This is a genomic window from Kitasatospora sp. NPDC088351 (assembly GCF_040685575.1).
GTDB lineage: Bacteria > Actinomycetota > Actinomycetes > Streptomycetales > Streptomycetaceae > Kitasatospora.
In genome coordinates this window covers 1-92,832 of sequence record NZ_JBFBIL010000032.1, presented here as the reverse complement: position 1 = coordinate 92,832, position 92,832 = coordinate 1, and the positions used below count along the sequence as shown (strand labels likewise).

Below are 92,832 nucleotides of genomic sequence, written 5' to 3'. Positions count from 1 at the left end.
CCAGGTTCTTCGGGCTGGGTGCGGCCGGACGGCGGGGCGGCTGTCACGGCTTCAGCCGGTAGGCGCGCAGCACGGTCTGCTGGACCGTGCCGCCGTCGGCGTCCTCGGCGGTCGTCCTCAGCGAGACGAAGGGGCCGGCCCCGGCGGGCGGGGTGACGGTGATCCGGTGGACGCCGTCGGTGGTGGTGACCGGGGCGTCCTGCCAGCCGGCGCCGTCGTCGAAGGAGACCTGGACGGTGAGGCGCTTGGTCCTGGCGGCGGGCGCGCCGGCCTGCCGTTCGACCTTGGCGGTGAGGGTGTGCTGGTCCCGCGGCGCCTGGTTCTCGGCGTTGACGGGGGCGTTGAAGCGGACGACGCCGATCGGCAGCGGGGCGGTGCGCGGGGCGCCGCCCGGTCCGGGGGCGACGGCGGCGGAGCGGAACGTCCAGACCGCCTCGACGGTGCCGGAGAGCGCCCAGGGCTCGGCCCGGGTTCCCCTGGCGGTCAGCCGGTAGGCGGAGTCGGCGGCCGGGAGGGCGAAGTCGGCGGCCGGCTGGTCGCTCGCGCCGATCCGCTTGCCGTCCCGCTCCAGTTCGAGGTGGACGGTGTCGTCCAGCAGGTCGGGCAGCGGGGAGCCGTAGTGGCCCGGGGCGGCGTCGGTGAACAGCTGCGGGAAGACGGTGAGGGTGCCGTCGCTGCCGCGGGCGACGGCGGGCGCGCCGTTCTTGACGGGGGCGAGGCCGGGGCCGGTCACGGCGGCGTTCCACCGCTCGACGCAGGTGGCACCGGCCGCGCAGAGCACGGTGCCGCTCTGGGTGACGGCCGACGGGTAGTACTCGCCACCGGGGCCGGTCCGCTGGCCGAAGGACGTCTCGCGCCGCTGGTCGCGGACGGTGACGTACTCGGTGCGGGCCGCGGGCAGGGCGAAGTCGGGTTCGACGATGGAGAGTCCGCCGATCCCGCCCGCCTCGGCGTAGCTGCTCAGGCTGCCGGCGGTGCCGGGCGCCGACGCGTAGTAGACGGTCTTCAGGCTGGCGAGGTCGCCGCGGCCGACCGTGAAGGCGGGGTCGGGCAGCGGTCCGGTGGTGTGCAGCAGCAGGTCGTAGCGGTCGGGCAGCGGTCCGGTGCCGGTCGCCGGGCCGTGCTGGATGCTCTGGACGGAGAAGTCGAGCGTCCCGGTCGTGATCCGGCCGCCGGGGATGACGTACAGGTTGCCGGGCCAGGCGATCATCAGGGCGACGTCCGTGCAGTCGCCGTCCTTGACGGCCCGGTAGCAGTAGCCGGCCGAGAGCGAGTACGGCGTGGCGCGCCGGTCCGGCACGGCGACGGTGATCTGGCGTCCCTGGCGGGCGTCCAGCGTGAGCAGGCCGTCGCGGCGCAGCTCGATCTCGGGCTGGAGGAACATGGTGCTGGTCGGCTTGACGCCGTCGGCGCCGGGGGTGACCAGCTTGCCGCCCAGGTTGTAGCGGCCCTCGGGGACGGTGGCGGTGGCGGTGCCGTTGTCGAAGGTCAGGCCGTACGACTCGTGGGTGTCGAGGTCCAGCAGCCGGACCTGGGAGGCGCCGTTCTCCCGGTCGCCGGGGCCGACGGGTGCGCCGTTGCGGTCGACGGCCTGGACGGTGACGGTGTGCCGGACGGCCTCCCGGCTCACCGCGTACGCGGTGCCGACGGCGATGCCGCCGGGGGCGGTGCCGGCCAGCCGCCCGGTGAGCGAGGCGCCGGCCGGGACGCGGCCCGGGTCGACGGTGACGGTGGCCTCGGCGGTGCCGCCGGCCGGGACGGTCAGCCGGGCGGGCGTGACGGTGAACGCCCCGGCCGGGCCCGCGGCACCGGCGCGGTCGGTGACGGCGGCGGCCAGGTCGAGGGTGACCGGCGCCTGGCCGGGGTTGTGGTAGGTGACGGTGCGGGTCACGGCCGGGCCCGCGGGTGGGCCGTCGAAGTGGATCCCGGTGCCGTTGGCGGTCGCGTACACGCTCTGGCCGGTGGCGCGGGCGAGGTCGGTCAGTCCGGCGCCCTGCTGGTAGGCGCTCTGGCCGGCGGCCGGCCGGGCGGAGGAGGTGAGGGCGGCCTTGAGCTGTGGGCCCTTCCAGTCCGGGTGCTGCTGGGCGAGCAGCGCGGCGGCGCCCGCGACGTGCGGGGCGGCCATCGAGGTGCCGGAGATGGCGGTGTAGCGGTCGCTGACCGGGCTCTGGCCGTCGGTGCCGGCCGCCCGGGTGGCGACGATGCCCGTGCCGGGCGCGGTGAGGTCCGGCTTGACGGCGTGGTCGCCGGTGCGCGGGCCCTGGCTGGAGATGCCGGCGAGGGTGCCGTCGCGGTCGACGGCGCCGACGGTGAGCGCGGCGTCGGCCGAGCCGGGGGTGCCGACGGTGCCGGCCCTGCCGCTGTTGCCGGCGGCGGCGACGAACAGGGTGCCGTAGCGGGCGGAGAGGGTGTTGACGGCCTGGGCCATCGGGTCGGTGCCGTCGGTGGGCGGGCCGGTGAGGCTGACGTTGACGATCGGCGCGCGGGCGGCGGCCCACTCCATGCCCTGGAGCACCCAGGACTCCTGGCCGTGGCCCTCGTCGTCGAGGACCTTGCCGACGAGCAGTTCGGCGTCGGGGGCGACGCCCTTGAAGCGGCCGTCGGAGGCGGCGCCGTCGCCCGCGACGATCGAGGCGACGTGGGTGCCGTGCCCGTCGCCGTCGGCGACGCCCGAGGGCTGTCCGGTGAAGTCGGAGGTCTCGCCGACCGAGCCGGCGAGGTCGGGGTGGCCCGCGTCGATGCCGGTGTCCAGCACGGCGACCTTGACGCCCTCTCCGGTCCAGCCGGACTGCCAGGCCTGCGGGGCGCCGATCTGCGCGGTGGAGCGGTCGAGCGCGGCGCCGACCTTGCCGTCCAGCCAGACCTTGTGCACTCCGCCGGGGGCCGACCCGGTGATGGACCGGCCGCTGGTGGACTGGCCGAGCTGTCGCCAGAGTTCGCCGGTCCGGCTCTTCTCCGCGCGCAGCGCGCTGCCGTGCACGCTGTCCAGCGCGCGGACCGCCTTGGTGCCCGCGGGCGGGGCGGCGGGGGCGAGGCTCTTTCCGCCCGCCGTGTCGTAGCCGACGATCAGCGGCAGGTCGGGGCTGTGCTCGTCGTCGTAGCCCTGGGCGACCAGCCCGGCGATGTCGAACAGCCGGGGGTCGAGGCGGCCCGCGCGCAGCGGCCCGGCGGCGTCCTGCGGGATGAGCCCGAGCGTGCCGAAGGGGCCGGGCTCCTGGCTGAAGGTCAGTTCCTCGCGGCCGGTGCCGGGCTTGACGGCGACGACCGTCACCGTGCCGTCGGCGCCGATCCGGGCGGTGACCCGGTCGCCGGTGATCAGGGTGACGTGCACCAGGCGGCCCGGTGCGGTGCCCGGGTGCTCCCCGGCCGGTGCGGGTGCCGCCGAGGCGGCCGGGGTGACCGCCGTGGCGGCCAGCACCGCGCCCAGTACGGCGGCCGTCCACCGGCCCGCCGTCCGTATGCCTTGCATTCATATCCTCTCGGTCGGGCGGCGCCCTCGGTTCGGGTGCTGCTCACTGGTCCTGCCGAGGGATCGACGGAAGTGCCGGGGCCGGAGGATGTCCTGGGGCGGCAGAAAAAATCCGAAAAGATTTTCGTGGTCCGGTGTCATCCCCCGGGGTGGCCGGCTCCGTCGGAGTGATCAGAGACGAACGGAGGGCGTGCGCTGTGCGTACCGCAGACCTGGAGGAATTCCGCGGCTTCGCCGAGGACCGGTTGCCGCACCTGCGGCGGACCGCGTACCTGATGTGCGGTGACTGGCACCACGCCGAGGACATCACGCAGACGGCGCTGGCCAAGCTGTACACCGTGTGGGGAAAGCGGCACCGGATCGACAACCTGGAGGCCTACGCCCACCGGGTGCTGACCCGGGCCTGCATCGACCACACCCGGCGCCGCTGGCGGCGCGAGGACCCGACCCCCGAGCTGCCCGACCGGGCCGGCCCGGGGACGGACCCCTCGCTCGGCCTCCAGATCCGGGCCGCCCTGGCCGCCCTGCCGCCGCGTCAGCGCGCGGTGGTGGTGCTGCGGTTCTGGGCGGACCTGGACATCGCGGCCACCGCCAAGGCACTCGGCTGCACCGCCGGCACCGTCAAGAGCCACAGCGCCCGGGCCCTCGTCCGGCTGCGCGAACTGCTCGGCGAGACCGACCCGTTCGGCGAGCTCGCCACCACCCCCACCCCACTGAAGGAAGCCCTGTGAGAATCGACGACGCCCTGAACGAGCACGACGAGGTCCGGACCCTGCTGGCGGCCGGGCTCGGCGCCGAACCGCCGCTGCGCGCCGACACGGTCGGCGCGGCGGTCGCGGCCGGCCGCCGCCGGGGCACGCGGCGCCGCCTCGCCCGCGCCGGCGCCGGGGTGGCGGCCACCGCCGCGCTGACCGCGCTGGTGGTGGCCACCCCCGGCACCGGTGGGGCGCCCGCCGCCCCGGGCACACCGGGCCCGGCCGCCGTGGCCGCCGCCGACCCGCTGGCCGGGCCGCTGGTCCTGGCCGGCTCGGCCGGCGACGCCCCGCAGACGCTGCGCCCGGACTCCTTCGGCCCGGGCACCGGCCACCCCACCGACTGGACCAGCCGACAGCTCGGCGACGCCCTGGCCGGGCTGCTCCCGTCCGGTGCCACCACCGTGCGCGAGGGCGACATCCCCGGCCGGACCTTCCGGGTGGACTGGGACGGCGGCACCGGCCCGGTGGAGTTCATCGGCGGCGCCGACCGCACCGCCGACGCGCCGAAGGTCCCGTTCTGCGCCCGGATCGCCCTGCCGAAGGTCACCGCCCGGCCCGGCGTGCCCGCCCCGGCGGACGTGGTGCCGACGAACGACTGCCAGGTGGTCGAACTCGCCGACGGCGCCCGGGCGGAGACGGTCACGCTGACCTTCCCGCAGGACGGCCGCGGCTCGCAGTACGTCCGGGTGCAGCGCGCCGACGGCCGGACGGTCACCCTGCAGCAGTGGACCGCCCGCCCGGAGGCCGCCCTGGAGACCGCCGCCCTGCTGGCGATCGCCAACGATCCCGCCTGGCGGTTCTGAGCGGTCGGGGTGTCCGGGCCCGCGCCCGGACACCCCGGCCCTGCCGGTCCGGCCGTCGCCGCCGCTACTGGTCCCGCGCGGCCTGGGCGAGCTTCTCCCGGGCGTCGGCCAGGTCCTCCTCGGTGGGCGCGTCGTCCTGGGTGAGCCGGTGCCGCCAGTACCCGGCGAACTCGACGGACGGCCTGGCCAGCCCGCGCTCCTCCACCAGATGGCGGCGGAGCGCGCGGACGGCGGCGGCCTCCCCCGCCAGCCAGGCGAACGGCGTGCCGCCGGGCAGGTCGGCGGCCCGGACGGCGGCGGTCAGCGGTCCGCCGGGGGCGGCGCCGTCGCGGTGCAGCCAGTGGACGGTGAGGTCGGCCCGGCTGTCCAGCCGCTGCCGCTCGGCCTCCTCCGCGACCTCGATGAACGCGACCGCCCCGGTGCCCGGGGGCAGGGCCTCCAGCAGGGTGCCGATCGCGGGCAGCGCCGTCTCGTCCCCGGCGAGCAGTACCCAGTCGGCCTCGGCGACGGCGGTGGCGAGCGGGACGGGCCGGGCGTAGAGCTCGGACGGCCCGACCATGCCGAGCCGGTCCCCGGGCCGGGCGCGGCGCGCCCAGGCGGCGGCCGGGCCGCCGTCAGGACCGCTGTCCGGGCCGGAAGCCGGCCCGCTGTCCCCGTGCAGGACGAAGTCGATCTCCAGCAGCCTGGTACCGGGCCGGCGGTGGCGGACGGTGAAGCTGCGCAGCCAGGGCCGCTCGGCCTCGGGGACCGCGAGACAGGCCCGGTACCAGCCCATCGGGTCCTCGCTCCGTGCCGGGAGGACGGGCTCGGCCTGGCCCTCCCGGGGGAAGCAGAGTTTCACCTGCTGGTCCGGCAGCCGGCCGACGGTCTCGTCGAGGGTCTCGGCCTCGAAGGTGACCCGGGCCATCCGCGGAGTGAGCCGCTCGACCTGGGTGACCTGGATGAACGTGACGGGCAGTAGCACTGTCGAACCCTCCGGTTCCGTTCCACCGACTGATAACCTTACGCCATAAGGAGTTACCTCGACCGAGGATACTTTACGGCATAAGGAGTTGCCACCGTGGTCGTCTTCGCCGGACAGGGCGACGCCCGCCGCTCGATGTCCCTGCTCTGGCGCGCGCCGGACCGGCCCCGTACCGGGCGCAGCGGCCCCAAGCCCGGCCTGAGCGTGGACGCGATCGTGACGGCCGGCCTCGCGGTGGCCGACGCCGAGGGGATGGGCGCGCTGTCGATGCGCGCGGTCGGCGAGCGGCTGGGCCGCACCGCCATGGCCCTGTACACCTACGTGCCGGGGAAGGCCGAACTGGTCGATCTGATGCACGACCGGGCCCTGGCCGAACTGCCCACCGACTACGAACTCGCCGCCGGCTGGCGGCCCGCCCTCACCACCTGGGCCGAGGACCTCTTCGCCTGCTGTCTGCGCCACCCCTGGATGCTCCAGGTCTCCCAGGCCCGCCCGGTGCTCGGCCCGTCCGAACTGGGCGCGATGGAGACGGTGCTGCGGATCCTGCACGGGACGGGCCTGGAGCCCCGGCTGCTGCGAGGCGTGGTCAGCACGCTCTGGCAGTTCGTGCGCGGGATGGCGCAGGTCGCCGCCGACACCCGCGCGGCCGCCTCCGCCACCGGGGTGCCCGACGAGGAGTGGTGGTCCGCCCGGTCCACCCAACTCGCCGAACTCGCACCGGACTTCGCCGATCGCTTCCCCTTGCTGACCGCCCTGGAGAGCGGCGCCGCCGCCCCCGCGGCGGAGGACGGCGGCTACCTGGAGGGCCAGACCAGGGAGAGCTTCCGCACCGGCCTCGCCGTCCTGCTGGACGGGGTCGAGACCGCGGTCACCCGGCCGGACGGACGCTAGCGTGCCCGGCCGATCCGCCCGGTGACGACGGCCAGGGCGGTGCCCAGCACCACCAGCACGGCGTACCCGGCGGTCTCGTGACCGCCCGGGACCAGGTAGCGGACGAAGCCGAAGAGGCGGAAGCCCCCGAGGTGGTCGGAGAACAGGCCGCTGATCCCTCCGACGACGAGGGCGAAGCTCACGAAACCGAGCAGATTCTTCATGCCCCTGAGCCTAGAGACCCAGGTCAGCGCCGGTATCCGACTTTCGGAGCGACCTGCCGCCACCAAAGTCGCGCACCCGGCGGGCACCCGCGGCAGCGGAGAACAGCGCGGGAGCGGCCGCCAGGGCGAAGCAGAGCGGCAGCGGCAGCCGGCCGACCAGCAGGCCGACGGTGGCGGTGCCGCCCGCCGAACCGGCGTTGAAGGCGGTGTTCACCCAGGCACCGGCCCGGGTGCGGGCCTGCGGCGCGGCCGCCTCGTCGGCCAGCAGATAGGCGGTGGTGACGGCGGGTGAGACGAACAGCCCGGCGAGGGCGACGGCCGCGGCCAGCGCCGGCAGGTTCGGCGCCAGCCCCGCGCCCGCCAGCGCCAGGCCCAGCCCGGCGGCCAGCAACGGCAGCCGGGCCCGGTTCGGGGCGGACCAGGTGACGGCGCCGTAGGCGAGACCGCCGACGGCGCTGCCCGCCGAGAGCGCCGCCAGAATCCAGGCCACCGCCCCGGCCTGGCCGCGCGCCTCCGCGAAGGCCACCACCATCAGGTCCAGCGCGCCGAGCGCCAGCCCGGTCGCGGCCGAGGCGAGCACCGCCCGGCGCAGCGCTCCCCCGCCGCCCGGGCGCTCCCCGGACACGGCCGACCCGGTCCCGTCCACCTCCCGCGCGACGGGGGTGGAGACCAGCGCCAGGGTGCCGGCGAGGACGAGTCCGGCACCCGCCGCCACCGCGGCCGCCGGACCGGCGACCGTGAGCAGCAGACCCACCAGCAACGGGCCGCTGACGAACAGCAGTTCCTCGGCGACGGTGTCCAGGCTGTACGCGCGCTGGAGCAGTGCCCGGTCCGGCAGCAGCCGGCGCCACAGCGTCCGCATCACCGGCCCGAGTGGCGGGGTGCAGGCACCGGCGGCGACCACCAGAGCGCCCGTCAGGACCGGCGGCGCGCCCGGCCGCCAGGTGGCGCAGGCCACCAGGGCCAGCAGCCCGGCGTACAGCGCGGCCATCGGCGGCAGCGCGCGCCGGGGACCGTACCGGTCGACCAGGGCGGCCCGGGTCGGCGAGAGGAAGACGCTGGTCAGCCCGAACAGGGCCAGCACGGTGCCGGCCACCGCGTAGGAGCCGCCGGAGTCCCGGACGGCCAGCATCATCGCGAGCGGGACCATCCCGTACGAGAGCCGGCCCAGCAGGGCGGCGCCGAAGGTGCGGCGGGCGTGCGGGGTCCGCAGGACGGCGGCGTAGGAGGGGGTGTGCGAAGACCGCGAAGACGAAGGCGGCGAAGACTGCGAAGACAAGGAGACGTTCCTCGGCGGAGGCGGGCAGGGCGGGGCCGTACCCGAAGGCGTGCGGGGACACCGGAGCGCCGTGCCCGGCGAGGGGGCACGGTCGTGGCGGGTCCACTACGCACGGGGGAGGAACATGCCCGGTACCGTACCAGGCCCGCCGTCCGCCCCGGCAGCCCGGGGCGGACAGCGGCAGGGTCCCTAGGGAGCAGCGCCCCGGGGAGGGGCCCGGACGGAGCAGCGGGCCGGGCGGGCGGACGGCCACGCGGGTACGTTCGCCGTGTGCAGCAGATGTCCTCCCAGGTCAGAAGGCTGGCGGCGGTTTCCGTCGGCCCGGCGCTGGTACTCGCCGCCGTGGCTCCGGCCGCCTCCGGGCAGGACTCGGCCACCGTGGTCGGCGGCGAGCGGCTGGCCCGCTCCACCGTCCAGGTGGCGCCGCTGGCCGGGGCGCCCGCGCTGCCGTCGACGCTGACCGGGCGGTCCTGGCTGGTGGCCGACGCGACGAGCGGGGAGGTGCTGGCGGCGCGCGACGCCCATCTCCCGATGCCGCCCGCCAGCACGCTGAAGATGCTGTTCGCGGACACCGTGCTGCCCCGGCTGGACCGGTCGCTGGAGCACAAGGTCACGTCGGCCGAGCTGGCCGGACTGGGCCCGGGCAGCAGCCTGGTCGGCATCAAGGAGGACCTGCCGTACCGGGTCGAGGACCTCTGGCGGGGCGTGTTCCTCAGCTCCGGCAACGACGCGGTGCACGTGCTCGCCCATCTGAACGGCGGCCTCGCCCTGACCGTCGCCCAGATGCAGGACCGCGCCGAGGCGTTGCAGGCCCGGGACACCCATGTGGTCTCCCCCGAGGGTTACGACCAGGACGGCCAGGTGTCCTCGGCCTACGACCTGACGCTGTTCGCCCGGGCCGGCCTGCGCAACAAGGACTTCCGCACCTACTGCTCCACCCGCACGGCCCGTTTCCCGGGCGGGGTGGACAAGCTGACCGGTCTGCGCACCTCGTTCGACATCGCCAACACCGACCGGCTGCTGGGCAGGTACCCCGGGCTGATCGGGGTGAAGAACGGCTACACCACCAACGCCGGCGCCACCTTCACCGGGGCTGCCGTACGCGGCGGCCGCACCCTGCTGGTGACGGTGATGCACCCGGAGTCGCAGCAGCAGGTGTACGACGAGGCGGCGAGCCTGCTCGACTGGGGGTTCGCGGCGGCGGGCCGGGTCGAGCCGGTCGGCCGCCTGGTGGACGAGGCCGGTGCCGACGCACCCGCCTCCTCCGCCCCGGCCGGGGTCCTGCCGCGCGCGATCCGGCAGGCCGACCACGCGCTCGGCCCGGGCGGCTGGACGGCGGTCGCCTTCTCCGTGGCCCTGGCGCTCTGGGCCTCGGGGCGCGCGCTGGCCCGCCGCCGGCACGGCGCCCCGGCCGTCACCGAGACGGCGGTCACCGAGACCGCCGCTGCCGAGACCGTGGCTGCCGGGACCGCCGCCGCCGAGGCCGTGGCGCCGTCCCTCCCCCTCACCCGGCCGGAGGTCACCGCCCTCGGTGGCTCGACGGTGGTCGGCGGCGGCCGTCGCCGACCGGGTCGGCGGGCCCGGACGCTGCTGGTGTCGGCCCGCCGCCGGCTGCGCGCCCGTCGGCACCGCTGACCGGTCAGCGGCCGTCGGCCCCCGGTGGTCCGACCGCGGGCGCACGGTGCGGGCCGCCCCCGGCCGTGGCGGGACGCCGGGCCGATGACGCCTAGACTTCCGGCCATGAGCGCCGCCACACCCCCCAGCCCGCAGGAGAGGCTCGAACGCCTCGTCCGGCTCTCCGCCGGGAGCTACCTGCTCGTCACCACGTACAAGAAGGACGGCACCGGCGTGCCGACCCCGGTCTGGGTGGTCCGTGACGGCGACGCGCTCGGCATCTGGACCGTCGCGGACTCCTGGAAGGTCAGGCGGATCCGCAACCGCGCCGACGTCCTGGTCGGCCCGTGCGACGTCCGGGGCAACCCGACCGGCGAGCAGTACCCGGCCACCGCCGAGATCCTCGGCCCCGAGCGCACCGCCGCCTACCGGACGCTGCTGCGCCAGAAGTACGGACTGCTGGGCGTGCTCACCCTGCTCGGCAGCCGGCTGCGGCGCGGCGAGCGGGCGACCGTCGGCATCCGGCTCACCCTGACGGACTGAGGGTACGCTCCACCCGCATGACCCCGCCCTCCTGGCTCGTCCCGCACTGGCCGCTCACCCTCACCACACCGCGTCTGACGCTGCGCCCGCTCGCCGCGCCCGACCTGCCGGCCCTCGCCGAGCTGTGCCGCGACCCGGAGGTCCGGCGCCACCTCGGCGGCCCGGTGCCCGAGGAGCGGATCGCCGTCCGGCTCGCCGCCGCCGAGGGGGCGCCGGGCGCCTTCGCGGTCACGCCCCGCACGGACGGCCCACGCCCGGAGGCCGGACCGCTCCTGGGACTGGTCAGCCTGGACGCCGACCACCGGGCGGCCGGACGCACCGAGCTGAGCTACCAGTTCCTCCCCCGCCACCAGGGCCGCGGCCAGGCCCGCGAGGCGGTGGCCGAAGCCGTCCGCTGGGCCGTCGCGACCGCCCCGGCGGGGTGGCCGGTGGTCGCCGTGACCCAGGCCGCCAACACCCGCTCCCGGTCACTGCTGGAACACCTCGGCCTCCGCCCCGCCGAGCGGCTCACCGAGTACGGCGAGCCGCAGGTGCTGTACGTCCTCCCCGCGCCTGGCGACAGTTGACGCCCCGTCAGGTAGTGGACCGGGCGGCGGGCCGTCCGCCGCGCGGCTCTTGAGGTCCACGGCCACCGGTCCGGCCCCGATCCGTGCCGCGCGGGCCGGTCATGATTCCCCTCCGCCAATAATAGCTCGCCATCAATACGATCGTATGGGTTACGATCACTTTCAAAGCGGCGGACAGCGGCGGACGGAGTGCACGATGAGGATCCTGGCTCTCGGCGGCCCCGGAGCGATGGGGGCCGTAGCGGTCCGCGTGGCGGCCGGGCTCCCCGGCGTCACCGAGATCGTGGTGGCCGACAGAAACCTCGACGCGGCCCGGACACTGGTCCGTCGGCTCGCCGGCACCGGAGGCACGCCGATGCGGGCGCTCACGGTGGACGTGACCGACGACGCCGCGCTGCGGGCCGCGCTCGACGGTGCGGACGTCGTCCTCAACACCGTCGGTCCGTACTACCGCTTCGGCATGACCGTGCTGCGGGCCGCGATCGCGACCGGAACCCACTACCTGGACATCTGCGACGACTGGGAGCCGACCCTGCGGATGCTCGACCTGGACGGGGAGGCCCGGGCCGCCGGGGTCTGCGCCGTGGTGGGCATGGGCGCCAGCCCCGGGGTCAGCAACCTGCTGGCCGCCCGCGCCGTCCGGCGGCTGGACCACCTCCAGGACCTGTACACCGCCTGGCCCGTCGACGTCTCCGGCAGCGGGGACGACGAACAGCTGAGCGACCCCGACGGGCGCCCCGACGCGGCCGCCGTGCACTGGATGGAGCAGATCAGCGGGGACGTGGCGGTGGTCAGCGGCGGGCGGCTCGTCCACCGACGACCGCTGCTGCCGGTCACCCTCGCCGTCTCCACCGGACGCTCCGGCACGGCCTACACCGTCGGACATCCCGAGCCGGTCACCCTGCACCGCAGTTTCCGTCCGGCCGGCGAGGCCGCCAGTCTCATGGTCGTCACCCCGGGCACGGTGGCCTACCTCGATGTCCTGCGCCGCGACATCGACGCCGGAAAACTCACCAACGAGACCGCCGCGGCCGACCTGGCCAAACCCTCACCGCTTCGCACACTGCGGGCCACGGCGGGTGCCGTGGGCCGCAAGGGGCCCGGGTCGCTGCCGCCGTTCTTCGCCGCCGCGACGGGCTCCCGCCACGGCCGCCCGGTCACCGTTCTGGCCCGGCTCGCCGATACACCCGGCGCCTCGGCGCTGATCGACGACATGGCGGAGGCGACCGGGATCCCGCTGGCGCTGGGGCTCGCGCAACTGCTGGACGGCACCGCCCGCCGCCCCGGCGTCCACCCGCCGGAGACCGCCATCGACGCCGAACGCTTCTTTCTCGATCTGGCGCGCCACGTGCCCGCCCTTCCCGGTGGCGACGGCCCGCTCGACGGCGTGGCCATCGACGTGACCCCGATCGGGTGAAGCAGGAGACACGAGTCCCGAACCGGGAGAAGTCGCCACGCCCCCCACCACCGGCGTCGACCTGGCCGGACGGGCCGTCCGCCGCGGTGCGGCGGCGCGGGTTCCGGCCGGACAGCCCGCTGGGACGCGCCTTCCCGAGCTGAGACGATCACCAGGACCGTACGAACGACCGCAGGAGTGGGGAACATGACCGGTCTGGTGCTGCTCGGCGTCCTGGCGCTCGTCATCGGAGGGTGCGCATGTGTGGTGTGGGCGGAACGCGGCGGGCCCCGCTGGGTCCGCGCCGTGGCGGCCGTGACGCTCGCCGCGGGCTCGCTGCTGCGCCGTTCCGGGAAGAACCGGCGCCGGAGCCTGAACCGGAGCTCCGGCGACGGCGACGGCGGTGACTAGGAACGTCCTTCGGCACGCCCCGAACCGGGCCGCCCGCGCTTCGCGCGGGCGGACGCCGACTCCGACGACCTCGTCCCGCGCGGATCAGGCGAGGTTCTTCTCCAGGGCCGCGAGGTAGTTGCGCATGAAGTGGTCGCGCACACCGTCGCCGGCCGGGGCGAACGCGTCGGCGGTCAGGCCTTTCGCCCGGTCGGCGAGACCGCCGGCCAGGCTCATCGAGTCGTGCACCCTGCCCGCGGAGTCGATGTACTTGAGCGTGTCGACATGGGTGAAGGCGGGCTCGGGTGGCAGCTGCGGAACGATGTCGTTGTTGTTGACGAAGCGGTACATCCGGTCCTTGAAGCCCTGGTTGCAGGCGGCGGCCAGGGTGCGGTCGCAGGTGCGGGGCTGGCCGAAGGTGTAGACACCGTCCGCCCGCAGGCGCGGCTCCTCCAGGTACATGCGCGCTCCGACGAGCATCGCCAGCGCGCCGCCGAGGCTGTGGCCGGTGAACCAGACACTCTGACCGTCCGTGCGCAGTTCGGCGAGCGCCTTCCGGATGTCGGGGAAGACGGATTCGAGGGCCTCGGCGAAGCCGTAGTGGACGTAGCCGGTCCGGGCGGGGCCGGGCCAGGGCGGGGTGGTGGCGTCGGAGAGCCAGTCCCGGATCTCCCGCGGTTCGGTGCCCCGGAACGCGGTGACGATCATGTAGTCGCCGGCCATCGTGTAGGCCTGGGTGTCCTCGAGCGGGAAGGGCGGCGTGAAGCCGGTCCGGTGGTGGCGCACCGTGGTGAAGCCCCAGGCCCGGGCCTGCTCCTCGATGGTGTCCTCGTCCTTGTAGGCGAGGTCGGCGGCCCTGGCCAGCCAGTAGGCCTGGGAGAGGCTGTAGCCCTCGGCGTGGTGGTCGACGGCGGTGGGCACCGGCATGGTGCGGCTCCTTCTCGAAACTCCGGTCGGCACCGCTCCGAGCAGGCCGACGGCACGGGTGTCGTCCCCTGTCGTACCGGCCCGAGCCCGCCGGCCTCGGCCACCGCGCCCCGCGCATCACCCGAAAGGCCACAGGCGGCCGACCGTCTGCCGGAGAGACCCGGCCCACCGGTCGTCCGTCTGCCCACCCGCCGCGCCACCGGGACGGCACCGGCGGTTCCGGTTGTCGTCAGCGAGCAGCGGGGGTTGACTTCCGGTCAATCGAAGGCCGAAACCCTCTTCTGAGCACCAATCAATCCCCAAAGGCGACTGGGGCGTTCGAAGACATGCCATCCTTAGTGCCATGTGAGGCGTGAAATTTCACATTCCACTAATACTCCTGGGAGAGGACCTGATGAAGCGCACCCTCGCCGCCGCCCTCGTCGGCGCCGCCGCACTCACCACCCTGGGCACCGCAACGGCCTCGGCCGCCCCCCTCACCACCTCGACCCCCACGACCACGTGCGCCGCCGGCTTCGCCGGAGTCCTGGCGACCACGATCTGCGCCGACGTCACCGACAACCAGGTGAAGTTCTACGGCTTCGCCGACACCGACCCCCGCTGGTCGGCCCGTCAGGTGGCGTTCAGCCTCTCCGGCTCCGTGGTGGGCGGCGCCTCGCTCGGCACCCTCAACACCAGCGTCCTGGTCCCGCGCGGCGGCACCCGCGTCGGCGACGTGACCGGCACCGCCCCGTGCGGCTCCAGCGTCACCGGCGAGTTCAAGGTCACCGAGTGGGGCTGGGCGCCGTCCACCGCCACCGTGACCGTCCCGGTCACCTGCTGACGGCACGCCCGCCACCCGGGCCGGCCCGACGGCGGCCGGCCCGGGTGATCCCCCCGGTGGGGAAGCGCGAGTCGGCGTCGCCGTTCCAGGAGAGGACCGCGAGCGGCGGTACGGGAGAACCCCATGAACCGCCTCGCCACCGTGCCGGCCGGCGCCGCAGCCCTGGCCGAGCCGGATCCGAGATCCATCGGGCGCAGGAGACACGTCCCCGCCGCCCTCAGGGGGCTCACCGGGCAGCGGGAGCCGACCCGATGTCAACCACGCGTGCCCACTCGGGCGGCGAGTCCGGCACGTAGTCGGGATCGTCCTCGTCCCACGACCGGGCCCGGCGCCGGGGAAACAGGCCCACCACGGTCCGGCACGGCGGTCGCGTGCTCGGCCAGGGCGTCTGCCCGTCGGTCAGGACCACGATGACGTCCGGTGGGGACCCCATCCGAAGCGCCCTGGCGAAGCCGGTGCGTAGATCGGTGCCCCCACCGCCCACCAGTGGTATTCCCTCGGCACGGCACAGCGGGTGGGCGATCCGGGCCGAGGCGTCGCACGGCACCACGGTGATCAGGTCGCGACGGCCGCCCACGGCGCGGGAGATCGCAGCGACTTCGAGAAGTGCGCTGCCCAGTTCGGCGTCACTGACCGACCCGGAGGTGTCGATGACCACGCAGACCCGCGGCGGCCGGCGCCGCAGGCTCGGCAGGACGACGCCGGGCACCCCGGCCGAGCGCCGCGAAGGCCTGCCGTAGGTGTAGTCCTCGCCCGCGCCGGCGCCGGAGGTCGCCGAGCGGATCGCCGCTCCCAGCAACTCCCGCCATGGCTGCGGCGGGTGGAATGCCTCCTCCGCCCACCGCCGCCACCCCTTCGGAGTGTGCCCCGGACGGGCGGTGATGCCCTGTGCCACCCGGAACCGGACCGCGTCCCGTTCCTGCGCGCTGAGGCCGTGCGCGCCGTCCGGCCCCAGGTCCCACTCCCGTTCCAGTCCGTCGGCGCCACTGCCACAGTCCAGCCAGGCCAGGCTCTCCGTGCACGGCCCGAGCCCGAACTGCCGCAGGTAGTCCTCCATGAGCTCGCCCTCGGACAGCCCCAAAAGCCCTGGCTCGACGGCGCCTTCGGGCTTGACCAGCCCGTCACCGAACACGTCGTCGTTGATCTCGCAGTCCGCGGCGATGTTCATCCGAAGCCGCTCCCCCGGGCCGCTCAGCCCGCGTTCGCGCGCGACCCGGTCACTGCGCCCGTGGTGGTCGCGCAGCAGGTGCGAAACCTCGTGCACCCATACGCCGGCCAGTTCCTCCACCGGCGTCCGAGCCACGAACGCCGGCGAGACGTAGCACCGCCAGTGCCGGTCGACGGCCATCGTCGGTACCCGCCGCGACTCCACGGTGTGCAGGGCGAACAGCGCCGTCGCCAAGTAGGGCCGGACCCGCGCGGCGTGCAGCCGGGCGGCGAAGAGCTTGTCGAGGTCCAAGGTCCCCGGCGCCTCCGGGATCACCGGCCGGCCTTCGCGGCGGCCGCGGCCCGGACCGCCGCCTGGTCTGCTCGCCGGGACAGGGACACCGCTCCGGCGAGCCGCTCGATCGACGCCGGAACGTCCCAGTCCTGCCGGCGCAGCGAGGCGAGTGTCGTCGCGGGGACGACCACCAGGTCCGGGGCTCCGGTCTCCAACGCCCGGACCAGGAGCGCCCACGCCGCGTCCCAGCGGGACTTCTCCGGGCGGTTGCGGACCGCCGCCACCACGCCGTCGAGCACGGCTTGGCGCAGATCCCCCCGCTCGGGCAGCACGGCACCCGCCGGGTCGGCGAGAAGCGCCTCGGGGTCCGGGAGGTCCATCCGGTCCAGGCCGGCCAGCAGCTCCAGCCCCGGGCCGTCCCCCACCGTGCCCCTGACCAGCAAGGAAAGAACCTCCCTGGAGGAGCCGGCCGCGGTCGCGAAGGCGATCAGACACAGGGCCATCTCCCAGCTTCGGGGTGACGGCCAGGGCCCGCCCCGACGGGTTTCACTGCTGGGCAGCCGGTGCACCAGCCCCGGACGGGCGGCCAGCAGCCCGCACACCGCGCGGCGGGCGAAGTCCACGGCCTCCGGCAGCCTCTCGGGGGCGAGCCGCGGAAGTGTTGCCCGGGGCCATGTCCCGCCGAGGCCGCGCACTACGACCTCGTGGTCGTGGGTCCACTGAAGATGGACGAACCGGTTGGCCAACGGCGGGCTCAGCTCCCAGCCGTCGGCCGCCGAGGAGCGTGGATTGGCGGCGGCCACGATCCGGACCCCGGGCGGCAGTTGCAGGGTGCCGATCCGCCGCTCCAGTACGAGGCGGAGCAGGGCTGCTTGAACGGCCGGCGGCGCGGTGGACAGCTCGTCCAGGAACAGCAGCCCGCGGCCGGCCCGGACCAGTCGCACAGCCCAGTCCGGCGGAGCCATCGGGACACCCTGTTCCGCGGGATCGTCACCGACGACGGGCAGCCCCGAGAAGTCGGACGGCTCGTGCACACTGGCGATCACTGTGGTCAGCGGAAGATCCAGAGCCGTCGCGAGCTGTGTCAGGGCCGCGGTCTTACCGATTCCCGGCTCACCCCACAGGAGCACGGGCAGGTCGGCGGCCACGGCCAGCGTCAGGGCCTCCAGTTGGGTGTCGGGGCGCGGCTCGGTGGTGGTGTCGCGCAGCAGGACCAGCAACTCGCCGGCGACGTCGAGTTGGGAGGCATGGGCTCGGCCGGAGGGGGTGCCGGTGGCGGCAGGCCGGGTGTGTGCGGGCATGTCTGATCACCTGTCGGTTGGTGGTGGGTCGAGCAGATGCGGGGAACGGGGTCCCCGGGGTCAGTGGGCCAGTGGGCCAGTGGGTCAGCGGGTCAGCGCGTGGCGCGGGCGGGAACGGCGGTCGCCCGAACGGCCACGATCCACGCGGCCGAATCCGGGTCCGGCCACAGGTCCGGGTCCGGCGCCGACCAGGCCTGCCCTGAACAGTCCGTAGGTGATCCGCCTCAGCGCGGCCGCCTCCAGTTCGTCCCGCAGATCGCCGCTGCGCAGCAGCGCGTCGGGGCCCAGGAGGCCCTCGACGACGGCCAGCGCACCGGCGGTGTCTCCGTGGTCCAGGCGTTCGCGAACCCCCGGGAGGCAGTCCGGACGACGGTGCGCCAGATCGATCGCCTGGAGGCAGGGAAGCGGCGTACCGGTCAGTGCGGCCAGCAGTTCTTCCCGGCGGACCTCGGCCGGGTCATGGTCCAGCGGAGCCAGTACCCCGTCGACCAGACCGATCCGGTGCTGAGCTCCACGGCACTCCACGAGGCGCGGTTGTCCCGGCCGGTCCGGAGTCCGGGACGGACCGGCCGGCGAATGGCCCGGTACCAGTGCCGAGGCGACCAGCGGGTGCAGCCGATCGGCCTCGATCGAACCGGTGCGGATCAGTTCCAGGTCGGGCAGCGCCCAGGTCGCCGCGTCGGGCAGGACCGGCAGCGCGGAGGCACCGCCGTCCGTGGACGTCGCCGCGATCCGCACCGCAGGCGGCCCGAGGCCGTCCCGGTCCACGGCCAGGTCCAGGAACAGCCGGCGTCGGGCCCCGAGCCACACGGCGACGGTATCGGTGGGCCGCCCCTCTGCGTGGAGCAGAATCCCCGCCTCGGCCGCCCATCGGTCAACGGCGCAGCGGCGCCACCGTGGCACCAGCCCCGTCGAATCGCGGTTCAGCACAGGCCGGCCGTCGGCGGGCGGCCGGTCGGCCCCGGACCGGATCCGCAGCTCATCAGCCCTTTCCGCGTCCCACAGGTGGCGGTGCAGGTCGAGGCGGAACCGCCGGCTGGGACGGGGATGCGGATAACGGCCGGTGACGGCCTCCGCGGAGGATCCGTCCCACAGTGCGAGGCTGATCCGCTGACCGGCATCCGCCCAGGCCGGTGGAGTCCGGGCCACGAGGTGCACCGGGCATTCGCCGTCACGCCCGGCTGCGTCGTACCGGGCCAGCGCGATGGTCAGACCCGGGCGCAGCAGCCCGTCAGGAGCGATCCTCGGCATGTGCCAGCGCAACAGGTCAGGAGCCAGCCGGCGGAGGTCGGCCCGCACCCGGGCCACGAGGTCCTGGCCATGGGTACGCGCCAGGGAACGCAGGTTGAGGTCGACGTCGATGCCTGCGGCGGCGCACGCCCCGGCCCAGTCTCCGGCACACCGGCGGGTTGTCGCAGTCTCGATCATGGACGGCGGCACGGCGAACTCGCGCACGCGCAGCCAGAGGGAAAGGTGGGAATCCCCATTCGCGGTCCGAGTGAGCATCAGCACTCACCTTGCGCGGATGGGACCCCCAATCTGGTAACAGAATGAGTCGTCATCGCGAGGATCATAGCGCTCCTCTTCGCGATCTGTCAGCTGCCCCAGGCCGGACCGTCTCCTGGGCCCTGTCGGCGAACGCGGTGACCCCGCTGTGCCCAACACCGGCGTGGCGTCAGTGCGGTCAGTACCGCACGGCCTTGACCACCACGGGGAGCAGGGTGACGTCGGCCGGCTGGGTGCTGAACGCGACCGGCGAGGCCTTGCCCCCGGCGGGGACGTCGTCGGCGCCTACGATCGCGCTGTCCACCGTCTTTCCGCTGGTGTCGGTGAAGTCCACCTGCACGGCGAACGACGCGGCGGAGGTGCCGGTGTTGGCGATGGTGACCACGACGGCGTGCAGGCCACCGGTGCTGGCGCGCGGCAGCCCGGTGAGGGTGACCGCGCCCAGCGCGTTGCCCCCGTCCTCCACCCCGCTCAGCACCGAGGCCGCCTTGGCGTTCGCCTGCGCGCCCTGCGCCGCGACCGAGGCTTCGAAGGAGGCCGCCGCCGCGGAGGAGGACGCCCTCGCCGCCGAAGCGGAGGCGAGGGCCGACTCGACCGTCGAGGCCAGCGCGGACGGCGGCTCGCCCGAGAACGCGGACGGGTTGGGTGCGGTGCTCAGCGTGGAGGGCGTCTCCGGGCCTGAGGCGCCGATCGACGGATTGGTCGACGAGCTGCTGCACGCGGCCAGCACGGCCGCGCCTCCGAGCATGGCCAGCAGCGCCCCCCTGCGGTGTGCCGTCCACCGCCGGCGGACGCTCGTACCAGGACGGCTCGGGAGGGTATGGAGTTCACGCACCGAGGATCCCTCTTCTTGTTCGGTGACCGGCGGCGCTTGGGCCCTTACCTCCCCATGCTTGGCAACAACCGCCGCCGCGGCCAAAGCTGCTGACCCGTTCGAGTGCCCGCCCGCCCCCTGCCCGGGACGGCAGCGCACCTCCGTTTCCGGCGGATAACGTTCCGGTTGCATGCACACAACCCGCTCAAACCCCCACCAGCGTGCGCACCGGAGGCACTAGGCTCCCTGCTGGCCGCCCTGGCACCAGCCGAGCGGTGACAACGGTCGACAACCGCACCGACTCCGTCATAGTGAGCCTTGGCTGGAGCAGCCCCGGCGGCGACGGGGACGCCGACGTCTCGGTGCTGCTTCTGGCCGCGGACGGCAAGGTGCGGAGCAACGCGGACTTCTTCTTCTACAACAACCCGGCGGCCGAGGACGGAAGCGTCCAGTTGCTCGGGCAGACCCCGACGGAGGTCGGCACCGAGGACCGCATCCAGCTCGACCTGACCGCCGTGCCCGCAGGCATCGAACGGCTGGTGATCGCGGCCAGCCGTCACCAGCGCGCGGCGTTCGGCCAGTTGGACAACCTCCGGCTGGGGCTGGCCGACAGCGCCGGGGAGCAGTTGCTCACCTTCCCCATCGCGGACGCGGACTCCGAGAGCGCGTTCGTCTTCGGCGAGATCTACCGGCGCAACCAGGAGTGGAAGTTCCGCGCCGTCGGGCAGGGATACGACTCGGGACTGGCCGGGCTCGCCACCGACTTCGGCATCGAGATCGACGACGACGAGACCGATGACGGGGTCGGCGAGGGGATCGAGGAAGGGACCGAGGAAGGGACTGACGACGGGGTCGGCGAGCGCACGGGTGACGAGGCGACGGCCCCCGGGGCGCCGCAGCCGTCCGCCGTCGGCGAGGCGCCCGCCGCTCCGGACGGCGCGGGTCCGGCCGCCAAGGTGCTGGTACCGGCCCAGGCCCAGCCGCCGGCCGCCGAGGGGGCGCCCTCCGCACCGGCCGCGCCCAAGCGGCTGCGCACCGCGAGGAAGAAGGTGACCCGGCCCAGGAGCGCCAGGCCGTCGCTGGCCGAGAACGACTCCTGGCGCAGTGCCCGTCTCTTCCCCGCGACCAGCCTCAAGAGCGACCGGGAGCGCGAGGTCCGGGCCACCTCCGTCCTGCTGTCGGTGATGGCACAGGTGCCGGAGTTCGGCCGCCGGCTGACCGCGGCGTTCGGGGCGCCGGCCGGCCGGATGGAGACCTTCGCCGAGGTCTCGCTCCCCCACGGCGACTCCCCCAAGCGCCCCGACGGCGTCATCCGGGTCGATCGCGCCGGGCGGCTCTGGACGGCCCTGCTGGAGAGCAAGACCAACGGCAACCCGCTGAAGGCCGAGCAGGTCCAGGACTACATGGACATCGCCGCCCGGCGCGGCTACGAAGCGGTCATCACCCTCTCCAACGATGTCGCGCTGGAAGGCAGCCCGCTCGTCTCCGTCAAGATCGACGGGCGCCGCAAGCACAAGGTGATGCTCTGCCACCTGTCCTGGGCCGAGGTCGCCTTCCAGGCGAAGATGCTGATCCGTCACGAGGGCCTCACCAATCCGGCGCACGGGTGGCTCCTGGAGGAGCTGCTGCACTACCTCCAGCACGAGAACTCGGGCTGCCACGGCTTCCAGAACATGGGCCCGGCGTGGGTGCCGGTGCGCAACGGCATCGACGACGAGACGCTCACCCAGGGGGGACGAGCGCGCCGTCCAGGTCGTCGAGAGCTGGGAGCGGCTCATCCGCCAGGTCTGCCTCCAGCTCGGCGGCGAACTCGGCGTCAAGGTCCAGCCCGTCCAGCGAACCCGCCGCGGCGAGGACCCCCGGGACCGGCGCGCCGCGCTCGCCGACCGGCTCTGCGCGGACGGCCGGCTCAACGCCGAGATCAGGATCGAGGACACCGTCGGCACCGTCACCATCACGGCGGACCTGCGTCTCGGCAAGCTGCGCACCTCGATCGAGATCCCGGCTCCGGAGCAGGGCTACCCGCTGAGCTGGGTCAAGCGACTGGTCCGCCAGCTCGCCGAGGCACCGGCAGACCTGCACGTCGAGACCCTGACGGACGGTGCCGCCGCCGGACCTCGCGGCACCCTGGAGAAGCTGCGGCCCGAGCCGGGCAATCTGCTGCCGAAGGACTCGTCGAAGATCACCGGGTTCCGGCTCTCCCTCGCGAAGTCGGTGGGAAGCACCCGGGGCAACGCCGAGACCGGCTTCATCCGGGGTGTCGACGCCGCCGTCGAGCGGTTCCACTCGGGTGTGGTCGCCCACCTCGACCACCGGGCGGGCCGTCGGGTGTAGGGGCGAACCGTCAGCAGGGCCGGGGCCGCAGGACGGGCCCCGGCCCTGTCGGCGTTCGGGCGGGGAGGGCGGGGAGGGACAGGGCAGGGCGGGACAGGAGGGGCGGCGGGGGATCGGGTGGGGCAATTCGGAACGTAGGGGAACCAAAGGGGGTCGCGGGCCGACTGGTGGGGGGTGAGTGCGAAGTCGCCGGGTGTCCGGCCGTTGAGTGTGCTGGCGGGGTTCGCCCTGCTGCTGGTGGTGGTGTTCGTGGCGGCCTTCGCCGTGGGGCGGGGGGCCGGACCGGTGTCCCCGGGGCTGACGCCCGGGGGCGGCGGCGGGAAACCCGGGATGAGCGGGCACGACATGGGGGCGGGGAATTGAGTTCCGTCGCGGGTGCGGACGCCGGGGCGCTGGTCAGTACGGATCTGGCGGTCGGCGGGATGACGTGTGCGGCCTGTGTGGGCCGGGTCGAGAAGCGGCTGGCGCGGATCGACGGGGTGACGGCCGGGGTCAACCTCGCCACCGGACGGGCCCGGGTGGTGCACCCCGTCGGCGTGGCCGTCGAGGAACTGGTCGCCGCGGTCGAACGGGCCGGTTACACCGCCGAGTTGGCCTCGGCCGGACAGGTCGGGGACGGCGGGGAGGCGGAGGGCGCCGGGGACCGGTGGCGGCTGCTGGTGACGGCGCTGCTGGCGGTGCCGGTGGTGGTGCTCTCCATGGTGCCGGCGCTGCAGTTCCCCGCCTGGCAGTGGGTCTGCTTCGCCCTGGCGGTACCGGTGGTGAGCTGGGGTTCGGCCGGGTTCCACCGGCGGGCCTGGCAGGGCCTGCGGCATGCCGCCGCCACCATGGACACCCTGGTCAGCCTCGGGGTGGTGGCGTCGTTCGGGTGGTCCGCGTATGCGCTGGTGTTCGGCGGGGCCGGGGAGATCGGCATGCGGATGCCGTTCTCGCTGACCGCGGACGGTGGCGGCGCGGCGCACGTCTATCTGGAGGCGGCCGTCGGGGTGCCGCTGTTCGTGCTGGCCGGGCGGCTGCTGGAGGGCCGGGTGCGGCGGCGCAGCGGCTCGGCCCTGCGGGCGCTGGCCGAGCTGGGCGCGAAGGAGGTGTGCGTCCGGGATCCGGAGACCGGGCAGGAACGGCTGCTGCCGATCGAACAGCTCCTGCCCGGGCAGGAGTTCGTGGTGCGGCCGGGCGAGCGGGTGGCGACCGACGGCGTGGTGGTGGACGGCAGTTCGGCCCTCGACCTGAGCCTGCTGACCGGCGAGAGCGTGCCGGTCGAGGCGGCCCCCGGGGACCGGGTGGCGGGCGCGACGGTCAACGTCGGCGGCGCCCTGGTGGTGCGGGCGACGGCGGTCGGCGCGGACACCCAGCTGGCCCGGATCACCGCCCTGGTGGCGGACGCCCAGGCAGGCAAGGCGCGGGCGCAGCGGCTGGCGGACGCGGTGGCCGGGGTCTTCGTGCCGTGTGTGCTGGCGGTGGCGGTCTGTGTGCTGGGCTTCTGGCTGGGTGCGGGCGCCGATCCGCAGGCGGCGGTGACGGCGGCGGTCGCGGTGCTGGTGGTGGCCTGCCCGTGCGCGCTGGGGCTGGCCACGCCGACGGCGCTGCTGGCCGCCACCGGCCGGGGCGCCGAGCTGGGCGTGCTGGTGCGCGGGCCGGAGGTGCTGGAGAGCCTGCGGCGGATCGACACCGTGGTGCTGGACAAGACGGGGACGCTGACGACCGGGCGGATGGAGCTCGCGTCGGTGGTGGTCGCCGAGGGCGCCGGTACGGGCGCGGCCGTTGGTGCGGGTACCGGTACGGGCGCGGGCGCGTCCGGCGCGGTGGACGCGGACCTGGTGCTGCGGCTGGCCGGGGCAGTGGAGCACCGGTCGGAGCATCCGATCGGCCGGGCCGTCGTGGGGGCGGCCCGGGAACTGTGCGGGGCCGACGGCCTGCCGGCGGTGACCGCCTTCGCGGCCACCGCCGGGGTCGGGGTGTCCGGGACGGTCGAGGGCCGGCAGGTACGGGTCGTCCGGCCCGACGACGCCGGCGGCCCGCTGCCGCCCGAGCTGGACGCGGCGCTGGCACAGGCCGGTGAGGCCGGCCGGACGCCGGTGGTCGTCGAGCTGGACGGGCGGGCGGTGGCGGTCCTCGCGATCGGGGACACCCTGCGGTCCGGCAGCTGGCGGGCCCTCCACCGGCTGCGCGGGATGGGTCTGGAGACCGTCCTGCTGACCGGCGACGGCGCGGGCGCGGCCCGGGCCGTCGCGGACGAGCTCGGCATCGAGCGGGTGCATTCCTCGGCCTCGCCGGAACGCAAGGCCGAGGTGGTCGCGGAGCTGCGGGCGGCCGGGCGGACCACGGCGGTGGTCGGCGACGGCGTCAACGACGCGGTGGCACTGGCCTCGGCCGACCTCGGGGTGGCGCTCGCCTCGGGCAGTGACGCCGCGATCGGGGCGGCCGGGCTGACGCTGGTGCGGGGCGACATCGAGGCGGTGGTGGACGCCGTCCGGCTGGCCCGGCGGACGCTGGCCACCATCCGGGCCAACCTGCTCTGGGCCTTCGGTTACAACGTGGTGCTGATTCCGCTGGCGGCCGTCGGGCTGCTGAACCCGATGCTGGCGGCGGTGGCGATGTCGCTGAGTTCGCTGCTGGTGGTGGGGAACAGTCTGCGGCTGCGGACCTGGCAGCCGGGGCGCGGCGCCTCGGGCGGGCACGGCGACGGCGATGGTTCGGCGGGGAGCGGCCGGGGGCCGGGCGGGCGGCGCCGTTCTTCGGCGGCGGGGCGGCGGGGTTCGGCGGGTGCGGCGTGGTGAGGACGGCGAAGGCGGCGAGGACGGTGGGGTCGGTGGGAGCCGGACGGCTGCGGACGGGCGAACGGCTGCGGGTGGTCGGGCCGCCGGTGGCCGCGGCGGCGGTGGCACTGGCGCTGCTGTCCGGGTGGACGGCGGTCGGCGGGGCCGGTCGGCAGCGTCCGGTGGAGGCCGGGCCGGGCTGGCTGCTGCTGCCGACGGCCGGCGGGGCCACCGCCACGGCCGCCTTCTTCACGGTGCGCAACCCCGGCGACGTCCCCGATGAACTCGTAGGCGCCAGCTGGGAGTTCGGCGGAAGGATCACGCTGAAGCGGCATCAGCACCAGGGCGCGTCGGGCCGGTGGGAGCCGGTCACCGCGCTGTCCGTACCGGAGCGGGGCGAGCTGGTGATGTCGCCGGAGGACTCCGATCTGATGATCACCAACCCGCCGGCGCTGCGGGCCGGGCAGTGGGTGGAGTTCACGCTCAGCTTCCGCAGCAGCCCGGAGCTGCGGGTCAGGGCCGAGGTCGTACCTCCGGGCGGACGGCCCGCCGGCTGAACCGGCGACGCCCCTGAACGCGGGTCCGCGGGAGGGCGGACCGGCGTTCAGGGGCGTCGTGGTACGGAGTCCCTCGCGGTGCGGAGGCGTCGCGAGGGACGTCGGAGCGGCCGGGCCTCCGGGCTCAGGGGCGGACCGGCTGGTCGAGAATGGACTCGACCGGGCGGCGGGGCGTCGCCGGGCCGGGCGGGCCGTACCCGGTGCGCAGCACCAGCTGGACGTAGCCGGGGCCCTCGGCCGGGTCGCGCAGGCCCCACCGGGTGTCGTCCCACTCGACGGCCTGGTGCCAGACCGTCAGCCGGAGCCCGTGCACGGTCGCCAGCAGCCAGACCCGCTCCAGCGCCTGACCGGTGCGGAGCCAGTCGGCCGGGCCGTCGCCCGGGGTGGTCAGGGTGCAGAGCTGCGGCAGTGCCTCGAAGCGCTGGGACGGCTGGGTGGGCGCGTCACCCCGGTGCGGCGGGCGGCCGGCGAACTCGCGCATCGGGACGCGGGCGTCGTGGTCCAGCGGGCCGAGGGCGGTGAGCGGGATGCCGTCGGTGGCGGCGTCCCGCCTGAGCCAGGCGTGGGTCTCGGCCTGCCGGGCGGGGTCGTGGGCGATCCGGTCCTCGGCCTCCGCCGTGAGCGCCAGCACCCGCCGGACCCCGGCCTCCTCCAGCGGGGCCAGTGCGACGCCCTCGTCGTGGGCGGCGGCGACGAGTTCGCCGAGCACGGCCTCCGGCACGTCCCGGTTGGCGAACGGCTGGCGGCTGGAGTGGCGTTCGGCGATGGCGGGGTAGAGGTCCCGGCCGAACAGCCGCTCGGCGCGTGCTGGTCCGGCGAGGTCGAGGACGGCGAGCAGCTGCGGATCGTCCTCGTCCGGGAGCAGTCGGACGGCCGGCTCGCGGCCGAGCCGGCCGGCGGCCACCCGCAGGTTGAACAGGGCGGCGCCGACGGAGATGTGCAGCGCGGCGCCGTTGGGATCGGCGAGCGGGACGGCGCGACCGGGGTCCGCGCGCACCTCCAGGCCCTGCCCGTCCGGGGTGGGACGGAACCGCCAGGGCTGGCTGTTGTGCAGCGACGGCGCCGCGCCACCGGCGGCGGCGAGCAGCCGCAGGTCGGCCGCGGTGAGGGTTGGCTCGGTCATGGTGATCCTCTCCTTGCCTCGGGGGCACGGCCGCCATCGGGGAGTCACGCCGCAGTGGCTGGTACTCCCGAGGGTGCTCCCGGCCGATGGGCGGGCGACAGGGTCCAACGGCCCGCTTTCGGCCCGGGCGGTCCGGGCCGGGCGGTCCGGGCTGTCCGGCCGTGCTCGGCGGTGTGGCGGCGCTGCCGGGCCCGTCGGGCTGTCGGGCCCGCGCCTGCCGTCAGGCGGCGGGTCCGACGGGCGCAGGCCCGGCAGGCGTGGCCCGTCAGGCGTGCGGCACGACGGCGATCGGGGCGTGGGCGTGCTGGAGGACGGCGTGCGCCACCCGGCCGAGCCGCAGGCCGATGTCGTGCGGGCGCCGGCGCCGTCCGACCACCACGAGGTCGGCCGCCTCCGAGGCCTCGACCAGCGAGCGGGCCGCGCCGAGCCGGACCTGCTCGACCAGGACCGTGTCGGGGTACCGGTCACGCCACTCGTCCAGCGCCAGGCTGAGCGTCTTCGCCTCCAGCGCCTGGAGGTTGGCCATCTCGGTCTGCGGCGGGATCCAGCCCGCGTACGCGAACACCGGCGGCATCTCCCAGCCGTGCACCACGCGCAGCCGGGCACCCCGCAGGGCGGCCTCCCGGAAGGCGAAGGCGAGCACGTCCTCGCTCGGGGCGTGGGCGTCGACGCCGACGACCACCTCGGGGGCGGTGCCGGCCTGCTCGCCGGTCCCGGCCTCCTCCCCGGTGCGGGCGCCGGTCGCCGGGGCGGGCCGGACCACCACCACGGGCGCGGCGCAGCGGGCGGCGGCCGCCATGCTCACCGAGCCGACCAGCAGGCCGGTGAAGCCGCCCAGGCCGCGCGAGCCGAGGACCAGCAGACCGGCGTCCTCGGCGGCGGACACCAGCCCGTCCACGGCGGCGTCGAGCACCACGTCGGTCTGGACGGGGAGGCCGGGGTGGCTGCGGCGCACCTCGTCGGCGGTGGCGGCGAGCATCCGCTGGGCGACGGCGGGCAGGTCGTCGGCGTCGGCGAAGGCGGCCCGGCCGTCGGTCAGCCAGGGCCAGGCGTGCACCAGACGCAGCGGGGCGTCCCGGCGCAGTGCTTCGCCGGCGGCCCACTGGGCGGCGGCGGTGCTCTCCGGCGAGCCGTCGACTCCGGCCAGGACGGGTGGCGTCATGAGGGTTCCTCTCACTGGGCGGGGCGGCGCGGGGTGGCGCGGCGGCGGTACCGGGCGGGGCACCCTGACGTGTCGTCCGGTACCACCACCCTGACGGCCCGGCGGGGTGCGCGGCAGAGGCCGCTGGGCCCTCGGGGCAGGGCCGGAGGTCCCGTCCAGGGAGGGAGCCGGGAAGGGTCCGCGGCGGCCGTCGGGTGCGTACATGACGGACCCGGCGTTCCGTGCCGCTGTGGGCGGGCACTAACGTGAATCCGACAATCTTCCTGGTCGGGCGACCGGGGACCGAACCGGACGTACCGGTACAGAGCGACGAGGAGGACGCCGGTGGGCGGCGCGGACGGGACGCGAACGGACGTCGGCGGGGCAGCCGCCATGGACGGCGCGTCCGCGGGAGGCGGCACCCCCACCGACAGCGGGCCCGGCGGTGCCGCGCCCGCTGGGGGTGCGCCCGGCCACGGTGCGCCCCCCGGGGGCGGTTCGGCGCGGATGCCACAGCTGCGCCTGGACGAGCTGCTGGAGGAGCTCCAGTGGCGGATCGACGCGGCGCGCGGCACCCGGGACCGGGTGCACAGCCTGCTGGAGGCGGTGCTGGCGGTCGGGCGCGAGCTGGACCTCTCGCAGGCCCTGCACCGGATCGTCGAGGCCGCCGCCGACCTGGTGGACGCCCGGTACGCGGCACTCGGCGTGATCGGCGCCGACGGGCACACCCTCTCGCAGTTCCTGACGGTCGGTCTGACCAAGGAGGAGACCGACGCGATCGGGCCGCTGCCGTCCGGGCAGGGCATCCTGGGCGAGCTGATCCGCCATCCGCAGCCGCTGCGCTGCCCGGTGCTGTCCGAGCACCCCGCCTCGGTCGGCTTCCCGGCGCGCCACCCGCCGATGCACACGTTCCTCGGGGTGCCGGTGCGGGTGCGCGGCGAGGTGTTCGGCAACCTGTACCTCACCGACAAGCGCGGCGGCCTGGACTTCGACGCCGACGACGAGGCGGTCATCGCGACCCTGGCGGTCGCGGCCGGGGTGGCCATCGACAACGCCCGGCTGTACGAGGAGGCGCAGCGCCAGCAGCGCTGGCTGCGGGCGAGCGCCGAGATCACCCGCAGTCTGCTGTCGGGCGCGCACCGGCTGGAGGTCGTGGAGCTGATCGCGCGCCGGGCGCGGGAGATCGCGGGCGCGGAGCTGGCGGACGTCTCGGTGGCGCTGGCGGGCCCGGACGAGCGGGCGAGCGAGCTGACCGTCGAGGTGGCGCTGGGCGGCGAGCCGACCGCCCGGCTCGGGGTGACGGTGCCGGTGGACGGCACGCTCTCCGGCGCGGCGTACGTGTCCGGCTCGCCGGTGACCAGTGGCGAGCTGGAGTGCGACGCGCGGTTCACGGCCGGGCCGCCCGGGCGGTTCGACGGGCTGGGCCCGGCGGTCGCGGTGCCGCTGGGCACCGGGACGGGCTACGGGCGGGGCGTGCTGCTGCTGGCCCGGGAGGCCGGGCGGCCGCCGTTCAGCGCGGAGGAGACCGGCCCGCTGCTGGGCTTCGCCGACCAGGCGGCGCTCGCCCTGGAGCTCGCCGAACGGCGGCGCGACGCCGAGCAGTTGACGCTGCTGGAGGACCGCGACCGGATCGCCCGGGACCTGCACGACCTGGCCATCCAGCGGCTCTTCGCGACCGGCATGACGCTGCAGAGCGCGGGCCGGCTGATCGAGAGCCCGACCGCGGCCGACCGGGTCAGCCGGGCGGTCGCGGACCTGGACGAGACGATCAAGATCATCCGCTCGACGATCTTCGGGCTGCGCGCCCACAACGAGCCCGACCGGGGGCTGCGGGCCCGCGCCACCCGGGCCGTGGGCGAGGCGCAGGCGACGCTGGGGTTCGCTCCCCGGCTCAGCATGGAGGGCCTGCTCGACACGGACGTGCCGCAGGAACTCGCCGAACACCTGATGGCCGTCCTCGGCGAGGCCCTCAGCAACGCGGCGCGGCATGCGCGGGCGAGCCGGGTGGAGGTCGCGCTGCGGGCGCTCGGCGGCCGGGTGACGCTCACGGTCACGGACGACGGCGCGGGCGTGCCGGAGGGCGGGCGGCGCAGCGGCCTGCGGAACCTCGCCGAGCGGGCGGAGCGCGCGGGCGGCAGCTTCGAGCTCCAGGCGGCGGAGGGCGGCGGTACCCGGGTGGCGTGGGAGGCACCGCTGGGGGCCTGAGGCGGGCGGGTGCGAGCCGCGGGCGCGCGCGGCTCGCGACGGTCCGGTGGGCGCGGGGGCCCGGGGCGGACAAGAGCGGGCTGACAGAATTCGAAATCTGTTATCCGTTAGTTGTTATCTGTCAGCTGTCAGCTGTCAGCCGCCGCCCGACGACCAGCTCCGCCCCGATGCGGATCTGCACCCGATGCGCGTCCGCACGGCGGGCCGCCCCGGCCGGCTCCACCTGGGCCCGGCCGAGGACGGTGACGCACCAGCCGGTGCCGTCCACGCCGTCCACCTCGTCGGCCTCGAACGCGATCACCGCGCCGTCCACCGCGCGGACCAGTTCCGAGCCGGCCCGCGCCGACAGCAGCACACCTCCGCGCGCGTCCAGCCGGAAGCGCACCGGCAGCACGGCCGGGAGGGCGCCGACGGTGTAGACGACCCGGCCCACCTCCGTACCGGCCAGCAGTTCCATCGCCCGAGCCTCGTCGAGGTCCCGGACGCCGAGCGGCCACGGCTGCACGTCCGGTTCCACCTGCGGGGACGACGCTGCGAGATCGGGGTTCATGCCAGCGATGGTCACTCGCCGGGCCGGGCCGGGGGGAGGGCCGATGGTCCTGTGAACCGTCCCGACCGGCCCCGATCCGCCGGGACGCCCGCCCCCGGTCGGCCCCGCCACCGTCCCCGACACGGCGGCGGGGCCGATGGGGACACGGAAACGGGCAGGTCCTCACCGGCGGATTCACCGGTGAGGACCTGCCCGCCGCGGACCCCGGTCCGCGTGCACGGCCGACGGGGCGGCGCGCTCCCCCGGGTCAGCCCCGGAGGCCCCCGTAGGAGCGCTGGTGCGCCGGCTGCGGGGCGGCGGCCGGCTGGCGCAGTTCGGTGGCGATCAGCGCCGCCTGGACCCGCCGCTCCACGCCGAGCTTGGCCAGCAGGCGGGAGACGTGGTTCTTCACCGTCTTCTCGGCGAGGTAGAGCCGCTCGCCGATCTGTCGGTTGGTCAGGCCCTCGCCGATCAGCGCCAGCACCTCCTGCTCGCGCACGGTCAGCTCCGGCCCGCCGGTGGTCGCCTGCTCCGGTTCGGCGTCACTGCGCAGGCGGTTGAGCAGGCGGGTCGCCGCGCCGGGGTCGAGCATCGAGCGGCCGGAGGCGACGGTACGCACGGCGGCGACCAGGTCGGTGCCGCTGATCTGCTTCAGGACGTACCCGGCGGCGCCCGCCATCACGGCGTCGAGCAGCGCCTCCTCGTCGTCGAAGGAGGTCAGCATCAGACAGGCCAGATCGGGCATCCGGGAGCGCAGTTCACGGCAGACGGCCACACCGTCGCTGTCGCCGCCGAGGCGGACGTCGAGAACGGCCACGTCCGGGCGGAGCGCGGGGACGCGGACGAGGGCCTGCTCGGCGGTGGCGGCCTCGCCGACCACCTCGAGGTCCGGCTCGCAGTCCAGCAGGTCGTGGACTCCCCGGCGTACCACCTCGTGGTCGTCCAGCAGGAACACCCTGACCGGTGCCGGCGTCTCGGTACCGGTCGTCTCGCTCGCCATGTCGCGGCTCCACCTTCCTCGCGCCCGGCACACTGCTTCGGGACTACGGCATCATCGCCGATCGACGCGCGGCGGCCCAGGGCCCAACGGCCCCATTCGCCGGGGCCTCGGACCTGGTTCCGGCTGCGGCCGCGGCCGGGGTCAGTGCCGGTACCGGCGCACGTTGCCGAGGCCGATCAGGAGGAAGGCGGTGGAGACCGCCACCGCGCTGCCGGCCGCGGCGGCGACACGGGGGGCGAACGAGCCGCCCCCGGCCATCAGGATGGAGACCGCGCCGAGCGAGGAGATCGCCAGGCCGACGAGCAGCCAGCCCAGCAAGGTCAGGGCGGCCGGGCGCGGGGACTTCGGCGCGGGCCCGGCGTCGAGCATCGCCCAGCGCAGTCCGTCCTCGTGCCGCTCGACCCGGCGGTACCAGAGGGCCCGGACGCGCAGGATGACGCCGGCGACGAGGCCGGCGAGGGCGACCTGCGCGGCGGGCTGCCAGTCGGGGACGACCAGCAGCAGTCCGCCGGCGAGCGCCATGCCCGCCCACCAGACGATGCAGGCCGCGGCGGCGGTGCGGGCCGACCGGGGGCGGTCGTCGCCCGCCTGGAGGTCGGAGATGGCGGGCAGGTACCAGACGCAGCCGGACGCCGTGATCGCGGCCGTGCCGATGGCCAGGACGGTGTGGGACATGCCTTTCGCTCCTCAGCCGAGGGGTTCGGCGCCGCCTGCTCGGGGCGGGCCGGTGATGGGGGACCCTGGGCCGGGGTGTCCGCCAGGTCGAGGAGGAGCCGTCCCCGCCCGCCCGGGGGCATCGAAACGGGCGGGGACGGCGTCAGGGGGCGGCGCGGGGCCGCCGTGCCGGGTCGGCCGGCGCGGTGATGGACAGCAGATAACAGATGACAGACGTTGAAATCTGTTATCCGTCATCCGTCATCCGTTGGCTGTCAGCCGTCCAGCTTCTTCGGCGCCCGGCGCAGCTCCGGGTTGTCGTAGTTGGCCGGGGTCACGCCGACCAGGTGCTTGGCCGGCTCGCCGTTGTTGTCCAGGAAGTCGCGGGCGGCGATCTCCGGGTGGTGCAGGTCGAAGGCCGGGGACTCGGAGCGGATCCGCGGCAGGGTGACGAAGTTGTGCCGCGGCGGCGGGCAGGAGGTGGCCCACTCCAGCGAGCGGCCGTAACCCCACGGGTCGTCCGCGGTGACCTTCTCGCCGTACTTGGCGGTCTTCCAGACGTTGTAGAGGAACGGCAGGATCGACAGGCCGAGCAGGAACGAGCCGATGGTGGACACCGTGTTGAGCACGGTGAACCCGTCCGCCGCGAGGTAGTCGGCGTAACGGCGCGGCATGCCCTCGGCGCCCAGCCAGTGCTGCACCAGGAAGGTGGAGTGGAAGCCGATGGTCAGCGTCCAGAAGGTGATCCGGCCGAGGCGCTCGTCCAGCATCTTGCCGGTCATCTTCGGCCACCAGAAGTGGAAGCCGGCGAACATCGCGTACACCACGGTGCCGAACAGCGTGTAGTGGAAGTGGGCGACGACGAAGTACGAGTCCGAGACGTGGAAGTCGATCGGCGGGGCCGCCAGCAGAACGCCCGTCAGACCACCGAAGAGGAAGGTGACCAGGAAGCCGACCGTCCAGAGCATCGGCGTCTCGAAACTGAGTGAGCCCTTCCACATGGTGCCGACCCAGTTGAAGAACTTCACCCCGGTGGGCACCGCGATCAGGAAGGTCATGAAGGAGAAGAAGGGCAGCAACACCTGCCCGGTGACGTACATGTGGTGCGCCCAGACCGTCACCGAGAGGCCGGCGATGGCGACGGTGGCGGCGATCAGGCCGGCGTAGCCGAACATCGGCTTGCGGGAGAAGACCGGGATGACCTCGGAGACGATCCCGAAGAACGGCAGCGCCAGGATGTAGACCTCCGGATGGCCGAAGAACCAGAACAGGTGCTGCCAGAGCATCGCCCCGCCGTTGGCCGGGTCGAAGACGTGCGAGCCGAACTTGCGGTCGCACTCCAGCGCGAGCAGCGCCGCCGCCAGCACCGGGAAGACCATGAGCACCAGGACGGAGGTCAGCAGCACGTTCCAGCAGAAGATGGACATCCGGAACATGGTCAGGCCCGGGGCGCGCATGCAGATGATCGTGGTGATGAAGTTGACCGCGCCGAGGATGCTGCCGAAGCCGGAGAGCGTGACGCCCATGATCCACATGTCGGCGCCGACGCCCGGCGAGTGGATGGCGTCGGAGAGCGGCGCGTAGAGGAACCAGCCGAAGTCGGCGGCGCCCTGCGGGGTCGCGAAGCCGGCCGCGGCGATCAGCGAGCCGAACATGAAGAGCCAGTAGGCCAGCATGTTCAGCCGCGGGAAGGCGACGTCCGGGGCGCCGATCTGCAGCGGCATGATCCAGTTGGCGAAGCCCGTGAACAGCGGCATGGCGAACAGCAGCAGCATCACCGAACCGTGCATGGTGAAGGCCTGGTTGAACTGCTCGTTGGAGAGGATCTGCGTCCCCGGCCGGGCGAGCTCGGCGCGCATGACCAGCGCGAGAATGCCGCCGATCAGAAAGAACCCGAACGACGACACCAGGTACATGGAGCCGATCGTCTTGTGGTCGGTGGTCGTCAGCAGCCTGACCACGGACGAGCCGGGCCTTCCGACCCGGACTCCCCCCGGCCTGGCGGCGGACGGCGGCAGCGCGCTGTCGCCCTTTGCCTCGATGGCGCTCAAGGACGCACTCCTTCGAAACTTCTGCGGATGGATGGCGATCCATGATCAGAACTCGACGGCCTTGCGCCCTAGGGCCGTTGGGCCCAGCCGACCGGGGCCGGTGGGCCTGCGTTCGGGACCCCGACCAGGGCCCTCCGTCAGGCCGCGCGCCGGAGCCTCCGCCGGGCGGCCGCGGTCGGCTCCGGACATGCCGAAGCACCGATGCGCACCGGGGAGTCGGGCTCTCCCCCGGGTGCGCACCGGTGCGCTCCGGAACCGGTCAAAGCCCTACCGGGCTCCCGCCGCGCGCTACGAGGCGGCGGCGCCCGCGGTGAGCCGGTAGCCGGTCACCAGGTCGGGCTGGATGGCCACGGTGTGGTCCATGGAGGCATTCACCCATGGCCGCAGCAGCGCGCGGTAGCGGGCGAGTTGACCGGGATCGGTGACCGCGCGGGCGAAGCCGGTGACGACCACGCTCCACCCGAGGTGGGTCACCGGGTCGATGGCGTCGGCCTCGTACGCCACCACGACACCGGCCGCCTCCGCGCCGAGCGTCGCCGTGGTGAGCGCCGCACCGTCGTGGGTGCGGATGACGATCGTGTCGTCCACGAGCAGGTGGTTGACCGGGCGGATGGCCGGCAGGGCACGCGCGGTGAACACGATCCGGCCCAGCGGCACACTCCCCAACAGCCGTATCGCCTCCGCCCGTTCGATGGGCACGAGGTGGCGCGGCGGGGCCTCGCCGACCGGCGGGAACGACCGGGCGGGTGGCCGGCCGCCGGAGCGGCGCAGCGCCCGGAGCCGGCGGCGGACGACCTCGTCGTTCACGAGGCGGCCGCGATCAGGCCCAGCCGGCCGTCGAAGCGCCGGTACAGGACGCGGCCGCGCCGGGTGCCCGGCTGGGCGAAGAACAGGAAGGGCAGATCGGCCGCGGCGAGCCGGTCGACGGCCTCCGGCTCGGTCAACTCGGGTGCGCCGCAGGGGCTGAGGGTGAGCGGGACGCTCGGCCGGCTGGGCGGCCCGGCGGCCGCGGTGCGGGCGAGCCGGTAGCCGGTGGGCCCGACCCGGTAGACGACGGCATCGGTCTCGGTGGCCGGATCGGTGAACAGGTGGATGTCGAAGTCCATCGCGTCCATGGTCCGGGCCGCCGCGTCGGGTGAACACCACACCAGGCCCGCCTGCTTGCGCCGGACGATGTCCTGCACCCCGGCGGCGTAGGGGATTTCGGCGCGCGGGTGGTCGCCCGGTCCGCCCGCCGAAACGGGTACGAGCAGCCGTTCGGCGCGCGGTGCGGCGCCCTGCGCGGGGACGGTGGCCAGCAGCCCCCTTCCGCGCACCCGGCGGGGCCAGGGCCTGGGCGTCCAGCCCGAGGTCACGGCGGCGATCCGGCCGCGCAGCCCGTCGGCCAGCCGGTCCAGGGCCTCGCCGAGGTCGGCGGCGGCCTCCTGGACGCGGATCCGCCGGCCGTCGACCTCGGCGTTGACCTGCGCCAGCACGGTCGCCGCGCCGACCAGTCCGACCCGTACCCGCAGTGCCTCGACGAGGGCGTCCGCGCCGCACACCACGGCCGCGACCCGGGCCTTGGCGTCGATCGCGAAGTTCCGCGAAATTCCCTCGCACACCTGCACCGTGACCAGTTCGCCCATGTCAGGCCTCTCCCGTTCCGCCACGCCGTTCCACGTACTGCCACGCCCGTTCCACGTACTGCCGAATCCGTTTCGCGCACCACCGGGCCCGTTCCGCACGGGGCGCTCCCCGTACCGGGTACGGCCCCGCCGGTCACGGCGGCCCCCGGCCGGCCCGTATACCCACGCGGCGATCACCCTCCCGCCACCGCGCGGTGCCCACAAGGGCCGAACGGCCCCATCAGGGCCGTTGAACCGTCCCGTCACCGCCCTGTCGTCATCCCGTCACCGCCCCGCCGCCCGCCGTCCATGTCCCTGCCACGACCCGTCCCCGACCCACCACCGAGCCGCCACCGACCGGCCGCAGCCGGGCCATCCCGCCCGACCCGGGCGTCCGGCCCCGGATCATGCGGGCCGAACGTCACAAAGATGGGGGCCGGTCCCCCATGCCCCGGTGGCCACGCCGGGGCAAGGATCAGCACCGGGGGGCAGCGTCTTCGACGGCAGCGCGCCCCTCCCGGCATCGGAGGTGCGGTGGTGGCTGAGGTGAACGCCGTGCGCAGAGCGCGCCTCGACGGGGGCGGCGTACCGGTTCAGGGCCCGGTCGCACCGGTGGCCACCGCAGCCGTTCCGACCCCGCACACTCCGATGCCCGGCGAGCCCCCGGTCCACGGCCTCCAGACGCGCGGCCTCCAGGCACCCCACCTCCCGGTGCGCGAACTCCCCGCGCGTGAGCTCCCGGCCCGCGCGCTGCCGGTTCGGCGCCGGACCGGCCGCGCCACCCGGTCGCCCTGGTGGCAGCGCGGGCTGACGCCTGCTCAGCCGGTCCCCGGGACCCGTCCCGACTGGGCCGCGTTCACCGAGGCCGCCGTCGCCGCCGCACCCGTGCGGCCGATCGTGCCGAGGGTCGGGTACCCGGGCCTCAGCGGCTTCGCCCTCGTCCTCGCGCCCTTCGCCGAGCGCGCCCTGGTCCGGCTGCTCGCCGCGCTCCCCCGCGACGTCCGGGCCGGGGACCACCTCGACCTGCCCGCCCTCCGCGCGGGTTTCACCGCCCGGCTCACCGGGCGGCTCAGCCGGATCGCCGCCCGCACGCTGGTGCTGGAGCTGAACGTGGCCCGGGTGAGCGGCCGGCTCAGCGGCGGCACCCCGCAGGAGCGGTTCCGCTCCTTCCTGGCGCTCACCGCCCGCCGCGAGGGGCTCGCCGCCCTGCTGCGCGAGTACCCGGTACTGGCCCGGCTGCTCGCCCAGACCTGCCTGGACACCGCCGACGCGCACGCCGAACTGCTCCTCCACTTCGCCGCCGACCGGCCGCTGCTGGTCTCCGGACTCCTGCGCGGCACCGACCCCGGGCCGCTGGTGGCCCTGGAGTCCGAGGCAGGCGACCGCCACCGGCGCGGCCGTACGGTCGCGCTGCTGCACTTCGCCAACGGCACCGCCGTCGTCCACCGCCCCCGGCCCCCGGCCGCGCACCGGCACTTCAACGGCCTGCTCGGCTGGTACAACGCGCAGCCGGGGGTGCCCCGGCTGCGCGCGCTCGCCGTGCTCGACCGGGTCGGCTACGGCTGGACGGAGTACGCCGAGGCGCGGCCCTGCCACACCGGGTACGAGGTCGAGCGGTTCTACCGGCGGCAGGGCGCGCTGCTGGCCCTGCTGCACGTCCTGGACGGCACCGACCTGCACTTCGAGAACCTGGTCGCCTGCGGGGACCAGCCGGTGCTGGTGGACGTGGAGACGCTGTTCCACCCGTCGGCCCCGGCCGGCCCCGGGGAGGATCCGGCGGCCCGGGCGCTCCAGGGCTCCGTCCACCGGGTGGGGCTGCTACCGCAGTTGCTGCTGGGCGACGACGGCGCGGTGGACGTCTCCGGGATCGGCGGCGGCAGCGGCGGCCGGCCGGCCTCGTCCCCGGTGGAGGGCGTGGACTGGGCGGGCGCGGGCACCGACGAGATGCGGCTGGTGCGGCGTGCCCGCCCGTTCGGCGAGGCCCGCAACCGGCCGCGGCTGGGCGGCGCGCCCGTCGATCCGGCCGGGTACACCGAGGAGCTGGTGGCCGGCTTCCGGGCCGGCTACGCGGCGCTCGCCGCCGGCCGCGACCAACTCGTCGGGCCAGAGGGCCTGTTGAACGCCTTCGCGGGGGACGAGGTGCGGGTCGTACCGCGGGCCACCCGGGTCTACGCGCGGCTGCTGGACGAGTCCACCCACCCGGACGTCCTGCGCGACGCCGCCGCCCGGAGCGCCGTCCTGGAACTGCTGCGGACGGACGCGGTGGGCGACCCGGGCCGCCCCGGGCTGGCCGACCACGAGCTCACCGACCTGTGGGCCGGTGACGTCCCGCTGTTCACCACCCGTCCCGGCAGCCGCGACCTGTGGACCGCCACCGGGCTCCGGCTCCCCGGCGAGCTGGGCGAGCCCGGGCTGGCGCGCGCCGAGGCGAAACTCGCCGCGCTGGGCGGCGTGGACCGCAAGGACCAGGAGTGGATCATCCGCGCGGCCATGGCGGGCGCCGCCGGCACCCCCGCGCACCGGCCCGGGCGGCCGGTGCCCGAGAACGTCTGGGCCACCGCGCCCGAGTCCGAGCAACTCCTCACGGCCGCACGGGGGGTGGGCGACCAGCTGGTCGCCCTCGCCTACCGGGGCCGGTCCCGCACCAACTGGCTCGGCCTGGAGCTGCTCGCCGAGCGGTACTGGCGGGTCCGGCCGCTCGGCGCCGACCTGGCCGGCGGGTACACCGGCACGGCGCTGTTCCTGGCCCAACTCGCCGAGCTCACCGGCTCCGACCGCTACGCCGAGGTGGCCCGCCGGGCGCTGGCCCCCCTCCCCGCCCTGCTGGAGACCCTCGGCGGGCACCCCGACGGGCCGGCCGCCGTCGGCTCGGGCGCGTTCGCCGGGCTCGGCGGCATCGCCTACGCGCTCACCGAGATCGCCCGCACCCTGGACGACCCGCTGATCCGGCAGTGGACCGGCCCCGCGGTGGCGCTCACCGCGGCCGCCGCCGAGCGCGAGACCGACACCGGCGTGCACAGCGGCACGGCCGGCGGGCTGGCGGCGATGCTCGCCGTCCACTCCGCCACCGGCCGGTCCGAGGCGCTCCGGGCCGCCGCCCTGTGCGCGGAGCGGCTCACCGCCGCACCGGCACCCGCCGCCACCGGCTTCGCCCACGGCTCGGCGGGCGTCGGCTGGGCGCTGCTGCGGTTCGCCGAGGCCGCCGCGGAGCCCGCCGGCGGGCCGTACCACCACGCGGGCCTGGCCGCCCTGCGCGCCGCCACCGCCCTCCGGTCCCGGGAGGGTTCCTGGTGCCGCGGCCGGCCCGGCACCGCGCTCGCCGTCACCGACAGCCCGGCCGCCCTGGCCGACCAGGGGCTCGCCGACTGGGCGCAGCGTGCCGTCCGGAACACCGCGCGCGCCGCGCCGCTGCCCGACCACAGCCTCTGCCACGGCGAGTTGGGCGTGCTGGAGCTGCTCGGCCGCGGCGGGCCGCCGTCCGGGCGGACGCCCTGGGTACGGCGGGCGGGCGCGCTGCTGGCCGGGGTGGACCAGGACGGGCCGCGGTGCGGCACCCCGGAGTTCGTCCCGCATCCGGGGCTGCTCACCGGGCTGGCCGGGATCGGGCACGGACTGCTGCGGCTCGGCTTCCCCGAGCGGGTGCCGCCGGCCCTGCTGCTCCGCCCCCGGGCGCCCGCACCGGCCCGCCCGGCCCCGTGACCGCCCGCCGCCCCGGCACCCCGGCCCCGCGGCCGCCCCGGCCACCGGCCCTCGTGACCACCCCTGCCACTCGACCGACACCGGCCCGCGGGCCGCACTGACCGCTCCACCGTTCACCGTTCGGTACGGCTCGGTACGACCCAGCGGCACTCGGCAGGACTCGGTACGGCCGGGTGCCGCCGAGCACGAGTCCGTACGAGCGGGCCGGCGCGGCGGGCGAGCACCCTCGCCCGGGTACCGGGGCCTGCTCCGGTACCACCCCCTGGAAACCACTCACTTCAACGACGAATGGGAGTAGAGGAACGCATGAACGACAGCGACTTGGTGCTGAACTGGAAGCGGCCGGAGGGCCGGCCGGACGAGGCCGTCGACCACCCCGCGGGTGACATCCGGCTGCGGGCGGGCGGCGGGCTGGGCCTGCGCTCCCAGCTGCTGGCCGGAGGCGGGGGCGCGGTGCCGCCGGTCTTCGAGTTCCCGACCATGACCGTACCGATCTGACCTGCGCCGACGACGGCACCCGACGACGTCGCCGGCACCGCGGGGACTCCCCGCGACGCCCACCGGGCGGTCCGCCCGCGACGACGCGGCCGGCCGTCCGCCACCGGGGACCGGGCAGCGCCCCGGTGGCGGAGCGGACCGGGGCGCCCCTGATGCGGGCGCACGGTAATCGACCTGTGACGACCGTGTGCCCGCGCAGTGGCCGGTTCAATACCCTACAGAACGGATGGGCCGTCAAGTAGCCTGCGGCCATGCGGACCACTTCGTCGATCACCGTCGGCCGGGCAGCCGAGACCAGCCTGCTGAGCAGCGCGCTGGCCGCCTCCCGGCAGCGGTCCGGACGGGCGGTCTTCCTGCTCGGCGAGGCCGGTATCGGCAAGTCCCGGCTGGCCGGGGAGTGCGCGTTCCAGGCGTACGGGCTCGGCCTGCCGGTGCTGCGCGGCCGGGGCAGTTCGACCGGGACGGTGACACCGTTCCGGCCGCTGATCGAGGCGCTCTCCTCGCGCTTCCGGGCCTCCGGGACGCCCTCCGACCCGGAGCTGGACCCGTACCGTCCCGCGCTCGCCCGGCTGGTGCCGGAGTGGCGCGGTGAGGCCGCCGCGGCCGCCGGGGCGGGCGCGTACCCGGAGACGGTGGTCGAGCTCGCCGAGGCGCTGCTGCGGCTGCTGGCGGTGCTCGGCCGGGAGCACGGCTGCGTCCTGCTGCTGGAGGACCTGCACGACACCGACGCGGAGACGGTCGCCGTCCTGGAGTACCTGGTCGACAACCTGGCGGGCCTGCCGGTGCTGCTGGTCGGCACCCTGCGGGCGGAGCCGGGCCCGGCGCTGGACCTGGTCCGGGCCGCCGAGCGGCGGCGGGCGGCCGCCGTCGCGGAGCTGCGGCCGCTGCCGCCCGCCGACGTCCGGGCGATGGCCGCCGCCGTCCTGGAGGCCGAGACCGCCGAGGTGCCCGCGGCCGTACTGGACCAGCTGGTCGAGCGCGCCGACGGATCCCCCTACCTCGTCGAGGAGTTGCTCGCCGACATGCTCGCCTCGGAGGCACTGCGGCGCGAGGACGGGCGGTGGCAGGTGATCGGCGGTCTCGGCACCGGGGTGCCCAGCACCATCGTCCGCAGCTGGGGCCGGCGGATCGACCAGCTCGACCCGCAGGTGCGCGAACTGCTGCTGACCGCCGCCACCCTGGGCAGCCGGTTCTCGGTGGCCACCGTCCAGCTGATCACCGGGTACGACGACCGGACGCTCTTCAGCAACCTGCGGTCCGCCTCCGAGGCCAATGTCATCGTGCCGGACGGCGCCGCTCCCGACCGCTACGCCTTCCGGCACACGCTCACCGCCGACGCCGTCACCGCCGCCCTGGCACCCGCCGAACGGGCCGCCGTGGCCCGCCGGGCGGCCCGGGCGATCATCCGGGCCGATCCCGAACTCATGGACGAAAGGCGACAGTTGGTCGCCTCCCTGCTGCTGGCGAGCGGCGACCGGGCCGGCGCCGCCGTGCACTTCGCCGAGGCCGGACGGCGGGTGCTGGAGGCGGGCGCCGCCGGGTCCGCCGTGGTACTGCTGGAACGCGCGCACGAGCTCGCCGGGGACGCCGAACGCGCCGCCGTCACCGAGCGGTTGCTGCTGGCCCTGGCCGAATCCGGGCAGCTGGACCGGGCGTTCGAGCTGGTCCGCACCCTTCCGCCGGTCCACGCCGACCCGGCGGCCGGCCGCTCCGACGCCGTCGACCGGCGGATCCACCTGCACACCCGGCTCGCCTGGGTGGCCGTGATGGTCGAGCGGATCACCGAGGCCGTCCCGCAGATCGCCGCCGCCCGGGCCCTCTCGGGCACCCGCCCGCGCCCCGAACAGGACGCCGCCCTCGCCGTGGTGGAGGGCCATCTGGCGCTGTTCCCCGACCAGAGCCAGGGCGGGACGGACGGGCGCGGCCGGCTCGTCGAGACCGAGCGGCGCGCCCGCCGGGCCGCCGAGGTGGCCGAGCGGGCCGGCCTTCCGGTGGTCGCCTGCCAGGCCTGGCAGTTGCTCGCCCTGCTGGCCCGCGAACGCGGCTTCGACGCGGCCGACGCCTGCCTGGAGCGCATGCTGGCCGTCGCCGAGGCCCACGCCCTGCCGGTCTGGCGGGTGGAGGCGCTGCTGCGCCTGGGCGCCAACGCCTTCATGCGCACCGGCGACGGCGCCCGGCTCGAACGGGCCAGGGAGGCCGCCGCCGGGCTCGGCGCGATCGTCCTCACCCAGACCGTGGACGGGCTGCTCGCCATGAACGCCGTCCTGCGCGGCGAGTGGCGCACCGGCCGGGAGATCATCGACCGCTGCCTGGACGCCACCGCCCGGCTGCGCAACCTCTCCGCGCACCGCTATCTGCTGCTCACCTCCGCCACCCTCGCCGCCCACCTGGGCCGCGGCCGCGAGATGGAGCGCGAGCTGGCCCGGTTCCGGCAGGCCGGCGGCGAGGAGTCGCTCCTGATGCCGCTGCGGTACGGCCTCTGCCGGGCCGTCGGCGCGCTGCTGGCCGAGGACCGCGCCGGGGCCCGGGCCGAACTGGCCGCCGGCCTCGCCTGGGAGGAGGAGCACCCGAGCGTCTTCTACCTGGCCGGACGGCATGGACTGCACCCGCTGCTGGAGGTCACGGACGGCGCCTGGGAACGCGCCGACTTCGAGAAGGCCGCCGCCGCCCCGGCCGCCGAACTCGCCTGGAACCGCCAGTTCCTGGGGTTCGCCGACGCCGTCCTGCTCGGCCGCGAGGGCCGCCGGGACGACGCCGCCCGCGCGGTCGAGGAGGCCCGCGCGGCGGCCGGGCCGTTCCCGCTCGCCCACCACCTGGCGCTGCGGCTCACCGCGGAGGCCGCGCTCGCCGACGGCTGGGGCGACCCGGTGTCCTGGCTGCGCACCGCCGAGGAGTACTTCCACGACACCGAGATCCAGCCGGTGGCCGGGGCCTGCCGGGCACTGCTGCGCCGGGCCGGGGCCAGCGTCGCCCAGCACCGCGGCGGCCGGGACCAGATCCCGGCCCGGCTGCGGGCCTGCGGGGTGACGCTGCGCGAGTACGAGGTGTTCGTCATGCTCGCGGACCGGCCCGGCAACCAGCAGATCGCACGGAACCTGTCCATCTCGCCGCGCACCGTGGAGAAGCACATGGCGAACCTGCTCGGCAAGACCGGCCGCCCGGACCGCGCGGCGCTCTGCGAACTCGCGGCCGAACTCGACACCCGCGGGTAGCGGCCGGGCGGCGCGCACCGGATCCGGCAGGCCCGCCCGGGCAGCCGGACGGGGGCGGCCCGGTCAGTCCCCCATGAACACCACCCGCCGGCCGCCGGTGGCCGGCCCGGCCGGCCCGGCGACCGTCGAACGCCCCGCCGGGACGGCCCGGTCACGGCCCCAGGCGCGGATCTCCTCGATCCGCTCCGGGTTGGTCCGGCTGAACGGTGTGGTGTTGGCGAAGGTGTCCAGCACGAAGGAGGGCTTCAGCCGCTCGGCGCCGCCGTTGAGGAACACCTCGGCGCCGACCTCGTGCAGGGCCGCCTCGATGTCCGACCCGGCGAAGCCCTCGGAGAGGTCCACCAGCAGGTCCACCTGGTCGCCGGCCGGCTCGGCCTTGAGGTAGCGCCGGTAGTACAGCTCGATGATCTCCCGGCGGTCCTGCGGGTCGGGCAGGTCGACGAAGAACAGCTCGTCGAAGCGCCCCTTGCGCAGCAGCTCCGGGGGGAGCCCCCGGACGTCGTTGGCGGTGGCGACGACGAACGCCCGGGACCGCGACTCCTGGAGCCAGAACAGGAAGTGCCCGATGACGCGCTGCGGCACGCCCGTCCCGTCGTTGCGGCCCGCCAGCCCCTTCTCGATCTCGTCGATCCACAGCACGCACGGCGACACCCGGTCGGCGGTGTCCAGCGCCTCCCGCATCCGGCCCTCGGACTCGCCGAGGTACTTGCCGTGGATGCTCGCCATGTCCAGCCGGTAGAGCGGCAGCCGCCACTGGGACGCGATCGCCTTCGCCGAGAGCGACTTGCCGCACCCCGGCACACCGACCAGCAGGACGCCGCGCGGCGGCCGCAGCCCGCTGCCGCGCAGGTCGGCGTGCATCAGCCGGTGCTTGCGGTCCAGCCAGGCCCGCAGGCTGGCGAGCCCGCCGACCGCGTAGTCGGCGTCCTTGAGCTGGACCCGTTCCAGCCCGGCCAGATCGCTGAAGATCCGGTCCTTGGCACTGGCCAGCACCATCACGTCCTCCCGCCGGACGGCCCCGCGGGCGACCACGGTCGCCATCAGGTTGACCGCCTCCGCCTCGGTGACGCCGATCAGGAACTCGGCCGCCCGCCGGGCGTCGTCCTCGCTCCAGTCGATCGGCACCACGCCGCGGTGGTCGTCCAGGAAGCCGGTGACGGTGCGGTACATCTCGTCGGCGTCGGGGAGGTCCAGCTGCAGGCTCATCCCGAGCCGTTGCAGGCCGCTCCAGATCGGGCTGTCGGTGATCAGCACGATGCAGCCCGCGTTGGCGTCGGCGAGCCGGGCGAGCTCGGCGACATGGCGGGTGAACGGGGTGTCGTTCTCCAGGCCGTCCGGATCCACCAGGATCAGCGTGGCCTGCGCCCGGCTGGTGAACTGGGCCGCGGCGAACTCCATCGCCCCGGTCAGCGAGCGGTCGTCCTGGACGGTGCTGTTGGTCCGCAGATCGCGCAGGCCGGTCGCCCTGGTGTAGATCCAGAACTGCTGGCCGCTGCGGCGCGGCCGGGTGGCGATCTCCGTCACCAGCCGCAGCGCGCGCTGCTGTTCGATGCTGCGCAGGCCGATGACCGGCACCCGCGCGGTGAGGTAGCTGTCGAGGTCCGCGAGGCTCTCGGCGTAGTTCGGCATGGTGGCGTCAGTCCTTCGGTGGGCGGGGCGGGGTGCCCGGGACGACGCGGCGGCCCGGGGCCGCCGCGTGGTCGTAGGCCCAGCCGGCCGGATCGGCCGGGGGCCGCTGGGCGAGGACGGCGGTGAGCGGGTTGTCGCGCAGCGTGCGGCGGCGCTGTTCGACCCACCCCGGGTCCCGGCCCGCGGCGCTGCGGCGGTCGAGGCCCCGCTCCAGGTCCTCCTGGACACGCCGGACCTGCTCGTCCACGGTGGCGGTCAGCCGGGTGCGCAGGTCCTCGGGCAGACCGGGGTGGGCCGCCAGGGCGCGGATCCGGTGCAGCCCGGTACGTGCCTGGGTGAGCGCCCGGCCGAACGCGAACTCGTCGCCGGTCGCGTTGAGCGCGGACACCAGGGCGTCGGACCAGCCCTGCAACCGCGCGCCCAGCGCCTCGGAGATCCGCCCGGCCAGCCGCGCCAGGGTGTCGGCCGGGTAGCGCGCCGGGTCGAGCGCCGGCAGGCCGTCCGGGTCCTCCGGCGCGCCCTCGGACCAGCGTTCCAGGTAGTCCGCCCAGCGCTGGTACTCGCCGCCGGGCGGCGCCTGCCGCGGCTGCCGGGCGGTCCGGCGGAACCTCATGACGCGCTGCCGGGCCGGCGGACCAGGGCCTCGCCGGGCGGCAGCGGTTCCCAGTCCGGCAGCCGGTCGACGATCCGGCGCAGCCGGCCGGTGGCGGGCGCGGCGGGCTCGGGACCACCGGCCCGGGGCGCGGCCGCCCACGGGGTGGTCGGCGGCCGGCGCGGCGGCGGCGGGACGTTCGGCTGGTGGTCGGTCACCGGGTGCCTCCTCGCGGCGGGTGGGACGATCCGGAGGCGTCCGGCCGGACGGAGCGCCCGTCGTAGGGGTTCCGGGCGTGGCCGGCCGTGGCCAGGTCGGCCAGCATCGCCCTGACCTCGGCCTCGACGGCGTCGGCCGCCCGGAAGGCGCTCTGCCAGTCGGTCAGTTCGGCCGCCGCCGCGCGCAGGTCCCGGAACGCCTCCTCCCGACTGTGGGCGAGCGCCTTGCGGGCGGCGGCCAGCGCGGTGGCGGACCGCCGGTGGCGCACGTACAGCAGGACGCCCCAGATCCCGCCGACCACGGTCGCGAGACCGGCGGCGCGGGCGGCGTCCGCGCGGCCGAGCAGCAGGACGATCGCCAGCAGGACGCCGCCGAGCAGCAGCAGGTGGCGGCGGAGCGGGAAGACGAGCGACTGGACGAGGGGCCGGGTGTGCTCGTCCCAGTGCCGGCCGAGCGACTGTTCCAGTTCGGCCTGCGGGGTGTTGAGCGAGCCGGTCCACGGGGGGATCCGCGGCCCCGCCGGGGCGGGCCCGGGGGCGGTGCCCAGGACGACCTGGACGTCGGACGGCTGGGCCATCCGGTAGTCGCGACCGAAGCCGGCGTGCGCCTCGGTGAACCACTCCCGGCAGGCCGCGACGGCCAGCCGCCGGGTGGCGGGCGAGGCGCCGATCGCGGCCGGGGTGAGGGCGGCGGTCGACTGCAGGCTGAGGAGGTCCATGGCCGGCTCCAGACCCGCCGCGTTCACGGCGACGGCCTGCCGGGCGGCGTCCACGTCCCCGTCGTGCTCCACGACGGCCCGTTGCAGCGCGAGGTCGCGCCGCAGCGGCAGCTCCTCGGCGTCGTACTCGCCGACCAGGCGGTCCAGGATGTCGTCGATCGCGTCCAGCAGCCGGGGGTGGGACATCGGCTCCCCGGTCATGACGGCGCGGTAGGTGTCGAGGACGGTCCGCTGCGCCCGTGCGGCACCCAGCGCGGCGCCCAGCTGCGGCCACTGCGGGGAGACCGCGGCCAGCCGGGGGAACTCGCCGACGCCGGCGGGCGTCGGCAGGGCGTCCAGCGCGGCCCGCCAGCGGCGGACCTGGGCGGTCCTGGCCCCCGGGTCGGCTTCGAGCCGCTCGTGCCAGACCGTCATGGTGTCCGCCAGGACGGCGCGGCTGGCCGGACCGAACGCCCCCTGCGCCACGGATTCCAGGATGACGGTGAACTCGCGGCCCAGCGCCGCCGGGTCCTGGGCGAGCAGGTAGTGCCGCAGCCAGCGGGCGGCCGGGTCCAGGCGGCCCTGCCGGCGCAGCACCAGGGCGAAGAAGAGCGAGGTGCGGCCCGGGGAGCGCCGGAACGCCTCCTCGACGGCCCGGTCGCAGAGCCCCGGGTCGTCGGCGGCCCAGCTCGCGAGGGCGACCAGGGCGGGGGCGAGCCAGTAGCGCGGCGTCTGGATCATGAGCTGCTCGCTGACCGCGCGGACGGTCTCCTCGGAGACCACCCCGAGGTCGAAGGCCTGGAGCATGCCCACGGCCGTGCGCCGGACGGTCCGGTGGTGGCCGAACCGGTGGTCCATCTCGTCCTGGATGACGCCGATCCTGGTCTCGGCCCGCTGCACGTTGGAGGAGAGCTCGAACTGCCGGACGAAGGCGAGGAAGTCGTCGCGCAGCTGCCGCAGTTCGCCGTGCGCCCGGTGCTGGGCGGCGCCGACCGCGTCGACCTTCCCGACCAGCCCGCCGACCTGTTCCTGGACGTATCTGACCTGCCGGTCGACGTCCGCGAGCTGGCGGCGCAGGACGAAGTCGATCTCGTTCATACGGCTCCCCCTCGACGGCGCTCCGGTGCGTGGCGCGGGCGTTCGGGGCACGGGCGGACGTGGCGCGGGCGGACGAGGAACCCGCGGGTGCGGCACGGGCTCACGGGCGGACCACCCCGCCGTCGGCGAACACCGGCAGGAGCAGGCCGTCGCTGTACACCTCGACATAGGCGTACGCCCCGGTGCGCACCAGCATCCGCGCGGCCCGGAACGGCTCCGGCACCGGGTCACCGGGCGCGAAGTGCCGCAGCACCGCGTGATCGAGCGTCAACTGGTGGTCGACGTAGGGCGCTCCGAGCCGGCAGGTGGCGAGGAAGCCCAGCGGCACACCGCCGTGGGCACTGCCGTACCGGTCCGCCAGCCACCGCGCCAGGTCCCGCGCCGCGCCCGGCTCCAGCCCGGCGTCCAACCGGGCGACGGCGTCCAGCAGTTCGTCCGTCCGGCGGCTCAGCCGTTCGCCCGCCGCGACGGGCCGGGGCGGGCTCGTCCGCACCGGCGGCCGCAGGCCGGTCCCGTCCTGCTCCGTGGGCACCGGGCGGACGACCCGCCGGGGTTGTTCGAAACTGGCCATGGATCCCCCGAGTTGGTCCTGCGACCGCGCGTCCGGTCGGACGGCGCGGTGGAGAAGAATAGTGATCGCCCCCATCATTGCGAAGCCCGCCTGGTGAGGGGCACCGTTTGCCCGGGAGACGACCGGGAGACGACCAGGAGACAACCGCGTTCCGCCCGGTTCACACCCCGGTCCGCGCCCCGGCGCACCCAACGCGCCTGCCAGACTCTGCCCATGACGACCGTCTACGCACTCCTGGTGGGCATCAACACGTACCCGTCGGCCGACTGGCCCGCTCTCGGCGGCTGCGTCAACGACGTGGCGGCCGCCGGGACCTGGCTGCGCCGGCAGCGCGGCGTCGAGGTCCGCGCCCGCTCGCTGCTGGACGGGGCGGCCACCCTCGGGTCCGTCGTGGCGGGCATCCGCGAACACCTGGGGCAGGCCGGTCCCGGGGACACCGCGCTGTTCTGGTTCTCCGGCCACGGCACCGAGTTCGCCGCCACGGCCGAGGAGCAGCGGATCGAGCCGACCGGCCGCTGCCAGGCCCTGGTCTGCGCCGACGGCCCGCTGCCGGACAAACTGCTACGGCCCCTGCTGGACGGGGTCGCGGCCGGTGGCGCGCAGGTCACCGCGGTGCTGGACTGCTGCTTCGCCGGCGGCGCCACCCGGGACGCGGCGGGTACGCCCCGGTATCTGCCCCCGGACCCGTCCTGGCACGCGTCGGCGCCCGTCGCGGCCCCCGTCCGCGCGGCAGGCGGTGGCCCGACGGCCGGCCCCGGCCCCGGCCACGTCCTGCTGGCGGCCGCCCGGCTGAACCAGCCCGCCTACGAGGACTGGTTCGACGGACGGCGGCACGGGGTCTTCACCCATGCCCTGCTCGGCGCGCTCGGCGAACACGGCGGCCCGGCGCTCAGCTGCCGACGGCTCCTCGCGGCCGCCCACGCCCGGGTGCAGCGCTCCGGCGACCGCCAGCACCCCGTGCTCTGGCCGACCGACGCCGGCGGCCCCGCCGACCGCCCGCTGCTCGGCGGCGCCCCGCACCGACCCGGCCCGTACCTGCTGAGCCTCGGCGGCTCCGGCTGGCAGGTGGACTGCGGCGCGGGCCACGGACTGCCCACCGGCAGCGCCGGCCTGGCCACCGAGTGGACCACCCTGCCCTCCGACGGCACGCCGCCGTGCGTCCTGGCCACCCGGGAGGTCCACGCCGAGCGCACCCTGGTCGAGCCGGCCGACCCGTCCGGGCCGGGCCCCGACCCCGCCGTCGCCCACCCGGTGACGCTCTCCGCGCTCGCCCTGCCGCCCGTCTCGGTCCTGCTGGAGGCTCCCGCCGCCCGGTCCGGGGCGGTGGCCCGGCTGGCCGCGGCGCTCGCCTCGGCGGGCCCGGGCGGCCGGCCCTCGCCGCTGCTGCGGACCGTCCCGCGGGCCGCGGCCGCGAGCGGGACCCTGCTGCGGGTGACGGTCCACGAGGGCCGGGCCCGGATCCTGCTGCGCGACGGCTCGCCCGCCGTCCCGCCGCTCCCGCTGGCCGGAGCCGACGACGCCCGGCGGATCGCCCGCTGCCTGGTCCACCTGGCCCGCTGGCACCAACTGCGGGACCTCGCCAATCCGGACCCGTCCTTCGGCTCGCTCGCCCGGATCGAGGTCGTGCCCTGGGACGGCGCCGCGGCCGTCACACCCGACGGCTCCGGGGAGATCCTCTGCCACTACGGCGACGGCCCGGACGGACCGCGCGAACCACGGGTCTCGGTCCGGATCCGCAACCGCTCGCGCCGCCGTCCGCTCTGGTGCGTTCTGCTCAACCTCACCGACAGCTACGCCAGCTCCCCGGCCCTGTTCCCCGGCCACTTCGTCGCGCCCGGCGGCACCGGCCACGCGCTGGACGGCGAGCCGGTGCACCTGCGACTGCCGCCCGGCCGGCCGCCGCGGCCCGGCGCCCAGGCCAGGGACTGGCTCAAGCTCATCGTCGCGGAGGGCGAACTGAACACCCTGCCCTTCCAGTTCGGAGCCTGGGAACAGGACGGGCCGGCCGACCGGGGCACGGCCGACGGGGCCGACGGGGCCGACGGCGTGTTCCGCCCCGCCCCGCCGGCCGGCACCCGCGACCTGGGCCCGGCGCGACCCCCGGCCGCCGGCCGGTGGGCGGCGCTGACCCTCGCGCTGCGCACCGTCGTCCCGGGCTGAGGCGTCCCGGGCTGAGGCGTCCCGGGCCGGGACCGGGCCGAGGCCGTGCCGGGCCGGCCGTGGTTCACCGGCCGAGATGGGTGAACCCGGCCCAGGCCGACAGGTCGTCCGGCTCCACCGCCGCGGACCGCGCGGCCAGCTCCGCCGGCATGCCCGGCGGCGGTCTGCGGTGCGGGTCCAGCATCCAGAGCTGGGCCCGCCGCAGCGCCCGTCCCGGCGGCTCGGCCTCCACCCGGAGGAAGTGGTGCGTCATGAACATCAGCACCGAGGTCGCCTCGTCGGGCACCGGCCACAGCGAGCCGACCACCGAACGGGCGCCGGCCACCAGGAACGCCGTCGCCAGGCTGTACGCCTCATTGCGGCCGCGCCCCGAGACATGGCTGCGGCAGGCCGCGAGCACGACGAGTTCGAGCCCGCCTGCCGGCCGCCCGGCCGCCCCGGTGAGCTCCTCGGCCGCCAGCTCCCCGCCGCTCAGCAGAAGATACGAGCTGTGGTGCTGGTTGGCCGCCACCGTCGCATGGCAGGCCAGATGGAGGACGCCGCCCGCGCCCGCCCCCGAGCGCAGCCAGCCGAGCACGTCCGCCGGGGTGCCCGGGCCGTCCACCCCGGCCGTACCCGCCCCGGCCCGGCGGCCGTGGAAGGCGCCGCGCGGGTAGAAGACCCGCTGGACGGCGTCGGCCTCCTCGCCCGCGTACCACAGGTCCCCGGTCGGGTCACCGACGATGAGCGCGCTGCCGTCGTGCGGGACGGCCGGGCGGGCGGCGACGTCGCAGAACAGGCGGGCCGAGGCCGCGTAGGAGATCTCGGCCCGTTCCAGGGCGTACCGGCGCCGGCCCGCCGTCTCCGGCTCCGACCAGGCGGCGTGCCAGGGCACCACGTCGAGCCCGCCCATCGGCACCAGGACCAGCGACGGCGGACGGCTGCGCCCGGCGGGCGGTACCAGCAGGTCCAGCAGCGGCCGCAGCGCCGCGTACCAGGCCCAGGAGCAGAGCCGGTCGAGCCGCCGGCGCAACGGCGGCGGGCCGGACGGGGCGCCGGCCGACGGCGCGGGCCCGAGGTCACGGGCCGCCGGGCCGGCCGGGCGATAGGCCCGCAGCGCCGCCGCGTCCTCGCGCAGCAGCGGCAACGGCAGCCAGTGCGCCGCACCGTCCGCGGTGACCAGCACGGCGGCCCCCGGGTGGTCGTCGGAGGCGGGCACCAGGTAGACCAGGGCGTCCGCGCGGAGCGTGACCAGGGCGGCGCCGATCTCCGCCGGGGTGGGCGTGGCGAGCAGCCGCGCGGGCGTCCGCCCGTGGTCGGCACCGGTCAGACCGGTGAGGACCCGGCGGCGCAGTTCGCTCGGCACGCCGTCGGCCGCCCCACCGGGCCCGCCCGCGGCGGCCAGCCACTCCCCGGCGAGGTCCGGCAGGCCTGCGGCGTCCAGCAGTTCGGGGACGGACCTGGACGTGGTCGCGGCGTGCAGGACCAGCCCCCGGCAGGAGTCCAGGGCCGCCACCGCGTCCTCGGGCGCGTCGTCCGCGAGGCACCAGGCGGCCACCTCCAGCGCGATGTCGGTGGCGAGCCCGGTGGCCTCGGCGGCCTGCCGGGTGCCGGACTGGAGCAGCGCCAGCCAGGAGTAGCCGCGCACCGCGTCCAGCCCGCACCGCCGCCCGCGCCGGCGGTCGTCCGCGGCCGGGTCGGCGCGGGTGCGGTAGGCGCGGCCCAGCGTCGAGCCGACGACCGGCCAGAGCCGGTGCTCCGGCCCGCCCGCCAGCTCGGCCGCCCGTTCCAGCAGCGCGATGCCCTCGTCCAGCCCGGCCCGGTCGCCCCGCCCCGCCGCCCGGGTGCAGAGGGTGCTGCCCAGCGCGCCGGTGTAGCGCAGCCAGTCGTCCGTGCCCTCGTCGGTCAGGCCGATGGCCTCCCGGAGCAGTTCGGCCGCCTCGTCGAGGAGCTTCGGGTCGTAGTCCCGCGCGTGCCGCACCCGGGTGAGGCCACCGTCGCCGAGCACCCAGGCCCGCTGCCCGCGCGGCAGCCGGGCCGCCAGCCCGCGCAGCTCCGCCAGGGTGGGAGGGCCGAGCCCCGGTTCGGCGCGCGGGGGGACGCCGAGGGCGCGGGCGACGTGGTCCCGCGCCACCCGGGCGCCTTCCAGCTGGGTCCAGACCTCGCCGCGGGCGGGATCCCCCTCCTCCAGCGCCGCGTACAGTTCGGCCAGCCGGGCGACGGCCCGCTCCGCGGTCGGCAGGTCCTCGCGCCGGGCGGCCTGGAGCGTCTCCAGCCCGGCGAGCTGCGCGTCCAGGAGCCAGCGCAGATACGGCGTGGTGTCCGGGAGTTCACGCTGCCGGGCCAGGGCCGCCATCGCGGCCTCCAGGTCGTCGACCCCGGAGGTCACCTGTCCGCGCTGGGCCAGGGCCATGGCGCGCAGGGTGGCGAGGGCCTCCCGGTGCCCGCTGTCCGTCTCGGGGATCAGGCCGGCCGCGGTGTCGAGGTGTTCGACGGCGTCGGCCAGGGCCGCGGTGTCGCCCGCCAGGCCGGCGAGCAGGCGGACGTGGCCGTAGCGGAGGTGCAGCACACCGAGGGCGGCCGGGTCCCGCTCCGCCGCGGCCGCGGCCCGGAACAGCGCGACGGCCCGCTCGGGCGGGACGTCGACGCCCAACGGCTGGAAGACGGGGATCAGTTCGAGCAGCTGCCGGGCGAACGGGGCGTACCGCGCGTCGGCCGGGTCCATGGTCCGCCACTGCGCGAAGAGCCGCTCGAACTCGGCGCGCAGCCGGTCCCGCCCGCCGATCCCCCGCAGGGTGGCGTTGGCACCGGCGTCGGTGAAGCCGACGAAGGTCTCCCCCGCCTCCACGATGCCGAGCAGTTCCCGGAAGGCCTCGCCCAGGTCCTGGTCCAGTGCGGCCGGCGGTTCCACCGAGCCGGGGACGCGCTCGGCGAGCTCCTGGCGGGTCCAGCCGTCCAGGGCCCTGATCACCGGCCGCAGGGCCGGGTCCAGGTGCTCGGCGGCGAGCGCCCGTGTGGTGCCGTCGAGCACGGCGGTCAGCCGGCCGGGGTCGCGGTCCTCGTCGTAGCGGGTCTTCTGGAGCATCGCCAGCAGGACGGCCTCCCCCGCGACCGGTCCGTGCCACTGCGGCTGCCAGCGCTCCACGGCCAGCTGGACGAGGCCGATGCCGCGGTCCCGTCCGGCCGGGTCCGCGCGCCGGGCGGCCTGCTCGTGGACCAGCCGGCCGAAGACGCCGACGAAGGGCGGGGGCAGCTCGTCCAGAGCGCCGGGCTCGGCCAGCAGGGGTTCCAACTCGCCCATCGCGGGCCCGATCTGGCCGTCGTCCTGCCAGCTCCAGAGCAGCACCGTCCGGATCACGATCCGTCGGGCCACCGCGTCCCGCCGCCACCGGGGCGGCCCGGCCGGACCGTCGCCGGAGTCGTCCACCGCCCGGCCGAGGAGGGCCAGCGCCTCCTCCAACGGCTCGCGCCCCGCGCTCTCCTGACCGTGCGCCATCAGGGAGCGGGCGAGTTCGAACCGGAGCAGCGGCAGGTCGCTGTCCTCCGGTGCGGCGTCGAGCGCCGCCCGGAGGTGCCGTACGGAGCGCTCGGCGTCGGGCGCCCCGCCGCCGGCGGCGTACCGTTCGAAGTGCAGCAGCCCGAGACCCTCGTGCAGCTCCGCGGCCTCCGGGCCGCCGGGCCGGGCGTGCGGCAGCACCTCCTCGTGCCGGCGCACCGCCGCGTCGAGGAACTCCCGCCGCCGCCCGGGCGGTTCGTCCGCGACCTCGCCGTACCGCGCGCGCAGGGCGCGGGCCTCCAGCACCAGGCCGACCAGTCCGTCCTGCTCCACCAGTCCGTCGTGTTCAGCCAGCCCGTCCTGGTCCAGCGGCCCGCCGCCCCCGACGGTCACCGCCCGTCCTCCGCCGGGGCGACCCTGGCCTGGTAGGGCTCCAGGAGGAGGTCGAGCCACCGGGTGCCCTCGGCGGTGTCCAGGTCGACGGGCGGGGTGTCCGCCCGCACCAGGGCGTCGGCGGGGCAGCGGTCACCGAACAGCACCACCACCCGGTCCCCCGGTTCCCGTTTGGAGGGCCAGACGAAGGCCTGGGCCCACGGGTCGCAGTGCTCACGGATCCAGTGACCCCAGTGCCGGGTGAACGGGTACTCCGCGGCCTCGGCCTGGACCAGCCACGAGTCCTGGCCGACGCTCGCCAGGTCCCGGCCGGTGAGCAGGGAGAGCACCTCCAGATCGGCGGCCAGCCGCAGGAAGGAGAGCCGCCGCCCGCGCACGGCGGCCCGCGGCACCAGACGGGGCGTGCCGGCCGGGTCGAACGGCACCGAGCGCAGCAGCGACTCGCAGACGGCCGACTCGGCGGTGAGCCCGGCGTAGAGATAGCCGTACCGGTCGCAGCGGGTGGCGTCGAACCGGCCGCCGCCGTAGAGGCAGTCGGCGGGCGCGGGGTTGAAGGCCGTGGCGGCCCGGCGGGCCGAGTGCAGGCGGAACAGCGGGGTACCGGCGGGCAGGGTCAGCCGGGCGGGGGCGCCGGGGAGTTCCCGGGGCGGTCGGACGTTCACCACGGTGCTACTCCCCCTCCGCCAGATACCCGGCGGCATCGGTCAGTTCGTGCTCCCGGCCGGTGCCGAGCAGTTCCGCCGGAGCGGCCCCGAGCCAGGCGTTGGGCGACAGCCACCAGTCGGCCACGCCCCACGGGTCCCGGTCGGCGCCGAGCAGGGTGTTGACCGCCAGCACGGTGGGCCGGAGCCGGCCGGCGGCGTCGAACTGGAAGCGCGGCAGCCGCTCGTGCCCGCCGGGGCCGGCCAGCCGCAGCAGTCCGGGGGCCCGCGGGTCGCCGCCGAGCCGGTCCAGCTCCGCCCGGTCCACCGCGGTGGCCGCGAGCAGCCGGCGGCGGACCTCCCCGAGGACGGGGCCGACCATCCGGTGCCCGTCCAGGACCAGCACCGCGAGGTCGTCCGCGCGGAAGTCCGCGGCGGTGCCGTCGGCGGCCGCGGTCGCGTACCTGGCCCCGGCGGCCCGGTCCAGCCGGCCGGCCTCGTCGGCGGGCAGCAGGTCGAGCAGCAGCCGGGCCGCGGCCTCGGCCGGGCGGCCGTCCGCCGGGTCCCTCGTCCCGGTGTCCCTCATCGCGCCGAGCGGCCCGGCGAGCCGTCGCAGCCCCTCGGCGCCGATCAGTGCGGCCAGCCGCTCCCAGTCGGCCGCGGCCGCCGCCAGTACGGCTTGCGGATCCATCAGGGCCCTCCCCCCGTCGTCATCAACCGTTCCACCAGCGCGCCCGCCACGCCGCCGCGCACCACCAGGTGGATGTCCCAGCCGGCGCCGCGCGCCAGCTCCGCCTCGACGGCCGCCCAGAGCGCGGCGAGGCTGACCGCGTACGGCAGTCCGCCGCGCCCGGAGCCCAGCAGCGGCAGGCAGACCGACCGCAGCGGCGGGGTGAAGCCTGCGGACTCCTCGGCGAGCAGGGCCAGCGCCCGGGCGACGGCCCGGGTGACGTCGGCGGGCAGCACGTCGTAGTCGTTGGTCCCCGCCCGGGGCACCGCGACGGCCGCGTGGTAGATCCGGCGCACGCCCTGCCGTTCCAGTGCCCCGGCACCGGTCGCGGCCACGGTGCCCGGCTGGACCGCCCGCCCCGAAACGCCGTTCCGGGCGGCCCAGGCCCGCAGTTCGTCGTGGACGAGGTCCTCGACGACGTCCCCGGCCGGGCCGCGCCGCGCACCGGCCCGGCGGAGCGCGGCGGCGACCGACGACTTGTACGTCTCCGGCAGCGCCAGATAGGTGTTGGCGGGCGAGACCACCACGTCGACGTCGCGCAGCAGGTCGACCGGGTGCACATGCAGGGTGACCGTCCCGGCCGTGCCGCCGGCCCGCACGTGGAGCGTCCGGTGGCGGGCCGCGAACGGCCGCTCCCCGGCCGCGGGGCCCGTCGCGGCGCCCGCCGCGATGCGCAGGACCTGCTCGGCGACCTCACCCAGGACGAGCACCTCGTGGTGCTTGCGGAACCGCTCGACGCTCACCCCGTAGACGCCGGCGGCCCGCTTGCGCCGGTCGGCGGGCGGCCAGTCCCGGGTGCCCTGCGCCAGGCCGAGGCTGTACTCGGCGGCGGTGCGCAGCAAGCCGGCCTCGATCCGGGCCGTGGCGGCGCGCAGCAGGTGTTCGACGAGGGCGGGTGCGGGCCGGCCCGGCTGGGGCGCGTTCCCGGCCGCGGCGCGGGTCAGCAGCGGCAGCCGCGCGTCCCGCAGCCGGACCAGGCCGAGTCGCCGCACCTCCCGTACCTCCCGCAGAACCGACGCATGGTCATCGAGGTCGTTCGGCGGCATGCCGGACAGAATGGCACCGCCGGTCGGGGCCGACAAGTCGCGGCCACCCGTCCCATTGAACCGGTGCCTCCGGTCGCCGACCGGTCGTTTCCCGGCCGAAGCCCGGTCGGGGCCCGGCCGCCACCGCCCGTGCGGCCGCGCCGTCCTGACCGGCCGTCGGATCAGGGCGCCAGTCGGACGATCTCGCCGGTCTCCAGGGCCGCGTGGACGGCGCCGTCCGGCCCGACGGTGATGCCGTGCGGCTCGGAGCCCGGGACGGGCAGTTCGTAGGCGGCGATGCGGCCGTCGGGGGTGCGGCAGCCGATCCGGTCGGCGCCCCACTCGGTGAACCAGAGGGCCCCGTCCGGCCCGGCGGTGATCCCGAACGGACCGGCCCCGGCCGTCGGCAGTTCGTACGAGCACGCCCGCCCCCCGGTGTCGATCCGCCCGATCCGGTGGTCCCGCATCCGGGTGAACCAGAGCGCGCCGTCCGGCCCGGGGGTGATCACCGACGGCCCGCATCCCGGCGCGCCGAGCCCGAACCGCCGCACCGTCCCGTCGGCGGCCAGCCGCCCGATCTCCCCGGCGTGCACCAGGGTGAACCAGAGCGCCCCGTCCGGCCCGGCGGTGATCCCGTACGGTCCGGCCGCCCCGTCCGCGACCGCGAACCGCTCGAACACACGCCGTTCCATCAGACCCCCGGCTCTCACTATCACGACTTCTGTCGCATTAGGGCCGATCCTCGCACGCGGGCTCCCCGGGCGGCAACCCCGTGGCGACCGGGGCCGGAAGTCTGCCGGGCCGATGCGCCCCCGCACCCCGCGTACCCTCGTCCCCGTGCCAGCCTCACCCCCGCATCACGTCGCCGTCCTCGTGCTCGAAGGCGCGAAGCCTCTCGATGTCGGCATTCCCGCGCAGGTGTTCACGACCCGCGCGAGCATGCCGTACGAGGTACGGGTGTGCGGCGCGGCGCCCGGCCTCGTGACCGGCGGCGACGGTCTCTCGTACTCCGTCGCCCACGGCCTCGACGCGCTTGTCTGGGCCGACATCGTCTTCGTCCCCGGCTACCGGCACCCGGACCGTGACGACCCGCCACAGGCCGTCGTCGACGCGCTGATCGCCGCCCACCACCGGGGCGCGCGGCTCGCCGCCATCTCGACGGGCGCCTTCGCGCTCGCCGCCACGGGCCTGCTCGACGGCAAGCGCGCCACCACGCACTGGCACTACACCCGGGCGCTCAAAGCGAAGCGTCCGCTCGTTCAGGTCGACGAGAACGTTCTCTTCGTCGACGAGGGCAGCGTGCTGACATCGGCCGGCGCCGCCTCGGGCATCGACCTGTGCCTGCACATCCTCCGCGGCGACCTGGGGGTGTCCGCGTCGAACCACGCGGCGCGGCGCCTGGTCGCCGCCCCCTACCGCAGCGGCGGCCAGGCTCAGTACGTGCCGCGCAGTGTGCCCGAGGGGCTCGGCGAGCGGTTCGCCGCCACCCGGGAGTGGGCGCTTCACCGGCTCGGCGAGCCCCTCACCCTCGATGTGCTGGCCCGGCACGCGGCGGTGTCGCCGCGCACGTTCTCGCGCCGCTTCGTCGAGGACACGGGGTACACGCCGATGCAGTGGGTCATGCGCGCCCGCATCGACGTGGCCCGTGAGCTGCTCGAACGTTCGCAGCGGAGCATCGAGCAGATCGCCGCCGACGTCGGCCTCGGCACCGGTGCCAATCTGCGGCTGCACTTCCAGCGCATCCTCGGCACCACGCCGAGCGAGTACCGGCGCACCTTCGCCCAGGGCGAGTAGCCCGCCACCACGTGGCGCGATCCTTTCGGACCGTGGCGATCACGCCGCTGTCACCGGCGGATGCCGCGCGAGAACCTGATGGCGAACCGAACAAGGGACGCCACTCATGACTCGCATCGCCATCAACGGATTCGGCCGCATCGGACGCAATGTGCTGCGCGCACTGCTCGAACGCGACAGCGACCTGGAGGTCGTCGCCGTCAACGACCTCACGGAGCCCGCCGCCCTCGCACGGCTGCTCGCCTACGACACGACGGCGGGCCGGCTCGGCCGCCCGGTGACCGTCGACGGGGACGCCCTCGTCGTCGACGGCCGCCGCATCACCGTGCTCGCCGAGCGCGAACCGGCGCGGCTGCCGTGGGCCGGACTCGGCATCGACATCGTGCTCGAGGCGACCGGCCGTTTCACATCGGCCACGGCCGCCCGCGCCCACATCGACGCGGGCGCGAAGCGGGTGCTCATCAGCGCGCCGGCGGACGGCGCCGATGTCACGCTCGCCTTCGGGGTCAACACCGACGCGTACGACCCGGCCACGCACACGATCGTCTCGAACGCCTCCTGCACGACCAACGCCCTTGCCCCGCTGGCCGCGGTGCTCGACGATCTCGCCGGCATCGAGCACGGCTTCATGACGACGGTGCACGCCTACACGCAGGAGCAGAACCTCCAGGACGGTCCGCACCGCGACGCCCGCCGGGCCCGCGCGGCCGCCGTCAACATCGTGCCGACCACGACGGGCGCCGCCAAGGCGATCGGCCTCGTGCTGCCGAGGCTCGACGGCAGGCTGTCGGGCGACTCGATCCGCGTGCCGGTCCCGGTGGGGTCGATCGTCGAACTCAACACGACCGTCGCCCGCGACGTGACGCGCGAGGACGTGCTGGCGGCGTACCGCGCCGCGGCGCGGGGACCGCTCGCCGGCGTGCTCGAGTACTCGGACGACCCGCTCGTGTCGTCCGACATCACGGGCAATCCGGCCTCGTCGATCTTCGACTCGGCGCTCACCCGCGTCGACGGCCGCCACATCAAGGTGGTCGCCTGGTACGACAACGAGTGGGGCTTCTCGAACCGCGTGATCGATACGCTCGAACTCCTCGCCGCCGGCTGACCGGAGACCGGGGCGGCCCTCCGGGCGCTCCCCGTCGCACCCTTCGGCCCCGGCCACGCCGCTACGTCGGGCCCGGGTCCGGCTCCGGGCCTGGCTCCACCGCCGGGCCGGGCCCCGGGCCGGCGGCCTTGCGCAGGACGGACACGATCCCGACCCCGGCGGCGCAGAGCGGGACGGCGATCAGGGCCCCGAGGATGCCGGCGATACCGGCTCCGGCCACCACGGCCACCATGATGGTGGCCGGGTGGAGCTCCACGGTCCGGCTCTGGATGAGGGGTTGGAGGACGTTGCCCTCGATGGCCTGGACGGCGAGGACGATGCCGAGCGCCCAGACGGCCGTGCCCAGACCGCCGTCGGCGAGGGCGACCAGGACGGCGACCGTCCCGGAGAGGAAGGCGCCGACGAACGGGATGTAGGCGCCCATGAAGACCAGGGCGCCGAGCCCGGGCGCACCCGGGACGCCGAGCAGGAGCAGCCCGATGGTGATGAAGAGGGCGTCGATCAGGGCGATCAGCGTGGTGCCGCGCATGAAGCCGGCCATCGCCTCGAAGGCCCGGTCGGCGCAGGCGATGACGGTTTCGGCGGTGCGGGCGGGGAGGTAGGAGCGGACGGCCTCGCCGGTACGGTGGCCGTCGCGGAGGAAGAAGAAGACCAGGGCGAGCGCGAGGACGCCGCCGGTGAGGATCTGGGTGGCGAGGCCGAGGCCGGAGATCACGCTGTTGGTGAGGGCGGAGACCAGAGAGTTGGTCTCGCCCTTGGCGTTGTCCAGGGCGTGGCGGATCTTCTCGCCGACGGGCCCGAGCCATTCGGCGAGCCGGTCACCGGCCTGCTGGAGCGCGGCGGCGATCTGCGGGGCGCTGTGCGCCAGCGAGTTGACCAGCAGGGCGATCACGCCGCCGACGGCGACCACCAGCACGGCGCAGGTCAGCCCGGCGGCCACACCCCGGCTGACACCGCGTCGGACCATCCAGGACATCACGGGGTGGAGCAGCGAGGTGCCGAGCAGCGCCAGGATCACCGGGACGGTGGCGGCCCGCAGCTCGACCACGGCGAAGACCGCGAACGCGGCGACGGCCAGGAGCAGAATGACCGCCGCCGACCAGGCGGCCGCCGCCCGCACCACCGGCGGCAGCATCAGATACGGCCTGCGGTGGTCCGCCCGGTGTTCCTCCGGCGCGCCGCCGGACGGGGACTCCCCCGACATTCCCACCTCCGTGTGGGTCGATTGGTCCGAATCGCCCCATACCATCAGATGATCTGATCAAATATGCGCTTTGTCGGATGCGCGGCGCGCCCCGCCGACGGCAGCGCCCGGGCCGGCCCTCACCGGCCCGGGCGTTCAGCCCAGGGGGCTCACTCGTGGAACTCAAACCTCCACGCCTGCCCCTGGTCGCCGACCTCCAGCGGCCGCAGTGCGATCCGGTGCGGGATGATCTTCAGCAGGCTGAGGTCCACGGCCAGTTCGACGCCCTCGACGGGACCTCCGGGGACGACGACGAAGAAGGTGGACGGCTCCGAGGACTGGTAGAGCGCCCACTCCTTGGGCTCGGGCACCCCCTGGACCTGCGTGTTGACTCTCGGCGGGCCCTCGTAGCCCAGGTACGACTGCTGCCGGAGGTTGCGGATGTGGACGTTGCCGTTGTCGAGCCCGTCCACCTGCCATTCCTGCTCACCGGGCTCGCCGGTGGACGGCACGAGGATCACGTTGTCCTTCGGCCCCTGCAGGGTGAGCAACTGCTCGCCGGGCCTGGCGATGGCGTAGACGCCGTTGGGTACGGGTGCCACGGAGAACTCCAGTCGTGTGGGCGATGCCGTACGGGACACCGCCGTTCGATGGGCGGGTCGATTCAATCGGCCCCAGCCCACCGTGCACGGACGAAACGCGGTCCGCCACTCCATCGGGGCACGACCACCCGAACGCACGAACGAGCCCCGAACCCGGGCCCTACGCGTCGGCGATCCGGGCCTGGACGAGCGGCAGCGCGCGGGTGCCCGGGGTGGGAGGCCCGCTCACCGGCGGCCGTCCAGCACGGAGCGCAGCACGTCGATCCGGTTGCTGGTGATGGAGGCGACGCCGGCGGCGCGCAGCCGGCGCATGGTGCGGCGCAGGTCGGCGGTCCAGGTGGAGACGGCGAGCCCGGCGTCCCGGGCGGCGGCCGTGAGGTCGGGGGTGACCAGGCCGAACGGCGGGTTGAGGTAGCGCGGGCGCAGGTCGTCGAGCAGCGCCCGGGCGGGCAGGCCCGGCTGCTTCCAGGTGAGCGCGATCTCGGCGTCCTGGGCGAGGGCGCGGACGGCGAGCATCGCGGTGGCCGGGCCGCAGAAGGCGACCCGCCGCTCGGCACCGAGGGCGGTGACGGCCTCCCAGGTGGCGGCGGCCGGGTGCGGGTCGTCGAGGTCGATGAGCAGCCGGGCGGCCGGGGTTCCGGCCACCGTCTTGACCGCCTCGGCGAGGGTGGGCACGGCGAGGGCGCCGTCGCGCAGTTCGTCGAGCTGGTCGAGGGTGACCCGGCGGATGGGGCGCGGGTCGCCCCAGAGGCGTTCGAGCGTCGGGTCGTGCAGCAGGACGGGCACGCCGTCCCGGGTGAGCTGGACGTCGACCTCGACGGCGTCGGCGCCGGCGGCGAGCGCGGACCCGACGGAGGGCAGGGTGTTCTCGCGGTGGCGGTACGGGTCGCCGCGGTGGGCGACGGCGAGCACCGGGCGGGCGGGGTCCGGGGTCCCGGCGGCGCTCATCGGGTCTTCCCCGCGAGCCAGGGGGACAGGTGGTGGTAGGTGACGGCCTCGCGGTAGCCGGGCTCGCCGGGCACGGTGACGATCAGCGTGCAGGAGGGTGGGAAGGTCCGCTGCCTGACGTGGACCAGGCCGGTCCAGACCGAGTTGAGGAAGGCGGGCACGCTGTCCCGGGGGACGTCGAAGGCGATGCCGTCGAGGGTGACCACGGCCTCGTCGTGGACGAAGAGGCGGACGGTGATCTCGGGGTGGCCCGCTATCTCCAGCAGGGCCTCGTGCGGGACGGCGCCGAGCTCCGGGCCGTCGGCGCCGACGAGGCCGGCGAAGGTCTGGTCGCGGCCGATGTCGTGGCTTGCGCGGACCTCGCGGCCGTGCCGGGCGGCCATCGCCTCGACCGCGAACACGGCGCTCTGGGTGGACGGCAGCGGCGGATGGGACATCGGTGGTCGGCCTTTCCTGAACGGGCGGTGGGTGGACGGGCGGTGGGCGGACGGGTCAGCGCCGTTCGATCATCACATTGGTCGACTTGATGACGGCCGTCGCGGGGGCGCCGGGCACCAGTTCGAGCTCCTCCGCGGACTCCCGGCTGATCAGCGAGACCACCCGGAACGGTCCGGCCTGGATCTCCACCTGGGCCGCGACATCACCGAGCACCACGGCGGTGACGATCCCGGGGAAGCGGTTGCGGGCGGAGGACGGCCGCCCCTCGGCCTCGGCGGTCTCGGGGCGGGCGAGCTCCCGGGCGAACGCGGCGAGCTGGGCGCCCGGGATGATCCGGTGGCCGTGCTCGTCCCGCTCGGCGGCGACCCGGCCGGCGTCCACCCAGCGCCGCATGGTGTCGGCGCTCACGCCGAGCAGCGCCGCGGCCTCGCCGATGCGGTACGGGTTGACCGGCGCCTCGGGCTGGCCCATGTGCGACTCCTGACGGTGGATCGGGATCGGGGGAAGGGGCCCGGGTGCGCGACGGCGGCGCGGGCCGGTCCTCGCCGCCATCCTGCCGTACGGGGCGCCCACCCGGCCAAGCGGAGCTCCCCGGGGGCTACGGCTCGCCGAAGAGGTCCCGGCGGAGGGCGTCACCGGCGGTGAGCACGGCGCCGCTGAGGATCGCGCCGCCGCCCGCCGTACCCGGGCGGACCTCGGTGCGCAGCGGGGAGAGCTCGGCGAGCCGGCGCTCGACCCGCCCGGCGAGCTCGGCCCCGCCGGCCCGGCCGATCTCGCCGCCGAGGACCACACAGCCCGGGTCGAGGACGACGCAGACGGCGGCCGCGCCGACGGCTATCCGCGCGGCCAGCTCGTCCAGGAACGCCGCGCCGCGCTCCCCCGCGGCGAGTGCGGCGCGGACGGCGGCCTCGGCGGCGGGCGCGTCGCGGGCCGGGCCGGCGGGCAGGCCGTGGGCGCGGGCGAGGTCGCAGATCGCGGCGCTGCCGGCCAGGCTGTGGAAGCCGCCCTTGGAGACGGTGGCGGTCGGCAGGCCGCCGGTGCCGGGCACCGGCAGGAAGCAGATCTCGCCGGTGCCGCCGGAGGCACCGCGGCGCAGCCGGCCGTCGAGGATGACGGCGGCGCCGACGCTGTGGCCGAGCCAGAGCAGGACGAAGGTGTCGCGGTCGCGGGCGGCGCCGACCCGGTACTCGGCGCGCCCGGCCAGGTTGACCTCGTTCTCCAGGATCACGTCGGTGTCGGGCAGCTCGCGCAGGGCGGCGAGCAGTTCGGCGTGCCAGCCGGGCAGCGAACCGGTGCTGTTGAGCCGGCCGGTGGCCGGGTCGACCAGGCCGGGGGCGCCGACGGCGACGGTGTGCAGCCGCTCGACGCCGACCCTGCGGGCGGTGTCCAGCAGCGCGCGGACGATCCGCGCGGCGACGGCGCGGTCCGGCTCACCGCCGTCACTGCCGTCACCGGGATCGCCGTCGGAGCCGCCGTCGAGGTCGCCGTCGTCGTCGCAGCCGCCGGAGCGCCGCCCGACCGGGAGCTCGGCGCCGGCCAGGGTCCGTCCGGCGAGGTCGGCGACGACCAGGCTGACGCCGACCGAGCGGACGTCGATGGCGGCGATGTGGGCCCGGGAGGCGACCAGGGCGTACAGCCGGGCGTTGGGGCCGCGCCGCTGCTCGCCGCGCTCGCCGACCACGGCGACCAGGCCGGTGCGCTGCAGCCGTTCCAGCAGGTCCGCGACGGTGGGCCGGGACAGGCCGGTCAGACCGCGCAGCTCGGTCGCGGTCAGTGGTCCCTGTTCGAGCAGCAGGTTGAGCGCCAGCCGGTCGTTGATCGCCCGGGCGGTGCTCGGCGTCGCCGTACGCACGGTGGTCATGGAAGTGCATCCTTCCAGAGTGTTTCTATCAGGGTCCCTTCCTGATAATTTATCGAACCGCACCGCAGGAGCGCGAACGGCGCCGCGCGGGCAGACCTAGAACAGGAACCACCCACAGGGCACCGCCGCGCCGACCGCGCGGCCGGGAGGGATCACCGGATGACCGACACCTTGACCGGGAAACCGCAGGAGCCGCTGGAATCCCCGCGCCGGGCCAGAACCAGCATCGCGCTGGTGTTCGCCGTGCACGGGGCCGTCGGCGGCAGCTTCGTCACCCGCATCCCCTGGATCCAGCACCGGCTCGACCTCTCCCCCGGCCAGCTCGGCCTGGCCCTGGTGATGCCCGCGATCGGCTCCTCCCTGGCGATGCCGCTGGCCGGGCGGTTCGTGCACCGCTACGGCGGGCGGGCGGCGCTGCGCGGGCTGATCGCGCTCTGGTGTCTGGCGCTGGCGCTGCCCGCGCTCGCCCCCTCGCTGCCGGCGCTCTGCCTGGCGCTGCTGGTGTACGGCGCGACGGCCGGCATGGCGGACGTCGCGATGAACGCGCAGGGCGTGGACACCGAGGAGCTCCTGGGCCGCTCGATCATGTCCGGGCTGCACGGGATGTGGAGCGCGGGCGGGCTGGTCGCCTCCGGCTTCGGCATCCTCGCCGCCCACCAGGACCTGGACGCCCGGCTCCAGCTGGCCGTCACCGCGCTGGTGCTGCTGGCCCTGGCGCAGCCGGTCTGCCGGGCCCTGCCCGACCTGCGGACGGCCCAGGAGAGCGAGGCCCCGCCGCGGTTCGCGCTGCCGCCGCGCAGTTCGCTGGTGATCGGGCTGGTCGCCTTCTGCGCGGTGTTCGCCGAGGGCGCCTCGATGGACTGGAGCGGCGTCTACCTGCGGGACGTCACCGGCGCCTCGGCGACCGTCGCGGCCGCCTCGTACACCGCGTTCTCGCTGACCATGGCGGTCAGCCGGCTGGCCGGGGACGCGGCGATCCGCCGGCTCGGCGCCGTCCGGGCGACCAGGCTGAGCGGCGCGATCACCACCGTCGGCGGCCTGCTGGTGGTGGCCGCCGACAGCCCGGCGCTGGCGATCCCGGGCTTCGCGCTGATCGGGGTCGGGGTGGCGGTGGTCGTCCCGCTCGCCTTCGCGGCGGCCGGCCGGATCGGCACCAACCCGAGCCAGGCCATCGCGGGCGTCGCGACCGTCACCTACACCTCGGGCCTGGTGGCCCCGGCCATCATCGGCGTGCTCGCCCAGGCCACCTCGCTCACCGTCTCCTTCGGCGTGGTCACGGCGCTCGCCTTCGCCCTGCTGCTCGGCGCGGGCGCGCTGCGCCGGGCGGAGCCGCAGCACACCGGACTCCCGGCCACCGAAGACACGGCCGCCGGAAACATGGCGACCGGAAAATCGGCGACCCCGAAATCGACCACCGAAAACGTGACCGCACTGTCACCGGAAAAGCCTTCCAAAAACAATCTCCCGGCGATATGATCGCACCACAACGGGGAATTTCTCGCTAATATCGCCGACTGCCGGGCACGCCAGTGCCCGGCAGTTCCGCGACCAGCGAAGGAATTCCCCATGTGCTACGACGCCGATGCCGTACTCCCCGTGCCCGCCCCCACCGACCGGCAGTCGGTCCAGGCCGGGCCGCTCACCCTGACTTCCGGCGGCGGGACGGAATTCGCCGCGTTCCTGGCCCTTCCGGCACATTCCACCGGTCCGGGGGTGCTCGTCCTGCCGGACAACCGGGGGCTTTCCGGTTTCTACCGGCAGACCGCCACCCGGCTCGCCGAACACGGCCACCCGGCCCTCGCGCTCGACTATTTCGGCCGCACTGCAGGTGGCGACCCGGAAAAGCGCGCACCGGAATTCGGTGAAATGCCGAACCTGCTGCCCCACCTGCTCGCCCTCACCCCGGACGGCCTGGACGCCGACCTCACCGCCGGCATCGACCGGCTGCGCGCGACCGGCGCGCCCGAGGTGGTCGCACTCGGCTTCTGCTTCGGCGGCCGGCAGGCGTTCCGCGCCGCCGCACCCCGCTTCGGCCTGGCCGGCGCGGTCGGCTTCTACGGCTACCCGGACGCCATCAACGGCTCGCCCGGCCCCACCCAGCTCGCCGCCGGGCTGACCGCGCCGATCCTCGCCCTCTGGGGCGGCGCCGACGAGTCGATCCCGCCCGCGACGGTCGCCGCCTTCGACGCCGCACTCACCGCCGCGGGATGCCCGCACATCTTCATGAATTACCCGCAGGCTCCGCACAACTTTTTCGAACTCGGCGCTGTCGAACACTCCGACGCGGCCAGGGACGCCTGGCAGCGGCTGCTCGACTTCCTGGCCGGTCCCGGCCGGCCCCGGCCGGTCTGACCCCCGGTCACCAGTGCCGCGCACCACATCTCGGGGAGGAACCCGCATGACCGACCACACCCGCGCGACGCGGCGGCTCGGCTCCGCCGCCGCCGTCCTCGCGCTCGCCGCCGGCCTCGCCGTCGCCGCACCGGCGTCCCGGGCCCGGGCCGAGACCTCCAGCCAGTTCGAGATCGTGAACCTCGCCACCCGGCAGTGCCTGGAGGTCGCCGACTGGCGGACCGACGACGGCGCCCCGGTCCGCCAGTGGCCGTGCACCGGCGGCGACAACCAGAAGTGGGTCTGGACCGACAACGACGAGCTGGTCAACGTCCACAGCGGCAAGTGCCTGGAGATCCCCGCCTACAGCACCACCCCGGGCACCCAGGCCGGCCAGTGGCACCGCAACGGCGGGCGGAACCAGGTCTGGAGCGACGCGGGCCGCCTGCACAGCGGCCTGCGCACCATCGCCAACGTCAACAGCGGCCTCCTGCTGGACGTCGCCGGCGCCTCCACCGCGCCCGGCACACCCGTGATCCAGTGGGAGCCCAACCACGGCGACAACCAGACCTGGTTCTACTCGCCGTGGCCCACCGGCCCGCACAACTGACCGTGCGCCACCACGCCTCGCCCCCGCACCGCGCATCCGAGGAGGATCCATGCCCGCACCCCGCGGCGTCATCGGACGTCTGGGCTCCACCGCCACCGCCCTCGCCGCCACCGCGGCCCTGGCGGTCGTGGTGACGCCGGGCCAGGCGCAGGCCGCGACATCGATCGCGTTCGAGATCGGCAACGCGGCCACCGGCAAATGCCTGGAGGTCGCCGACTGGCGCACGGACAACGGCGCCCCGGTCCGCCAGTGGAGCTGCACCGGCGGAGACAACCAGAAATGGGTCCGGACCGACCGCCACGAACTGGTCAACGTCCACAGCGGCAAGTGCCTGGAGATCCCCGCCTACAGCATCAAGTGGGGCACTCAGGCCGGCCAGTGGACGTGCGACGACGGGCTGAACCAGTCCTGGTCGGAGACCCTCGTGCACCACAGCGGGATCCACACCCTGAACAACGGCTACAGCGGCCTCGTCCTGGACCTCTACGGCTTCGACGGGACCGACGGCGCGGCGATCACCCAGTGGGGGCGCAACGGCGGTCTCAACCAGGCCTGGTTCTACTCCCCGTGGCCGTCCGACCCGATCGGCTGACCTCCCCGCGCGACCGCGGCTCCCGACCCACCCCGTACCCCATCACACCCCTCAGGAAGAGTCCATGACCTTACGAACCGTCCTCGGCCGACGACTCGGTTCGGCCGCCGTCGGCCTCGTGGCGATCGCCGGCCTCGCGCTCGCGGCGCCCGCCGCCTCGGCCGGGACCGCCGACGACGAACCGGTCGAGATCAGGAGCGGCGCCTACGGGAGCGGGACGAACACGTGCCTGGAGGTCGCCGACTGGCGAACCGACGACGGCGCCCCGGTCCGGATCTGGCAGTGCACCGGCGGCGACAACCAGAAATGGACGCTGACCGGCCACGGCTGGGTGAACCTGCACAGCGGCAAGTGCCTGGACGTGCCGGGCTTCAGCACCGTCTGGGGCACCCGGGTCGACCAGTGGACCTGCGACGGCGGCGACAACCAGATGTGGACCGACCCGATGCTCGGACACACCGGCCAGGCCCGCTGGATCGTCAATCACCACAGTGGTCTCTATCTGGATGTCTACGGCGGCGGCACCGCCAACGGCACCCCGGTGATCCAGTGGGAGCGCAAAACGGCCTCCCCCAACCAGATCTGGAGCTACAACCCGTACACACCGATCTTCGGGATGGCATAGACCGCCCAGGTGCCCCCGGCGCACCCGGCCGGAGGCACCGGTTACGCTCGGGCGGTGCCCGCACCCGCACCGCCCGTGCCACCGATGACACCCGTCCCACCGCCCGCCGCCGCGCCGCGCTCGCCGTGGCCGCGGTTCGCCCTCCTGCTGGTGATCCTCGGCGCGGCGGCCGGCTCCCTGCTGCTGTGGAGCCCGACGTCCCTGCTCTCCGGCGGGCTGCCCGCCGGGGTGCCCGGGTACTGGCTGGCCCCGGTGTTCGTCGGCGTCTACGCGGTGGGGACGCTGGCCTTCGTACCGCGGCCGGCGCTGAACGCGGCCGCCGGGCTGCTGCTCGGCATCCAGCAGGGCGTGCTGCTGGCCGTCCTCGGGACGGCGCTCGGCGCGGCGGCGGCGTTCGCGCTGGGCCGGCTGCTCGGGCGGGACGCGCTCCGCCCGTACCTGCGCGGGCGGATGCTCGGCGCGCTGGACCGCCGGTTCACCGAACAGGGGTTCCGCAGCGTCCTGCTGCTGCGCCTGCTGCCCGGGCTGCCGTTCCAGGCAGGCAACTTCGGCGCGGCCTTCTCCGGCGTGCGCTTCCTGCCGTTCCTGACCGCCACCGCGATCGGCGTGGTGCCGACCACGGCGGTGTACGTCACGGCGGCGGCCAGCGCGGGCGAGCCGGGCTCGGCGGCGTTCCTGGTGTCGGCCGGGACGATCGCGGCACTCGGCCTGGTGAGCCTGGTCTCGCTCTGGCGGGCCGCCGTCCGCCGGCGGTCCGCGGCGGCGTAGCGGACCACGGCGGCGCGGCGGTCCGCCCGGGCGCCGGCCGGGACGTCAACAACAGGCGCCTACCGACCGGCTATTCGGTCGCTTCGGCCGCACGGTTGCGCCAGGATGAGCGCCATGACGACCACCACCCCACGGGTCGAGCCCCCGTTCGCGGCCGACGAGACGGCCATGCTGACCGCCTGGCTCGACTTCCACCGCGCCACTCTCGCCGTCAAGTGCGAGGGCCTGACCAGCGAGCAGCTGCGGCTGCGCTCGGTCCCGCCGTCCGGCCTCTCGCTGCTCGGCCTGGTCCGGCACATGGCCGAGGTCGAACGCCACTGGTTCCAGGGCACCCTGCTCGGCGCCGATACCGCCACCGGCCACTACTGGACGGCGGAGGACCCGGACGGCGACTTCGACCACGTCGACACCGCGGACGCCGAGGCGGACTTCGCCACCTGGCGGGCCGAGATCGCGGCCGCCCGGCAGGCCTGCGAGGGGCTGCCGCTGGAGACCGTCGGCAAGCTCCCGCGCCACGGCCAGGAGGTCACACTCCGCTGGATCCTGGTCCACATGATCGAGGAGTACGCCCGGCACAACGGACACGCCGATCTGCTCCGCGAACTGGTGGACGGTGTCACCGGGGAATGAAATCGTTCCCGCATTGTTGACAGAAGGTCAATTAGGTGGCGCCCCCGACCGATATGGTCTATGCGCGCAACCGCGCACCGTACACCAGCGTCCCCTCTGTTGCCCGGGTTCGCCCGGGTTTCCGGCGCGGCACGACTCGTACGGGGGTCGCGAGCGGGCACGGGACCGGTGATCAGTGCGATACTCGGACAGTTCCGGCGAGTGGATGACGTGTCAGAAGGCACGCGCACCCGAGGGGACGCGTACGGGACGAGACGAGGGAGGCGCGGCATGGGAGCACTTCGCGACGAGCACCACAACGGGTGGCTGATGCCCTCCGGGAACTACCCGGCCGCGGTGTACGACGACGAGTGGGTCGAGCAGGAGACGGTGCCGTCCTCCCCCGCCCCCACGAAGATCGTCTCCCTGCGGCCGACCGGCTTCGACGCCGCCAGGGCGGTCGGGGAGCACATCCGGTCCTGCACCCCGGTCGTGATGGACCTCACCGAGATGGACGACGCCGAGGCCAAGCGGATGGTCGACTTCGCGTCGGGGCTGATCTTCGGCACCCGCGGCGGGATCGAGCGGATCGCCCGCCGGGTGTTCCTGCTCACCCCGTCGGACGTCGAGGTCATGGTGATCGACCGGCCGCTGGACGACACCGGGTTCTACAACCAGAGCTGACGCCCGAGGGTCCGCGACCGGGGACGGCAATCGCCGTCCCCGGTTTTTTGCTGCCCTCACCCAGGCCGCACCCCGACCCAGGGGCCTCATCTGAGGCACAGAAGAAACGAATGAGACATCAATGTCTCATCTGACCTACACTTGCCCCATGGCCACCGATCGCGACACCGTCCTCGAAGCCGCCGTCGGCGTGCTCTCCCGCCGCCCGACCGCCCACCTGGACGAGATCGCGCGCGCCGCCGGCATCAGCCGCGCCACCCTGCACCGGCTGTTCCCCGGCCGGGAGGCGCTGACCCGCGAGGTCGGCCTGCTCGGCCTGCGGAAGTTCGGCGCCGCGCTGGACACCGCCGCCGTCGAGGACGGCGACGCGCACGCCGCGCTGCGCCGCCTGGTCGACGCGATCGTCCCGGACGCCGCGCTCTGCGCCTTCCTCACCGGTGAGAACCAGCTCTACGACGACGACAGCGTCAACGAACTCTGGGAGTCCCAGATCGCCCGGCTGCACGCGCTCTTCCTCCGCGGCCAGCAGCAGGGCGTGTTCCGCGTCGAGCTCTCCGCCGGCTGGCTCAGCGAGGCCTTCTTCGACCTGGTGGCCGGCGTCGGCTGGGCCGTCCAGGACGGCCGGCTCGCCCCCCGCGACGGCGCGTTCTCGCTCGCCGAGCTCTTCCTCGGCGGCGCGCTGAGAACCCGTCGTCCCACCGACTCCTGACCACGCACCTCGGACCGGAAACCGGAAACCGATACCCCATGAGCAGCACCGTCCACGCCCACCCCCGCCAGCGCTGGACCGGCCTCGCCGTCCTCGTCCTGGCCGTCACCCTGGTCGCCGTCGACGCGACCGTCCTCTCCCTCGCCATCCCGTCGATCAGCGAGACGCTGCGCCCCAGCGGCACCCAGCTGCTCTGGATCGGCGACGTCTACTCCTTCGTGCTGGCCGGCCTGCTGGTCAGCATGGGCTCGCTGAGCGACCGGATCGGGCGCAAGAAGCTGCTGCTCGCGGGCTCCGCCGCGTTCGGCGCCGCCTCGCTGCTGGCCGCCTACGCGCCCGGCCCCGGCTGGCTGATCCTGGCCCGCGCGCTGCTCGGCGTGGCCGGGGCGACGATCATGCCCTCCACCCTGTCGCTGATCCGCGGCCTCTTCCCCGACGACCGCGAGCGGGCCACCGCCATCGGCATCTGGGGTGCGGCCGCCACCGCCGGCGCCGCGCTCGGCCCGGTGGTCGGCGGGGTGCTGCTGGAGCACTTCTGGTGGGGCTCGGTGTTCCTGCTGAACATCCCCGTGGTCGTCCTGCTGCTGGTGCTCGGCGGCCGGCTGCTGCCCGAGTCGAAGGACCCGAAGCCGGGCCGCTGGGACGTGCTGAGCGTCGCGCTCTCGCTGGCCGGGGTGATCGGCGTGGTCTACGCGATCAAGGAGGCCGCCGCGCACGGTGTGGTCCGCTGGGACGTCCCCGTCACCGCCGTACTGGGCGCCGCCGCGCTGACCGTCTTCGTCCGCCGCCAGCTGCGCCTGGACACCCCGCTGCTGGACGTCCGGCTCTTCGCCGACCGCCGCTTCACCGCCGCCGTGCTGGCCTCGCTCACCGCGCTGGTCGGGCTCTCCGGTGTGGTCTTCGTGACCTCGCAGTACCTGCAGCTGGTGCGCGGCTACGAGCCGCTGAAGGCGGGCCTGGCCGAGCTTCCGGCCTTCGCCGGCGCGGTGGTCGGCGGGCTGCTGACCGCCCGGCTGGCCCGGCGCACCGGCGCCCGGACGGCGCTCACCCTCGGTCTGCTGGCGATGGGCACCGGCATCGGCCTGCTCGGCTGGGTACAGCAGGACACCACCTACCTGCTGCTGGCCGCCGCCTTCCTGATCGTCGGCACCGCCGAGGGCGTGGTCTACACGCTCGGCGCCGACCTGGTGCTGGGCGCCGCGCCCGCCGAGAAGGCCGGCGCCGCCTCGGCGGTCTCCGAGACGGCGTACGAGCTGGGCACCGCGCTGGGCATCGCCCTGGTCGGCTCGGTGGTCGCCTCGCTCTACACGGGCGGGCTGGCCGTCCCGGCCGGGACGGACCCGGAGGCGGCCGCCCGGGCGGGCGAGTCGCTGGGCGGCGCGGTGGAGGCCGCGCACGGTCTGCCGCAGACCCTGGCCGAGCCGCTGCTGGCGAGCGCCCGGGACTCCTTCGTGCACGGCATGAACACCGCCGCGCTGCTGGCCGGCGCCCTGCTGCTGGCCGCCTCGGCGCTGGCCTGGCGGCTGCTGCGCGGGGTCGACCGGCCGACGGCCGGCGGGCAGGTCAGTGAGCAGGTCAGTGAGCAGACCGGGCCGCGGAGCACGGCGCACGCGAAGACCCGCGGCTGAGCGGCGAGGGCCTGTCCGGCACCCCCTAGGAGGTCCCGAACGGCAGCTCCAGCTCCGCCCAGACCACCTTGCCGTCCCTGGTCAGCCGGGTGCCCCAGCGCTGGGCCAGCTCGCTGACCAGGAACATGCCGCGCCCGCCCTCGTCGTGCTCCGCGAACGGGCGCAGCTGGGGCGCCGGACCGCCCGTGTCGGCGACCTCGACGGTGAGCACCCGGTCGCGGAAGAGGCGCAGCCGGCGCGGGGCGTCGGCGTGCAGCAGGGCGTTCGTGACCAGCTCGCTGACCAGCAGCTCGGCGTAGTCGGCGAGCGCGGTCAGGCCCCAGGCGGCGAGGGTGGCGCGGGTGAACCGGCGGGCCTTGCCGGGCAGCCGGCCGCCGCCGCTGAGCGGGAGGGTGGCGACCCGGTCGGCGGGCAGCGGCAGCACCCGGGCCATGATCATCGCGATGTCGTCGTCGGTGCCGTCGGTGACCAGGGCGCCGAGGACGGCGTCGCAGCTCTCCTCCAGGGTGCGGCCCGGCCCGGAGAGGGTGCGGGCGAGCCGGTCGATGCCCTTGTCGATGTCCTGGCCGCGCCGTTCGACCAGGCCGTCGGTGTAGAGGGCGACCATGCCGCCCTCGGGGAGGGTGAACTCGGTGCTCTCGAAGGCCACGCCGCCGACGCCGAGCGGGACCCCGGGCGGGACGTCCACCGTGTCGGCGGTGCCGTCGGGGGCGACCCGGACCGGGGGCAGATGGCCGGCCGAGGCGATCTGCACGGTGCGCTCCAGCGGGTCGTAGACCGCGCAGATACAGGTGGCGAACTGGCTCTCGCCGATGCCGGAGGCCGTCTCGTCGAGGCGGGTGAGGACCTGCTCGGGCGGCATGTCCAGGGTGGCCAGGGTACGGGCGACGGTCCGCAGCTGGCCCATCGTGGCGGCGGCCCGGATGCCGTGGCCCATCACGTCGCCGACCACCAGGGCGACCCGGCCGCAGGAGAGCGGGACGACGTCGAACCAGTCGCCGCCGACCTCGCTGACCACGCTGCTCGGCAGGTAGCGGTAGGCGATCTCCAGGCCGAGGGTCCGGTGGATCTCCTGCGGCAGCAGGCTGCGCTGGAGGGTGAGCGCGGTCTCGCGCTCACGCCGGTAGAGCCGGGCGTTGTCGATGGCGAGGGCGGTGCGGGCGACGAGTTCCTCGGCGAGCGCGACGTCGGCGGCGGTGAACGGCTCGGAGTTGCGCATGCGGATGAACTCGGAGCCGCCGAGGACCATGCCCCGGGCGGTGAGCGGCACCATCAGGTACGAGTGGATGCCCGCCTCGATGCCGGGGGCGACCCGTTCCTCGGTGGCGACCAGGCCGCGCAGCACCTCCTCGTCCACCTGGGCGCGCAGCAGCGGGCGGCCGCTGCGCAGGCACTGGGTGTAGTTGCGGTCGGGGGCGTACTCGGAGACCTCGCCGACGGTGTCGACGGCGTGGGCGAGGCCGGACTCGTAGGACTCGCCGACGGCGACGGCGCGCAGCTGGACCGAGCGGTCGGCCGGGATGGCGGCGGGCTCGGCGCCGCGCAGGACGGGCTCCAGCAGGTCCACGGTGGCGAAGTCGGCGAAGCGCGGGACGACGGCCTCGATCAGTTCCTCGGCGGTGCGCTGGAGGTCGAGGGTGGTGCCGATCCGGGCGGTGGCCTCGGCGATGGTGGCGAGGCGTTCCTGCGCGCGGGCGGCGCGGGCCTCGGCCTGGAAGCGTTCGGAGACGTCGATGATGGAGGAGCAGACCCCGAAGACCCGGCCGGTGGAGTCCTCCAGCCGGAAGTAGGAGGCGGACCAGGCCCGGTCGCGCTGCGGGTCGCCGGGGACGCGGCCGTGCGAGCGGGCGTCGACCACCGGCCTGCCGGTGCTGAGCACCTGTCTCATGATCTGTTCGATCTCGGCGCTGTTGATGCCGGGCAGGACGGCGCCTATCCGGCGGCCGAGATGCTCGGCGACGGACCTGCCGTTCATCCGGGCGAGGGCCTCGTTGAGGCGGACGTAGCGCAGCTCGGTGTCGTAGACGGCCATGCCGATCGGGGACTGCCCGAAGATGCCGTCCAGGACGGCGAGGTCGGCCTCGATCTGGTGCAGGGCCCGGGTGTCGGAGGCGGTGGCGAGCATCAGCAGGGTGCCGCCGGGGCCGGCGATCGGGTAGGTGCGGAACTCCAGCTGGAGCAGGCGGCCGTCGCGGTGGCGGACCGGGAAGACGCCGGACCAGCCGGTGCCGCTCATGATCCGGTCGAACAGGGCGAGCATCTCGGGGCGGTCGGTGTCGTCGCCCAGCAGCCGGGCGGCGTAGCTGCCGACGGCCTCCTCGGCGGTGTAGCCGAGCAGGGTCTCGGCGTCCTCGCTCCAGTGCAGGATCAGTCCGTCGTCCTGGAGCAGCGCGGTGGCGAGCGGGACCAGCCGGTGGCCGTCGAGGCGTGTGGGGGCACCGCCCGGTGCGGGGCCGGCGGCGTTGGTCGCGTCCCATTCGTGTCCGTGCATGATGAGGCAGCACCCCGGTTCGGCTCGTTCCCGGCCGGGGGCGGTCCATGCGGTCCCGTACCGACCGGGGTTCTTCTCCAGACTGCACGGACATCGGCCCCCCGGCGACCCCTTGGTCAGGGGCCGGCCGGACGGGCCGGGGTGTACGGGCGTCATGGGCGTACCGGGCGCAGCGTACCCTCCAGAACGCCCGCCCACTGCCGGATCACCCCGGATCGTCTGGCGCGGTCGTCGGTGAGCAGGTTGGCCAGGCCGAGACCGCGGGCGAGGTCGAGGGTGGCCTGCACGGATTCCCGGACGCCGGGGACGGTCTCGTCGGCGTCCAGGAACTCGACGGCGGCGCGGTGGGCCTCGCGGCCGACGTGGCCCTCCAGGGCGATGATCCGCTCACGCAGCGGTTCCTCGGTGGCGGCGGCGGTCCACAGGTGCAGGGCGGCCCGGAACAGCGGGCCGGTGTAGAGGCGGACGATCATGTCGACGACGGCCTCGGTGCGGGCCGGGCCGGCGGCCGGCAGCCGGTCCGCGTGGGCGCGGACGGCGGCCAGCCGCTCGGCGGTGACATGCTCGACGGCCGCCGTGAAGAGGTCCTCCCGGGTCGGGAAGTGGTGCTGGGCCGCGCCGCGCGAGACTCCGGCGCGTTCGGCGACCACGGTGACGGTGGAGCCGTGCCAGCCGAGTTCGGCGAGGCAGTCCACGGCCGCGGAGAGCAGCCGCTGCCGGGTGGCGCGGCTGCGGTCCTGCTGGGGTGTGCGGGCGTGGGGTGTGCGGGCGGCGGCGGGCCGGGCGGCCGGGCGGGTGGTCATCGGCGGTGGCGGTCCCCTCGTGGTGCGGTGCGGGCCGGGTGTGCGGTGGCGCGGCGGGCCCGGGGGTCCGTGCCCCTGCCCGCGCCGGTGGCACGGTGCTCCGGTGCGGGCGGGGTCGATCCTCGCAGACGGGCCGGTGGCCGCCGCGGCCGGTCAGCGGGCGGCCTCCCGGGCCCGCAGCTCGCGGCGGAGGATCTTGCCGGCCGCCGACTTGGGGACGGTGTCCAGGAACTCGACCACGCGCACCTTCTTGTAGGGGGCGACCCGGCCGGCCACGAAGGCGGTGACCTCCTGCTCGGTGAGCGCGCTGCCGGGGGCGCGGACCACGAAGGCCTTGGGGCACTCGGTGCCGTCGGCGTCCGGCACCCCGATCACGGCGGCGTCGGCGATCTGCGGATGGGTGAGCAGCAGGGCCTCCAGCTCGGCGGGGGCGACCTGGTAGCCCTTGTACTTGATCAGCTCCTTGACCCGGTCGACGACGTGGAGGTAGCCGCGGTCGTCCACGTAGCCGATGTCGCCGGTGTGCAGCCAGCCGTCGGCGTCGACGGTGGCGGCGGTGTCGGAGGGACGGCCGAAGTACCCCTTCATCACCTGCGGGCCGCGGATCAGCAGCTCCCCCGGCTCGCCGGGGCCGAGGTCGGCGCCGGTGCCGTCCAGCGCGGCGACCCGCAGCTCGGTGGAGGGCACCATCCGGCCGACCGATCCCGGCGAGGGGTCGCGTTCGTCGGGCGAGACGATGTGGGAGACCGGTGACAGCTCGGTCATGCCGTAGCCCTGGAGGAGGTGCGGCAGGCCGAGCCGCTTGGCGCAGGCGTCGGCGAGTTCGTTGTCCAGCGGGGCGGCCGCGCAGAGCAGGTACCGCACCGAGGAGAGGTCGAAGCGGTCGACCATCGGGTGCTTGGCGAGGGCGATCGCGATCGGCGGGGCCACGATCAGGGCCTGGACGCGCTGTTCCTCGATGGTGCGGCAGAACTGCTCCAGCTCGAAGCGGGGCAGCACGACGACGGTGGCGCCGCAGCGCAGCGGCTGGTTGAGCAGCGCGGCGAGGCCGTAGATGTGGAAGAAGGGGAGGACGGCGAGGGTCCGCTCGCCGACCGCGGGCCGGTAGAGGGCGTCGGTCTGGGCGAGGTTGGTGGCGATCGAGCGGTGGGTGAGCATCACGCCCTTGGGCAGGCCGGTGGTGCCGCTGGAGTAGGGCAGGACGGCGATGTCGGTGCCCGGGTCGATGGCGACCTCGGGTGCGGGGCCGGTGGTGGCGAGCAGGTCGGCCAGCGAGCGGTGACCCTCGGCGCCGTCCAGGACGATGATCTCGGCGAGCGGGCGGCCGTCGGCGGCCAGCATCCGCGCGGTCTGCCGGGCGACGGACAAGAAGGGCGAGACGGTGACCAGCCAGCGGGCGCCGCTGTCGCGCAGTTGGGAGGCCAGTTCGGTGGGGGTGGCGAGGGAGGAGACGGTGGTCACGGTGGCTCCGGCCCGGGTGGCACCGTAGAAGGCCATCGGGTAGCCGATCGTGTTCGGGCTGAACAGTGCCACCACGTCGCCCTTGCGGACGCCCACGGCGGCCAGCCCGGCGGCGACCCGGCGCACGGCCTCGCCGAGCCGGGCGTGGCTGACCGTCTCCCCCGTGATGCCGTCGATCAGGGCCGGCAGCTCCCCGAAGCGGTCCGCGGCTCCCAGTACCGCGTCGTGGATGGGCAGATCGACGATTCCGACGTCCGGGAACTCACTGCGGAACACCAAGGCGTGCCTCCAGGTGGATGGTTGACGCAGGGGTGGAGGGCCGGCCGGTGGTCCGGTGCGCGGCCGGCCGGCCGGGCGCACGGCATGAAGCCTACGGAGCGTGCGCGCGCCCTACGCCATTGTGACGAACCGCGCGGGCGTCGGCACGTGACGCGCCTGCCCGGGGCCGTCGGCCGCCCCGGTTTTCGGCGGCTTTCCGGCTGCTTTCCGACGGCTTTCGGCGGCGGGGAGATGACGGTTGGTCAGGAGGGGGGTCGGGCGGCGCCGGGGCGGGCCCCTCCCGGCCGCGCCGTCCGGCCGTCGTCCCCGCCGTCGCTCGAAGGCGGGCCGTCAGTAGGACTTGGGCAGGCCGAGGGTGTGCTGGGCGACGTAGTTGAGCACCATCTCCCGGCTGACCGGGGCGACCCGGCCGACCCTGGTGGCGGCCAGCAGGGCGCCCAGCCCGTACTCCTGGGTGAGGCCGTTGCCGCCGAGGGTCTGCACCGCCTGGTCGACCGTCCTGGCGGCGGCCTCGCCGGCCGCGTACTTGGCCATGTTGGCGGCCTCACCTGCGGCTTCGTCCTCGCCCTCGTCGTAGAGCAGGCCGGCCTTCTGGGTCATCAGCCGGGCGAGTTCGATCTCCACCGCGCACTGGGCGAGCGGGTGGGCGAGGCCCTGGTGGGCGCCGATCGGGGTGGACCAGACGGTCCGTGTCCTGGCGTACTCGACGGCCCGGCCGAGGGCCTGACGGGCGAGGCCGAGCGAGAAGGCGGCGGTCATGATCCGCTCGGGGTTGAGGCCGGCGAAGAGCTGGAACAGCCCGGCGTCCTCGTCGCCGACCAGGGCCTCGGCGGGGAGCCGCACGTCGTCCAGGAAGACCTGGAACTGCTTTTCGGGAGCGACGAGTTCCATCGGGATCGGACGGTAATCAAACCCGGGCGTGTCGCGCGGGACGACGAACAGGGCGGGCCTGAGCCGGCCGGTCCGCGCGTCCTCGGTGCGGGCGACGAACAGGACGGCGTCGCAGTGGTCGATGCCGGAGACGAACACCTTGCGGCCGGTGAGCAGCCAGTCCTCGCCGTCGCGGCGGGCGACGGTGGAGATGCGGTGGGAGTTGGAGCCGGCGTCCGGTTCGGTGATGCCGAAGGCCATCTTCCGGGTACCGTCGGAGAGTCCGGGCAGCCACTGCCGCTTCTGCGGCTCGGTGCCGTAGCGGGCGATCACCGTGCCGCAGATCGCCGGGGAGACGATCAGCAGCAGCAACGGGCATCCGGCGGTGCCGAGTTCCTCCAGGACGATGGCCAGGTCGGTGATGCCGCCGCCCCCGCCGCCGTACTCGACGGGCAGGTTGACGCCGAGGTAGCCCGCTTTGCCGGCCTCCGCCCAGAGCTCGTCGGGGGCCTGGCCCGCGCGGGCCTTGCCGAGGTAGTACGGCGAGCCGTAGCGGCGGCCGAGGTCGGCCACCGCCCGGCGCAGCGCCTCGCGTTCGGGGGTCTCGATCAGTCGGCTGCCGGGGGTGGCGGTGCGCGGTGCGGACATGGGGTGGTCCTTCCGGGCGATGCGGCGTCGGGGAGTTGACGAACGGGGTGGGGCGCGCGGGTGGTGGGCGCGCGGGGGTGGGTGCTCGGGCGCGGGTCTCAGCGGGCCGGCCGCACGACGGCGAGCAGGGTGCCGGGTTCCACCTGCTGGCCCGGGGCGACGCAGAGCTCGGCGAGGGTGCCGTCGGCGGGGGCGGTCACCCGGTGCTCCATCTTCATCGCCTCCAGCCAGAGCAGCGGCTGGCCGGCGGTGACGGTGTCGCCGACGGTGGCGGCGGTGCGGACGACGGTGCCGGGCATCGGGGCGAGGAGGGCGCCCGGGTCGGTCCGGACGGCCGGGTCGGGGAAGCGGTCGACGGCGGTGAGCACGGTGGCGCCGGCCGGGGAGTCGACGTGGACCAGGTCGCCGTAGCGCGCGACGCGGTAGCCGCGCCGGACGCCGCCGGTGTCGAGGACGACCCGGTCGGGGTCGGCGCGGACCAGGACGGTGCCGGGGTGCCCCTCGGCGTCGAGCCCGGTGCGGCCGAACCGGTAGCGCACCTCGTACTCGGTGCCGTCGGCGGCGGTGTAACGCCTGCTCTGCGGCTGGGAGGGCAGGTTGCGCCACCCGGAGGGCAGCGCGCGGCCGGCCCGGCCGGCGGCGGCGTCGGCCAGCGCGGCGGCGAGGACGGCCGTCGGATCGGCCCCGGGGGCGGCGGTGAGCGCCACCGTGTGTTCGGCGAGGAAGGCGGTATGCACCCGGCCGGCCAGGAAGCCGGGGTGGCGCAGCGCAGCGCCGAGCAGGTCCCGGTTGGTGGCCGGGCCGTGGATCCGGGCACGGGTGAGCGCGTCGGCGAGGCGGCGGGCGGCGGCGGCCCGGGTGGGCGCCCAGGCGATGACCTTGGCGAGCAGCGGGTCGTAGTGGACGCCGATGCTGCTGCCGGGCTCGACGCCGGAGTCCAGGCGCAGGCCGGTGTCGCCGGGCGCGGTGGTGAACTCGGCGGTGACGCCGGGGATGTCGAGGAGGTGCAGGGTGCCGGTCCGGGGCTGCCAGTCGTGGGCCGGGTCCTCCGCGTAGAGGCGGGCCTCGATGGCGTGGCCGCGCGGGGCGGGCGGGTGCGGGGCGGGCAGCGGTTCGCCCTCGGCGACGCGCAGTTGGAGGGCGACCAGGTCGAGTCCGGTGACGCACTCGGTGACGGGGTGCTCGACCTGGAGGCGGGTGTTCATCTCCAGGAAGTGGAACCGGCCGTCGGGGGCGAGCAGGAACTCGGCGGTGCCGGCCCCGGTGTAGCCGATGGCCCGGGCGGCGGTGACGGCGGCGGCGTGCAGGGCGGCGCGCGTCGCGTCGTCGAGCCCGGGGGCCGGGGTCTCCTCGATCACCTTCTGGTGGCGCCGCTGGAGCGAGCAGTCGCGTTCGCCGACGGCCCAGACGGTGCCGCGGGCGTCGGCGAGCAGCTGGACCTCGACGTGCCGGCCGGTGGGCAGATAGCGTTCGCAGAACACCTCGTCGGAGCCGAAGCTCTTCGCCGCCTCGGCGCGGGCGGCGGCGAGCGCCGGCGCCAGCTCGTCCAGCCGGCGGACCACCCGCATCCCTCGTCCGCCGCCGCCGGCCGCGGCCTTGACCAGCAGCGGGAGGTCGGCCTCGGTGGGCGCGGCGAGCGCGTCGAGGACGGGCACCCCGGCGGCGGCCATCAGGCGTTTGGCGGCGGTCTTGGAGCCCATCGCGGCGATCGCGGCCGGGGGCGGCCCGACCCAGGTGAGGCCGGCGCCGACGACGGCCCGGGCGAACTCCGCGTCCTCGGAGAGGAAGCCGTAGCCGGGGTGCACGGCGTCGGCTCCGGCCGCGAGGGCGGCCGCGACGAGCAGGTCCCCGCGCAGATAGGTGTCGGCGGGCGCGGCGCCGGGGAGGCGGACGGCGGTGTCGGCCTCGCGGGTGTGCGGGGCGTCGGTGTCCGGGTCGGCGAACACCGCGGTGGTGGCGATCCCGAGGTGGCGGCAGGTCCGCAGGACGCGGCGGGCGATCTCGCCCCGGTTGGCGACCAGCAGGTGGGTGATCAGCACGGTGGAACCCCTCACATCCGGAAGACGCCGTAGCCGCGCGCGCCTTCGACGGGCGCGTTGTGGATCGCGGAGAGGCAGAGGCCGAGCACCGTCCGGGTGTCGCGCGGGTCGATCACCCCGTCGTCGTAGAGCCGGCCGGAGAGGAAGACCGGCAGCGACTCCGCCTCGATCTGCTGCTCGACCATCGCCCGGACCGCGGCGTCCGCGTCCTCGTCGTAGGGCCGGCCCTTGGCGGCGGCCGACTGCCGGGCGACGATCGACAGCACGCCGGCTAGCTGCTGCGGGCCCATCACCGCGGACTTGGCGCTCGGCCAGGAGAACAGGAAGCGCGGCTCGTAGGCGCGGCCGCACATGCCGTAGTGGCCGGCCCCGTAGGAGGCGCCCATCAGCACGGAGAGGTGCGGCACCCGGGAGTTGGCGACGGCGTTGATCATCATCGCGCCGTGCTTGATGATGCCGCCCTGCTCGTAGTCCCTGCCGACCATGTAGCCGGTGGTGTTGTGCAGGAAGAGCAGCGGGATGTCGCGCTGGTTGGCGAGCTGGATGAACTGCGCGGCCTTCTGCGACTCCTGACTGAACAGCACGCCCTGCGCGTTGGCCAGGATGCCGACCGCGTAGCCGAACAGCCGGGCCCAGCCGGTGACGAGGCTGGTGCCGTAGAGCGGCTTGAACTCGTCGAAGTCCGAACCGTCGACGATCCGGGCGATCACCTCGCGCGGATCGAAGGGCACCTTGAGGTCGCCGGGGACGATGCCGAGCAGTTCGTCCTCGTCGTACGCCGGCGGCGGGGCGGACGGGTCCGGGTCGGGGCCGGGCTTGCGATGGTTCAGCCGGGCGACGATCCGGCGGGCGAGGCGCAGCGCGTCCGGCTCGTCCACCGCGAAGTGGTCGGCGAGGCCGGAGGTGCGGGCGTGCATCTCGGCGCCGCCGAGCGACTCGTCGTCGGACTCCTCGCCGGTGGCCATCCGCACCAGCGGCGGGCCGCCGAGGAAGACCTTGGCGCGTTCCTTCACCAGCACGGTGTGGTCGGACATCCCCGGCACATAGGCACCGCCGGCCGTGGAGTTGCCGAACACGACGGCGACGGTGGGGATTCCGGCGGCGGAGAGCCGGGTGAGGTCGCGGAAGAGCGCGCCGCCGGGAATGAAGATCTCCTTCTGGCTGGGCAGGTCGGCCCCGCCGGACTCGACCAGGTTGACCAGCGGGAGGCGGTTGGTGAGGGCGATCTCGTTGGCGCGCAGGGCCTTGCGCAGGGTCCAGGGGTTGCTGGCGCCGCCGCGCACGGTCGGGTCGTTGGCGGTGATGACGCACTCGACGCCCTCGACCACGCCGACGCCGGTGACCAGTGCGGCGCCCACCGGGTGGTCGCTGCCCCAGGCGGCGAGCGGGGAGAGTTCCAGGAACGGCGCGTCCCGGTCGGTCAGCAGCTCGATCCGTTCGCGCGGCAGCAGCTTGCCGCGGGCGCGGTGCCGTTCGACGTACCGGGGGCCGCCGCCGGCCAGCGCCTTGGCGTGTTCGGCGGCGAGGTCGGCGAGTTTGCCGAGCATCGCGGCGCGGTGCCCGGTGTGCTCGGCGCCGGCCGGGTCCACGCGGGTGGGCAGGACGGTCACAGCAGCGCCTCCGGGATGTCGAGGTGGCGGGAGCGCAGCCACTCCCCCAGGGCCTTGGCCTGCGGGTCGAACCGCGCCTGCGCGGCGACGCCCTCGCCGAGCAGGCCGGTGACGGTGAAGTTGAGCGCGCGCAGGTTGGGCAGCAGATGCCGGGTGACGGGCAGGCCGGCGGTCTCGGGGAGGAGTTCGCGCAGGCGGCGAACGGTGAGGGTGTGGGCGAGCCAGCGCCAGCCGGCCTCGTCGCGGGCCCAGACGCCGACGTTGGCGTCGCCGCCCTTGTCCCCGCTGCGGGCCCCGGCCACCAGGCCGAGCGGGGCCCGCCTGGTCGGGCCGTACCAGGGGGGCGGGTCGGACGGGGTGTCGTCCGGCGGGTTTTCGTCCGACGGGGTGTCGTCCGGCGGGGATTCGTCCGGGCGGGTGACGGGCGCGGGCGGAATGGTGATCCGGCGGCCGTCGGCCAGGACGGCGGTGTGCTCGACCGCCGTCGCGGCGACCGGCACGGCCGTGAACACCCCGTACGGCGAGCCCGGCCCGGGCGGGGCGGTGAGGTGGAAGCCGGGGTAACCGGCCAGTCCCAACTCGACGGTGGCCCTGCCGAGTTCGCGGCCGACCTTGGCCGGGTCACGGTCCCGGGCGGTGAGCCGCAGCAGCGCGGAGGCGGTCTCCTCGGTGGCGGCGTCGGGATGGTCGGTGCGGGCGAGGGTCCAGCGCAGTTCGGCCGGGCGGTCCTGCGGCGGCAGGGCGTCCGCCAACTGCCGCCGCACCAGGGCGGCCTTGGCCTCGATGTCCAGCCCGGTGAGGACGAACACCACCTCGTTGCGGTGGCCGCCGAGCCGGTTCAGCCCCGCCTTGAGCGTCGGGGGCGGCGGCTCGCCGCACGCCCCGTCGATCCGGACCCGGTCCGGACCGTCCTGGCGGAGCCGGACGGTGTCCAGCCGGGCGGTGACGTCCGGGCCGGGATAGCGCGCCCCGGCCGTCTCGTAGAGGAGTTGGGCGGTGACGGTGCCGGTGGTGACGGCACCGCCGGTGCCCGGGTGCTTGGTGATGACGCTGGAGCCGTCGGCGTGCAGCTCGGCGATCGGAAAGCCGGGCCGGGTGACATCGTGCTCCCGGAAGAACGCGTAGTTGCCGCCGGTCGCCTGCGCCCCGCACTCCAGCACATGTCCGGCGACGACGGCCCCGGCGAGTGCGTCCAAGTTGCCCGGTTCCCAGCCGAAGTGGGCGATCGCCGGGCCGGCGACCAGCGCCGCGTCGGTGACCCGCCCGGTGACCACCAGCTCGGCACCGGCCTTCAGGCAGGCGGCGATACCGAACCCGCCGAGGTAGGCATTGGCGGCCAGCAGGCCCTCCGGGAGCCCGAGTTCGGCCCGGCGCGGCAGCAGGTCGTCCCCCTCGACATGGGCGACGGCGACGTCGATTCCCTGACGTTGCGCCAGTTCGCGCAGCGCGGAGGCCAGTCGGGCCGGATTGAGCCCGCCCGCGTTGACCACGATCCGGACCCCGCGCTCGCGCGCCAGGCCGAGGCACTCCTCCATCTGCCGCAGGAAGGTCCTGGCGTAGCCGAGCGACGGATCCTTCAGCCGGTCGCGGGCCAGGATGAGCATGGTCAGCTCGGCCAGATAGTCACCGGTCAGGACGTCCAGCGGCCCGCCGGTGAGCATCTCCCGGACGGCCGCGAAGCGGTCGCCGTAGAAGCCCGAGGCATTGCCGATCCGCAGTACCGCCCGCGATCGCACGAACGAGCCCCCTCTACCGGTGACTTGACGGCTGCCGTCGGGCAGCAGCGTGGCACCGGCCGAAGGAAAAAGCAATCACGCCTGCTTGTTTTCCGGCGGAACGCACCGCGGCGACGGTGGTGGTTGCTGTGACTGGCAGGGATAGTTGGCCATTGGCGGAGACAGTTGGCCAGACGGCGATCAAGTAACTGTGAGTTACGAACACGTTCGGAGATCCACCACCGACCCGCACGCGGGGGTGGTGTCGTATGCCCATGGGTACGCAGACAGCACCCCGAGTCCGTTCTGACGAGTGTCACTTGGTCCATCTGATCGCGCCGTACGGCGGTGACAGCGCCTTTCGTGATCAGCTGGTGCTGGAAGAGGGCTGGCCCCGCCGCTGGGTGACGACTTGGCTGTTCGACGGGGACCAGGTGATCTGGCCGGTCCGGGACATCGAGTCGGTGCCGTTGCTGGCGTCACAGCCGATGCGCCAGTTCACTTGGCGCGCCCCGCAGTTGCATCGCCCTGGGCTGGAGTTCATGGTCTCGACCGGGCGTCAGCACGGGTTCGAGTCGCTGGAGGAACGGCGCCTGCTGCTCGCGCTGGACTTCCTCCAGGTGACCGAGGTACTGCCGCAACCGTTCCTGCTGGACTTTGAACACGCCTCGGGTCGCGCGACTCACGTCCCGGACTTCCTGGCTCTGATGCCGGACGGAGGCCGGTGGCTGTTGAACGTGCGCCCTGGCAACCTCATCAAGGACGACGACGCCTTGAAGTTCGCGGCGACGCGGGAGGCCTCAGCTGCGGCCGGATGGCGGTACGCCGTGGTGACGGGGTGGCGCCCGAACGTCATGAGTCTCCTGGACGCGTTGTCGGCCCGGCGGCGGCCCGCAGCTGATCCGCTGGGTCTGCAGCCCCAGCTGCTGGAAATGGCGGCGGTCGGGTCGCTGTCGTTTCTGGATCTGGTCGAGTCAACGCAATGGCCGGCCCTCGCCCGCGCTCAGGCCGTCCGTCTTCTCTGGCGGCGCCGACTGGGCATGAGCATTGATGAGTCGCTCCAGGACGGCTCACGGATCTGGCTGGGCCACGTAATCGCCCGACACCAGGAGGGGCACGCATGACCCGGGGTGTCCTTGTCCTGGCCAACGGTGTCCAGCTGCGCCTGGGTGATCTCCACTGGACGGTGCAGGAGGTGGAACCACATGTCGGACGGGTCGTGCTGGCCACCGCGGAAGGCCGGCGCGAGCGCCGTTCGCTTCGCTGGCTCATGAATCACCCAGACGTCCGGACAGTTGCCGTGACTGAGTGGCTGTTGTCTTTCCGGGCTTGAGGACTGCGTTCTCGCTGGTCAGGCATAGGGACCGTGGTCCGTGGGAGTGGTGATGTGTTGTGTCGTCGCTCCGGTGGAGGTCGCAGATGCCGTCGGTCGTGGGGTTGCTGGAACAGCGCGAGCTCGTCGCTCGCCGTCGTGTGGACGAGCTGCGGGAGGAGGTCGACCGTATCCAGGCCGAGCTGGCCGTGGCCGAGCGGGACTGGAACGAGTGGGTCATCGCCCGCTCGCGGGTCGGCGAGGTGCTGGCCCCGACCGACGGCGATGCCGCCGGCTCCGATGCCTCCGAGGACCTGCCGGATCCGGGTGGACAACCGGTTCGACCCGAACTAGCGGAGGCGGCGAAGCCGAAGTCCGTGGTCCCGGTGTGGCGCGCGGGGCTGTCCTGGTCGGCATTGTCGGTGGACTACCAGCGCATCCTGCGGGCTCTCGCGGACCGGAACCGGCTCGGTCAGGGTCCGCTGACGTGCCAGGAGATGGCCGCCTGCTTCGGCCTGGACTCGGTGCCGGGGAAGGTGGAGGCGCTGCGGTCGAAGGCAAAGCGACTGGTGGCCCGTGGGTGGCTGGCCGAGTCGGCGCCTGGCCGGTTCACGCTCGCGAAGGGCGTGGCCGGGCAAGGCGGCGGGTCATGAGCAGGGTCATGGACCAGTAGACCATCGCCTCGGCGCTGTTGGTGGATCGCTCGAAGTCGCGCACCAGGCGCCGGCTTTGCATCAGGTGGGCGAAGAAGCGTTCGACGATCCAGCGCTTGGGCAGCACGACGAAGCCGCGCATGTCGTCGCTGCGTTTGACGATGGCGAGGACCAGGGCGAGGGCGGCCAGGCTGTACTCGACGAGGCTGCCGGTGTAGCCGCCGTCGGCCCAGACCAGGGCCAGCAGGTGGTGCGCGGCGGCCACCTGGGCGAGCAGGGCCTGGGCGGCGGCGCGGTCACCGGTGTCCGCGGCGGTGACCATCACCGCGAGCAGCAGGCCGAGCGTGTCGACCACGACGTGGCGCTTGCGGCCGTTGATCAGCTTGCCGCCGTCGAAGCCGCGGCTGTCGGATCCGACGACAGCGTCTGCCTTGACCGACTGGGAGTCGATCACGCCCGCGCTCGGCTCGCCATCCCGGCCCGCCCGCTCGCGGACCCGTCGGCGGAGCCGGTCGTGGAACTCCTTGACCTGACCGTGGTCGCGCCAGCGGCGGAAGAACGCGTAGACCCGGTCCCACGGCGTTATGTGGAATCTGACTTGTCAAGGTCATTGGCAGTGCCAGCGACTGCCGGCCCGCACTCGGGGGGAAGGTGGGCGACGACCAAGGCGACTGCGTCACGCGGGTTGTCAGCCTCTCCGATATCCGCCGGTCCTTGAGGCGAGCGAGTCTTCCACCAGGTGACGCGGTATCTGCCGTCCACGGGAGTAACCACTGGAACGTCGTGGGTGTAGGGGAATCCGGTGCAGCGGCTGAAGTTCAGTGACCTGTGGCTGTGGAAAGGGAACAAGGCTCGAAGCTGTGGCTGGGCGTATGACGCTTCGATGAGGTCGTGGTCGACGTGTGACGCCGCGGTCTGACGGTAGATCGTCCACATGGTTTCGACCGCGGTGCCGCGCTCGTGGGCCTCGGCGAGCGAGCCGTAATGGACGAACGGGCATGCGGATCGCAGATCTTTCAAGTTGGCGCCGGACTGCCAGACCCCGGTAGCCGTGGCAGCCTCGTTCAAAGTGGTTGTCGTGCCCTTGGCCATCGCGACACCACGTTCCCAGAAGCTCATGACGAAGCAGCGGTCCTGGACGCCCAGGTGAACGCTCGTCGTCCGGCTGTCACTGTCCGCCCGAGCTCCTGATCGCTTCCATCCTGGAGCTCGTTCGGGGAGCACGTCGAACCGATATCCAGCCTGGTCAACGGCTTTCTGCAGGGCGATCTGGAGCGCGCCATCCTGGCCGAGTTCAGGATAGAGACTGGCCAGGTCCGGGGCAGATTGAGAAGTCACACTTCGCCCTTCAGTTGGTGCCGCCGGTCGTGAACGGCTCTTCGTGGCTCCCTGCCGGCTGTTTGCTGTGCCGGACCTCGACGACGGGAAGCAACGTGGCTGTCGCGGGTATTCCGAGCTGGCGAGGTGTCGGCCCGGCCGGGGTAGGGACGTCGGTGAGTCGTGCCAGGAGTTGGTCGAGGGCAGCTTGGCCGTCGTCGACTGCGGCGCGTTCGTCGTCGGTGAGGGGGATGTTGGCCAGCATCTTCTGGAGATTGTCCTTGGCCTCCAGCAGTTGGCCCCGGCTGGAGTCCTTGGGGGTGTAGAAGTCGCAGCGCGCGCAGGCCATCCGGTGCTGGCACTGTTCGAAGAAGGTGTAGGTGCACCAGCCGTGGCCCAGGTCGTAGTACTGCCAGGGCTCACCTGCGGCGGCGGCGCCGGAGGCGACGGCGTCGCGGTCGACGAGGACCTCGATGGTACGGACGTTGCGAGCGAAGTAGCCGGCGTCGTTGTAGGCCCTGGCCAGGGTGTTCGGGGTGATCTTCGCGTAGTGGGCGGTCGCCTCCGGGGTTCGGTGGCCGAGCCATTCCTGTAGTTCGAAGAGCGTCATGGGCTCCTTGGCGTTGTAGAGCTGGCTGGCGATCGTGGATCGGGCCCGGTGGCTGGTGATGTTGCCGCGGACGTCGGCCGTGGGGACGCCTGCCTTGCGGCAGAGCATCGGGATGATCGCCGTGTTGATGTAGTGCTTGGCGACCCGGCGGGCGCGGTGGGCGAACAGGAAGTCGGCCAACTCGCCGGTCTTGTGGTCGAGCATCTGCGGTTGGGCGGGTCTGACGGCCTGCCATGCCTCGATGGCCTTGCCCAGGAGGGGGTCGACGGGCTTGGTGAACGCGGTGCCGGTCTTGTGGGTGGGAACGTCCAACAGGCAGACCGCATCGCGGGCCAGGACCTCGCCCGAGTCACCGGGGATGGGCAGGCCGTCGTGCTGCCAGCGGATGCAGCCCACCCGCAGCCGGGCGATCTCATCACTGCGCTGGCCGGCGAAGAGCCAGGTCAAGGTGATGGCGCGGATCAGCTCGACCGGGTAGGTGCGACTGTCCGAGGTCGGCAGGTCACCTGGTTCCACGTTCAGGCCGGCCCACAGCAGCTTTGCCCAGATGTCGTCGGCGATCACCCGCGGGTCCGGGCCCATCAACGCGCGGACGCTTCGCGGTGTCCGCAAGGCGTGGGCAGGGTCGAAGCGCCGCGGGACCCACTCCCATTCGTGCAGGTCCCGGAAGAACGCCCGGGGCACCTTGAGGTAGCCGGACTTCGACTGCGCGGTGAGCGGTTTGCCGATGCGGCCCTGTGAGCGCATGCCGTGGGTCCACTGGGAGAAGTCGCCGACGGACATCCGGTCCACCGCCGCAACCCAGGACGCGCAGGTCTGGCGGGTCCACTGGCCTGGCTCGGTGACCTCGGGGTGCTCGGCGGCCAGCCACCGGCCGATCTTCGCGAGCACGCTGCGGTAGCTCCTGCGGATCTTCGGCGTCAACGTCGAGGTCGCGTACCACCGCTCGACCCACTCTGCCCATCCGCTCGGCACTCCCTTCATCGCCGCCGGCCCCGCCTCATGGCTCGACCTTGGCGGGTCCGCGTGGCCGAGCGCCGCGACCGCCCGGTGGACGCCATACAGGTCCTTGCCCCACTGCCCGCCCATCGCCGGGCTCTCGCGCAGTTCGCCCAGAGCCTCGGTGGACAGGTCCTCCAACCGCGGGCTGCGGTTCAACAGCAGCACCTGGCAGACCACCGCCTCCAGCTTCTGGGCATCGCGGCGATACCCCCAGTCGGCCAGCACCGTGCAGACCTGCTCGACAGCCGCGTCCACGGGCCCGGCGCCGAACACCCGGCGGGCCAGGCTCGGCCGCATGAACCGGCCGAGCCGCTCGAAGGCCGTGAACTCGCCGAGCAGGTAGGCATAGGCGATCAGGAACGGCCGGGCGTTGGGGCCGATCTGCCCGCCCCAGTGGCGCCGAAACTCGGCGCCATCCGCGTTGATCAGGTCCGCCCAGTCCTGCACCGACCAGCCCCAGAAGGCCCGGCGGAGCTCGCCGCTGCGGACGAGCACGAGTCCTGCCGCATCGCGTGCATACCGGCGCTGATGGCGGTCGTCCAATGGCCAGTGCAGGGCAGCAAGGACATCAGCGAGCAGCCGGACCAGCCGGGCGGCCGGCCGCAGAGACAGGAGGTCCGCGGCCAGGTCGTGGCGGCGAATCTCATCGATGCTGCAGTTCCGCAGGGCCTCTGCCTCGGCTTCGGTGAGCAGGCCGCGTCGGTCATAGCGGGGGAGGTCGACCGGCCATGCCCAGACGGGTGCGGTCGTTGGGATCGGCTGGGAGCTCACTGGGCGGCCGCCCCTGCGGTCTGGGCGGCTCGGGTGAGCATGTCTAAGCGCCAGGAGTGGATCTGCTGCATGCCGCGGTTCAGCTTCTCCGCCAGGTCGCGTCCAGACAGGTGGATGTAGGTCAGTGTCGACTCGGTGCTGCGGTGTCCGGCGAACGTGGCGATCGCGTGCAGTTCCCAGCCCATCCTCGCCAGGTCGGTCAAGCACAGGTGCCGCGTGGTGTGTGTCGAGAAGCGTGGCAGGTCAGCAGCGAGGGCGACGCGCCGGACCACCTTGGACCAGGTCCACAGGGTCAGCGGCTGGCCGTAGTTGCGGCGCGACTCCGACAGGAACAGCGGGCCGCGGGCCCGGCTGATCGTGGCCCGGTGCGTGAGGTAGCCGGACAGCAGGACTCCGGTCGCCGCCGAGTACGGAACGACACGCTCGCGCCGGGTCTTCGTCGTCTCCGCGCGGACCCGCAGGGTCCGGTGGGCGGGGTCGAGGTCATCGGTCCGCAGGGAGCACAACTCTTCGCGTCGAAGTGCCGCGTCGTAGGCCAGCGCCAGCATGACGCGGTTGCGCACCGGCTCCTCCCGCACGACGTCCAGCAGGTCCAGCCACTGCTGTTCGCTCGGGATCCACGGCAGCTTCGTCAACCGCGGGACCAGTCCCCGCTGGTGGCCGCCGAACTGGCGGCCAGGTGTGTAGCGGCCGCGGCCCACCGGGTTGGACTCCCGCATGCCCTCCTCGATGAGGTAGTCGTAGAACAACCGCACTGGCACCAGCCGCTGCTGCAGCGTCGCGTTCGCCAGGCCGACCCCGGAGTCCAGCGCGACCACGTTGCTCCCCCGACGGCTCGGCCGGGTGGACAGGTCCTTCACGAACGCGGCCACCTGCAGCCGGTTCGCGGCGACCGGATCGACCCCGTCCCGCTCACAGACGGTCAGGTACTCGGCCAAACCCCGCGCGTACGCGTCGATCGTGCGCGGGGCCCGCCCCAGATCTGTCCACACTCGCAGCCACTCAGCCGCCCGCTCATGCCGACCCAGGACCGGCCACTTCTCCTCCAACACCACCGCGCTGCCCAACGGATCTCCTCAGTACGTGGGAACGCCGCAGGATACGAGACGCATCCTGCGGCGCCAGATTCCACGTAACTTGTAGGTAGTCGGCCGGCATCGCCCGCCACTTGGTTCCGTTGTCGACCAGATAGCGGATCGCGTCCAGCATCGCGCGGTGGCAGTACGCTTCCGGCTGCCCGCCCCGGCCCAGCAGCCAGCCCGGCACCGGCAGCAGCGGCCGAACCACCGCCCACTCGGCATCCGACATGTCCGTCGGATAGCGCTGTTCGCGCACCCCGTGGTCGCCGGCGTTCCCGAACCGGTGGGCCAGGCAGTCACACGCGAGAGTGACCGAAGTGGACCCCGCTCCCGCGATGCCGTACAAATACGACAACAGGGCCTCCTGGACGGCTTGTTGGCGTAGACACCCTTTGAGCTACCAAGAGGCCCTGCTTTCATGCCCGGCACCCGCCATAGTCACCCGATCGAGACTCCCGTTCGACCAACACCCCTCAAGATCGGAACGACAACAGCCACTCAAGGCCGCCCAGGCCGAGATCCTCACCCAGCGCACCCGCATCGGTGAACTCCTCGGGCAGATCCGCGACTTGCAGGCCGAATGGACCGAGGAAGCCATCCAACGGATCACCACAGAGAACACCACACTCAAGCAACGCGTCCGCCAGCTCACCGCCGACAACCGCACCCTCGACGAACGACTCAAGGCGGCACGCTCCAACCTCCGCTTCCAGGACCGCCGCGTCGCCGACCTCGAAGCCCAGATCGTTGAAGGAGACCGAACTATGAGCTGATGCCGGAGCTGGAGCCGCTCACCGCCACCCCTCCTCCGGGCTTGGCGGTGAGAAATCCATGGCCGTGGACCGCCACGGTCCACGCCGACCGCTCGTCATTGGCCGGCACCAGCAAACGCCAGCCGCCAGCGAACAGAACGCGGAGAATTCCCTGATCGGAGACGTTGACCTCGGCAACGACCTGACGCAACAGCTCGGTCGCCTTGCCGAGGTTCGTCTGCGGCCATGCCGCAAGCCCATATGCGCGCTCGTCAGCCACAAGCTCCGCCCACGAGCACAGCATGATCTCGTTCGACCCGATGCGGAGCCTCAGCCGGTCATCGATGACGAGTTCTCCCACGCCCAGCCCACGGACCGCGGGCACTCGCCAACCGTCATCCACGCGCACTATGCCCTGACTCATGCCGACACCGTATCGATCAGCTGGTCGCAGCAGCCGCGATTATCCGTCTGATCGCGCAGTCGTGCTCCACCCAAGAACGAAGTCAGAGAGCCGCTTCGGCAAGCAACGCAAACGCTACTGAAGTGTCGTCACGGACTGAACCGCTGCGGGTTTGACCGAGACTCGTTCTCTTGGAAGGATCGAGTCCGTTATGAGGAAGCCATACCCCAGTGAGGTCCGGGAGCGGGCGGT

The 92,832-nt window shown here is 74.6% G+C and carries 77 protein-coding genes and 1 pseudogene; 32 read left to right on the top strand and 46 right to left on the bottom strand.

From position 1 onward, the window contains the following. Window positions 1-43: 43 nt before the first annotated feature. Window positions 44-3,469, bottom strand: a complete 3,426-nt coding sequence (locus AB0P06_RS22440; RefSeq protein ID WP_363609951.1) for a S8 family serine peptidase — start codon at window positions 3,467-3,469, stop codon at window positions 44-46. Between the two features lie 197 nt (window positions 3,470-3,666). Between AB0P06_RS22440 and AB0P06_RS22435 the strand changes: the two genes are divergently transcribed. Both AB0P06_RS22435 and AB0P06_RS22430 read left to right on the top strand, forming a co-directional pair. After that, window positions 3,667-4,200: a SigE family RNA polymerase sigma factor gene (locus AB0P06_RS22435; protein WP_363609949.1), complete on the top strand. Its 534-nt coding sequence runs from the start codon at window positions 3,667-3,669 to the stop codon at window positions 4,198-4,200. Further along, window positions 4,197-5,027, top strand: coding sequence for a hypothetical protein (locus AB0P06_RS22430; protein ID WP_363609947.1), 831 nt, complete (start codon window positions 4,197-4,199; stop codon window positions 5,025-5,027). The genes AB0P06_RS22435 and AB0P06_RS22430 overlap by 4 nt, the downstream gene beginning before the upstream one ends. A 64-nt stretch (window positions 5,028-5,091) precedes the next feature. Here the strand turns inward: AB0P06_RS22430 and AB0P06_RS22425 are convergent, their stop codons facing one another. Beyond that, on the bottom strand, window positions 5,092-5,991 hold the full coding sequence (locus tag AB0P06_RS22425; protein WP_363609945.1) for a siderophore-interacting protein: 900 nt from the start codon (window positions 5,989-5,991) through the stop codon (window positions 5,092-5,094). A 96-nt stretch (window positions 5,992-6,087) separates the two neighbouring features. Between AB0P06_RS22425 and AB0P06_RS22420 the strand changes: the two genes are divergently transcribed. Continuing rightward, window positions 6,088-6,882: a TetR/AcrR family transcriptional regulator gene (locus tag AB0P06_RS22420; RefSeq protein WP_363609943.1), complete on the top strand. Its 795-nt coding sequence runs from the start codon at window positions 6,088-6,090 to the stop codon at window positions 6,880-6,882. Here the strand turns inward: AB0P06_RS22420 and AB0P06_RS22415 are convergent. Further along, window positions 6,879-7,085 carry a hypothetical protein gene (locus AB0P06_RS22415; RefSeq protein ID WP_363609941.1) on the bottom strand — a complete coding sequence of 69 codons (207 nt, stop codon included), beginning with the start codon at window positions 7,083-7,085 and terminating at the stop codon, window positions 6,879-6,881. The genes AB0P06_RS22420 and AB0P06_RS22415 overlap by 4 nt on opposite strands. Window positions 7,086-7,095: 10 nt before the next feature. Continuing rightward, entirely contained in the window at window positions 7,096-8,364 is a 1,269-nt protein-coding gene (locus AB0P06_RS22410; RefSeq protein ID WP_363609939.1) for an MFS transporter, read from the bottom strand. 279 nt (window positions 8,365-8,643) lie between these two features. On the opposite strand from AB0P06_RS22410, the gene AB0P06_RS22405 reads away from it, so the two are divergent. The 5 genes from AB0P06_RS22405 (at window position 8,644) to AB0P06_RS22385 (ending at window position 12,894) form a co-directional block, all read left to right on the top strand. Further along, entirely contained in the window at window positions 8,644-9,999 is a 1,356-nt protein-coding gene (locus AB0P06_RS22405) for a D-alanyl-D-alanine carboxypeptidase (RefSeq protein ID WP_363609961.1), read from the top strand. A gap of 105 nt (window positions 10,000-10,104) precedes the next feature. Continuing rightward, window positions 10,105-10,521 carry a PPOX class F420-dependent oxidoreductase gene (locus tag AB0P06_RS22400; protein ID WP_363609937.1) on the top strand — a complete coding sequence of 139 codons (417 nt, stop codon included), beginning with the start codon at window positions 10,105-10,107 and terminating at the stop codon, window positions 10,519-10,521. Between the two features lie 17 nt (window positions 10,522-10,538). Next, window positions 10,539-11,087: a GNAT family N-acetyltransferase gene (locus AB0P06_RS22395; RefSeq protein ID WP_363609935.1), complete on the top strand. Its 549-nt coding sequence runs from the start codon at window positions 10,539-10,541 to the stop codon at window positions 11,085-11,087. Between the two features lie 196 nt (window positions 11,088-11,283). After that, entirely contained in the window at window positions 11,284-12,504 is a 1,221-nt protein-coding gene (locus AB0P06_RS22390) for a saccharopine dehydrogenase NADP-binding domain-containing protein (RefSeq protein ID WP_363609933.1), read from the top strand. 186 nt (window positions 12,505-12,690) lie between these two features. Continuing rightward, a complete protein-coding gene (locus AB0P06_RS22385) occupies window positions 12,691-12,894 on the top strand; it encodes a hypothetical protein (RefSeq protein ID WP_363609931.1) in 204 nt (67 codons plus the stop codon). An 84-nt stretch (window positions 12,895-12,978) separates the two neighbouring features. Here the strand turns inward: AB0P06_RS22385 and AB0P06_RS22380 are convergent, their stop codons facing one another. Continuing rightward, window positions 12,979-13,800, bottom strand: a complete 822-nt coding sequence (locus AB0P06_RS22380) for a lipase family protein (RefSeq protein WP_363609929.1) — start codon at window positions 13,798-13,800, stop codon at window positions 12,979-12,981. A gap of 394 nt (window positions 13,801-14,194) precedes the next feature. Between AB0P06_RS22380 and AB0P06_RS22375 the strand changes: the two genes are divergently transcribed. Continuing rightward, window positions 14,195-14,623, top strand: coding sequence for a hypothetical protein (locus tag AB0P06_RS22375; RefSeq protein WP_363609927.1), 429 nt, complete (start codon window positions 14,195-14,197; stop codon window positions 14,621-14,623). Window positions 14,624-14,849: 226 nt separating this feature from the next. On the opposite strand, the gene AB0P06_RS22370 is transcribed toward AB0P06_RS22375, so the two are convergent. The 4 genes from AB0P06_RS22370 to AB0P06_RS22355 all read right to left on the bottom strand — a co-directional run bounded on the left by AB0P06_RS22370 (window position 14,850) and on the right by AB0P06_RS22355 (window position 19,706). After that, window positions 14,850-16,106, bottom strand: coding sequence for a VWA-like domain-containing protein (locus AB0P06_RS22370; RefSeq protein ID WP_363609925.1), 1,257 nt, complete (start codon window positions 16,104-16,106; stop codon window positions 14,850-14,852). Further along, complete coding sequence (locus AB0P06_RS22365) at window positions 16,103-17,365, bottom strand: MoxR family ATPase (protein WP_363609923.1); 1,263 nt, start codon at window positions 17,363-17,365, stop codon at window positions 16,103-16,105. Before AB0P06_RS22365 ends, AB0P06_RS22370 begins: the two co-directional genes overlap by 4 nt. Window positions 17,366-17,449: 84 nt before the next feature. Beyond that, window positions 17,450-18,871, bottom strand: a complete 1,422-nt coding sequence (locus tag AB0P06_RS22360) for a hypothetical protein (RefSeq protein WP_363609921.1) — start codon at window positions 18,869-18,871, stop codon at window positions 17,450-17,452. A 178-nt stretch (window positions 18,872-19,049) separates the two neighbouring features. Continuing rightward, on the bottom strand, window positions 19,050-19,706 hold the full coding sequence (locus AB0P06_RS22355) for a hypothetical protein (RefSeq protein WP_363609919.1): 657 nt from the start codon (window positions 19,704-19,706) through the stop codon (window positions 19,050-19,052). Window positions 19,707-19,960: 254 nt separating this feature from the next. On the opposite strand from AB0P06_RS22355, the pseudogene AB0P06_RS22350 reads away from it, so the two are divergent. From AB0P06_RS22350 to AB0P06_RS22340, 3 genes and pseudogenes are all read left to right on the top strand, one after another. Further along, window positions 19,961-22,019, top strand: a pseudogene (locus AB0P06_RS22350) (TerD family protein). A 359-nt stretch (window positions 22,020-22,378) separates the two neighbouring features. Next, entirely contained in the window at window positions 22,379-24,796 is a 2,418-nt protein-coding gene (locus tag AB0P06_RS22345) for a heavy metal translocating P-type ATPase (RefSeq protein ID WP_363609917.1), read from the top strand. A gap of 32 nt (window positions 24,797-24,828) precedes the next feature. Further along, complete coding sequence (locus AB0P06_RS22340; RefSeq protein WP_363609915.1) at window positions 24,829-25,332, top strand: copper chaperone PCu(A)C; 504 nt, start codon at window positions 24,829-24,831, stop codon at window positions 25,330-25,332. A 124-nt stretch (window positions 25,333-25,456) separates the two neighbouring features. Here the strand turns inward: AB0P06_RS22340 and AB0P06_RS22335 are convergent, their stop codons facing one another. Together AB0P06_RS22335 and AB0P06_RS22330 are read right to left on the bottom strand one after the other, a co-directional pair. Continuing rightward, complete coding sequence (locus AB0P06_RS22335) at window positions 25,457-26,455, bottom strand: hypothetical protein (protein ID WP_363609913.1); 999 nt, start codon at window positions 26,453-26,455, stop codon at window positions 25,457-25,459. A gap of 265 nt (window positions 26,456-26,720) precedes the next feature. Continuing rightward, entirely contained in the window at window positions 26,721-27,617 is an 897-nt protein-coding gene (locus tag AB0P06_RS22330; protein WP_363609911.1) for a universal stress protein, read from the bottom strand. 486 nt (window positions 27,618-28,103) lie between these two features. Here AB0P06_RS22330 and AB0P06_RS22325 point away from each other — a divergent pair, with 486 nt between their 5' ends. After that, window positions 28,104-29,801, top strand: a complete 1,698-nt coding sequence (locus AB0P06_RS22325) for a GAF domain-containing protein (protein ID WP_363609909.1) — start codon at window positions 28,104-28,106, stop codon at window positions 29,799-29,801. A gap of 121 nt (window positions 29,802-29,922) precedes the next feature. Here the strand turns inward: AB0P06_RS22325 and AB0P06_RS22320 are convergent, their stop codons facing one another. From AB0P06_RS22320 to AB0P06_RS22295, 6 genes are all read right to left on the bottom strand, one after another. Beyond that, a complete protein-coding gene (locus tag AB0P06_RS22320; protein WP_363609907.1) occupies window positions 29,923-30,351 on the bottom strand; it encodes a pyridoxamine 5'-phosphate oxidase family protein in 429 nt (142 codons plus the stop codon). A 247-nt stretch (window positions 30,352-30,598) separates the two neighbouring features. Beyond that, the gene (locus tag AB0P06_RS22315) at window positions 30,599-31,330 is read right to left on the bottom strand and encodes a response regulator transcription factor (protein WP_363609905.1); all 732 of its coding nucleotides are present in this window, start codon (window positions 31,328-31,330) and stop codon (window positions 30,599-30,601) included. A gap of 141 nt (window positions 31,331-31,471) precedes the next feature. After that, the gene (locus AB0P06_RS22310) at window positions 31,472-32,005 is read right to left on the bottom strand and encodes a hypothetical protein (RefSeq protein WP_363609903.1); all 534 of its coding nucleotides are present in this window, start codon (window positions 32,003-32,005) and stop codon (window positions 31,472-31,474) included. A gap of 254 nt (window positions 32,006-32,259) precedes the next feature. After that, a complete protein-coding gene (gene ctaD / locus AB0P06_RS22305) occupies window positions 32,260-33,945 on the bottom strand; it encodes a cytochrome c oxidase subunit I (RefSeq protein WP_363609959.1) in 1,686 nt (561 codons plus the stop codon). Between the two features lie 378 nt (window positions 33,946-34,323). After that, a complete protein-coding gene (locus AB0P06_RS22300; RefSeq protein ID WP_363609957.1) occupies window positions 34,324-34,734 on the bottom strand; it encodes a pyridoxamine 5'-phosphate oxidase family protein in 411 nt (136 codons plus the stop codon). A gap of 104 nt (window positions 34,735-34,838) precedes the next feature. Beyond that, window positions 34,839-35,660, bottom strand: coding sequence for a sigma 54 modulation/S30EA ribosomal C-terminal domain-containing protein (locus AB0P06_RS22295; RefSeq protein WP_363609902.1), 822 nt, complete (start codon window positions 35,658-35,660; stop codon window positions 34,839-34,841). Between the two features lie 534 nt (window positions 35,661-36,194). Between AB0P06_RS22295 and AB0P06_RS22290 the strand changes: the two genes are divergently transcribed. The 3 genes from AB0P06_RS22290 (at window position 36,195) to AB0P06_RS22280 (ending at window position 43,048) form a co-directional block, all read left to right on the top strand. Then, window positions 36,195-39,338: a type 2 lanthipeptide synthetase LanM family protein gene (locus tag AB0P06_RS22290; protein WP_363609900.1), complete on the top strand. Its 3,144-nt coding sequence runs from the start codon at window positions 36,195-36,197 to the stop codon at window positions 39,336-39,338. 306 nt (window positions 39,339-39,644) lie between these two features. Beyond that, complete coding sequence (locus AB0P06_RS22285) at window positions 39,645-39,836, top strand: hypothetical protein (RefSeq protein WP_363609898.1); 192 nt, start codon at window positions 39,645-39,647, stop codon at window positions 39,834-39,836. 251 nt (window positions 39,837-40,087) lie between these two features. Next, window positions 40,088-43,048, top strand: a complete 2,961-nt coding sequence (locus tag AB0P06_RS22280) for an AAA family ATPase (protein WP_363609896.1) — start codon at window positions 40,088-40,090, stop codon at window positions 43,046-43,048. A 63-nt stretch (window positions 43,049-43,111) separates the two neighbouring features. Here the strand turns inward: AB0P06_RS22280 and AB0P06_RS22275 are convergent, their stop codons facing one another. The 5 genes from AB0P06_RS22275 to AB0P06_RS22255 all read right to left on the bottom strand — a co-directional run bounded on the left by AB0P06_RS22275 (window position 43,112) and on the right by AB0P06_RS22255 (window position 47,854). Continuing rightward, window positions 43,112-44,677: an AAA family ATPase gene (locus AB0P06_RS22275; protein WP_363609894.1), complete on the bottom strand. Its 1,566-nt coding sequence runs from the start codon at window positions 44,675-44,677 to the stop codon at window positions 43,112-43,114. Between the two features lie 7 nt (window positions 44,678-44,684). Further along, window positions 44,685-45,290, bottom strand: coding sequence for a hypothetical protein (locus tag AB0P06_RS22270; RefSeq protein WP_363609892.1), 606 nt, complete (start codon window positions 45,288-45,290; stop codon window positions 44,685-44,687). Further along, on the bottom strand, window positions 45,287-45,487 hold the full coding sequence (locus AB0P06_RS22265; RefSeq protein ID WP_363609890.1) for a hypothetical protein: 201 nt from the start codon (window positions 45,485-45,487) through the stop codon (window positions 45,287-45,289). Before AB0P06_RS22265 ends, AB0P06_RS22270 begins: the two co-directional genes overlap by 4 nt. Further along, on the bottom strand, window positions 45,484-47,283 hold the full coding sequence (locus AB0P06_RS22260; RefSeq protein ID WP_363609888.1) for a hypothetical protein: 1,800 nt from the start codon (window positions 47,281-47,283) through the stop codon (window positions 45,484-45,486). Before AB0P06_RS22260 ends, AB0P06_RS22265 begins: the two co-directional genes overlap by 4 nt. A 100-nt stretch (window positions 47,284-47,383) precedes the next feature. Beyond that, a complete protein-coding gene (locus AB0P06_RS22255) occupies window positions 47,384-47,854 on the bottom strand; it encodes a hypothetical protein (protein WP_363609887.1) in 471 nt (156 codons plus the stop codon). A gap of 213 nt (window positions 47,855-48,067) precedes the next feature. Between AB0P06_RS22255 and AB0P06_RS22250 the strand changes: the two genes are divergently transcribed. Then, window positions 48,068-50,014, top strand: coding sequence for a caspase family protein (locus AB0P06_RS22250; protein WP_363609885.1), 1,947 nt, complete (start codon window positions 48,068-48,070; stop codon window positions 50,012-50,014). Between the two features lie 64 nt (window positions 50,015-50,078). Here AB0P06_RS22250 and AB0P06_RS22245 read toward each other — a convergent pair whose 3' ends face one another. The 5 genes from AB0P06_RS22245 to AB0P06_RS22225 all read right to left on the bottom strand — a co-directional run bounded on the left by AB0P06_RS22245 (window position 50,079) and on the right by AB0P06_RS22225 (window position 56,958). Further along, window positions 50,079-53,882, bottom strand: coding sequence for a CHAT domain-containing protein (locus tag AB0P06_RS22245; protein ID WP_363609883.1), 3,804 nt, complete (start codon window positions 53,880-53,882; stop codon window positions 50,079-50,081). After that, on the bottom strand, window positions 53,879-54,547 hold the full coding sequence (locus AB0P06_RS22240; protein ID WP_363609881.1) for an RES family NAD+ phosphorylase: 669 nt from the start codon (window positions 54,545-54,547) through the stop codon (window positions 53,879-53,881). The genes AB0P06_RS22245 and AB0P06_RS22240 overlap by 4 nt, the downstream gene beginning before the upstream one ends. A gap of 4 nt (window positions 54,548-54,551) precedes the next feature. After that, window positions 54,552-55,214 (bottom strand): hypothetical protein, encoded by a 663-nt coding sequence (locus tag AB0P06_RS22235; protein ID WP_363609879.1) that lies wholly within the window; start codon window positions 55,212-55,214, stop codon window positions 54,552-54,554. Next, window positions 55,214-56,299, bottom strand: coding sequence for a hypothetical protein (locus tag AB0P06_RS22230; protein ID WP_363609877.1), 1,086 nt, complete (start codon window positions 56,297-56,299; stop codon window positions 55,214-55,216). The genes AB0P06_RS22235 and AB0P06_RS22230 overlap by 1 nt, the downstream gene beginning before the upstream one ends. 161 nt (window positions 56,300-56,460) lie before the next feature. Then, window positions 56,461-56,958: a hypothetical protein gene (locus AB0P06_RS22225; RefSeq protein ID WP_363609875.1), complete on the bottom strand. Its 498-nt coding sequence runs from the start codon at window positions 56,956-56,958 to the stop codon at window positions 56,461-56,463. Window positions 56,959-57,082: 124 nt separating this feature from the next. Here AB0P06_RS22225 and AB0P06_RS22220 point away from each other — a divergent pair, with 124 nt between their 5' ends. Together AB0P06_RS22220 and gap are read left to right on the top strand one after the other, a co-directional pair. Next, a complete protein-coding gene (locus AB0P06_RS22220) occupies window positions 57,083-58,072 on the top strand; it encodes a helix-turn-helix domain-containing protein (protein ID WP_363609873.1) in 990 nt (329 codons plus the stop codon). 106 nt (window positions 58,073-58,178) lie between these two features. Continuing rightward, the gene (gene gap, locus AB0P06_RS22215) at window positions 58,179-59,177 is read left to right on the top strand and encodes a type I glyceraldehyde-3-phosphate dehydrogenase (protein ID WP_363609871.1); all 999 of its coding nucleotides are present in this window, start codon (window positions 58,179-58,181) and stop codon (window positions 59,175-59,177) included. 61 nt (window positions 59,178-59,238) lie between these two features. On the opposite strand, the gene AB0P06_RS22210 is transcribed toward gap, so the two are convergent. The 6 genes from AB0P06_RS22210 to AB0P06_RS22185 all read right to left on the bottom strand — a co-directional run bounded on the left by AB0P06_RS22210 (window position 59,239) and on the right by AB0P06_RS22185 (window position 64,209). Beyond that, window positions 59,239-60,381, bottom strand: coding sequence for an AI-2E family transporter (locus tag AB0P06_RS22210; RefSeq protein ID WP_363609869.1), 1,143 nt, complete (start codon window positions 60,379-60,381; stop codon window positions 59,239-59,241). Between the two features lie 149 nt (window positions 60,382-60,530). Continuing rightward, entirely contained in the window at window positions 60,531-60,962 is a 432-nt protein-coding gene (locus AB0P06_RS22205) for a hypothetical protein (protein ID WP_363609867.1), read from the bottom strand. A gap of 225 nt (window positions 60,963-61,187) precedes the next feature. Next, on the bottom strand, window positions 61,188-61,910 hold the full coding sequence (locus AB0P06_RS22200; RefSeq protein ID WP_363609865.1) for a glycerophosphodiester phosphodiesterase: 723 nt from the start codon (window positions 61,908-61,910) through the stop codon (window positions 61,188-61,190). After that, window positions 61,907-62,347 carry a hypothetical protein gene (locus AB0P06_RS22195; RefSeq protein WP_363609863.1) on the bottom strand — a complete coding sequence of 147 codons (441 nt, stop codon included), beginning with the start codon at window positions 62,345-62,347 and terminating at the stop codon, window positions 61,907-61,909. Before AB0P06_RS22195 ends, AB0P06_RS22200 begins: the two co-directional genes overlap by 4 nt. Window positions 62,348-62,402: 55 nt before the next feature. Continuing rightward, complete coding sequence (locus AB0P06_RS22190; protein WP_363609861.1) at window positions 62,403-62,819, bottom strand: TOBE domain-containing protein; 417 nt, start codon at window positions 62,817-62,819, stop codon at window positions 62,403-62,405. Window positions 62,820-62,946: 127 nt separating this feature from the next. Beyond that, window positions 62,947-64,209 (bottom strand): ROK family transcriptional regulator, encoded by a 1,263-nt coding sequence (locus tag AB0P06_RS22185; protein WP_363609859.1) that lies wholly within the window; start codon window positions 64,207-64,209, stop codon window positions 62,947-62,949. A gap of 159 nt (window positions 64,210-64,368) precedes the next feature. Here AB0P06_RS22185 and AB0P06_RS22180 point away from each other — a divergent pair, with 159 nt between their 5' ends. The 10 genes from AB0P06_RS22180 (at window position 64,369) to AB0P06_RS22135 (ending at window position 72,765) form a co-directional block, all read left to right on the top strand. Next, window positions 64,369-65,685: an MFS transporter gene (locus AB0P06_RS22180; RefSeq protein WP_363609857.1), complete on the top strand. Its 1,317-nt coding sequence runs from the start codon at window positions 64,369-64,371 to the stop codon at window positions 65,683-65,685. Window positions 65,686-65,775: 90 nt separating this feature from the next. Next, on the top strand, window positions 65,776-66,561 hold the full coding sequence (locus tag AB0P06_RS22175; protein ID WP_363609855.1) for a dienelactone hydrolase family protein: 786 nt from the start codon (window positions 65,776-65,778) through the stop codon (window positions 66,559-66,561). 46 nt (window positions 66,562-66,607) lie between these two features. Then, window positions 66,608-67,150 carry an RICIN domain-containing protein gene (locus AB0P06_RS22170; RefSeq protein WP_363609853.1) on the top strand — a complete coding sequence of 181 codons (543 nt, stop codon included), beginning with the start codon at window positions 66,608-66,610 and terminating at the stop codon, window positions 67,148-67,150. 49 nt (window positions 67,151-67,199) lie between these two features. After that, a complete protein-coding gene (locus AB0P06_RS22165) occupies window positions 67,200-67,742 on the top strand; it encodes an RICIN domain-containing protein (protein WP_363609851.1) in 543 nt (180 codons plus the stop codon). A gap of 64 nt (window positions 67,743-67,806) precedes the next feature. After that, a complete protein-coding gene (locus AB0P06_RS22160) occupies window positions 67,807-68,367 on the top strand; it encodes an RICIN domain-containing protein (RefSeq protein ID WP_363609849.1) in 561 nt (186 codons plus the stop codon). Between the two features lie 84 nt (window positions 68,368-68,451). After that, the gene (locus tag AB0P06_RS22155; protein ID WP_363609847.1) at window positions 68,452-69,135 is read left to right on the top strand and encodes a VTT domain-containing protein; all 684 of its coding nucleotides are present in this window, start codon (window positions 68,452-68,454) and stop codon (window positions 69,133-69,135) included. Window positions 69,136-69,249: 114 nt separating this feature from the next. After that, window positions 69,250-69,765, top strand: a complete 516-nt coding sequence (locus AB0P06_RS22150; RefSeq protein WP_363609845.1) for a DinB family protein — start codon at window positions 69,250-69,252, stop codon at window positions 69,763-69,765. Window positions 69,766-70,035: 270 nt separating this feature from the next. Then, window positions 70,036-70,428, top strand: a complete 393-nt coding sequence (gene sepF / locus AB0P06_RS22145) for a cell division protein SepF (RefSeq protein WP_363609843.1) — start codon at window positions 70,036-70,038, stop codon at window positions 70,426-70,428. 148 nt (window positions 70,429-70,576) lie between these two features. After that, on the top strand, window positions 70,577-71,137 hold the full coding sequence (locus AB0P06_RS22140; protein WP_363609841.1) for a helix-turn-helix domain-containing protein: 561 nt from the start codon (window positions 70,577-70,579) through the stop codon (window positions 71,135-71,137). Between the two features lie 38 nt (window positions 71,138-71,175). Further along, a complete protein-coding gene (locus AB0P06_RS22135; RefSeq protein WP_363609839.1) occupies window positions 71,176-72,765 on the top strand; it encodes an MFS transporter in 1,590 nt (529 codons plus the stop codon). A gap of 25 nt (window positions 72,766-72,790) precedes the next feature. Here the strand turns inward: AB0P06_RS22135 and AB0P06_RS22130 are convergent, their stop codons facing one another. The 7 genes from AB0P06_RS22130 to AB0P06_RS22100 form a co-directional block, all read right to left on the bottom strand. After that, the gene (locus tag AB0P06_RS22130; RefSeq protein ID WP_363609837.1) at window positions 72,791-75,256 is read right to left on the bottom strand and encodes a SpoIIE family protein phosphatase; all 2,466 of its coding nucleotides are present in this window, start codon (window positions 75,254-75,256) and stop codon (window positions 72,791-72,793) included. Between the two features lie 152 nt (window positions 75,257-75,408). Then, window positions 75,409-76,059: a TetR/AcrR family transcriptional regulator gene (locus tag AB0P06_RS22125; protein ID WP_363609835.1), complete on the bottom strand. Its 651-nt coding sequence runs from the start codon at window positions 76,057-76,059 to the stop codon at window positions 75,409-75,411. Window positions 76,060-76,212: 153 nt separating this feature from the next. Then, a complete protein-coding gene (locus AB0P06_RS22120) occupies window positions 76,213-77,799 on the bottom strand; it encodes a 4-coumarate--CoA ligase family protein (protein ID WP_363609833.1) in 1,587 nt (528 codons plus the stop codon). A gap of 330 nt (window positions 77,800-78,129) precedes the next feature. Then, on the bottom strand, window positions 78,130-79,317 hold the full coding sequence (locus AB0P06_RS22115) for an acyl-CoA dehydrogenase (RefSeq protein ID WP_363609831.1): 1,188 nt from the start codon (window positions 79,315-79,317) through the stop codon (window positions 78,130-78,132). 98 nt (window positions 79,318-79,415) lie between these two features. After that, the gene (locus tag AB0P06_RS22110) at window positions 79,416-81,353 is read right to left on the bottom strand and encodes a biotin carboxylase N-terminal domain-containing protein (protein WP_363609955.1); all 1,938 of its coding nucleotides are present in this window, start codon (window positions 81,351-81,353) and stop codon (window positions 79,416-79,418) included. Window positions 81,354-81,367: 14 nt separating this feature from the next. Next, window positions 81,368-82,966 carry a carboxyl transferase domain-containing protein gene (locus AB0P06_RS22105; RefSeq protein WP_363609829.1) on the bottom strand — a complete coding sequence of 533 codons (1,599 nt, stop codon included), beginning with the start codon at window positions 82,964-82,966 and terminating at the stop codon, window positions 81,368-81,370. After that, window positions 82,963-84,702, bottom strand: a complete 1,740-nt coding sequence (locus AB0P06_RS22100; RefSeq protein WP_363609827.1) for an acyclic terpene utilization AtuA family protein — start codon at window positions 84,700-84,702, stop codon at window positions 82,963-82,965. The genes AB0P06_RS22105 and AB0P06_RS22100 overlap by 4 nt, the downstream gene beginning before the upstream one ends. Before the next feature lie 299 nt (window positions 84,703-85,001). Between AB0P06_RS22100 and AB0P06_RS22095 the strand changes: the two genes are divergently transcribed. Together AB0P06_RS22095 and AB0P06_RS22090 are read left to right on the top strand one after the other, a co-directional pair. After that, window positions 85,002-85,805, top strand: a complete 804-nt coding sequence (locus tag AB0P06_RS22095) for a TnsA-like heteromeric transposase endonuclease subunit (protein WP_363609825.1) — start codon at window positions 85,002-85,004, stop codon at window positions 85,803-85,805. A 295-nt stretch (window positions 85,806-86,100) separates the two neighbouring features. After that, complete coding sequence (locus AB0P06_RS22090) at window positions 86,101-86,646, top strand: hypothetical protein (protein ID WP_363609823.1); 546 nt, start codon at window positions 86,101-86,103, stop codon at window positions 86,644-86,646. Here the strand turns inward: AB0P06_RS22090 and AB0P06_RS22085 are convergent. From AB0P06_RS22085 to AB0P06_RS22065, 5 genes are all read right to left on the bottom strand, one after another. Further along, a complete protein-coding gene (locus AB0P06_RS22085; RefSeq protein ID WP_363609953.1) occupies window positions 86,603-87,232 on the bottom strand; it encodes an IS5 family transposase in 630 nt (209 codons plus the stop codon). The genes AB0P06_RS22090 and AB0P06_RS22085 overlap by 44 nt on opposite strands. Beyond that, window positions 87,229-87,984 carry a DUF6193 family natural product biosynthesis protein gene (locus AB0P06_RS22080; protein ID WP_363609821.1) on the bottom strand — a complete coding sequence of 252 codons (756 nt, stop codon included), beginning with the start codon at window positions 87,982-87,984 and terminating at the stop codon, window positions 87,229-87,231. Before AB0P06_RS22080 ends, AB0P06_RS22085 begins: the two co-directional genes overlap by 4 nt. A 10-nt stretch (window positions 87,985-87,994) precedes the next feature. After that, entirely contained in the window at window positions 87,995-90,346 is a 2,352-nt protein-coding gene (locus AB0P06_RS22075) for a tyrosine-type recombinase/integrase (protein ID WP_363609819.1), read from the bottom strand. Further along, on the bottom strand, window positions 90,343-91,284 hold the full coding sequence (locus AB0P06_RS22070) for a site-specific integrase (protein WP_363609817.1): 942 nt from the start codon (window positions 91,282-91,284) through the stop codon (window positions 90,343-90,345). The genes AB0P06_RS22075 and AB0P06_RS22070 overlap by 4 nt, the downstream gene beginning before the upstream one ends. Window positions 91,285-91,360: 76 nt before the next feature. Further along, the gene (locus AB0P06_RS22065) at window positions 91,361-91,780 is read right to left on the bottom strand and encodes a transposase (protein WP_363609815.1); all 420 of its coding nucleotides are present in this window, start codon (window positions 91,778-91,780) and stop codon (window positions 91,361-91,363) included. 37 nt (window positions 91,781-91,817) lie between these two features. On the opposite strand from AB0P06_RS22065, the gene AB0P06_RS22060 reads away from it, so the two are divergent. After that, on the top strand, window positions 91,818-92,198 hold the full coding sequence (locus AB0P06_RS22060) for a hypothetical protein (protein WP_363609813.1): 381 nt from the start codon (window positions 91,818-91,820) through the stop codon (window positions 92,196-92,198). On the opposite strand, the gene AB0P06_RS22055 is transcribed toward AB0P06_RS22060, so the two are convergent. Next, window positions 92,188-92,601, bottom strand: coding sequence for a DUF6188 family protein (locus AB0P06_RS22055; RefSeq protein WP_363609811.1), 414 nt, complete (start codon window positions 92,599-92,601; stop codon window positions 92,188-92,190). The genes AB0P06_RS22060 and AB0P06_RS22055 overlap by 11 nt on opposite strands. Window positions 92,602-92,832: the final 231 nt, after the last annotated feature.

Bases quoted from the DNA above. Each gene is read 5' to 3' on its own strand.
- AB0P06_RS22210 (WP_363609869.1), bottom strand. From the start codon at position 60,381: ATGTCGGGGGAGTCCCCGTCCGGCGGCGCGCCGGAGGAACACCGGGCG.
- AB0P06_RS22160 (WP_363609849.1), top strand. From the start codon at position 67,807: ATGACCTTACGAACCGTCCTCGGCCGACGACTCGGTTCGGCCGCCGTC.
- AB0P06_RS22255 (WP_363609887.1), bottom strand. From the start codon at position 47,854: ATGGCCAGTTTCGAACAACCCCGGCGGGTCGTCCGCCCGGTGCCCACG.
- AB0P06_RS22270 (WP_363609892.1), bottom strand. From the start codon at position 45,290: ATGAGGTTCCGCCGGACCGCCCGGCAGCCGCGGCAGGCGCCGCCCGGC.
- AB0P06_RS22235 (WP_363609879.1), bottom strand. From the start codon at position 55,214: ATGGATCCGCAAGCCGTACTGGCGGCGGCCGCGGCCGACTGGGAGCGG.
- AB0P06_RS22190 (WP_363609861.1), bottom strand. From the start codon at position 62,819: ATGGGCCAGCCCGAGGCGCCGGTCAACCCGTACCGCATCGGCGAGGCC.
- AB0P06_RS22115 (WP_363609831.1), bottom strand. From the start codon at position 79,317: ATGTCCGCACCGCGCACCGCCACCCCCGGCAGCCGACTGATCGAGACC.
- AB0P06_RS22360 (WP_363609921.1), bottom strand. From the start codon at position 18,871: ATGCTCACTCGGACCGCGAATGGGGATTCCCACCTTTCCCTCTGGCTG.
- AB0P06_RS22055 (WP_363609811.1), bottom strand. From the start codon at position 92,601: ATGAGTCAGGGCATAGTGCGCGTGGATGACGGTTGGCGAGTGCCCGCG.
- AB0P06_RS22365 (WP_363609923.1), bottom strand. From the start codon at position 17,365: ATGCCCGCACACACCCGGCCTGCCGCCACCGGCACCCCCTCCGGCCGA.
- AB0P06_RS22130 (WP_363609837.1), bottom strand. From the start codon at position 75,256: ATGCACGGACACGAATGGGACGCGACCAACGCCGCCGGCCCCGCACCG.
- AB0P06_RS22405 (WP_363609961.1), top strand. From the start codon at position 8,644: ATGTCCTCCCAGGTCAGAAGGCTGGCGGCGGTTTCCGTCGGCCCGGCG.
- AB0P06_RS22175 (WP_363609855.1), top strand. From the start codon at position 65,776: ATGTGCTACGACGCCGATGCCGTACTCCCCGTGCCCGCCCCCACCGAC.
- AB0P06_RS22315 (WP_363609905.1), bottom strand. From the start codon at position 31,330: ATGGCGAGCGAGACGACCGGTACCGAGACGCCGGCACCGGTCAGGGTG.
- AB0P06_RS22415 (WP_363609941.1), bottom strand. From the start codon at position 7,085: ATGAAGAATCTGCTCGGTTTCGTGAGCTTCGCCCTCGTCGTCGGAGGG.
- AB0P06_RS22180 (WP_363609857.1), top strand. From the start codon at position 64,369: ATGACCGACACCTTGACCGGGAAACCGCAGGAGCCGCTGGAATCCCCG.
- AB0P06_RS22200 (WP_363609865.1), bottom strand. From the start codon at position 61,910: ATGAGCGCCGCCGGGACCCCGGACCCCGCCCGCCCGGTGCTCGCCGTC.
- gap (WP_363609871.1), top strand. From the start codon at position 58,179: ATGACTCGCATCGCCATCAACGGATTCGGCCGCATCGGACGCAATGTG.
- AB0P06_RS22325 (WP_363609909.1), top strand. From the start codon at position 28,104: ATGCCACAGCTGCGCCTGGACGAGCTGCTGGAGGAGCTCCAGTGGCGG.
- AB0P06_RS22165 (WP_363609851.1), top strand. From the start codon at position 67,200: ATGCCCGCACCCCGCGGCGTCATCGGACGTCTGGGCTCCACCGCCACC.
- AB0P06_RS22125 (WP_363609835.1), bottom strand. From the start codon at position 76,059: ATGACCACCCGCCCGGCCGCCCGGCCCGCCGCCGCCCGCACACCCCAC.
- AB0P06_RS22230 (WP_363609877.1), bottom strand. From the start codon at position 56,299: ATGCCGCCGAACGACCTCGATGACCATGCGTCGGTTCTGCGGGAGGTA.
- AB0P06_RS22150 (WP_363609845.1), top strand. From the start codon at position 69,250: ATGACGACCACCACCCCACGGGTCGAGCCCCCGTTCGCGGCCGACGAG.
- AB0P06_RS22395 (WP_363609935.1), top strand. From the start codon at position 10,539: ATGACCCCGCCCTCCTGGCTCGTCCCGCACTGGCCGCTCACCCTCACC.
- AB0P06_RS22390 (WP_363609933.1), top strand. From the start codon at position 11,284: ATGAGGATCCTGGCTCTCGGCGGCCCCGGAGCGATGGGGGCCGTAGCG.
- AB0P06_RS22280 (WP_363609896.1), top strand. From the start codon at position 40,088: ATGCGGACCACTTCGTCGATCACCGTCGGCCGGGCAGCCGAGACCAGC.
- AB0P06_RS22320 (WP_363609907.1), bottom strand. From the start codon at position 30,351: ATGAACCCCGATCTCGCAGCGTCGTCCCCGCAGGTGGAACCGGACGTG.
- AB0P06_RS22155 (WP_363609847.1), top strand. From the start codon at position 68,452: ATGACACCCGTCCCACCGCCCGCCGCCGCGCCGCGCTCGCCGTGGCCG.
- AB0P06_RS22310 (WP_363609903.1), bottom strand. From the start codon at position 32,005: ATGTCCCACACCGTCCTGGCCATCGGCACGGCCGCGATCACGGCGTCC.
- AB0P06_RS22185 (WP_363609859.1), bottom strand. From the start codon at position 64,209: ATGACCACCGTGCGTACGGCGACGCCGAGCACCGCCCGGGCGATCAAC.
- AB0P06_RS22135 (WP_363609839.1), top strand. From the start codon at position 71,176: ATGAGCAGCACCGTCCACGCCCACCCCCGCCAGCGCTGGACCGGCCTC.
- AB0P06_RS22385 (WP_363609931.1), top strand. From the start codon at position 12,691: ATGACCGGTCTGGTGCTGCTCGGCGTCCTGGCGCTCGTCATCGGAGGG.
- AB0P06_RS22250 (WP_363609885.1), top strand. From the start codon at position 48,068: ATGACGACCGTCTACGCACTCCTGGTGGGCATCAACACGTACCCGTCG.
- AB0P06_RS22380 (WP_363609929.1), bottom strand. From the start codon at position 13,800: ATGCCGGTGCCCACCGCCGTCGACCACCACGCCGAGGGCTACAGCCTC.
- AB0P06_RS22090 (WP_363609823.1), top strand. From the start codon at position 86,101: ATGCCGTCGGTCGTGGGGTTGCTGGAACAGCGCGAGCTCGTCGCTCGC.
- AB0P06_RS22285 (WP_363609898.1), top strand. From the start codon at position 39,645: ATGAACGACAGCGACTTGGTGCTGAACTGGAAGCGGCCGGAGGGCCGG.
- AB0P06_RS22140 (WP_363609841.1), top strand. From the start codon at position 70,577: ATGGCCACCGATCGCGACACCGTCCTCGAAGCCGCCGTCGGCGTGCTC.
- AB0P06_RS22195 (WP_363609863.1), bottom strand. From the start codon at position 62,347: ATGTCCCATCCGCCGCTGCCGTCCACCCAGAGCGCCGTGTTCGCGGTC.
- AB0P06_RS22335 (WP_363609913.1), bottom strand. From the start codon at position 26,455: ATGACCGAGCCAACCCTCACCGCGGCCGACCTGCGGCTGCTCGCCGCC.
- AB0P06_RS22295 (WP_363609902.1), bottom strand. From the start codon at position 35,660: ATGGGCGAACTGGTCACGGTGCAGGTGTGCGAGGGAATTTCGCGGAAC.
- AB0P06_RS22275 (WP_363609894.1), bottom strand. From the start codon at position 44,677: ATGCCGAACTACGCCGAGAGCCTCGCGGACCTCGACAGCTACCTCACC.
- AB0P06_RS22440 (WP_363609951.1), bottom strand. From the start codon at position 3,469: ATGCAAGGCATACGGACGGCGGGCCGGTGGACGGCCGCCGTACTGGGC.
- AB0P06_RS22375 (WP_363609927.1), top strand. From the start codon at position 14,195: ATGAAGCGCACCCTCGCCGCCGCCCTCGTCGGCGCCGCCGCACTCACC.
- AB0P06_RS22220 (WP_363609873.1), top strand. From the start codon at position 57,083: ATGCGCCCCCGCACCCCGCGTACCCTCGTCCCCGTGCCAGCCTCACCC.
- AB0P06_RS22260 (WP_363609888.1), bottom strand. From the start codon at position 47,283: ATGAACGAGATCGACTTCGTCCTGCGCCGCCAGCTCGCGGACGTCGAC.
- sepF (WP_363609843.1), top strand. From the start codon at position 70,036: ATGGGAGCACTTCGCGACGAGCACCACAACGGGTGGCTGATGCCCTCC.
- AB0P06_RS22400 (WP_363609937.1), top strand. From the start codon at position 10,105: ATGAGCGCCGCCACACCCCCCAGCCCGCAGGAGAGGCTCGAACGCCTC.
- AB0P06_RS22330 (WP_363609911.1), bottom strand. From the start codon at position 27,617: ATGACGCCACCCGTCCTGGCCGGAGTCGACGGCTCGCCGGAGAGCACC.
- AB0P06_RS22170 (WP_363609853.1), top strand. From the start codon at position 66,608: ATGACCGACCACACCCGCGCGACGCGGCGGCTCGGCTCCGCCGCCGCC.